Here is a 107,421-nt window from a genome sequence, read left to right as displayed (position 1 = left end):
AACTCTTGATAAGTTAATTCATTATCTTCAAATACAACAGCTTTTGTTTCAGGAGATTTCTTAACTTGTTCTTCAAACTGAAAATGAAGCGTTTCATCTTGCGAAAACATAACTTTAGTCCCATTAAATTCCATCAATATATTATTTCTCTCCAACTCTAATACAATTTCAATTTCTCTCAGAGGTATATTGGGACTAGTAGAAAGTTGATCAATAATATTAATCAAATAATTTAATAGATTAGAAATATAGAAATTATTATATATTTCAACATTGTAAGTAAGTTTTACTGTAAATAGGTCAATAACGGAGCAAATTAAATCATTATTAGGAAAGCCTTCTATTTCTTGTGGTAAATAATCCTCTTCCTTACAAAAAAAGATCAAATACCTGTTACTATTACTAGTGTATTCTCCCCCTGATTGTTTATCGCAATCTACATTTAATAATAAGTCTGAAAAAGTTTGAACTTTATCGCATTTTAAATTTATATCTGTGCTACTATAATTATTTCCATCAGGTGTAGAAACATCAAAAGAGCTAACATTTATCTCATCTTTTCCTAACAGTTTACTTAACAATATAAACCAGACAGTGTGAAATAAAACTTTATATTCAACATCAAATTTTTTTGATAAAGATTTAAATTTATTGACCATATCTTTATCAAAATGAAATGTAAACTCTCCATATTCATTATTTTTTTGATTTGATGCATTAATATAGTTGTTAAAACTTTGATTTTTCTTATAATTCATTTATATTCTCCTCGCAGTTATATAAAAAAATATAGTGTTAATTGTCTTTTTTTCAAGATAATATAAACTCTTTTCTCCCAAAGATTATAGGGAATAATGCTCTATATATATTCAAAATTAAACTAATGACTCACTAAACATTTTAACACTGATTATAACTAATTTGGAAAAAAAAGATGCTTTTCCCTTAAAATGATCATTTTATACTATTTTTCCACTAAAACACATGAGTGATATATATCTAAAATACTAATTAGAGGAAATGAGTAATTAATTTATCATATAAAGCTGTATAGTATACTTACTTATAATTAATAAAAAAACAGCCTACTATTAAAGTCAGCTGTTTTAACTATTATAAAATTACAAGAATTGAATAAATTTCACTTTGATTCACAAGTTGCTGTACTCTCTAGCTTTTTAAATAAGAAATGATACTGTTTAACATTTCTATCGTGAGTGATTGGATCGATTTAAAAATGTCATTACTACCTCCGTCATTTTTTGTGCTTCTTTTGGCGCTCTGTCTGATCCAAACCATTTATTCAGGTCACTGTGGCTCAGCGTATGCACCCGAAAAACAAACCGAGAGCCTTTATCATGGTTCAGTTTTTCAGCAAATCTGTACACCTCAGGATTTTCCCAGCCCGTCACCAAATAGACAGGCGGTAAATTCTTTTGATTCATATAAGTAACAGGTGATGCCTTTGTCCAATTCTCCTCTTGTTTGCCAAAGACTTTTTTGTACGATGGGATGGCTTGTATAAATTGATTAATGTTTAACGGCCCATCTAAAATCACGATGGAATTGATCGTTGTTGGCGACAGCCCCACACGTTTTAAGTAGGTCGAATCTGTGGCAACCAGCGCCGTCAAATGACCGCCCGCTGAGTGACCCATGACATTGATTTTTGATGAATCAATTTGATATTCATCCGCATGATCCTTCACCCATTTAATGGCGTTTGCCGTATCATCTGCCATCTGCTCATAGTTGGCATTAGGGTGAAGCCTGTAATTCATCGAAACAAACACATATCCTTGACCTGTAAAATAATCAGCCTTTGAAGCGACTCTATTCTTATCGCCGCCTGTCCAGCCGCCGCCATGGAGATAGATCATGACTGGATGCTTCTTCTTTTTGTCTTCATCTTTGCCCTTCGGCATATACATATCGAGGGTTTGCTGTTTATTTTGTGTGTCTGCATAATGGATGTTTGTCGTCGGTTTAGGCTGGTTGAAACGGAACACAAAGAATGCGCATACCAATAAGCCAGCGATGACCGCCGCAAATAAGAGCCATTTCAAGATTCGATTCAATGTCATTGCACCTTTCTGTGTTGGGATGGGGAAACATGAGTAGCAGATATGTAGATAAACTAGCACCATTCAATTCGATACTAGATTCATATTGGATGTGCAAAAGCAAAACAATTGATCAAGTCGTCATATTCATTATACTCTTTAAAGTAGTGGAATTCATTGATTTGCTTTAGATGACTGATATCGAAATCAGGGATTTGCTTCTGGATTTTTCCATCTAAAAACCATGTCATTGTTTGTCCTCCAAGACGTTATTGTATAAATGCAATGATTCGTTTTCTTGTTTCTTCATGGTATTGAACGTAGGAATGCAATAAAGGATACGATTCAAGGATATGTTGAAACGATTTGATTTGAGGGAATCGCTCTTCAAATGACTGACGCAGCACGTTTAACTGTTTTTTGGGTATTCGTTTATGATCGATCACATAACTTAAGCTGCCTGCAACAAGTGAAAAAAATAAATAAAAATCATCTGAGGGCATACCAGTTTCTTCTTCAAAAGAGACGATATCATCTGGATAAGCGGAATCTAACAAGTATTGATAGCGCTGCTTCAAATCATTGATTAAGCCTTGTTTATCTTGGCTCGTGTTCATGGATCCACTACACCTTTCTCTCAATGCTTTTAAGTAGGTTAAAATTTAAGAAGATTATAGTTCTTATTATTCAATATTTGTGTAATTTTGAATGAATTCATTTTTAAAATCTTCTGGAAGTTTCTGATTTCGAAATACAACAGAAATCCAACCTAATACAATCTCATCTAAAGTTCTCCACGTTTTCAGCAATTGTTTATTCATATGTTCTAATTGATGAGTCGCTAATACTCCTATCTCATAACCTCTTTCACCATAAATGATCCATTTTGCAGAAGGGGAAACCCATATCACACGTGAAGCAATATTCATCATGCTATCGTTTACACTATGTATCGGGTAATCCGTTAAGATATCAAGGTAATCACTTGGTGTGATATTTAACGGGATTTTCACGCAAGGATAATAACCAAAATCACGATAATGATTATCCATAGTCTTCTGCTCATCTAACACAGCCATTAGTATATATTCATCTCTATGGTTCAAAGCTAAATCTTTTAGTGTCTCCCAGCTACCGTCTGATAACAACCAATGGAATTCTTCGAATAAATAATGAGGGGTTTTTGTTTTCAACACTTGATCAGGGAATGTCTTCGTACTGTTAACGAGCGAATTAACAAACGATAGAACATGTTCAAGTTCTTTTGGATCGGATATAAACAAATTTTTCACTTTATGCTCCTTTCATATCTTCGGATAAGGCTATTATCAGTCATTGATTCTCCATTCCACCGGTTGGAGCATTATGCATAACTAGAAAGCATTTGAGTGAAATAGTCATCGAATGTTTTTTGATCCTTCAATAATATTTGTAGCCAATTTGCTAAAACAGGGTGATCCAGTGGCTTCCATCCTTCTTCTAATAACATATCTTTTGCAGAATCTTTTGTTGATACCATCCCTATGATACAAATTTCCATATCTCTATCTGCCCAAATCGCCCACTGCAAAGAATGAGATAACCAGACAACTATATTCGAATTCGTGATTATATTATCCGCTATGGAACCTTTTGGGTGCATCCATAGTGCATTTACATAATCCTCACCTGAAATGTTCACACTCGCTTTCAGCCAATTGTAATAACCAAACTCCTTCAAATAGTAATCAACTGGATCTGGCTTAAGGACTGCGGTCAAAAATTCTCCATCATGTGTTAAATTGGATAACTCCTTGATTGTAGGTAAAATATTATCACTTAATGCCCAATCAAACTCTTGAAATAAAAAACAATCAAATGTCTTACGGAAGACTTGTTGTGGCAGCTCTTTATTTGTGTCAAACTCATGATCTACTAAATTCTGATAGAATTTGAATTCTTTTTCTGAACGAATAAATAAGTCTTCAAGCCGTTTCAAACAACTACCTCCACTCTTGTCGAACTAGTAGTTTTTTAATTCTTCCTCTATATCTTCTTTTAATGTTTGAATTTCAATTGACACCGAATTATTTCGATTATAGAAAATGGACGGATTGAATCCATCTGCTATCATGCCCGGGAGCCACTCTTCTATAAAGTCTTCTAAATTAATCATTTCTGGCACTGTTTTTTCCCATTGATCGATTGCGCAATAAGCGGCATGATCCTTTGTCGCCCAAAAATGAAACTGCGGTACACCACGTTCATCCTCTGACATAACCCAGCCCTTCTCGTTGCTTAATGACCAAACCTCTTCTAAATCAACAATCTTTTTGATGAAATAGTTATAACGCTTTTTCGCAGATAACTGGATGGTGGTTTCTAATTCTTTCGGATGCATGGACATTGCGTCGCTCCTTATCTATTTATTTACTGTAGAAAATGGCATGATTTTAGAGATTACTTATTGAATACGACGACTCCATACGGATTATAAAACAAATCAGCTTCGGAATAAAAATCGTATTCAATAAGAGCTGGCCCGTCATCACCTAAAATAATGTTCTTTTTCTTATGTTCTTCTTCCCAAAAGCCCATTTAAAATACACTCCTTTATATTTTTGCGTTCTTGATTTCCACAAGTGTTATGCTATTCTCATTTTGTCTTATCACAATAACCGTAAACTTGTATAAACAGGTTTATTTGTATGTTTGAATAGTGCTACTTCATGATCAGTTAACCACTTAAGCTCTCGCATATGATAAGAAATTTCTTCCAAATAGGTATCGGTTTTAGCAATTAGTTTTTTAGATAATATCTTTCTTTTATTGTCTTCAATGACAAGATAGAGAGTAAACTGCTTTAGATCTAACTCGATCAGAGGATATGCTTTCTTTTTTTTATCGGGGCTTAGTTTTGTTTGTTTTCCTTTTATCTCAGCTTTATATTTCTTTTCTTTCATTTTTTGAAATGTCGCTTTGACGAGCTGACTGTCCCAATTTTTTAATTCACACAGATAGAGCATCGCTTTTTCCAAAGTATCAGCTAAGATCTTTTTCTTATTTGTTGCATTTTGAAATTCACTGTAACAGAAGGGTACTTCTAGCTCGTAAGTATTTTTTAAAAATAAGATGTCAGGTTCATTTTTAGAAGTACTAATTAATTTGTAGTCTTTAAAAGATCCACATATAAAAACAATAGCCTCACAATCTTTCGTTTGAATTCTTTTCCCTAATTCCCATAAAAACATTTCAGTTATACAAAGGGATTGGCTAGCTAAGTTCCCACAATCGTCATCTTACATTAATTGGATATATTTCAAATACACTTCTTATAATCCTCCTTTCTAGAATCACTTTCTCCACCACATTCAAACTAAGGAACCTTAATTTCTATTTATAGGAAATTAATCTTTTTAAGGATTTTTCTAATAAATCACGTGGTATATGGTCTTGACTAATAAAGTGAAATATTGCTATACCATTTTCCAATGAGAGAATTGTCCATGCCATTTCTTCAGGTGAAAGAGTACATGTAAGATTCTCTTTTTCTATTAAATTCTCAATGGATTGAGAGATTTGTTTTACCGATTGTAGGATCATATTTGACCACTGACACCTTACTTCCTCATTTCTCATTGAATACAAAAGAAATTCCATATTTAGCAGGCTCCACGTCCGATTTTCTTCAAAATTTTGAATAGACTGTTGATTCATTTTTTCTGGAAAGTGTAAAAGAGAAGGCTGTTCTGCTAATAAAGCATTGATTTTTTTAACATGTAATTGCATTTGTTGTTCCAATAGAGCCAGAAAGATCTCTTCCTTTGAATGGAAATGCGCATAAAAGGCCCCTTTGCTAAATCCCGCATATTCTGCCAATTTATCAATGGAGACCCCATGAAAACCATACTTGGCGAAATTCTCAACTGCAGAATTTATGAGTAATTTCCGTGTTTCATCTTTCCTTTCATTTTGCGTTTTTCTTTGTCTAATCATTCCTTTACCTCCTTATCTTGACAATAATACCATATAGAATTAATATACCAATTAGTATATAAATTCTATATGGTATATATCTTGCTGTACAGCATAAACAATTAATCGCTATGGAAAAGGAGCAAAACAATGCGAAAGATGGGGAAAAAAATTCACAAAACGAAAAGGGACATAATCACTCAAACAGTTAAATCGGGAATTATTACATCAAATTTAATCCCAATGTGTGCTGGCTTAACCTTGGCATTATACACTTATCAAATTGACATCCTTCATAAATCTATTGAGATACTATTTGCATTTGCAGGTTCAATTTTATTAATTGGTGCTGCTGGAGCTTTAAACAATTTGTATGATAGGGACATAGATTCCGTGATGAATAGAACAAAAAACAGACCTACTGTAACAGGAGAAGTCAATCTTAAAAAAGTTCTATGGCTTAGTATCTTAATGTCTATTTTAGGATTGATTTTTTTAGCATTTACAACCTATCTAGCAGCTATTATAGGATTGATTGGTTTACTTTTTTATATTTTCCCTTATACAATGTGGAGTAAAAGAAAAACCGTTTACAACACAGAAATTGGTAGCATTTCTGGGGCAATGCCGCCTCTCATTGGTTGGACGGCTATTTCACCAGACATCTCACACCCAGCTATTCTGGGGTTATTTTTCATTACAATTATTTGGCAGATGCCGCATTTTTACTCAATAGCTATTCGAAAGCAAAATGAATACAAGGCAGCAAACATTCCCATGCTACCTGTTGTAAAAGGAATGAAAAGAACATACTTGCAAACCAATCTTTATATCTTAGCAATAACCTTAAGCAGTTTTCTTTTCCGTTCTTTAAGCATAGGGCTTGTGCTTATGTCTTTTTTTCTAGGTTTTATATGGATTTGTTTAAGTATTTTAGGTTACAAGCGAATGAATTCAGAGAAGTGGGCATCTTTTATGTTTGTCTATTCACTAATTTATATGACAACTCTTTATTCAACGGTCATTATCTATACTCTTACTCGGCAGATTTTTTGATTTATTCAAACCTTAGTTATGTAGATGACCATAAAAAAGTTCATATAAAAAGCACCCTAAACGGATGCTTCAATCAAATGATATTTTTTCAAAATACGATAGGTGATTTCTTTTGCTTCTAGTCCTGTGCCTTCGATATTTGTGGCGAAGATGTAGGTTTTGTTTTCATGTTTGATGAAACCTACGTACCAGCCAATGCCTGAGCCGGAGCCTGTTTTTCCGTATAGGGTGGCATGTTTCTCTTCTTTTTGGATCATCATTCGTTTGACCGTTCTCATGACAGATAGGTCAAATGGGAGACTTTCTTCATATAGCTGTTTGAGGAAATGGACTTGTTCTACTGGAGAAATGCGCAACGAACTGCTTAACCAAAATTGATCGATTCCGCCAGATATGTCTTCATTGCCATAGTGTATGGCTTTCACCCAATGGCTCATGCGTTCTTCCCCGATGTCACGCGCCATGGCTTGATAGTACCAGACGACTGAATCTCTCATGCCAGAGCCCAGTGTATGATCCTTATTCCAGTTATCAATTTCTCTTTTTACTCCGTCCCAATATTTGATGTCATATTCATCTCTCACCGCGCCGGTTTGGAGTCCGATGAGGGCATTTGCCACTTTAAATGTTGATTGTGGGGCAAAGCGCTGATTCGCTCTTTTTTTGTTATATACCCATGGCGATTTTTCTTTTACTTCTTGTATCACAAATGTGCCTTCCCTGTCTTTCAAGAATTCATCATCTACTGACCATGCTGGTGATGTTCCCTCACTTGATGACGGCTGACCGATACAAAGCGCCATCAGCAAAATGAAGAAAACCAGCCATTTCATATGCTTTTTCTTCAAAAAACCGCTCCTTTTCCCATGATTTGTATCGATTGTAGCATGCCTGAGCGATGAGACATAAGGTACGCTTGTCCTCTTTTCTACCAAATAAAAAAAGCCGGTTTCATCCGGCTTTCTGATCATATTAGCTTTCTTTTTTCTCTTCAATGGCCTGCTTCGCGATTTTTGAAATCGTCATATCATCCATTGGCGGGTTATGGAGCCCAGCACGAATATCTCGATAGTAACGCTGCAGCGGACAGCCAAGACTCAAACTTTTTGCACCGACTAAACGCATGGCTTTATCAATCACCTGCAGACTATGATTGACGACTGTATGCTTCACTGCACCGAATTCATTGATTAACAGCTCTCTTTTCTCAGGCTGCTCATACAATGTTGTCGTTGAATAGATGACGTGGCGTGCTTGCTTTAGTAGTAAATCAATTTCGCCAATCAATGTTTGGACATTTGGCAGGTCACTAATCGTTCCGCTAATACTGTTCGGTGAATGAGTGATGGCATACTGAACTGCATAATCTCTTGCCGCTTGCGCAATCCCTAAATAGCAGGAAGGAATATGTGCGATCCAAGGGTTTAATGTAACGCCTCGAGGTCCTTTTTGCACTTCAACAAGCATGTCATCTGAGACCACAACTTGATCTAAGATTAAATCATGGCTTTCTGTTCCTCTCATGCCGACAACATCCCATGTTTCTTCTATAGAAACACCTTCTGTATCACGGTGAATTAAGAAGAATCCCATCGCTTCTTTTTCTTCAATCCATACGCCGACTAAAAAGTATGTGAGAGCTGGTGACATCGTTGTGAAAATTTTACGTCCATTGATCACCCAGCGATCACCTGATTTAATCGCTGTTGTTCCAGGCTTGCCGCCTCTTGTTGGACTGCCTGTCTGCGCCTCACTCACAGCGCGGTTGACAAGGGCGCCCTTCTTCACTTCTTCCGCAAAGAATTGCAGCTGTTTCTCATTCCATAGTTTCTTTTCATAAATTTCACCTACAACTCCTTGGTGCCAGCCGATCGATAAGGCAGTTGCTCCGTCCATGCTCCCAAGCGTTTCTTGAAATAGAACCATATCTGTTACAGATTGACCTCCGCCTCCATATTCAGTGGGAAGAGACAGGGTTGTATATCCCATGTTTACTAATGATTCGATATTCTTTTTAGGAAAATAAGCGCCTTCATCATGTTTTTTTGCGTTTTGTTCGATCGTTTCACGAAGAGATTCCAGCTGATTGAGCCATGTTTTTTGAAAATCGGTATCGACAAATAATGCTTTAGACAAAATGTATCCAACTCCTCTGTTTCTCACAATCTATGATATCTCATTTTTCCAATTGGAATGAATAAAACACACTTTACTTATAGGATTTAATGTGTTAAATTTTATCAATATTAAGTACATCTGTCAAAGGAACGTGATGCTTTTATGATCTCAGCTACTAATCTACATAAATCTTATGGGCAGACCCATGTGTTAAAAGGCATTGATTTTTCCGTACAAGAAGGTGAAGTGGTCGCAATTATTGGACCGAGCGGATCAGGAAAAACAACACTTCTCCGCAGTTTAAACAGCCTCGACATTCCAGACAAAGGAAAGCTGACTGTTGGAGAAGCCACGATTCAATTTGAACGATATCATAAAAAAGATCTTTTAAAACTAAGGCAGCAATCTTCCATGGTATTTCAGCATTATCACTTGTTTCAAAATAAACGGGCACTTGAAAATATTACAGAGGGATTGATTGTGTCTCAAAACATGTCTAAGAAAGAAGCAGAAAAGGTTGGAGAGCAATTTTTAACGCGGATTGGACTGCTTCATAAAAAGGATGCATTTCCGAGTGAACTATCTGGCGGGCAGCAGCAGCGGATTGGAATTGCCCGCGCTCTTGCGATGAATCCTGCGGTGCTTCTGTTTGATGAACCAACGTCCGCACTGGACCCAGAGATGGTTGGAGAAATCCTTGAAATGATCAAGGATATTGCAAGCCAAGGGATGACGATGGTCATTGTGACGCATGAAATTTCCTTTGCAAAGGACGTAGCGGATACGGTGATCTTTATGGCAGATGGGGAAATTGTTGAAAAAGGCTCACCAGAAGATGTTCTGATGAAGCCTCAGCATGAACGAACGAAACAATTTTTATCCAGAATTCATCGCGGAATGTGGCAAGGATCGGAGGAAGACATATGAAGCAAAAGACAGCATTCATGACATCTGGTGTCCTTCTGTTTCTCCTCTCTTTGATTGGCTGCAGCAGTGTAAAAACAACAACAGATGATGGGAAACAAATTGTGAAAGTCGCACTGAGTGCAGAGGTCAATCCACCCTTTTTAGCGACAAATGACCGAAACGAACCGATTGGCTATAACATTGATTATTTAAATGAAGTGGAAAAAAGACTTCCGCACATCCATTTTGATTACATCTTTGGCGAGGAAGAATCCAATCTTATTGGTGTTGGCGCTGGGAAGTTTGAAATGGCGGCTAATTGGTTTTTCAGTAACCCTGAACGCGAAAAGCGGTTTCTTTATCCTAAGGTTCCGTACGGCTATTCGATGACAGGTTTAATTGTGAATGAATCAAACCAGGATATTCAATCGCTTGACGATATGACATCTAAAAAGCTGGCTCCTGTAAGTCCTAGCGGCGGATTGCGTTCCATATTAAATCAATATAATGAAGAACATGATCCAGATATTCCGCTGACAACCATTGAGAGCCCTTCAAATGAACTCAACTTAAAGCGCGTTGAAAGCGGAAGGTCCGATGCGGCCTTTATGAATATTTCGACCTTTGATACCATTCAAAAGCATCTGAACCTGAAGGTCAAAGTGGGCGGGATCGTGTCAAAGGAGCCGATCTATCTTGTCTTACAGCCAAGTCAAAAACAGCTTGCAGCAGATTTGGACCGGGTTACACAAGAGATGATTGATGATGGAACATTGCCTAAGCTTGCGAAAAAGTGGTTTGGGGTTGATTTCTTTCAAGATATTGACTACATCTCAGAGCAAGGCTATCAATATGAAGAAAGGAAGGAAGCGTCATGACGTTTACAGCTGGAGATTGGCTGCGGATCTTTTTACAGGTGCTTGAACGCCTGCCACTCACTTTTCTCATTATTGTAGTGTCATTGTTTTTTGCCATCTTGATAGGGCTTTTATTTGCATGCATTCGTATTAAGCAAATCCCAGTGCTGAAGCAATTGGCTGTTGTCTATTTATCTTTTACACGAAGTACGCCATTAATTGTTCAGTTATTCTTAATTTATTTTGGACTGCCTCAGCTTTTACTTGTGGCAGGAATTCAAATCAACCATTGGGATCGTGTGTTATTTGTGATGATGACGTTCTCTTTACATACGGGTGCTTATTTATCTGAAGTTTTTCGCAGTGCGTATTCATCAGTTGGAAAAGATCAACTGGAAGCCGCCTACATTGTTGGGATGACAGATACACAGGCCTTGATCAGGATCATTATCCCGCAGGCCTTTCTCATTGCCCTACCAAACCTCGGAAATTACACCATTGATCTTGTGAAAGACACGGCGATTGCCTTTACGATCGGGCTCATCGATATTATGGGACAGGTGAAGATCATCTTAGGAAATAACTATGGAATCGGCATGTTTGAAGTGTATGTAATCATTGCGATTGTGTACTGGCTCATTTGTATGAGCATTGAACTAGTCACCATGCTGCTTGAAAAGAAATTTGTAAAAGGCCGCACCAGCCTGTCACGTTAAGGAGGCGATTTAGATGCAAACCATTGATATTCCATTTGCGATTGACCAAGTACCTCATATTCTAAAAGGCGTTCCTTTCACCTTATTAATTGCACTAGTTTCTATGGCTGTGAGTCTTGTGATCGGATATGTTTTTGCTTTTATTCGTCTCTTTCGCATCCCTGTACTCAGGCAGCTGGTCACGCTCTACGTCTCCTTTTTTAGAGGTACGCCTCTAATTGTTCAACTGTTTGCTTTCTTTTATGGGCTTCCTTTTGTTCTAACTAGCATGAGCGGCACATTCGGGCTGACCTTTCACCCGGACATGGTCTCCCCATTAGCTGTTGCCCTCATTACCTTCAGCCTGCATTCAGCCGCCCATTTAACAGAGGTGGTCCGAAGTGCACTTCTGGCAGTAGACAAAGGGCAGCTGGAAGCGGCAAAAATTGTAGGCATGACCACAAGGCAGGCGATGCTTCGCATTATTTTGCCGCAGGCTTTTGTTGTGGCCTTACCGAACCTTGGCAATCAGCTCGTTCAGCTATTAAAAGCGACATCTCTTTCGTTTACAATTGGGGTACTCGAAATCATGGGTATTTCCCGGATCATTGCAAATGACGGCTATCAGTTTTTAGAAACTTATCTCGTCTCTGCTTTGATCTATTGGCTGCTGAGCATTGTCTTTGAATTAGCTTTTGCATTATTAGAGAAACGTGTCAGCGTGTACGGCAGAACTCTCGGACGTTAAAAAGTCGATCAGGCACAAAAACCTGATCGACTTTTTTATTCACCCTTTTTTGGTGTGTTAAACAGTTCTTTTGGTGCAGGTTTGAGCTTTGGTGCTGAGCCGAATACGACAGGTGCAGAAATATATCTAAACTCTCCTTTTCCATCCATGCTGCGGCCATGTGCCCATCTGCCTTCCTTGCTTTCTTCCCCTCTTGAGAAGTTAAACAAATCATAGGAAACCTGCTGTTTTTCTAGTGAACGAGGGAAAGTGGTTGGTACGACGACATCCCCTTCCCGCTCTTCTAATTCCTTAATTGCCGCAAGCCACATATTTTGATGATATGTATCACGAGCAATGAGGAAGGAAAGCATATCTTTGACGCCGCGGTCATCTGTCATCTCGTAAAGCCTTGTGACCTGAAGTCTCCCTTGTGATTCTGCATTTAAATTGGCTCTGAAATCCGCCATTAAATTTCCGCTTGCAATGATATACTTGGCATTCCACGGATACCCTTGACTATCCGCTGCCATCGCCCCTAAACCGGCAACAATTGCATGCTGCGGATTCATTCCACCCATAACAGCCGCAAGTGCTGGATCGCTTTGATACGCCTGTTCCTGTTCTTTTACCGGTGCTTTATCAAGTAGACGTGCAATCATTGTCGCCAGCATTTCGACATGACCAATTTCCTCTGTCCCAACATCAAATAATAAATCCCTATATTTTTGGTCTGCCCGGCAATTAAAGCCTTGAAATAAATATTGCATCATCACACTGATTTCACCATATTGACCGCCTAATACTTCTTGCAGCTTTTTCGCGTAAAGCGGATCAGGCTTTGAGGGCTTTGCTTCATATTGCAATTCTTTGATGTGATAAAACATGATGTCATCTCCCTTATTATTAAACATCTTTTCAATTATCACTATTCAACCGCAGCTCTCTTTATGAAAATGATCTGATCACATAAAAAAAGAGAATGGCTTATGCCATTCCCTTTGTTATCTTACTTATTCAGCACTGACTAAAATTTTCACTTGATCTTTTTCATTGATTAAAGCATGGAAGCCATCCTCGATCACATCGTCCAGCTTGATTTTTTTCGTGACGAGTGTGTCTGCAGAGAAATAGCCTTTTCTCATTAAGTTTAATACAGATGGGAATACGTCTCTGTAGCCGATAATTCCTTTCACTGTACGTTCTTTAATGACAATATCATTCGGCATAATTTCTGCGCCTTTTTCCCAAATACTTACAATGACGGTTTCACCTGAAATTCTAGTTGATTGGATTGCTTGCTTCAATACAACAGGTACACCTGTCACTTCAAAAGAAACATCGACGCCACCGTTTGTACGGCGTGCGATTTCTTGAACAACATCTTCATATTGAGAAGGATCTACAATGATCGCTCCAAGCTCTTTTGCTTTCTCTTGGCGTTCTTTTGATAATTCAACTGCATAAATATCAGTAGCACCAGCTGCTTTTAATGCTTCAATGACAAGTAAACCAATTGGTCCGCAGCCAAACACAGCCGCTGTATCCCCAGCTTGTACTTTACTAGAACGTACCGCATATAAAGCAACTGCAGAAGGCTCAACAAGCGCGCCTTGCTCATATGAGATTTCGTCTGGTAATAAATGAAGTAATTCTTCATCAACTGATACATATTCAGAGAATCCACCGCCGCCTCCGGCAAGTCCTAAAAAGCCCATGTTTTCATCTAAGTTATAAGCACCTTGATGCCCGTGAGTTGCAAAAATAGGTTCAACAACCACTCGATCACCTACTTTGTAATTGCTCACGCCTTCTCCTACTTCAACAACTTCCCCAGAGAACTCATGTCCCAATGTAATTGGTGCTTTTTCTTTTGTAAGTGGATGAGGTTCATTCACAGGAATGAAGATCGGTCCGCCTAAATATTCATGTAAATCACTACCACAAATGCCGCACCATTTTACTTTCAGTTTCACTTTACCTGGAGCAACTGTTGGTTCGTCAATTTCCTCTAGTCGAATGTCCTTTTGATCGTGCCAGCGTAGTGCTTTCATTTGTAAGACTCCTTTTCTCATCAATTTAATTAACTTACTTAAATAATGATAACATAATTTTTTTAATTTTCTAAGTAGGATGCACTATTTTTTTGACAGTCAATGGACGAAAGATGACAAAACATAGCAATAGACAGATAAGAAGCATACATATACACCCAATGATGACGGACATTCTGATTGATAAAACATGAGCGAGCCCGCCGAATATTCCTGTCATGGCTATTGTCAAAATGGCTTCAATGAAAGCATAAAAGCTGGCTATCCTCCCCATCACCTCTACTGGGATATTTGTTTGATAGAACGTCATAAAACCTGTATTTGCAAAAGCTAAAAAGAAGGCTAAAACAAAAAATCCAACAGCGGCTGCAAATAGGGTGCTGGAAAATGCATAAATAAGATAGCCAAACGCCACAAACAAACTGCCGATTCCAAGCATCAGCGAAACTGACAGCCTTTCGACAATGACCGAATTAAGACTTGCCCCTGCGATGATGCCTGCTCCAGCCACACTAACAAGAAGGCCATATTGGGTATCAGTCAGCAGCAGTACTTCTTTTGCAAAGGCTGTTTCAAGTGAGTCAATGGCCGTAGGAAGGACCGATATCGCCGCACTAAATAATAAATATACCGCCATGATCTGGCGTGACGTCAGACTAAATCGCAGAACAAGCTTTGCATCCTCTTTTAACATTGAAAGGGAAAACCCCTTTTGGCCAGCATCTGTTTTGAGCAAATTCGGTAAACACATCGTTAACAGAGCAGATATCAAAAGGCAGAACGCATTTACATAAATTGAAAGAACAGGCGTCCCGATGAGAAAAAGTAGACCTGCTGCTGCGGGTCCAAGTAAAAATCCACCGGATTGTAATAAAGAGCGAATGGCATTAAACCGTTTTCGGTTATCGGCCGGGATGAGTCCTGTCATATACACCATCGACGCTGGATGAAACATCGCTTGTGCCATCTGTATGAAAAACACCATGACATACAGGATGAGCAGATGTCCTGAAAATAAGGCAAAAGGGATGCATGCAATGAGCAAAGCACGGGTAATATCTAAACTGATCATCACATTCCGCTGATTCAGCCTGTCAATCAAACTGCCAGACCAGCTATTGGTCAAAAGAGAAGCTGCCGGTCTTAGCAAATAAACTGCTGTTACAGCAAGTACAGAGCCCGTTTCTTGAAAAATAAGCAGATGGAGGGCAATCATATAAATCCATTCTCCTATGTTTGCGATCCCGATGGCTCCAAGCAAAATACTCATATCCCGCCAATGTTTTTTCATCATTGTCCCCCCTATTTGTCATAAAAAAAATCCCGCCCCCAAGACATTTCTGTCTTGAGGACGGGATTTACTCCGCGTTGCCACCTCAGTTCATTCATCTGTTGCCAGATGAACCTTAGCGGGTGATCATTCACCCTTCTCTGTAACGGGAGAAATTCGCTGCACCACCATCCGAGAGAATCCGGTGCAGAGCTAAGAGGCTTGGTTCCATCATGCTTCCCAGCTCCTTCTCAGCTTCACGGAGTTCTCTGTGTGGGGCAGCTATGATGTACTCTTCTCTATTGGCGCTGTGTCTTTTTTTCATCACGATCTTCAGCTGAATTGTTACATATTGTACTGCCGCTCGATCAAAGCGTCAATGTTTTTTTATGTTAATCCGCATAAATCATTTTTCTAGTCATGCCACCATCAACAACCAAATCTGTACCGGTCACAAATTGATTGTCTTCATCTGTTAAATAAAAACAAGCTTTCACAATATCCTTTGGCGTGCCGACTCGATTGGAAAGATGCTGCTGATGGTCAACTTCTCGAAGACTTTTCTCATCCTTCGTTTCAATCCACCCAGGGGAAATGCTATTCACCGTAATGTGATCCTGACTAAAAGAAACCGCCAAGGCATGAGTAAGCGCGGAAATCCCGCCTTTTGATGCAGCATAAGCTTCCGTATGAGGCTCTGACATGGTCGCACGGGTAGATGAAATGTTCACAATGGAACCGCCTTTTGGATTCTCTTTCATATAACGCGCTGCTTCTCTAGCACATAAGAAAGTCCCTCTTACGTTTGTATGCAGCACATGATCCCACTCATCGACTGTTAACTCATAAGGCGATGCTGTGCACATGACGCCTGCATTATTGATGAGAATATCAATCGTTTTGCAGCGCTCCACTGCAAACGACATTAAGCGCTGAATATCCTTCTCCTGTTTCACATCCGTTTTGATAAAATAAACTTCATAGGACTCTTTTCTCAGCTGCTCCTCCAAACGCTTCCCCTTCTCTTCATCTATATCCGCAAACACCACACGCGCCCCTTCTTTTGCATAGCCGCAGGCGACCGCTTCACCAATTCCATTGGCTGCGCCTGTGATGATGACGGTTTTTCCTTTAAAATTCAGCATATGATTGATTCCTTTCTCCATGAGATGTTGTCGTCTATCATACCATTTTGAGGAGTACGAATGAATAAAAAAACCCTTTATTGCAATTGAGAGCAATAGAGGGATTTTTTCAAAACTAAATGGATGAAGAAAAGTGATTAATAGGATCTGATATTTTTCAAACCAATCACCATAAAAGCAATCGTAAAAGCTGCTAAAACTGTTATGTCTAGTAATAAGATTGATTGGTTGACCGTACCGCTCATGATCTCACCAAAACCAGACATCATCCACGTTTGCGGTATAACCAAAGAGATCTTCTTCAAAATGTCTGGAACGATATCTAAAGGCCAATAAATACCACCCAGCATGCACGATCCTACAATGACAATTGCACTAAATACTTCAGCTTGCTTTTTTGTATGAGATAAGGTGGCGATCATAAAGCCTAAACTCACAACAAGTCCAATAACAAACGATCCGAACACTAAAATAAGAAACAGGTTGCCTAAGTATACATGAAAGAACAAAGATAAGACGGTCAAAAGAACACCTAATTGTATCCATCCAAGGAGGAAATAAGCCATAAAATAGCCCAGAAGCACATATATTTTATGAATTGGACTAGAAAGCAACCTTTGCCATGTATAATCTTTATACTCCAAATGTATAGATGACACAGAGCTTGAAATCGCAAACATCATAAACATAATTGTAAAGCCAAGCGGTATCAAATTTGGCTGCTGGCTTGCTTGACCATCTTGATTTTCTTCAACCAATGAAATGGTGCCAGATCCATTTAACTTGTGCAATGCATTGGTGAGAGAAGCACTTTTCTGCTCTTTCACACCCTGATTGATTTGATAAATGATAGCTGCTGTCTCTTTTAAATAGGGAGACAAGACTGCATATTCCTCAGTTTTCTTATAAACTGTCACATCAAAAATCTCTTTATTTTCTTTTAGATGGGACTTTAATTGGTTTGCCACTTTCACAGACGCAACTACCTTTTCTTTAGATACTAAATCTTTTGCATCGCTTTCAGTCGTCTTTACCCAAAGAAATTTTGTGTTTTTTTCGAGAATATGAAAAATCTCTTGATCCAGTTTACCTTGGCCGGGCTCTAGAATAAAAGCAACTGTCGGTTTCTTTGTATCAGATGCGGTACTTCCAAAGATAAAACTAAATACCATTGGCATAACAAATAAAAAAATGAGAGTCAATGGGGACTTTAATGTTTCTTTTAGCTTTAACGTGATAATGGCTAATATCTTATGCATAACGATGCTTCCTTTCAAAAGACATTCTTAATAAAGCAATGATGAAGAAAGCTAGTCCCATCCCACAGCTAAGTAATAATCCGCTTTGAATTTCACTAAAATCAGCACCTGCCATACTTTTCAAAAACATTTGAAGTGCAAGAGAATTAGGTAAAAAATAGCTGATATCAATCACCCATTTTGGGAATAAGTATAAGGGCACCATACTCCCACCTAAAGCAGCTAACACTTGAGTTCCTAAAATCCCCACACTGTTAAACGTTTTTTCTCTATTGATAAAAGAACCAATTAGCACCCCGAAACCTGCAGCATTTAATATAAAACTACATCCGATCATAACAACAGTAAAAGGCTCTCCCCAGTTCACCTTAAAGACAAAACTAGTAAATAAAATAATGACCGCAAGTTGAATTATACTCATCAAAACAATACCCAATAACTTCCCAACGATGTAACTAGTATTGCTTAATTTTGATACAATCAGCCTTTTATAAACATCTTCCTCTTTTTCCTCTATCATACTTCCAACTAGAAAAACAACAGTCATTAATAAAAAAAGCACACCCATCCCGCCTGCGTAGTATTGGAAGGATGTAATCGGCTGGCTGTTGATATGAATATTTCTCTCGTTCACTAGTTCTTTTTTGAGTTGATCAGACACGATCTCCACTTCTTTACCTTGATTCAACGGCACCAGAATACGATTCATATGATAATTTTGAAAGAATTGCAAAACCACATTTTCCAGAACCATTTCCTGTAAGTTTGAATTAGGTCCTTTCAAAATATTCAATTGCACATGATCGTGATTCAATATGCTTTTTTCAAAATTCGGCTTGATGATTATACCCATTGTAATGTCCCTACTATTTAAATCTTTCTCAAGTTGATTTTTCGAGATGACCTTCACATCAAATATGTCACTGAGTTCACTCTTAGACAATGTTGAAAGAAACATTTTACTTGTAGCGGACTTATCTTGATCTGTTATTCCTACTCGAAATGAATTGATCCTGATTTCACTATCTTTCTTCATGTTATCTCCAAATGCTGCACCTAAAATAGCAATTAATATGATAGGCATAAAAAAAAGTGTAAAAAAGCTTTTCTTATCCCTAAAAAACAATAATAGATCTTTCAGTACAACCCAAATGCTCATATGCTCACCTCCAAACAGCCTAATCCCTCAATTTTTTACTAGTTAAATATAAAAATACATTTTCTAGGTTTGGTTCTACGATTTCTGCTGAAATAATTTGAACATTTAATGCAGTCACACCTTGAATGAGACGACTTAATAGCTGTTGAGGATGTTGATCAAATATTTTAATTTGATTTCCGTGAATCACGATTTCCTTTAACGGATCTTCATCATTTATGTATTGACACACTCGATCTATTTCACTCTGTCCATGTTCACGTTTAATAGTAAAAATAATTTCCCTTTGATTGCCGACAAGCTCACTTAATTCATGTTGATCTCCCATTGCAATGATCGATCCGTGGTCCAAAATAGCCATTCTTTCGCATAAATATTCGACTTCTTCCATGTAATGACTAGTATATATAATTGTCATCCCTTCACTATTTAACATTTTTACTGTTTCTAGTATGTGATTTCTTGATTGTGGATCTATACCTACAGTCGGTTCATCCATGATTAATAGTTTCGGTTGATGCAAAATCGAGCATCCGATATTCACTCTTCTTTTCATTCCTCCAGAGAATACTTTCACTTTGTCATTTGCTCTATCTTCAAGACCAATTAACTTAAGTGTTTCTTGTACTCTGCTTTTTAACTCCTTTCCTTTCAGTCCGTACATTCTCCCCCAAAATATTAAATTTTCTTTTGCTGTCAAATGTAAATATAAAGCGATCTCTTGCGGGACAATACCAATCATTTGCTGGGACTTTTTTGTTTCTTTATTTAAATCTAAACCCCCAATCGTTACAGTACCGCTTGTTGCGCGGATAAGCCCTGTCAAGATGCCAATTAATGTGGTTTTCCCAGCACCATTCGGTCCCAAAAGACCAAATGATTCTCCTTTTTTTAAGTGAAAGGTTACCCCTTTTAATACCTGTTGATCCTCATAATTTTTCTTAATGTCATGTACTTTTAGCACCCTATCTCTCTCCTCTAAACTGTATATCGTTCTCTTACAAAAAATCCAAAAATATTTACCATCCAATCAAATCATAATATATGGTATAAAATTCTACTATATATCAATATTTCCAATATGTTCATTTTAACATGTTATGTAATGAAGAAGAATAGTACGTACTTTTATAAGTTTAAAAAGCAAAAAAACTTACAAGATATTCTTGTAAGTTCTGTAATCAATCTATGCGGATCAAATACTAATTTCAGTCATATTGCAGCAAAAGCGGGGTGTCATCCCTCACAAATATTTGATCCTTATTTTCCCAGAAAGTTCAATCGACATTTTTATCCTTTCCTGAAAAGAGCAATCCAGTCATCTACCTCTATTGATTCTATTTGATCCTCTGTCATTTTCAATCTATAATATTGCTTTATTTTCTCGTTAGCATCTAACAAGTATTCTGTAACAATTTCTTCTTCCTTTAAATTTTTCGTTGTTCGCTTGACCCATTCTTGAAAAGGGTAACGTTTTTTTCGTTCCATTGATTTTACTTCTTTTATTCCTTCTGTTAAAAACAGTTCCCTCCATTGTTCTGTAGATAGACAGGAGACATGACTTGGGTCTCTCAATCGTTCTAGCTCATTGATAAATAGTGCAAGCTCTTCATCATTTGGCGAAACATTATCAATAAAGAAAAACAGACCATTTGACTTTAATACACGAGATGCCTCTTTGGCAAACTGTTCAGGGTGCGGGAAATGGTGTGCTGCAATTCGGCATGTGACCATATCAAATGTGCCATCTAAAAAAGGAAGGCTTTCTGCATCCGCTACTACATAAAAAATTTGTGGATACGCTTTTAAATGAAGTGATGTATGAGAAAGCATTTCTTTCGTTAAATCCGTCGCAAACACTTGTTTCACATATGGAGCCAGTGTTTTTGCGGTATGCCCGCCACCAGTTGCTATATCGAGAACGACCCAGCTTTCTTCTGGAGCTGCCCATTCAACAATGAGATCTAGGTCTGCTCCCTTTGCATGAGTTTGACTCGTCACATACTTTTCTGCATTTCTCCCAAATTGTTCTATAACTCTTCTTTTGGCTTGATCTGTATTCATCTGATTCCTCCCCTTTGAAATAGATTGGATTTTCCACAATAAAGAGCCGTCCCATTTTATTGAGCGGCTCCTTTCATGTTAAAAGTTTATCGAGAAAGCATCCCGTGCGGGTCAATGACAAATTTCTTCGCCACACCCGAATCAAAGTCACTATATCCTTTAGGAGCTTGATCAAGGTCAATGACGGTCGCATTGACGGCTTTGGCGATCTGTGCTCTTCCGCTTAAAATGGATTTCATTAGACTGCGATGATATTGCATAACAGGGGTTTGACCTGTCACAAAGGTATGAGCTTTCGCCCAGCCAAGTCCAATTCGCACTTTCAGAGAACCGACTTTTGCATCGGCATCCACTGCTCCTGGATCTTCTGTGACGTAAAGCCCTGGAATTCCAAGCTTGCCGCCAACTTTGGTAATATCCATAATTGTATTTAAAACGGTCGCTGGTGCTTCTCCCTGATCTCCATGACCCGAAGCTTCAAAGCCAACACAATCGACAGCACAATCGACTTCTGGCTCCCCTAAAATATTCGTAATTTGTTCGCCGATTCGATCATGTTTTCGTAAATTGATCGTCTCGCAGCCGAAGCTTCTTGCCTGCTCCAGTCTTTGCTCATTCAGATCTCCAACAATCACAGCAGATGCGCCAAGAAGCTGAGCCGAATGGGCTGCTGCAAGACCTACTGGGCCAGCACCCGCAATATATACGGTCGAACCAGGCTTTACTCCTGCCGTATAAGCACCATGAAAACCTGTCGGGAAAATATCGGAAAGCATCGTGAGATCAAGGATTTTTTCCATCGCTTGATCTTTGTCTGGAAATTTGAGCAGCTGAAAATCTGCATATGGAACCATGACATACTCGGATTGACCGCCAACCCATCCGCCCATATCTACATATCCATAGGCAGAGCCTGGACGGTCCGGGTTTACATTTAAGCACACATGGGTTTTTTGTTCCTTACACATGACGCAGCGTCCGCATGCAATATTAAACGGAACGGACACGAGATCTCCTTTTTGAATAAATTCCACATCTCGCCCAACTTCAACGACTTCACCTGTAATTTCATGACCAAGGACAAGTCCTTCAGGTGCAGTCGTACGCCCTCTTACCATGTGCTGATCACTTCCGCAAATATTCGTCGTCACTACTTTTAAAATGACGCCATGCTCACATTTGCGCCCCACATTGGCTTTAGGTACACCCGGGCCATCTTTTAAGACCAAATCAGGGTATCCAATATCCTCAACTGCTACTTTTCCTGCTCCTTTATAAACGACACCTTTGTTTCCCGACATGATTTCATTCCTCCTTTTGTTTAAAAATGAAGTCTCTACAATTTTCTCTATTTCTTAAGCAATTTCCTTCTTCAAACCGCACATTATGTGAAAAAGAAGGGGGTACATGTCTACGTGAGAAAGAAAAATGTGTCTTCCAGTGAAATAAAAAAGAAAATATTGAAAAAAAAGCTAAACTTTTGCAGAACGGTGTCGATATAAGAAATAAGCCAGACAGGTATCCTTAATCGACAAACAAATTCCTTATATATACTATCATTCCTTACACACCTGGCTGGCGCCTACCTTACATACAAAAGGCTCTTCTGATGAAGAGCCTTTTTTATTTTTACATTCGATTGCAGGCAAAGAGGCTCCTCTGACGAAGAGCCTCTTTTTGAGTGCTTGTTCATTACCTGGGAAATATTTTCATCATTTTAAAGCTTTGATACAGATGTATGTATCATAGTGATAAACCGAGACTTCTCTAAAGTGATATGCTGAAAACAGACGGCTGATCTCTTGTTCACTGTACGATGAAAAAGATGTTGACCGTTTTTGTTCCTTTATCAGCTCCTGCTTTTGAAAAGATAAAAATACTTCACCATCCACTTGAAGGACGCGGTACACTTCCTTCATAACTTGCTCAATATCCTTCAAGTAATAGATCGTCTGCACCGTAAATAATTTATTGAATGATCTGTCTTCAAAAGGTAATTGCTCAGCCTTGCCAAGCGTAATAACGGCTTTGTCTTGTTCCGCAAGCTTCTTATGTTTTCTTTTTGCATATTTAATCATATGACGAGAGGCATCCACTCCATATACTTTTCCGCGGTCAAGTTTTTCTGCTACCTTTGATAAGGTGATGCCTCTTCCAGTCCCAATTTCTAAAATTCGGTCATTTTCTTGTATATTTAAGAGTTGAAGCGTCCATTCATTGATATTATGATGATTTTTTTCCATATAGCGGGCAACCCATTTTGAGAACAAGCCTTTTGGTTCCCTCATTTGTTTTCCAATCCAGCTTTGAATCAATGTTAACACCTGCTTTTCACCAGTAAATAAAACTATTTACAAATTTTCTTACTTTTCATATCGGCTCTCACCTAACAAAAATTAAGACCTAGTCCTAATTTATTTGTCCTTTATAAGACGCTCCTTTTCAGAAAATGTTTCGCAGAAAGTGAAAATTTTTTGACCTGAATAGGCGTTTTCATTATTTGTGCTCAGATTGATTTCGTTTTCTGCATGAGCTGCATAATTTATAAATGTATCTTGATAAGATAAAGGTGGTGCTAGATTATGGGCTTTGGCGGTTATTCTGGAGGCTACTGCGGTGGCTACGGTGGCGGTTTTGCAGGCGGATTCGCATTGCTTGTTGTACTGTTCATTTTGTTGATCATCATTGGTGCAAGCTGGATTTGCTAATGTAAAAGGAGCAGGAAACCATGACGTTTCCTGCTCCTTTTCTTTAATACCAATAAGTCCGGTACTGATACATATAACGTCTGAGCATTTCCTCTTGCTCTCTTTGCATGCGGTATGGATTGCCGTACCCGTGCTTTAAGGAATGCGGAATAGATGCATATCCGTGCCCCACAGACGGAAATCTCATATATGGTGACATCGACATTTATTGATCACCTCACAATCTCCTTTTACGGTTATCATATGTGCAGGTGATCAATGTGGAGCGTGTCTAAACCTGGTCCTTCTCCCTCGTATAACAATCAAGCATGGCAAGCATCATAAACATGTCAATCTCCTCCTTTTCACTTTTTTCATTTCCCGTTTTAGTTCATATACTTTAGTTGTTTCTGTTTCATTTCTTCATAAAATGTTTCGACTTCTTGTTCGTAAAGAACAGTCTCAATATCCTTGTATTTACGCTTGATCGTCAATGTAATAAAAAATAAATGGATTGTCATATACGCTCACCTCCCTTCAGTTCGCAGCACGCGAAATAGCCCGCAGATCTTCTTTATCAGTTGACCTGCGGGCACACAAAAATACAGCTCAAAAGACATTGTCTTCCAACCTGCAATGGATGATACGTGTGAAATCCTCGTTTACTACTTAAACAGTTATGAAGCGTGCACCGTATAAGGCAAAGGAAGAACACGAACTCTTCCACAGGCTGATGACATGATGAAATTGTTGGTTGAATTGATCACAAGTAGATACGAATAACATATTCTTCAGCCTCCTTTACGTTTTTTTAATTACTTTGTAAGTATATCCAGCAAGCACCATTTTGTAAACCTGTTTTTAGTAATATAGATGATTTTTGTGTTTTTGACTAAATTTCTACAGTTATTCTTGTCCGATTGTCCAATACAATGAAAAAAGCCCCCTCAGGCACATGAGGAGACTTTCGAATTAATCTTCATCTAATTCTTGCAGTTTCTTTTGAAAGAAAATCGCACGTTTAACACAAACAAATGCGGCTAATAAGAAAACACAATCTATTCCCATCATCAGCTTTTTTGGAGATGCTTCGATGTGCTGGTTCGGTAAGATCGTACCAATATATAAAAAGGTGCTGACAGCAAGCAAAATAAAAGCGTACTGCTTGTAATCTGTCACTAAATCACTCCACTTTTTCTTCACTTGTTTCACCTTCCAGTTATCAATGTCTATTCATAGCTTAACATAGTGAGAGAAAACGAGGAGCATGTAAATCTATCCATTCGCCAGCGCGCTAAGTCCTTGCTTGATATCATGTAGTAAATCATCAACATCTTCAATCCCAACGGAAATACGAATTAAACCATCTGTGATGCCAAGCTCCTCCCTGCGGTCTTTTGGAATGGACGCATGGGTCATCCGGGCAGGGACAGAAATTAAGCTTTCAACAGCTCCAAGGCTTTCTGCGATCGTAAACAGCTGTAGCTGGCTCAAAAATACATCAACATGTTCTTCTTTTCCAATATCAAAAGAGATCATTCCGCCGAAGCCAGTTGCTTGTGTTTTCGCAAGTTCATGGCCAGGATGAGTACCGAGACCTGGATAATAAACACGTGTGACAGCTGGATGTTGCTTTAAAAACTCAGCGATTTTCTGTGCATTTTGTTGATGTGCTTCCATTCTTAGCCCAAGTGTTTTCATCCCTCTCATGAGAAGCCATGAATCCTGCGGTCCAAGAATTCCGCCTGTCGAGTTTTGAACAAAGTGCAGTTCTTCTCCAAGCTCTTTCGTCGCTGTGACGACAAGCCCGCCCACAACATCACTATGACCGCCTAAATATTTAGTCGCACTGTGCAGAACAATGTCCGCACCATATTCAATCGGCTTTTGGAAATACGGTGTGAAAAATGTATTATCGACAATCATCAAGATGTTGGCTTCCTTTGTCAATTCGCCGATCGCTTTTAGATCCGTCATTTTGAGTAAAGGATTGGTTGGTGATTCAATGTAAACGGCTTTTGTTTCAGGTAAAATGGCTTTTTTCACCGCTTCAGGATCACTTGTGTCAACAAAGGTTGCAGTAATGCCAATACGGTTTAGCACCTTTGTGATGACGCGGTAGGTTCCGCCATACACGTCATCTGTCAGCACAATATGATCCCCGCTGTTAAACAGCATCATCACAGCCGTAATGGCTGCCATCCCTGAACCAAATGCGTAGCCGTTTGCTCCTCCTTCAAGATCACGAATGACTGTTTCCAGTGCGGTTCTTGTTGGATTTGCTGTTCTGGAGTATTCATACCCCGTATGTTCGCCTGCTTTCGGCTGCTTATACGTGCTCACTTGGTAAATAGGTACAGACACGGCGCCTGTTCTTTCATCACCCGTTGTTCCGCTGTGAATCATCATTGTTTTTGGTTTCATTCTATTTTCCTCCCTCATAAATTCCTTTACTTAAATATCGCTCACTGCTGTCAGGAAAAATGGTCACAATGACTGACCCAGGTGCTGCTTTCTTTGCTTCCTCTAAAGCGGCAAATAAAGCGGCACCAGAAGAGCTGCCGATGAGAACACCTTCTTTTTCAGCTGCTTCTTTCACCATTCGAAACGCATCATCATCACTGACAGTGTAAATCTCATCGAATAAAGCCTGCTCCATATAATCTGGGATAAATTCAAGACCAATTCCTTCTGTTCTATGCGGGCCCGGATCCCCACCATTTAAAATTGACCCTTCAGGCTCCACAACCACTGTTTTTATCGCCTGATGCTGCTCTTTTAAATAGGCGGCACAACCTTGAAAAGTCCCACCAGATCCTGCTCCTGCGACGAACACATCGATATTCCCTTTTAAGTCGGACCATAATTCCGGACCGAGCGTTCTGTAGTAAGTCAATGGATTTACTTGGTTTTTAAATTGTAAAACACAATAGGCATTGTCAAGGCTTGCCTCTAGTTCAAGGGCTCGATCAATCGCACCCTTCATGCCTTCATTTCTTGGCGTATGAATAATCTCTGCACCGAGCGCCTTCATCACCTGTTGTTTTTCTTGACTAAAATGTTCTGGTACACAAAAAATGGTCTGCAATTGATGCTTTCTTGCACTTAGGGCAAGCCCAATTCCTGTGTTCCCAGCAGTTGCTTCAATAATCGTTCCGCCTGGACGCAGTTTGCCAGATGCTAATGCTTCTCTGATGAGCATATCACCTAAACGATCTTTAATACTTCCACCTGGATTCATCATCTCAAGCTTTGCATACACCTCAACGCCTTCTGGGACGCCAATCCCTGACAGCTTTAAAAGCGGTGTGCGGCCAATTAATTCGGTAATATCCTTTATGACAGCCATATAATTCCCTTCCTTTGCATGGAAAAGAAGGGGGAAACCCCTTCTTTTATTGTGTTTGCTTTATCATACGCAAGACAAGGTCGGTTGAGTGAATCGCTGCTTGCTCAAGGAATTGATCAAAGGAGATATTGGATTCTTTCCCTGCAATATCTGATAGCGCACGAACGACAACAAATGGCGTACCAAAGAGCTGACAGACCTGTGCAACAGCTGCAGCTTCCATTTCCACCGCATATAGCTCTGGAAACTTCTCTCTTACAAACGCTACACGATCCGGATCATTCATAAATGAATCTCCTGTTGCAATCGTTCCTTTTGCCACTTGAATATGATCGATCTCTAAAGCAGATTCCTCTGCAAGCTTCACAAGCTTTTCATCCGCAATGAAAGCAGCTGGAAGTCCCGGCACTTGTCCATATTCGTAATCAAAGATGGTCACATCTACATCATGATGTCTCACATCAGTAGAGATGACAATATCACCTACATTTAATGAGTGATGGAAACCGCCAGCAGATCCTGTATTGATCACATAATCTGGCTGAAAGCGGTCAAGCAGTAATGTTGTGCTGACCGCTGCATTTACTTTTCCAATCCCTGATTTTAATAAAATCACTTCTTTATCTTCATAAACACCTGTTGTAAATTCACACCCAGCGATGTTTTCTTGTGTAGCATTCTTTAGTTGATCTCTTAAAATCGTCACTTCTTCTTCCATTGCACCTATAACTGCGATTTTCAAAACAAAAACATCCTTTCATTCCCTTTTCTTCGCTTCTACGATCCAAACAAAATCATTCATTTGATGAAAGGATGTGCTAAAACCTTCTTCTTCAAAGATTTGCTTTAACACATCAATGGATGGATAATATTCCGTTTCTAAATCCTCTGCAAGCTGATCGAACCCTGCAGCTCTCGCTTTGTCGATTTCAGCTTGATGTGCTGCTTGATTTTGAAACATTGTATCAGCAAAGACTATTTTACCATCTGAGTGAAGGATGTTGCTATAGGTGTGAATGGCTTGTTTTTTTTCTTCATCCGTTAAATGGTGGAATGCATATGAGCTGACGATCGTATCCGGCTCAAAAGGCGGCGCTGGAAATGATAAAAAATCCCCATCATGAAGTATATTTGGTAGTCCTTTTTGAAGAGCTGCTTTCTTCATGGCATCTGATGGTTCAACACCAAACACGTTTTTATCAGCTGCAAGCAGGAGCGCTGTTAGATTCCCCGTACCGCTTCCAAACTCAAGAACATATTGGCCTGAACGGCGGGTAATTTCTTTTAAAATATCCGGATACCGGCGAAACACTTCTTTATACTGCTCGTCATGACCACTCACCGTGTCGTCATAAGAGTCAGCCCAATGATCAAATAAAGAAAGAAATTCACGTCCCATTTTCTTTCCCTCCACTTTATCTTTTTATTCCTATGCGTATAGTATGTTTTATTCCGTCGAACAGTTCCTATCCTACCACAACTTCTGTTTCTTTCCTACTAAAAAATACTGGGAGAGGTAGAAAAATATTTGCCCTTCTGAGGGAGAGAGATTAAGATGAATGAAGAGTATAGAGAGGTGAATCAAATGGATTTTCAGCTGGATTTTTTAAAGGATAAAATTGAATTTTTTGAAGCAACATCTTTAAAAGAACTTGAACAAAAGATCCAAAAACAAATTGAACATAATCAGGCGATTCTGCTGACCGTTCATTCTGTCAGTCATCAAACGACCGTGATCGATGAGCGGATTTTGTATACAGCAGTTGTTCATTTTAAAGCGAATGTTTAAACAAAAAAGATAGCATATCTGCTATCTTTTTTTCATGTTTATCTTAATTTTTCAACCTTCACAGGTTTCCAGCCTTTTTCATCTACCCACGTAATTTCCACGCGGTAGCGTTCACCTGTTGATTTATCACGGATGGTTCCTTTTGCATCTTGAGGACCTCCGTTATTTCCTAACCAAAGAACGGTCATTTGATCTTCTGAAATTCCTGTCGCATAGGACATGGCTTTGATCATTTCTTTCCAGTCTGTTGAGCTCGAATCATAGGTTGCTGTATGTGAACCGGATTGCTCTGTTCCTACAGGCTCCCAGTCATCGTTTTCGTATGTTTTGTCGACGTCACTTGTTTTGCCGCCGTCTGTTTCTTTGGCGTCTTTTAACGCATCTTTATTAGGTTTTTCTTCATCATCTGTCTTCTTCGTATCGTCGTCTTGATCAGACGAATCATCTTTTTTTGCATCTGAATCATCGGATGTGTCTTTCTTTGGATCTTTCACATCTTCTTCTGAGTTTTGTTTATTTTCACTTGTTGCAGGTGCCGTTTTAGATGGCTCTTTCGCTACATCTGGATCTTTCGGCTTATTAAAAATTAACAAACTCGATGCGACAACCAAAATAAGCACCACAACAATACCAATTAATATGTTAAGCACCATATTTGCCTTTCTGCGCTTATCACGATGTTCAAATCGAGAATTTCTACTCAAAATCTCTGCACTCCTTTGCCTCTGTTCCCTAAGTCGTTTCTATTCTAACATGTCATGAAGGGATGTTCTATGTCTGTTTCTTTTCAATTTCATTGACCTTTTTTACAATATCATAAAACGCATCATTTGTCTTAGCCCGGCCACTTGTCTCGTCAAGGTGAACAACGACAAGGGCGTATTTTGGTTTTTCTACCGGAAAGTATCCAGCAAACCACTTATGATAAAGCGGATTCCCCTTTTTGTCTTGACCGCCGGTTTGGGCAGTACCTGATTTCCCCGCTACTTTGTATGGCAAATCTTGAAACCTTCTTCCGGTTCCCTTGTCAGAGGTCACCACCTGTCTTAAGAATTTTTGCAGCTTTTGAGCTGTATAGCGGTCTATGCTGCCCCCTTCAGGCCGTTTGTTTTGAAAGGACAGCATCGTTGTTCCGTTTTGATACAGCACTTTTTCTGCGATTTTCACTTCTTTTCGTTCTCCTCCTCTTGCAATCGCAGCCATCATATTCGCGATTTGCAGAGGAGTCGTTTTGACATTTTTTTGTCCTATTGCGGTTTGTGCAATGGCTTTTTTGACATGCTTGTCTCTTTTATCTCCCCACACACTGCCTGTTTCTTCACGATCAAACTGTTTGAAGTGCTTCTTATGATAGACATCCCCTTCCCAGCCAGTTCGATCTAAGAGTCCAAGCTTTGCAGCCGTCTTTTCGATGATTTGATCATCTGTTTGAATGAGCCTTTCAGCAAGTGTCGCAAAGGTATAATTGCAGCTCTCTGAGAAACTGTCCGTCAGATTTAGCACTTCCTGTTTTCCTTCCGGCTCTCCATATAAATTCTTTCGACAGTCATACATGGTTTGTGGCTGGTCAAGGTTTTTTTCGATTGCTGCGGCAAGCACAGCCGTTTTAAAGACAGAGCCTGGTGCAATAGCTGTCAGCATGTAATTTCTTGCCTCGTGCCGGTTTTTGCTTGTGACATTTGGGGTACTCGCCATCGCCAGCACACTGCTTTTTTCAATGTCAAGCAGAACGGCACCGCCTTTTTCAACGCCTTGTTCTTTGAGCACCTTTTCCATTTCAGCCTGCATGTCTTCATCTATTGTTGTCTGTACCTGAAGTGGATAAAAGGAATGAGCTTCTGCTGTATATTTGACGTCCATACCGAACAAGGGGTTTCCCCTTCCGTCCACATGATATAACAATTTTGTGTCTTGCTCGGGTAATAGAAATTCGTCAAAGGTGCTTTCCAGCCCAAATGTGCCGATTTCAGTACGAATGGAAAGCTCTTTTTTGTCAGGATACCGCTTTCTCAATAGTTCTGGATTCTCGCTTGTGAAACCTAATGTGTGGAGGGCAAGTCTTTTTTTGTCCTTCTCTTTCATATATACGCCGTACACACCTGAATATTTCATATCATTGATGTCTTTCAGCTTTTTTTTCGAAATGTCATCTTTTAAAATGAGCGGTTTTTTCGTTTCTGTTAACTGTTTTTTGAGTTCATTCTCTTCCATCTCAAGAATTGAGGCAGTTTGCTGCAAGCGCGGAAGATCATATTGCAGGAAAGGAAATAAGATAACCGCGGGCTGTTCTTTTGTAAGAAGTGCTTGGCCGTTTCGATCTAAAAACTCACCGCGTCCGTCTGAAATGACGACTTCTTCTGTTCGCTGTTTGACACTTTCTTGTATTAAATTGATATCAAGCTTTGAAAACGATTCTGTGAAGAACAGCTGAATTTCTGCCAGTCTCATCAGAAGACCGAGAAATAGCATAAAAATAATCGCACCTGTCCATTGAATTCTTCTTTTTTTGCGCATAAAAACACCTCGTCCCTATTGTGGACGAGGTGTTTACGTGATAAACGTGATTATGAAATTTTTACAATTTTGACGAACATTTCTCCGCCAGGTGTTTGAACGGTTACTTTGTCGTCTACTTGTTTACCTAAAAGGCTTTTTGCAATCGGTGAATCGTTTGAAATCTTGCCTTCAAACGGATCAGCTTCTGCACTTCCCACAATGGTGTAAGACTCTTCTTCGCCGTCTGGTAATTCAACGAATGTCACCGTTTTACCAAGTGAAACAACATTTGAATTTCCTTCATCTTCGATAATTTTGGCATTACGAATCATATTATCAAGCGTTGTAATACGGCCTTCTACAAACGCCTGCTCTTCTTTAGCAGAATCATATTCCGAGTTTTCAGAGAGGTCTCCAAAGCTTCTAGCGATTTTAATACGCTCTACAACCTCTTTACGTTTAACCGTTTTCAAATGTTCAAGTTCTTCTTCTAATTTACGCTTTCCTTCTTCTGTCATTGGAAATACTTTCTCTTGTGCCATGAATCATTCACTCCTTCTATTAATCCTCATCATACAAACTTTCTGCACGTGAGTGACGACTGAAATATACAAGAATGAGGACATGTTCAGGCCCTCATTCCTTCTGTCCCATATTCGTAAAAGTCCATCTTACATGGCGTCCCTTTTAGATGCAACTATTATGCCTTTTATTAGACAGGACCACTCCGCAGCGGTCTAAAATCGCACAAACTGTGGAAAGGCACAGGAAGCTCCTGTACCTCGTTCGGCCATTTCGATCATATGTAGAAGAATAGCTTACCCATTCTCCATCTTCCAATACATAATATGGTCAGTGTACGATATGTCTATGCTATATTATTACAAAATTGCGTTTTGATCAAGAATTGTTTGAAAATTTGTGATGATTTGTTTGTCGTTTTTTTAATATACTTTTTCAACTTCATTCTTTCGCTATATGGTAGTGATTTCTTCAACTCTTCTTTTCTTCATTGTTTTCTTATCATATCAAACCCTCAAGATTTTTTCCGATAATGCTGCTTTCATAAATGTTCACATATTATTAACAAATATTAACAAGGAAATATTTGGTTTATGTTGAATTCTATCAATGCAAGACCAAATATATGCTAGGGAGTGTTTTAAATGAACATGAAGAAAACAATTGTTTCTGTTCTATCCATCTCTACCTTATCTTTTTCACTAATGGGCATGGCTTCAGCCAAAGAAACAGCGGATTTCACAGTCAATCACAGTTCTTCTGGATTTCAAACTTTAGATGTGATTTCGATTCAAGATTACAGTTTACCTTTAAGAGTTGGTGAGCGGTACTCGGTCTATGATTCTGCAGCTACACGTTATTGGACAGATAACCAGAGTGTAGCTTCTGTTAGCTCTAGTGGACTAGTGACCGCTCATTCAACTGGTAAAGCCACTATCACTCTTTATAAAGGATCGTCTATCTTAGGACAAGTTTTCGTGACTGTTTATTAATATGATGCTGAAAAGACCTTTACACTGTAAAGGTCTTTTTCTTCTCTACCTATTACTCTGCACGGTTTTGAAGAATGGTTTGAATTTTTGTGACCATTAAGTCTATTGCCACATGGTTTTGGCCGCCTTCTGGGATGATGATATCGGCGTATCGTTTTGTTGGTTCAATGAATTGATTATGCATCGGTCTGACAACAGATACATATTGTTCGATCACAGAGTCGATCGACCGGCCTCTTTCCTTCGTATCGCGTAAAATGCGGCGGATGATGCGAAGGTCTGCATCTGTATCGACATACAGTTTAATATCCATTAAGTCTCTCAAACGTTCATCTTCGAGCGCAAAGATACCTTCAACGATAATGACATCCTTCGGCTCAACATGAACAGTCTCTTCTGAACGTGTGTTCAGTTTAAAATCATATATTGGTTTTTCAATGGATTCGTACCTTAGGAGCTGTTCCAAATGCTCAAACATCAGGTCATTGTCGAATGCAAGCGGATGATCATAGTTCGTGAGCAGGCGCTCTTCAAATGGCATATGACTTTGATTTTTGTAATATAAATCTTGCTGAAGCATGAGGATGGAATGTCCTTTAAATTTTTCATAAATCGAATTGGTGACGCTCGTTTTACCTGAACCCGAGCCGCCAGCAATACCAATGACAACTGGTTTACTCCTCATGTGGCTGTTATTTCCCCTTTCTCATCATGTTGCTAGGGTATACTTTTTGATCAAGCTTGAATTTGACGATTTGCAGCGGATGACGAGCGGCATCTAGTTCATTTCCTTTTTCATCCCAAATCGTCTCAATTTTGCATGTGAAATTCTCAATTTCTGGTCCGAAGAATTCGACTTCGTCGCCTTGCTTAAAGAAGTTACGCTGCTGCAATGTCACGATTTGTTCTTTTTCATCATAATGAAGAACAAGACCTGCGAAATCAAAGGTCGTTTTCTTTCCATGAATGCCAAACATTTGTTCATCTGTTCCTGGTACGCCTTCGAAAAAGGCTGGCGCTGTGTCACGGTTTGCGCATTTATCTAATTCATCTAACCATTCCTGCTGAATGACAAAATTGTCTGGATCAGCACAATACGCATCGATGACTTTACGATACACACTTACAACAGTGGCAACATAATGAATGGATTTCATCCGTCCTTCGATTTTTAAGCTGTCAATTCCCATTTCGATCATTTGAGGAATGGATTCAACAAGCTTCAAATCTTTTGGACTCATCGCAAATGGTGCATCTTCTTCACCAAATAAGGGCGCTTCCTCAGAACCTTCTAGTTTATAAAGATCATAATCCCAGCGGCAGGACTGGCAGCAGCCTCCACGGTTAGAATCTCTTGCCGTCATATGGTTACTGAGCACGCAGCGGCCAGAGTATGCGATACACATCGCACCGTGAATGAATGTTTCGATTTCAATATCGACTTTTTCTTTCATTTCTCTAATTTCTAGCGCACTTGTTTCACGTGCAAGCACCACACGCTCAAGCCCTTCTTCCTTCCAAAATTGAACAGCTTTCCAATTTGAAAGAGATTGCTGTGTGCTTAAGTGGACTTCAAGCTTCGGTGCAACACGTTTACATGTTTCAATGATCAGTGGATCAGCTACGATAATGCCTGCTACTCCAGCGCCTTCAATCCCTTGAAGGTATTCCTCCAGCCCGTCCATGTTTTCATTGTGGGCGAAGATATTCGTTGTCACATAAATGCGTGCGCCATATTTGTTTGCAAATGCGACGCCTTCTGCCATTTCTTCAATTGAAAAGTTATCTGCATTTGAGCGAAGCCCAAATTCTTTCCCACCAATAAAAACAGCGTCAGCTCCATAATGTACAGCAATTTTCAGCTTTTCCAAGTTTCCTGCGGGTGCAAGCAGTTCTGGTTTTTTTGTAATGACACGTTTCCCATCAATCATTTCAGAAATACCATCTTTCAATAATGCCATTTCCTCTGCCTCCTCTTATATTAATAAACCGTTTCTTTAAAGAAGAATCCTGTATCAATCGAACGATTCACTGGCTGAATCTCTTCAATTCGCTTCACCCAGTCCTCTTTCTGATCTTCATACGCGTCTTTGTCAGTCGTTAGTAAATCAATTGCTTTTCTATAAAGTGATGTCACCTCTGTCATATAAGAAAGTGACTTTAAAATTCCGTCAATTTTAAATGAGTCAATGCCTGCGTCAACAAACTCTTCTAATTCGTCAATCATACACACATCATTTGGACTCATAATATGTGTCCCGTTGGCATCCTCGAAAATAGGGTATTTGTTTTGACGCTCTTGGTCATGCAGGAATAGCCCTTCCTCCATATGTCTGCCTACGACATCCATTTGTTTGCCCTGGTATTCAAAGTAGTTGCCGATGAGCGTACGTTTTGATTGAAACATACATGTCATGCCATGGACCTGGATTTCAATCTCCACCTCAGCATTTTCTTTGATGTCGATCACACTGTCCATATTCAGCTCTTTTGCAAGAACAGCACGCGATGCGCCTTTTCTGCCCCAGTAGTTACAAGTGTAATAGTTGGTCCCAGTCGTCTCTGTACTCCAGTGAAGATTCAGATTCACTCCTGTTTCCTTTGCAGCCATGATCACGGCTGGGTCTCCAAAGACGACACCGTCCACGTTTAATGAATCGAGAAAAGTTAAATAATCTCCAAGCAGCTGGACGCGATCATTATGAAAAATTGCATTCATCGCCACATACACTTTTTTCTGATGGGCATGTGCAAGCTCAACCGTTTGTTTCACATCTTCTCTTGAAAACTCACCCGCAAGACGAATACCGTATGTTTGTTCGCCTATTAAGAATGCATCAGCTCCTGCCTCAATTAATGGCATGACGTCTGACACGCTGCTTGGCGTTACAAGCAATTCTGGTTTCTTCATGATTGGTCACCTCTTTTTGTACTAATGGCGATCCCGTCTCCAACTGGAATAATGCACGTTTGGAAATCAGGGTTTGACATGAGCCATTGATTGTATCGATCAATTTTTCCAATTAATTGTTTTTTTCGTTTATCTTCAATTTCTTCTTCATAATTCGTTGCCACTAAGCCTTTGAATAATACATTGTCTGTAATAATCATTCCGTCATGAGCAAGCATCGGTTCAAACAATTCAAAAAAACGCTTGTACTGCCCTTTTGCAGCATCAATAAAAATCACATCATAGGGCGCCATCGTTTGGACCGTTTTAGCCGATTCCATCGCATCACCAAAAAACACGTGTATTCTTTCTTTTAACTTTAATTCCTCAATGTTCCGTGTCGCTTCTTCATAGCGCTTTGCATTTCGCTCAATCGTATAAATCTCAGCATCTGGCAGAGCTGTTGCCATTCGAATGGCGGAATAGCCAATCGCTGTCCCAACCTCAAGAATTTTCTTCGGCTTTTTCATCGAAAGAAGCTGCAGTAAAAGCTCGATGCTCACCTTTTCCATAATTGGCACATGATGCTCTTTTGCATATATCTCTAATTGAGCGATTGCATCAGGACTTGGGTGAATTAAATGTTCAATATAATCATTTATTCGATCATCTTCGATAGTCATTATCTGTCTAGCTCCTTCATGACCTGAAAAAGAAGAGTCCTGCATATTGCAGCTCTCTTTCTCGTCAATCTTTCGTTCATCTAAGTAAAAACAACCCGATATATTTTACCACAAAGAAGTGGTAATTGCGAACCTATAAAATGGATATTCCAACGAAAAAAAACTGCAGGCAATCTCGTATTGTCTACAGTCTTTTTCGATTCACTTGTACGTTAATTGCTGCCTGTGATGTATTTCGCTTTTGCTTTATTATGCTCATTTAACGTTTTCGTAAATACGACTTCTCCATTTTTCTTCGCAAGGAAGTAAACGTAATCCGTTTTCTCTGGATGCAGTGCTGCTTTCCAAGAGGATTCACCAGCATTTGCAATAGGTCCAGGCGGCAGCCCTTTGTTGTTATACGTGTTATAAGGAGATTTCACTTTTAGGTCTTTGTAATAAACGCGGGATTTATGCTCACCAAGTGCATAAAGAACGGTTGGGTCAGTTTGAAGCGGCATGTCCTTTTTCAACCGGTTATAGAATACACTTGAGATTTTTGCCCGATCTGTCTTTTCTGTTGCTTCCATTTCAATGAGTGATGCCATCGTTAACACATCATGTATGGACATGTTTCTCTTTTTCATGTCTTTTTCATACGTTTTCACGTATTGATCTGTTTGTTTAATCATCGTTTCAATGATCGTCTCGAGTGATTCATCCTCACGATAAAATGGATACGTAGCAGGGAATAAGTAACCCTCTAACGGATGTTTCACCTGTTTCCCATTCACCTGTGATGTCACGGTTTTCGGATATTTTTTCATTAGTGTTTGAATAAAAGCAGGATCATCCAGCTTTGCTTCAACTTCCTTCGCTGAAAAATTCGTCTGATTTGCAATAATCGCTGCAATATCAGACAGCTGTCTTCCCTCTGGAATCACAAGCTGAAAGGCGTAATCTGTTCCGCCAGATGTCAGCTTTTTGATCAGCGTGTCTGCGTCCATTGTTTGTTTCAAATGAAAATAACCCGCTTTAAAGCCGGACGCATTTTTGTATTTCGCATAATAAGTGAAAATCGTGTCATTCGAAATGAGCCCATTTTCTTTTAAAATGCCCGCAATTTCGCGCACAGATGTCCCATTTGGAATATGAATATTAATCGTTTGTTTACTTTTTTGATCGACCGGTCCGAGTGCTGATTTAACATATAAAAAGCCTGATAATGCTGCAATGATGATGACAGCAAGGACAGATAACAGGACGATCCCCATTTTTCTTTTGAAGAATGGTCGTTTCTTTTGTTCTGAAAACATGCATGGCCCTCCTCACATCTAGCTTTTATAGTACATGATTCGACGGAGTTCGGCAATTCCTTGCTCATGCATGTCATGACAAAACTTGCCACAAAACGGCTAAACCAACACCGCCACCGCTTCCAATAGCAGCCATGACATAGCTTCCCTTCGGTAAAGTGTGCGCTTCATAAAATAATCTCACCATCATAGCAGCTCCTGACGCGCTGTATGGATGCCCAAGGCATAGTGCACCGCCTCTTCTATTGATCCGGTCATATGGTATCCCCAGCGTGCGGGCAATAAGTGCTGCTTTCAGCGCAAATGCTTCATTGATTTCAAATAGCGCCACTTCCTCTGCCTTGATGTTCTCTTGATGTAAAAGTTTCTTGATCGCATCAATTGGTGAAGCAGCTGGAAAATGAGGATGTATCGCTGTCACAGCACTTCCGGCATACCGTAACATTGCCTTACATCCACTTGCTTCCGCTAACGATCTTTCCATCACAGCGACAGCAGCTGCTCCGTCTGCTTCCTTACAGCTATTGGCGGTGGTCACAGTTCCTTTCCCCGGCAAAAATACAGGTTTTGCCCGCTTGATCAGCTTTGTCATCGGTCTTATTTTAGCAGCTGCTTGATCTATACTCAGCCCGTCAACCGAAACGATTTCTTCTGCATATGTACCATGTTTGAATGCCGCTAAACTTCTTTCCCAGCTTAAAAGGGCATAGTCATCTTGTTCTTTTCTTGTAACAGAAAATGCCGACGCGGTCAGCTCTGCTGCTTCTCCCATATGTGGATCTCCTATCCACTCCGGTGAAAAGCGGGCTCTTTCTTTCATTGGTGATCTGGAAATGCTCTCAGTCCCGCCAGCGATATACATCGAGCCCTCCCCCGATTGAACCATGATGCAAGCTGTTCGGATCGCTTCAAGACCAGAGGCACATTGCCTGTCAATCGTCATACCGGGAACGTGTAAAGGAAGCCCTGCTTCTAATGAGGACAGACGGGCCATATTTCCACCGCCTCCGACGACATTGCCTAATATGACGTCATCTGGTGTCATGTTCTGAGACAAATGCCGAATAAGGGGAGCGGCTAATTGCTCTGGGCGATAATCTTTCAGCATCCCATTTTTGTCACCGAAGGGTGTTCGTTTTGCTTGTACGATCATCGCTTGCATGACAATTGCTCCTCCGCCCACCTTTTCATGCTCACGCGGGCAATTTTTCCGCCGGATGTTTCAATCATTTGATCAATCATAAGCCATTTTTTTGGTACCTTGTAGGCCGCAAGCTTTTCTTTAACAGCTTGTCGAACCACCTTTATTTGCTGCACTTGCTCCAGTATGGCAACAGGGATTTCACCCCAATATGGGTCAGGAACGCCCACCACAATCGACCGCTTCACCTCTGGCTGTTCATTTAGCACACGCTCAATTTCCTCTGGGAAAATATTCAGACCTCCATAGACGATCATGCCATTCTCACGACCGCTCATATACAGATAACCGTCTTCATCCAGCCATCCCATATCGTAAACTGTCAGCCACTCCTGCGGCGGTTTCTCCTCATGTAAGTAACCTGAAAAAGTCATTGGGCTCTTTACATAAATCCTTCCTGTTTCATTTGGCTGACAGACAGATTGATCGGGCCGCCTTACTTCTACTTGAATGGAGGAGAAAGGCCGTCCAACAGAAGAAGGTTTTTGCAGAAAGTCATTTGAAGACAAATAAGAGACAAAACTTAACTCTGATGTGCCATAAAAATCAAAAAAAGTGATATGTGGATAGTTGGAGACGAGCTGTTCTTTTGACGAGATGCTCCAATCTGCTCCCGATGACATGACAAGAAGCGGATTGTCTTCTTTAAAAGCATCGATTTGCAGTAACGTTTCTGTCATTGTTGGGACAGTATACATCACGGTGATATCACCTGTCTCTAAGGCTTGCTTCGCTTTTCCCGGCACAAATTTTTCTAAAAGTGTCACTGTGCCGCCAAAGTATAATGTACTGATGGCACCATATAAAAAGTGAGAGGATAAGAGTGTACCTAATATAAGAGCATGATCTTGATGAGTGATTCCAAATGAAGCAGCTGTCATTCGAAAGCTCTCGATCCATGATTGCTGACGTCTAATAAAGGCTTTCGGTGAGCCTGTTGAACCTGACGTAAATCCCATATAAAAGACAGGGTCCTTCTCGGTATCGCAGGTGTTATATGGTCTGTCTGTGAGAAAGCTCATTCTTTCCTTCCATTCAGATAAAGAAAGAATCGGCATGTCCACGCTTCCCTGTTCAAATCTTTTCATCAATCGATCCTCTATAATGGCGAGATCCGCCTCACTTAACAAGAGCTTTTCGACACATTCTTCATGACTCCATCTCGGATCAAGCGGAACGGCTGTCCACCCTGCACAAGCAGCGCCCGCAAATATTTGCAAAAAAGAAACACCATTTGATAATAAAAAAGCGATTCTTTTTTGCTGATGAGCCGTTCCTTGTAACCACTGTGCCGCTCTCTGCACACGTTCATACCAATCTTCATATGTAATGCTTTCTTGCTCATCTATGATGGCAATCTGATCTCGTTTCATTTCTGCATGTACTGCATAGCTTTCCGTTATTCTGATCAAACTGCTCGCCTCCCTTTAGGCAAATCCCTTTTTCGATAGGACATGGCCTGAATGATTTTGACCGTAAAGACAGCACACATTCCCGCTTTGATGAAATCACCTGGAAGATAAATCAGACTAAGAAAAGCGGCCTGTGACACCTTAATATGCATCATCATGGCTTGAAAAGGAATACCGCACATATACAAAATCACAATACTGCAAACCGCATAGATCACAAAAAGACGCAGTGCGGTTACTTTTTTCAGCCGGTTCACCCATAAGCTGATCATGAAGGCAGCAACAGGATAAGCAAGAAGAAAACCACCGCTTGGACCAAAAAAGACCCCTATCCCGCCTCTCCCACCTGACAAAAGAGGTGCGCCTGCTGCCACAACCAAAAGAAAAAGACATAAACTGATCAGTGCTTGTTTTGGCTTTAACAGCCCCCCAGCAAGCAAAAGACCTGCGGTTTGCAATGTAATCGGTACAGGTGTAAATGTCAGTAAAATCGGCGGGATCAAGCCTAACATCCCGATAACCGCTGTCATTAACGCTATTTGCATCATATCTTGAATTCTCAATCTTCATGCCCCTCACTCAATTTATTGTTAAAAATAGAGTAAAAGGTACAGTTCATTATGTCAACATGAAATAATTTTAAGTTAACATAATGATCGTAAAAAAAGACCTGTGAAGAAAGATCAAGAAGATCTGTTCACAGGCCTTTTATTCGTTCTATTCTTCGTCTTCTTGATCTAAGAACGTGTTTAACGTTTCTTCAATCATGTCCCACTCTTCATCCGTTTCAATCGGCTCTAGCTCGCCATCTTCCCCGTCTTCGTTCGGTGTGAAGCTTGATGCATGAATTTCAATTTCCTCATTGTCTTGCTCAGAAATTGGGTAGTAAAGAACATAAGATTTGTTAAAATGGTCGCTTTCAAAAGTAAATAGTACTTCGCAAAGCTGTTCATTTCCATTATCATCAACGATTGTAATTTGCTTTTCTCCGTGTTCCATTTGATTCACCTCATTTTAATTTAAGCTGTCTAAATATCCTTGCAGGATCATGACAGCCGCCATTTTATCAATGACTTTTTTACGCTTTTGTCTGCTCACATCTGCAGAGATGAGCATTTTTTCCGCTGCCATTGTTGACAGACGCTCGTCCCAAAGCACAACAGGAACATTGTACGTGTTTTCTAGCACTTTCGCAAATGATTGGCTGGCTTCGCCTCTAGGACCGACCGTGCCGTTCATATTTTTTGGAAAGCCAAGTACAATTTTATCCGCTCCATATTCTGCAACAATCTCAGACAGGCGGCTGAGACCAAAGTCTCCGCCTGCTTCATCAATTTTAATTGTTTCAATCCCTTGCGCTGTCCATCCCATTTCATCACTGATCGCAACACCAAGGGTTTTCGTGCCTAAATCTAAGCCTAAAATTCTCATGTTTTACGCCTCTTTATGTGTCTCTAAGTACGATTTAACCAATTCCTCAATTAATTCGTCTCGTTCTAGTTTACGAATTAGGTTGCGTGCATCCTGATGTCTTGGAATATAAGCAGGGTCGCCTGACAGCAAGTATCCGACAATTTGATTGATCGGGTTGTATCCTTTTTCTTGGAGTGCGTCATGAACTGTAATGAGCACTTCATTCACATTGGTTTCAGCTGAATCATCAGAGAAGTTAAACTTCATTGTCTTATCAAATGAACTCACTGCTTCTTGCACCTCTCTTCCAACATTCTACTAGCAAGCTTTTTTCTAACCGCTCATCTAATACCATTATTCTACACTACATCGCCTGATTATAAAACGGATTTGACAGATTCTTCGACAGATGCCAGTGCTTCTTCAAGTTTTTCTGGTTGTTTTCCGCCTGCTTGTGCCATATCTGGACGTCCGCCTCCGCCTCCGCCGCAGATTTCAGCTGCCTGCTTCACAAGCTTCCCTGCATGCAGACCTTTTTCGATCACGTCTTTTGTCACTCCTGCTGAAATGTTTACTTTTCCGTTTTGAACGGCTCCCAGGACGATGACAGCTGATCCTAATTTAGCTTTCAAGTCATCAACCATTGTTCTTAAATGGTTCATGTCTTTAGCATTTACTTTTTCAGTTAATACTTTCACTCCGGCAATTTCAGTCACTTTCTCTAAAATAGAGCCTGCTTCTGCTTGGCTTAATTTCGCAAGAAGAGATTCGTTTTCTCTTTGAACCTCTTTTAAATCCGCCTGTAATGAAGCGATTCGTTTTGGTACGTCCTTCGTATTTGACTTCAGCTCACTTGCTGCCTGCTCTAAAATCGCCAGCTGGTCATTTAATTCTTCATAGGCACCTTGACCAGTCACAGCTTCAATACGGCGTGTTCCAGCACCAATACCCGACTCAGACGCAATTTTAAACAAACCGATTTCCGCAGTGTTTTGCACGTGACAGCCGCCGCATAGCTCGATGCTGTAATCGCCGACTTGGACTACGCGGACAATATCGCCATACTTTTCGCCAAACAGCGCCATTGCGCCCATTTCTTTTGCTTCAGCAATTGGCTTCAGGTCAATCGCAACCGAAATGCCTTCCCAAATCTTTTCGTTCACGATTTTTTCAATTTGAGACAATTCTTCTTTCGTCACTTGTCCAAAGTGAGAGAAATCAAAACGAAGTCTGTTTTCATTCACCAATGACCCTGCTTGGTTCACGTGACTGCCTAATACATCTTTTAGCGCCTGATGCAGAAGGTGTGTCGCTGTATGGTTTTTCACAATGCCTTTTCGAAGAGCTGATTCCACTTCTGCAGTGACTTCGAGACCTTTTTGAGCCGTACCGCTTACGACGACTCCTTCATGGACATGCTGACCGTTTGGCGCTTTTTTCACATCTTTGATCTCAATGATGGCTTCTGCACTTTTTAGTGTCCCTTTATCCGCTACTTGTCCGCCGCTTTCCGCATAGAATGGAGTTTCATCTAACAAGATTTGCACCGTGTCTCCTTCATGTGCTTCCGAGACAATTTCACCATTTTGAAGCAATTCAATGATACGGGCATCTGCTGTTAGATTTTCATAGCCAACGAAGGTGCTTTCTACTTTAATATCGCCTAGAGCGCCGCCTTGAACCTGCATACTGCCGACATCTTGTCTCGCATTTCTTGCTCGTTCACGCTGCTTCTCCATTTCCGCTTGGAAGCCTTCTCGATCAACTGTCATGTTCTCATCTTCTGCGTATTCTTCTGTTAGCTCGACAGGGAATCCATACGTATCATACAGCTTAAATACATCTTCACCTGAAATTTGTGAGCTGCCTTTGTCTCTTTCTTTTTTGATCACTTCTGACAAAATGGCTAACCCTTCGTTCAGTGTTTCGTGGAAACGTTCTTCTTCGTTTTTGATGACTTTCGCAATAAATTCTTCTTTTGCTTGTACATCTGGGTAGAAATCCTTCATGATTTCAGCAACAACTGGCACTAAATCATACATAAACGGACGGTGGATATGGATTGTTTTTGCATAACGCACAGCGCGGCGCAGCAAACGTCTTAATACATACCCGCGGCCTTCATTGGAAGGAAGCGCTCCGTCACTTACAGCAAAGGCAACTGTCCGGATATGGTCAGCAATCACTTTGAATGCTGTATCCTTTTCCTTTGTTTCGCCATAGCTTTCTCCAGAGATCGTTTCGACTGCGCGAATAATTGGCATGAATAGGTCTGTATCGAAGTTCGTCGGCACATTTTGAATGACAGATACCATTCGTTCAAGACCCATCCCTGTATCAATGTTTTTCTTCGGCAGTGGTGTGTATGACCCATCTGGATTATGGTTGAATTCAGAGAACACAAGGTTCCATACTTCTAAATAACGCTCGTTTTCCCCGCCTGGATATAATTCTGGATCGTTCATGTCGTGACCGTATGATTCACCGCGGTCATAGAAAATTTCTGTATTTGGTCCGCTTGGGCCCTCGCCTATATCCCAGAAGTTGCCTTCCAGACGGATAATACGTTCTTCAGGCACACCAATTTTATCTCTCCAAAGGATATACGCTTCTTCGTCCTCTGGGTGGACTGTCACAGATAACAAATTCGGATCAAAGCCGATCCACTCTTCACTTGTGAGGAATTCCCACGCCCATTCAATGGCCTCTTCTTTAAAATAGTCACCAATAGAGAAGTTGCCAAGCATTTCAAAGAACGTGTGATGGCGTGCTGTCTTCCCTACATTTTCAATATCATTTGTACGAATCGATTTTTGCGCGTTGCAAATACGCGGATTTTCAGGTACGACGCGGCCATCAAAGTATTTTTTTAATGTTGCCACACCACTGTTGATCCATAAAAGTGTCGGATCGTCATGCGGTACAAGAGACGCACTCGGTTCTACAGCATGTCCTTTTTCTTTAAAGAAGTCTAAAAACATTTGACGTACTTGAGCTGAAGTTAAAGTTTTCATTCAAAAATCCTCCCTTATCATTCATCAATCTCCACACAAACGAAAAAACATCCCGCCCTATGCAAGCACAAAACGACTTACACAGGGACGAGATGTTCTCGCGGTACCACCCTGATTATAGACAAATTCGTCTATCACCTTCACATCCGATAACGCCGGAAGAGAGCGGCAGTGTTTATCTGCACTCGGGACTAGCTTCCGTTAAAGGTCTGATAAGGCTTTTCTCAGCAAATAAAGCCTCTCTCTGCAACAGCTTTTTAACGTACTCGGGTCCGTCATTGAATTTCAATATGTATGAATCGAAATTATTATAGACAACTCGGCTCGTCTTGTCAATGAACGCTTCGTCTCATCAGGATATATTGCACAATGATCACCCTGATAATTGCAGCTGCTGGTACGGCTAAAATCATCCCAATTAAGCCAAACAGCTCTCCTCCTGCAAGCAAGACAAGCATAATGACGACAGGATGCATATGAAGACTTCGCCCTACAATGATTGGGCTGAGGACATTGCTCTCTAAAAATTGCAGCACCGCTACTGTGATCAGCACAATGATGACCGATTTCACCGAGATGGTAAACGCAATAAAGATGGCAGGAACTGCGCCAATAATCGGTCCAAAATAAGGAATCACGTTCGTTGCCCCTATCAGCATCCCAAGAACAAGCGGATACGGGATATGAAAAAGCCAGAGCACAATGGCTGCTGCACCCCCGATTAAAGAACAGACAAGCAGCTGCCCTCGAATATAATCACCAAGCGATTCATCCACTGCTTTGACAAAAGCTTTTCCCCTCTTTCTAAATGATGGCGGCGTTAAATACCATGCCGCCCGCTTCATCGTGTTCATATCCTTCACCATATAAAAAACAAGAAAAGGAATGAGTGCTGCGACTAATGCGTAATCAAATAAAACCTTACAGCTAAGAATCATCCGCTCAGCACTATTGGCTGCATATGTCTCCGATTGAACAATGAAGCGGTCCAAGCGGTCGTGAAGTCCGTCAGGCCAGTGGCTCGTATGACGATGAATATGTGATAAAGCGCCATTATAAGTTTCGGCCAGGACCGGAATTTGTTCTGACAGCTCATTTAACTGTGCGATCATCACAGGCGCTCCTTTATAAACCGCAAACCCAATCCCGCCAAAAAACAGGACATAGATGAGTAAGAGACTGACTGTTCTCGGCAGCCCTCGTGCATGCAGTCTTTCAACAATCGGATAAAGCAGATAAGAAATAAAAATGGCAATGAGAAGCGGAATGAGAACCGCCTTCAGCAATAAAAAAACAGGCATCCATAACTCGTCGAGCTGCAGTAAAATGAGCAAGGATGCAAGGACAAGCAGGATCCCTGCAGCATATATCAGAAATTGGATCGGACGTTTCTTCACCTTTTTCACCTCTTTTCTTATTGTTTAACCATCTTCTGCAATTATCCACGTAAATAAAATTTGTCCTAACTTTGTTAAAAATGAATACACATGAAACATACAGCTCCATCCAAAGTCACTATTTGCTGTAAAATCTCGTCAGAAAATATTCCATCATTTACTTCTTTTTACACAAGTTGTGCTAGAATCCACTTTAGCTTTAGCCAATGAAACACAAGAGGAGGTTCTTCATGATCACATTCGAAGAAGTCAACAAGCATTATGGCCAGTTCCATGTACTTAAGGACATTAACCTACATATTCAAAAAGGGGAGGTTGTTGTGATCATCGGTCCTTCAGGATCTGGTAAAAGCACGATGCTCAGGTGTATCAATCGTCTTGAAAGCATTGATGCGGGAAAAGTTCTCGTCAACCAAGTGTCTGTTCAGCATCCGAAGACCAACATCAATCTTGTCAGGCAAAATATCGGAATGGTCTTTCAGCATTTTCACCTCTATCCGCATAAGACGGTGCTTGAAAACATTATGCTTGCGCCGATGAAGGTCAAAAAAGTGAGCAAAGAAGAAGCAAAGGAAACAGCTGAATTTTATTTAAATAAAGTCGGCATTCCTGAAAAAGCAGACACCTACCCTTCACGACTCTCAGGCGGACAGCAGCAGCGCGTTGCCATTGCAAGAGGGCTTGCGATGAAACCAGAGGTGATGCTTTTTGACGAACCGACATCTGCACTTGATCCAGAGATGATCGGCGAGGTATTAGATGTGATGAAGCAGCTGGCCCGTGAAGGCATGACCATGGTTGTTGTCACGCATGAGATGGGCTTTGCCCGTGAAGTGGCCGACCGCATTGTCTTTATTGATGAGGGCAGAATTCTTGAAGAATCAACACCGGCTGCATTTTATGAAAAACCGCAAGAGAAACGTGCTCAATTATTTTTAAGCCGTATTTTAAATCACTAGGGGGAATGGTTTAATGAAAAAAATGAAACGCTTTGGCCTGCTGCTCTTTATGACTTGCTGCATCGCCGCTTTGACTGCTTGTGGATCTACAGAAAAAGGTTCAACTGATGCAAAACAAGGAAGCTCATTAGAAACCATTAAGAAAGACAAAAAAATCATTTTCGGTGTAAAAAATGACACACGTCTATTCGGTCTAAAAAATCCGAGCAGCGGTGATATTGAAGGATTTGATATTGATATTGCAAAAGCCATCACAAAGGAAATACTCGGCGATGAAGGAAGAGCAGAATTTAAGGAAGTGACATCTAAAACAAGAATTCCCTTGCTTCAAAAAGGAGATATCCATGCGATTGTAGCCACCATGACAATTACAGAAGAGCGTAAAAAAGAAGTCAATTTCTCAGATGTTTACTTTGAAGCAGGACAATCACTGCTTGTAAAAAAAGGAAGCGACATTCAATCCATTGATGATCTTAAAAAAGGAACGAAGGTGCTGGCCGTGAAAGGATCTACTTCTTCTCAAAATATCCGTGAGAAAGCACCTGAAGTATCCGTATTAGAATTTGAGAACTATCAAGAGGCTTTTACAGCATTAAAATCAAATCAAGGGCAAGTGCTGACAACTGATAATGCAATCTTATTTGGTATGGCAGATGAGGATTCAAATTATGAAGTGGTCGGCGGCACCTTTACAGATGAGCCTTATGGCATTGCTGTGAAAAAAGGGGATCAAGAATTAACTGATGCGATCAATAAAGCCTTAAAAACGTTAAAAGACAATGGTGAATATGACAAAATTCTTAAAAAATGGATCAAAGAATAACATTTGATTGGTTAACATCAATGCCTCAGGTGAGCCGCTCAATGGCTCCCCTGTTGATCAGGAAGGAAGTGAACTGATTGCTGCGGTTTTCCATTCTCACTGAAAATTTTCATCTTTATTTAGAAGGCTTTAAATATACCATTGGTGCAAGTGTCATTGCTCTGATTGGAAGCTTTTTGATCGGTACACTCATTGCCATTATGAGAATTGCGCCATTTAGGCCGCTCAACTGGTTCGGAACGGCTTATGTGGAATTTATTCGGAATATTCCGTTATTATTGATCACCTTTGTTTTCTTCTTTGGTTTACCCGTGCTAGGTATTGTAGCAGATGGCTTTACTGCTGGGACGATTGCTCTTGCCATTTATACGTCTGCCTTTATTGCTGAAGCCATTCGTGCAGGGATACAAGCTGTACCGCTTGGACAAATGGAAGCAGCCCGCGCTTCAGGTCTGTCATATGGCGGGACGATGCGGTATATCATTTTGCCGCAGGCGATTAAAATCGTCATTCCCCCTCTTGGCAATCAATTTATTAACCTTGTCAAAAACTCCTCGATTTTGGGTGTCATTGCAGGGTTTGATCTCATGTATCAAGGTGACCTTATTGCATCTAGAACATTTGTGACGTTTGATGTCTACATCTTTGTTGCGATGTTCTATCTGCTATTAACCATTCCGCTTAGTCTAGGCGTTGGTTATTTAGAAAGAAGATTAGCAAGAAGCCACTAGAGAGGAGGAAATATCTTGGATTTTATAGGTGCCTACCAGCCTGATCATCTCGCCTTTTTACTTGAAGGATTTGCTGTCACCTTAAAAGTGGCTTTTATCTCCATCATTTTGAGCTTTATCATTGGATTAGTCGTCGGCACATTGCGGTTCGCTCAAATCCCGGTTTTATCAAAAGTGCTTGCGGTTGTTGTAGAAACCATTCGGAACCTGCCGCTTTTACTGATCATCTTTTTCACGTATTTTGCATTGCCTGAAATCGGCATCAAGCTAAGCATCACAGCCTCTGCCATTGCAGCTTTAACCGTGTTTGAATCCGCGATGCTGTCAGAAATTATTCGGAGCGGCCTTAAATCAATTGATAAGGGCCAGATCGAAGCAGCCAGGTCTTCTGGTTTAACCTATATTCAAACATTGAAAATGATTATTATGCCGCAGGCCCTGCGCAGAATGGTGCCGCCAATTGTCAGTCAATTCATATCTCTTTTAAAAGATACGTCGCTTGCCGTCGTCATTGCGCTTCCAGAATTATTACATCACGCACAAATATTAAACGGTCAAAGCCAATCCTATTTACTGCCGATTTTCCTATTGGCGGCTATGATGTATTTTGTCGTCAATTTCAGCTTATCCATTCTTGCAAGACGATTAGAATACAGGCAGGCGTAACAGCTCAGCTTATTGACAACCCTGTACCCCGGTTTGAAAAAAACAAAGGGCTAAAATGAAGATCATTTTAGCCCTTTTGTGTTTACATCATTCTCATAACACGTTTTTTTAGCTTTTTCATATCCCGCTTTGATGGCATATCATATCGGCTTGCAAAGTGATATGCAAGTGCACCTGCACCAAGCGTTAATAGTGAAGAAGTCATTTTGCCCATTCGAAATTCCCCCTTAACACTTATAGTTGAATTGAACGTTCATCGTCACTAAACAGATCATCTAAGCTGCTTAGTGTCCCGTCTTCCTCCACTTGGTGTGTCGATATTTTGCCTTTTGACAGCGTCAATTCAATAAAACAGCCCCAGCAATAATATTGATTGACCCCAATTTTTCCGATGTCTTTACATTTGCAATTTGGGCAAATGAGCATAATCAGCACCTCTTTACGTTCGGTTTAGAACCAGTGCTTCCTTTTGAACGTTCATCAAGGTTCCGGCAGCCTGCAGCTGTTTCCGAATCCCTGATAGCTCTGTAAAGAAGCCGTCCGAGAGTTCATATGCTACGATTGTGCCCGAATTTGTACAAAAGTATACATCTTCCAAAATGCCTAAATTTTCACCATCAGGCGACTGCATCATTTTCTTTTTTAATTTCGAAAATAACAAGAATGGAGCAGAGGAATCCATGCCTACTCCCTCCTGGCAGCTCACATATAAACCTTTGTCTGTCAGCTGATCAAATCCAGAGAATGGAATGAGTGCACAGTCTTTCTTTTTCCCCTCTAACACATATCCTCCGCAGCTGCCTCCGGCTAAAAAGCAAATATCTTTTATGGAACCAAGCGATTGGGACAGCTCATCTGAATAGATCGTCATTCCTTCAAGTTCTCGGCATGTTCTCAAAATGTGCTCAACCACCTTTTGCGGAACAGTCTTATCGTGTGCGTTTGCTTCATGACTCATACGAAGAAATGGCTTCCATGAACGGAATGGAAGAAGTTCTTTCCGCGCTAAAAGGCTTCCGTATGGAAGCCTCAGATTGTTGACAAAGGGCTAAAATGATCTTGATTTTAGCCCTTTGTCTTCTTTTCAGCGTGATAGAAAACCTTTGCAGTCTAAGAAAGACGAGCATCGGAGCGGAGCGAATTTGACATTCGTGAGCACCGGAGCGCAGGATTGACAACGAATGCGAGGGTTTGTCTACACGCTAAGGCTTCCATATGGAAGCCTTCTACTCGTGCATAAAATCAAACGGAGTGATTCCCTCCATGCCAATATTTGCGTCATGTACGCTAAACGGAAGCTCTTTTTGGAGCGCTTCAAGTTCTGCATCCATGATTTGTTCGGTTTGCACAAGCCGCATCGTTAAGGACGTTTGTCTGAGGGAATCCTCATTGTTTTTCACGCCCCACTCAAGCGCTGATTCCTCGCCGCACAGTATTAAAAACTTTTTACTTCGTGTAATCGCTGTGTACAGCAGATTCCGCCGAAGCATTCGGTAATAGCTCCTCACAACTGGCAGCACAACAATCGGAAATTCACTGCCTTGTGATTTGTGGATGGAGCAGCAATAGGCATGTGTAAATTGATGAAAATCCTTTTTCGTAAAGGTGATTTCATTTCCATCAAAGGAGATCACGGCCATGTCTTCTTTTTCTGTATTTTCTTTTGCATAAAAAATCGAGACAATTTCGCCGATATCGCCGTTAAAGATATTGTTCTCTGGCTGATTCACAAGCTGAAGCACTTTATCACCTGTTCGGTACACCACATCACCAAACGGGATTTCTCTGCCTTTTGGTTTTTTAGGATTCAAAATGTGCTGCAGCATTTTGTTGAGCTCATTGATGCCTGCTTTTCCTTTATACATTGGTGCGAGTACTTGAATGTCCTTTGCCGAAAACCCTTTTTGAGCAGCATTGCTGACGACTTTCTCAATGACTTCTTTCATTTGATCAGCTGAACATTGAATGAAGGACCGATCCTTTGAGCGTGCAGTAATATCCTTTGGCAGCACACCATTTTTCATATCATGGGCAAGTTCAACAATGGTTGAGCCGTCTGCCTGCCGGTAAATATCTGTCAGAGTAACAGCCGGCACAGCTTTTGAGGCAAGCAAATCCCGTAAAACTTGGCCTGGTCCGACAGATGGCAGCTGATGTTCATCCCCTACCATAATGACTTGGATATGATCAGGAATGGCTTTAAACAAATGATTCGCCAGCCAAATATCAAGCATACTTGATTCATCAATGATGACAAGCTTTCCTTCAATCGGCTGTTCTTCATCATGCGAGAAGCCCTCCGATCCGTTCCAGCCTAGCAGCCGGTGAATGGTGACAGCTGGAAGCCCTGTTGATTCTGTCATCCGTTTAGCCGCCCGTCCAGTTGGTGCCGCAAGTACAAATGGGAAGGATTCATCCTTTTTATAATCACTCGGATCAAGAGATACACCGTGAAGATCACTGTAAAGCTCGACAATTCCTTTAATGACCGTCGTCTTCCCTGTACCAGGTCCACCTGTTAAAAGCAGCATTGGGGACATGAGTGCCTTTTGAATTGCTTCCTTTTGTGTCGGTGCATACTGGACGCCTAACCGCTCCTCCAGCTCACCAAGTGCAAGCAGGAATTCTGATTCAGGAAATTGATCCGCGTATTCTGTTTGGGAGACGATTTTTTGAATGCGTTTGGCAACACTTTGCTCCGCATAAAATAAGGATGGATGATAGCAGCGGTCATCTTCAATGATCATTTCTTTTCCTTCGCCAAGTGCAATGATCTGATTGGCAACATCCATTTCAGTCACTTTGTAATCATTGCCTGTTTGGTTGAGCAGCTTGCGGGTTTCGACGATCAAATCTTTCGTTTGTATGTACGTATGACCGTCCTGAAGACTGGCTGTCTCCACTGTATATAGCAAGGCTGCGCGAATCCGCTCTGGATCATTACCTGAGATGCCTGTTCTAGCGCCGAGCTCATCCGCCTTAATAAATCCGATCCCCTCAACATCCTTAACAAGCTGATAGGGATTTTCCTCAATCTTTTGCAGCGTTTCACTCTCGTACACTTGGTAAATCTTCATGCTGAGCTGCGGACCAAAGCCATATTGATTCAGGCTGATCATGATTTGTTCCAGTCCTTGATGCTCCTGAAGCGCTGCGGCCAGCTTATCCGCCTTCTTTTTTGATAAACGCGGTACATCGTATAAAACAGCTGGGTCACGCATAATTTTATGAAGCGTTTGATTGCCAAGCTGTCCCACGATTTCTTCCGCCGTCTTTTTTCCTATCCCCTCAAATAAATCACTTGAGAGATAATGTATGATTCCTTGCTTCGTTGTCGGTACTTCCTTTTGAAAATGAGTGGCCTGAAACTGTTCACCAAATTTCGGATGGCTTGTGACTTTGCCATAAAAGGTGTAGGTTTCCTCCTCATGAAGTGCGGGGAAGTAGCCTGTGACAGATGCTGTTTTTTCCTCTAAGTTTTCCGATGTTTCAATGACTTTCACCTTTAACACCGAGTATAAATTACTTTCATTATGGAAAATAACGGCTTGAATGGTCCCCTTTAAAAACGGTTCGTCCTCAAGCTTCATTTGATCTGGATGTTCCTGCACAGGTCTTCCCTCCTTCCATCTATTCTGCCTCTTGAATCAGCTTTTGCGCATGTAGTGCCAGCATATGGTCAGGCTGCACGTCAATGGCTTTACCCAGCATCTCAAGCGCTTCGTCTTTTTTCTCTAAGTACGCATACGCAACCCCTAAATTATAAAAGGCGTCTGCATGCTGCGGATCACGCGTGATGACTTCAGTAAAAGTTGTCACCGCTTCTTCCAGCATGTGTTCATTGGCTAAGCACATGCCAAATTGGAATCTAGCTTCATTATCTTCTTCGTTTAATTCAACAGCACGCTGAAGATACGGCATCGCAAGCTTTGGCTGCTCTAATTTGATGAGCGTCTGCCCAAGCATATAAAACAAATCACTATTTTCCATGCCCGCTTTTAGTGCTTGTTCAAAGTAGTCTTTCGCTTTCATAAAGTCTTCTTTTAATGTATACACATTTCCTGCCCCGTAATAGGCTGCAGCTGCGGTGTGATCAAGTTCAATAGCTTTTTGAAAAAAGTTTAAAGCACGTTCAAATTCATTGATACTTGAAAGTAAGTTCGCAAAGTTAATATATGGAACCGGATCCTTCGGGCTTTCTTCGATCGCTTTTGTAAAAGCTTCAGCTGCTTTTTCGATATTCCCTTGATTCAAGGCTTCTATGCCGATTTCGTTATGATTCATTCGCTCTCTCATCCTTTCATTAAAAAACCTCAACAGCGACGTTGAGGTTTTGAAAACATGCTACACATACGACAGCTTTTGACCATCTTTGAAGACATCGTCAATTGTACCGCCGCCAAGACATTCGTCACCATCATAAAAAACAACCGCTTGTCCCGGGGTAACAGCACGAACAGGTTCATCAAAGATAACCATCGCTTCTTGCTCACCTGTCATTTTGACCTTCACATGGTGATCTTCTTGACGGTATCTGAATTTTGCTGTGCACGTTAATTCACCGTTTTCCCCGACAATATGAGGACGAGTCCAGCTGATATTAACGGCTGAAATGCTTTCAGAGTATAAAAGTGGATTGTGGAAGCCTTGTTCAACAAACAAGATGTTTTTCTCCAAGTCTTTCCCAACGACAAACCAAGGATCACCACTGCCGCCAATGCCAAGTCCTTGGCGCTGACCGATCGTGTAATACATCAGTCCATCGTGCTCCCCTTTTACTTCTCCGTCCATTGTCTGCATCACACCAGGCTGTGCAGGCAAATATTGACTGAGGAACGTTTTAAAGTTTCTCTCTCCAATAAAGCAGATACCTGTTGAGTCTTTTTTCGTTGCTGTTGCGAGCTCTGCTTCTTTTGCCAATTCACGAACCCTTTTTTTCTCTAAATCACCGATTGGGAACATGACTTTATCAAGTTGTTCCTGAGTCAGCTGATTTAAGAAATACGTTTGGTCTTTGTTTGCATCAAGACCTCGCAGCATTTTGACTTCATCACCAGTTCTATCAACACGAGCATAGTGTCCTGTTGCCAAATAATCCGCACCAAGTGACAATGCATGCTCAAGGAATGCCTTGAACTTAATTTCTTTGTTACACATGACATCTGGGTTTGGCGTTCTGCCCGCTTTATATTCATCAAGGAAATATTGAAACACTTTGTCCCAATATTGCTTCTCGAAATTTACTGCATAATATGGGATTCCAATTTGGTTACACACGCGGATGACATCCTCATAATCTTCCGTTGCTGTGCAAACACCATTTTCATCAGTGTCATCCCAGTTTTTCATAAATATGCCGATGACATCATAGCCTTGCTCCTTTAGCATAAGAGCGGCAACTGATGAATCGACTCCTCCGGACATACCGACCACAACTCTTGTATCTTCTGGTCTTTTTGTCATCTTCATCAACTCCAATTTCAATGAAACAACATACGCGTTTCGTTCTTCAGGTGCTTCGCTGTTTCATTTTTCACACACGAACAAAAGGAAGCATTTATTTGGCTAGGCGTTTGACAACAGCTGCTATCTTACGTGCCGCCTGCTTCACATGATCCTCTTCATTCCCAAGACCGAAGCTTATTCTGACTGAGGATGTCAGCTCTTTTGCTTCTTCGCCATACATGGCGCTTAACACGTGCGAAGGAAGGACAGATCCAGCCGTACATGCCGATCCGCTTGAAACAGCAATTCCTTCCATATCTAAATTCACAAGCAGCGATTCAATGGAGACGCCCGGGAAATGAACATTTAAAATGTGCGGCAATGTCTCTTTCGGATGTCCATTGATAGAGAAATTAAGAGATTCCTCTTCGAATACTTGCAGCATAGTTTCTTTGAGCTTACCATAATGCATCGATTTTTCTCTTCTATTTTGCTTCGTTAATTGAACAGCTTCTGCAAGTCCAACAATTCCTGCCACATTTTCAGTGCCAGCACGGCGCTTTCTTTCTTGTTCCCCTCCGAATATTTGCGGAGAAAGTTTCACGCCTTCGTTTACATATAAAAAGCCTGTTCCCATCGGACCGTTCAGCTTATGGCCAGAAGCAGATAAAAGATCAATATGGAGATCTGCTGCATCAATAGGCACTGTGCCAAACGCCTGCACTGCGTCTGTATGAAAATGAGCAGGGTGATCATGTAGAAGTTCGCCAATGGCTTTGATTGGCTGAATCACACCTGTTTCATTATTGCCGTACATGACGGTCACAAGAATCGTATCATCTCTCAATGCTTGTTTTAATTGATCAAGATGAATCAATCCCGTTTCGTCCACATCTAAATATGTCACTTCAAATCCTAGCTTCTCTAGGCGTTCACATGTATGCAGCACCGCATGATGCTCTGTTTTCACTGTGATGATATGTTTTCCTTCATGCTGTCTTGCCATGGCAACACCTGTGATTGCCAGGTTGTCCGCCTCAGTTCCTCCGCTTGTGAGGATGATCTCCTGTGGTTTACAGTGTAATTCTCCTGCAATGACTTCTCTTGCTTCATCGAGCCACTTTCTTGCCTCGCGCCCATATGAATGAATACTAGAGGGATTGCCAAATATCTCTGTAAAGTACGGCATCATCTTGTCCACAATACGCTGATCCATCGGCGTTGTGGCTGCATGATCTAAATAGATTCGTTCCATTTCCGGTACACCTCTGATCTAAATATAGAACATATACGAGTCTTGATCCCCGTCATCTGTGTAGCTTGCCAAGTCTTCAAGAGTTGTATTGTCTAGTACGTCTTTTACTGCATCACGAATACGAATCCATAGTTCACGCTTTGCTGGTTCTTCGTTTTCGATGACTTCAACAGGACTAATTGGTCCTTCTAATACACGAATAATATCACCTGCTGTGATCTCGTTTGGTTCATGTGCAAGAACATAGCCGCCATACGCACCGCGAATACTTTTTACAAGACGGGCATTGCGGAGTGGTGATACAAGCTGCTCTAAATAATGCTCAGACAAATCATTGTTTTGAGCGATTGATTTTAATGATGTAGGGCCTTCGCCATGTTTTTTGGCTAATTCGATCATGATCGTTAGACCATATCTGCCTTTAGTTGATATTTTCAAGTTAAACACCTCTGCGTTTTCTATTCTATGTCATCAATTATTTTTCTGATTTCATATACGCTGATATATAGACCAAAAGCAATTATATCATACTTTCAGCCAACTTTCATTTACGGGTACTGAGCATAATTGAAGGACGCATCCCTTTTCTATTTGAAGAAATTTCGGTACTCTATACAAACAAGACATTGCTTTAGGAGAGATAATTATGAAACCTTTAGCGTACCGGATGCGCCCAAGTCATATTGAAGACATTATTGGGCAGGAGCATCTTGTTGGAGAAGGTCAAATTATTAGACGAATGGTCGAGGCAAAGCATTTATCCTCGATGATTTTATACGGACCGCCGGGCATTGGCAAAACATCGATTGCAACAGCGATCGCTGGTAGTACTAGCATTGCTTTTCGTACATTAAATGCGGTCATTCATAACAAAAAGGATATGGAAGCTGTCGCCGCTGAAGCGAAAATGAGCGGACAGGTGATCCTTATTTTAGACGAAGTCCACCGGCTTGATAAAGGAAAGCAGGATTTTCTCCTTCCTTATTTAGAAAATGGCATGATCATTTTAATTGGCGCAACGACGGCTAATCCCTATCATGCGATCAATCCCGCCATCCGAAGCCGGACACAAATATTCGAGCTAAAGCCGCTTGAAACAGAGCAAATCAAAGCTGCGTTAACAAGAGCCTTACAGGATGAGCATCGCGGGCTTGGCGGTTATGAGGTGACCGTGGACGATGAAGCGATGAATCATTTTGCCAATGGATGCGGAGGAGACGTGCGTTCTGCTTTAAATGCACTAGAACTCGCTGTCTTATCGACAAAACCTGATGAGACTGGGCATATTAAAATTACTCTTGCCGCAGCAGAAGAATGCTTACAAAAAAAGAGCTTCTCACATGACAAGAATGGTGATGCTCATTATGATGTCCTCTCGGCTTTTCAAAAATCCATTAGGGGATCTGATACAGATGCGGCGCTGCATTACCTTGCCAGACTGATCGAAGCAGGAGACCTTGAAAGCATTTCAAGAAGATTACTCGTGATGGCTTACGAGGACATTGGCTTAGCCAGTCCGCAGGCAGGCCCCCGCGTGTTAAGCGCAGTACAAACAGCAGAAAGAGTCGGTTTCCCAGAAGCACGAATTCCGCTGGCGAACGCAGTGATTGAACTGTGTCTTTCTCCTAAGTCCAATTCGGCATATAAGGCAATTGATGCGGCACTTGGTGATATTCGTACAGGGAAAATTGGTGAGGTTCCAGTTCATTTAAAGGATGCACACTACAAAGGCGCCACAGCACTCGGAAGAGGTGTCGATTACTTATACCCACATGATTATGAGAACGGCTGGGTGAAGCAGCAATATTTACCTGATCCGCTGAAAAACAAGCAATACTATGTACCGAAGCAAACCGGAAAATTTGAAGGAGCATTGAAACAGGTCTATGAAAATTTAAAACGCCAAAAATAAAAAAAGCCCCCTGCATAATTAGCAGGCGGGCTGTTTATTTATCCTTCACACGTGTAATCGGAATATCCTTTAAAAGCTTCATAATGACATGACCACCCATGATCAGTCCGGCAACAGACGGAACGAACGCATTGGATGATGGCGGCATTTGCGCCTTGCGAATCTTCGCTTCATCATTTCCAACTTCTTTTCTGACATCTTCGCGAATGACAATCGGACTTTCGTCAGAGAAAATGACTTCAATTCCTTTACGAATCCCTTCCTTACGCAGACGTGTTCTCACGACTTTTGCAATAGGATCGGTATGTGTTTTTGAAATATCATCGATTTTGAAGCGTGTCGGATCTGTTTTATTCGCAGCTCCCATACTTGAAATGATGTTCACACCGCGGTTCAGACACTCTTTCATTAAATGAATTTTATAGTGAATGGTATCTGAGGCATCAATGACATAATCAAGCGGATACTCAAAAAATTGCTCGTATGTTTCCTCTGTATAAAACATCTTAAGCGCAACAACTTCACATTCTGGATTAATATCAGCGATTCTCGCCTGCATTAAGTCAACCTTTGGCTGGCCAACTGTTGATAGCAATGCTGGAAGCTGACGGTTTACATTTGTAATATCAATATCATCTTTATCAACAAGAACAATACGGCCAACGCCGGAACGAGCGAGCGCCTCTACTGCGAATGAACCAACGCCGCCCACACCAAGCACTGCAACTGTACTGTTTTTTAGTATATTTAAGCCTTCCTTGCCAATGGCAAGCTCGTTTCTTGAAAACTGATGTAACAAGTGCCTCACTCCACCTTTATTTAAAATGAATCGAAAGAATCATATCATATTCAGACTTCTCCGTCATCCTTCTCTAAAAGAAAAAAACACAAAAAAGTCCCGATGACGCCGCCAGCATTTCCTTCGTTTTGAACCCCGCACCATGCAGGTGGGTGCTTTCTTCCTGACTTTATAAGTCCTCTAATGAGGCATTTATGCAGAAAGGAAAGGCAAGCTCCCGTATAAAAAAATGTTCGGTCAAAACTAGGTAACCACCGTACGTATCAGGACTTTATTTATTGATTGATGAAAGCATATCATAGGCATATTTCTTTTTCAAGCGTTTACATACCTATAAACATGCGCCTATTTTACTGTTTTACTTTTGTTTTAATCGCTAAACTCAGCTCATCAAGCTGCGCCTCGCTCACATGGCCAGGGGCATCTGTGAGAACGCAGCTCGCACTTGCCGTTTTCGGGAATGCAATCGTATCCCTTAAGTTAGAGCGGCCTGCAAGCAGCATCACTAAACGATCAAGCCCAAGCGCGATTCCGCCATGCGGAGGAACACCATGCTCAAACGCATCCAGAAGGAAGCCGAATTGTTCGTAGGCCTCTTCTTTTGAAAAACCAAGTAAGCCAAACATTTTTTCTTGAATGTCCTTTTCAAAAATACGAATAGAACCTCCGCCAAGCTCGTAGCCATTCAGCACAAGATCGTAAGCCTGTGCCTTCATGTCTTCTGGGCTTGTTTCAATTAATTCAAGATCATCGCGAACTGGCATTGTGAATGGATGATGGGCAGCATAGAAGCGGCCTTCTTCTTCATCCTTTTCAAGCAGCGGCCAATCGACAACCCATAAGAAATTGAATACAGACTCATCGATCAGTTCAAGCTCTTTACCAAGTTTTAAACGAAGTGCACCAAGTGCATCATGAACAACAGACGTCTTATCTGCGACAAAGAGTAACAGGTCGCCTTCTTCAACTTGCAGCTGTTCTTTTAATTCAGCTTGCTTTGCATCATCAAAGAATTTAGCGATCGGACCTTTTAATTCAGTCCCTTCTGCTTTTAGCCAAGCTAGACCTTTTGCACCGTAGTTCGCTGCAAATGCACCAAGTGCATCAATGTCTTTTCTTGAATAGTTCGATGCAGCCCCTTTGACATTGATGGCTTTCACAGCTCCACCATTTTTCACAGCGCCACTAAACACTTTGAAATCGGAGTCTTTTACCGTATCTGAAATGTTAACCAGCTTCATCTCAAAACGTGTATCCGGTTTATCAGATCCATAGGAATTCATCGCTTCATCGTATGTCATACGAGGTAATGGCAATGTAAGGTCTACACCTTTGACATCTTTCATTACCTTCGCCATCATCTCTTCAGCAAGCGTCATGATGTCCTCTTGACTCATAAAGGACATTTCAATATCGACTTGTGTGAATTCCGGCTGACGGTCAGCACGCAAGTCTTCATCTCTAAAACAGCGGGCAATTTGATAATAACGGTCCATCCCAGAAACCATCAGCAATTGTTTAAATAATTGCGGAGACTGAGGCAGTGCATAAAATTCTCCCTCGTGTACACGGCTTGGAACAAGATAGTCACGCGCACCTTCTGGGGTACTTTTCGTTAAAATTGGTGTTTCAATGTCTAGAAAGCCGTTGTCGTCTAAGAAATGGCGGAATGCTTTTGTGACTTCATGTCGCATTTTCATTGTTTCAAACATTGCAGGGCGGCGAAGATCCAGGTAACGATATTTTAAACGAACATCTTCTGATACCTCGTCTGCTTGATCTGAAATCACAAATGGAGGAGTCTTCGCTTCATTTAAAACGGTGACCGTTTCGACTTGAATTTCAATTTTGCCCGTTTTTAAATTTGGGTTGATCGTTGCTTCTTCTCTTGCGACAACCGTTCCTTTAATATCAAGGACATATTCGTTACGAATTGATTCTGCTGTCTCAAGCGCCTCTTTTGATAAGTCTGGATTGAAGACAACTTGTACAATCCCTGAACGGTCACGCAAATCAATAAAGATTAAACCGCCTAGGTCACGCCTTTTTTGAACCCATCCTTTTAATACAACTGACTGACCGATTTGGTCTTCTGTTACTTCTCCACAATAAAAAGTTCTACCAAACACGAACATTCCACTCCTTCTTTACGCTTTCTGGTGGGCCTTCAACATTTGAATCAGCTCATCAAGCTTCACTTCAATTTGTTCACCCGTAGTTGTATCTTTCACATTCACAATTTGCTGTGCAAGTTCATCTTCTCCAAGAACTGCAATAAATTTGGCTTTTAAACGATCAGCTGCTTTAAATTGTCCTTTTAGTTTCTTCCCTGTATAGTCCATTTCACTTGAGATACCTTCTTTTCTCAGACGGTTTAATAATGAAACAGAATAATCCTTCGCTTCATCTCCGAGAGCAGCAATGTATAAATCAATACCATCTTGCAGAGGAAGCTCAATTCCTTCAGCATCGATCGCTGATAGGAAACGCTCAATACTCATCGCAAATCCGATCCCTGGTGATTCAGGACCGCCAATTCCTTCAACGAGTCCGTCATAACGGCCGCCGCCGGCTAATGTTGTAATCGCACCAAAGCCTTCTGCATTACTCATGATCTCAAATGCTGTGTGATTGTAGTAATCAAGACCGCGCACTAAATTTGGATCGACGACATACTCAATGCCTATATCTGATAAGTATTGTTTGACCTTTTCAAAATACGTCCGTGATTCTTCATTTAAGTAATCTTGAATGGATGGAGCTGTTGTCATCAGTTCATGATCACGATCCTTTTTACAATCAAGAATGCGCAGCGGATTTTGATGTAAACGAGTTTGACAGTCGTGACAGAATTCCTCAATTCTTGGCTCAAAGTGCTTGACCAGTGCTGTGCGGTAGTCTGCACGGCTCTCTTTGTCACCAAGGCTGTTAATGACGAGTTTTAAGTTAGAAAGACCTGCTTTCTCATACACACTCATCGCAAGTGAAATGACCTCTGCATCAATGGCAGGATCCTTGGAACCAATCGCTTCGATTCCAAATTGATAAAATTGACGATATCTTCCTGTTTGCGGACGTTCATAGCGGAACATTGGTCCGATGTAATACAGCTTAGTTGGCTGAGCCGGCTGTGCAAACAATTTATTTTCAACATAAGAACGGACGGTTGAAGCTGTTCCCTCTGGACGTAGTGTGATGCTGCGTCCTTTTTTATCTTCAAATGTGTACATCTCTTTTTGAACGATATCAGTTGATTCGCCTACTCCCCGTGCAAACAGCTCTGTATGCTCAAAAATCGGTGTGCGGATTTCTTTGTATTGAAAGGCTGCACATGTATCTCTCGCAATTTGTTCAACATACTGCCAGCGTTCTGACTCTCCAGGTAAAATATCCTGTGTGCCTCTTGGAATATTAAAACTCATTTTTCGTCCTCCTACGACCATCATTCATTTTTTATGTGGACATATAAAAAACCCCCGCCTCTACTATGTGTATAGTAGGGACGAGAGTTATACCCGTGGTGCCACCCTAGTTGGAACATGATCAAGCATGTTCCCGCTCAAATCCTTAACGCAGATTCACGTTCTCCGCCTATTGACTCATTTTTCGAGCGTTCAGCAGGAAACCTACAGAGTGTTCTTTCGTGATAAATGCCATGCGGATTCGCTTTCAGCCTAAGGCGATTCCTCTCTGCTCACGCAATTTACCCTACTATTCTCTATCATCAGTTCCACATTTTAAATTTTCAAGTGTGTTGATTTATATTATAATAAGGTCGGTGCTGCCACTCTGTCAACCCTTGCCGTGCCTCTTTTTCTTTTCCAGCTCTTCTTTTGACGTACATCCGTATTCAGATGCGGTTTCTTCAAGGAAGCCCGGCTGATCCATTTCGTCATGCTGCCAGCGGTCGATATCACGATGTCCATTATATTGCACTCGTCCTAATTTTCTGCTTAATCTCATGTTTGTACATCCTTTTATCACATTTTTATTTAGTATAAACAGATTGATTCATTTTTATTAGGGAAACTGCAAGGAATTCATCCACTACATAACGAATTAACATTCATCGGTTTTACAAGGGAGGGGAAAACACCGTTTTGAATCTGAAAAAACACAATCAAATGATGATGCTGCTTACTTGTTTTGTTCTCATCGCGAGTTCTTTGCCTATGACACATGCTACAGCACAAACAGATCAAGCTGTGGTCGCAACAGATGAAATCAATGTGAGAACGGGCCCTGGTTTAAGCTATGGAATCGCAGCTGTAGTAAAACGCGGCGAAAGTTATCCTATTCTCACTGAACAAGGGGAATGGGTGCAGATCCAATTATCAAACGGACAAAAAGGCTGGGTCGTCTCATGGCTGATCACCACATCATCCGGCGCTCAAAAAACAGAGAAACCAAAGGCGCAAGGTCAAAGCACGGCAGGAGACAGTACCATTACATCGACAGCTTCCGACCTTCGCATCCGGACAGGCCCTGGGACTTCCTATCAAGTGATTGGTACTTTCCCGCAAGGCGCTTCCGCTAAAAAGCTCGAGACAAGCGGCGAATGGACGAAAATTTCTTATAAACAAGCAGAAGGCTGGGTTCACTCTGATTATGTTTCAGGGGGGCAGAAAACTTCTCAATCAAGCTCCGGTGGGTCTTCTCGCTCTAACCAGACAGGCACAGTTGGCGTATCGAGCTTGAATGTGAGGCAATCCGCGGCACCAAATGCACAAGTCATCGCTTCACTTGCCCGCAACACACAGATCACCATTTTGCGAGAGCAGAACGGCTGGTATGAAATTGAGGGGAAAGGCGTAAAAGGCTGGGTTGCAAGCTATTACATTGTCACAGGCAAAGGAGCAGGCTCTGCACCTGAAAAGAGTTCATCCTCTTCGGCTTCTGAGCAAAAAGCGTACATTGTCTATGACGGCACCAACATTCGAAAAAGCGCTTCTACCTCTGCTGGGATTGCAGAAAGAGCAACAAAAGGAGCTGCCTATCACATTGTTCAGACGCAAGGTGACTGGTACGAGGTGACACTATCGAACGGCGGAACTGGCTATGTAGCGAGCTGGGTCGTTCAAACGAAGAAAAATAGCAGCGAAGCGCCAAGACCTCAGCAGGATTCATCGTCTGGGACTGGTTCTTTAAAAGGAAAAACGATTGTTCTTGACCCTGGTCATGGCGGAAAAGACAGCGGCACAATTGGCGCAGACGGTGCTTTTGAAAAGAACATCACCATCAAAACCGCCAATTTACTAGCAGGCAAATTAAGAGCTTCTGGTGCAAATGTGTATTTAACTAGAAGTGACGATACCTTTATCAGCCTTCAATCGAGGGTGGCGACATCTCATTACCGAAATGCAGATGCATTTATTAGTCTTCATTATGATAGTTTTATGGACCAAAGTGTTAGAGGAAGTACAGCGTATTATTATCACGCAGCAAAAGATCAGCAATTAGCGTCAAGCGTTCATTCCGAAGTCGCAAAACGCTCTCAAATCCCTGATAAGGGTGTCAAATTCGGAGATTACTTTGTTTTAAGAGAAAACAAACGCCCTTCCCTTTTATATGAACTCGGGTATTTAAGCAATCCTCAGGAGGAAGCGATCATTTATAGCGCCTCTTACCAGGAACGAGTCACAGAAGGAATGACTGAAGGATTAAAACAATATTTCCGTTAAAAAAAAGAGGCCTCTGCGCCTCTTTTTTTATTTGACCACAAAAGAAAAAGACTCTAAACAAACTCCCGCATGAGTTCATCTACAGTCTAAAGAGAATCTATTCTTTACTGTCCATCAAGATCGTGACTGGTCCTGAATTGGTCAATGACACGTCCATCATCGCACCAAAACGGCCAGTTTCAACATGGATACCTTTTTCTCTAAGGGTTTTATTGAAACATTCGTAAAGCGAATTGGCTGCATCCGGCTTGGCGGCTTTCATAAAATTCGGCCGTCTGCCCTTTCTCGTATCACCATAAAGGGTAAATTGCGACACAGACAGAACGCTTCCTTTTATGTCCAATAATGAACGATTCATTTTCCCATTTTCATCTTCAAAAATGCGTAAATGTGCAAGCTTTTCAGCTAAGTAAAACACATCTTCTTCTGTATCTTCGTGTGTGACACCAACAAGCACCATATATCCTTCGCTTATGGCACCTGTGATCTCTTCTTCTACCTTCACAGATGCATTTGTCACACGCTGCACAACAAGCCTCATAGACGATATACTTCCTTTCTAATTCATGAATCGGCGAACAGAGTAAATGTCTTTGATTTGTTTAATGCGTTCGACTACTTTGTGCAAATGATTAATATTTTGGATAAAGATCGCCATATGGATCGTCGCCACTTTGTTACGATCAGACTTCCCAGAAACAGAGGAGATGTTCGTTTTGGTTTCGTTAACTGCTTGTAGCACCTCATTGAGTAAGCCACGTCGATCATATCCTAATATTTCAATTTCCACATTGTATTCTTTACGATTTTGAGCAGGCTGCTCATGCTCCCACTCGACCGGAATTAACCGCTCCTGTGCTTCTCCTGTCTTCACGTTCGGACAGTCCTCACGGTGAACAGATACGCCACGGCCCTTCGTAATAAAACCGACAATGCTATCACCAGGAACAGGGTTACAGCACTTAGATAAGCGGACAAGCAGGTTATCAATCCCTTTGACCCTTACGCCAGCTTCCCGTTTTTTCCCGTGATACGTCTTTGGTTCCACCGTCACTTCTTGAACGGTTTTCTCTTGCTCTTCTTGATCTCTTTGTTTTCTTTCTTTTTCCGTTAAACGATTGGCGACTTGTAGTGCAGTAATGCCGTTATATCCAACAGCTGCATACATGTCCTCTTCGTTTGAAAAATTAAATTTGTCAGCCACTTTTTGCAGGTTTTCAGCGGTCAGAATGTCTTTGACATCAAACTCAAGGTTTTTGATTTCTTTTTCTACGAGCTCTCGGCCTTTTTCGACATTTTCTTCACGGCGCTGTTTTTTGAAAAACTGTCTGATCTTGTGCTTCGCTTGGGAGGTTTGGGCAAGCTTGACCCAATCCTGACTTGGCCCATAGCTGTGCTTTGATGTCAGAATTTCAATAATGTCACCTGTTTTTAGTTTGTGATCGAGTGTGACCATTTTGCCATTGACCTTGGCACCGATCGTTTTATTCCCAATTTCCGAGTGAATCCGGTAAGAGAAATCAATCGGAACTGAGCCCGACGGCAGTTCAATGACGTCTCCTTTTGGTGTAAACACAAACACCATATCAGAGAAGAGATCGATTTTTAACGATTCCATAAATTCTTCTGCATCTGTGGATTCGTTTTGGAATTCAAGAATTTCTCTAAACCAAGAAAGCTTCTTCTGGAAGACCGCTTCTTCCGTTGATTCTGCTGACTCTTTGCCTTCCTTATATGCCCAGTGTGCCGCAATCCCGTATTCAGCAATTTCATGCATTTCCACTGTACGGATCTGAACTTCAAGCGGATCACCTTTTGGCCCAATCACCGTTGTATGAAGAGATTGGTACATGTTCGGCTTTGGCATCGCAATATAATCCTTAAATCTGCCTGGCATCGGTTTCCAGCATGTATGGATAATACCGAGCACCGCATAACAGTCTTTAATGCTGTCGACCAAAATACGAACGGCAAGCAGATCATAAATTTCATTAAACTGCTTATTTTGCAAGACCATTTTGCGATAAATGCTATAAATATGTTTTGGTCTTCCGGAAAATTCAGCCTTGATGTTCACCTCAGACACGCGGTCTTTCACTTCATTTACAACCTCGTCCAAGTATTCCTCACGTTCCGCTCGTTTACGCTTCATCAGATTCACAATTCGGTAATATTGCTGCGGATTTAAATAGCGGAGTGCTGTATCTTCAAGCTCCCACTTAATCTTTGAAATCCCTAATCTGTGCGCAAGCGGTGCAAAGATTTCAAGTGTTTCATTTGAAATTCTCCGCTGCTTTTCCTGCGGAAGATGTTTGAGCGTTCTCATGTTATGAAGACGGTCTGCCAGCTTAATCAAGATCACGCGGATATCCTGCGCCATTGCAACAAACATTTTTCGATGGTTTTCGGCCTGCTGTTCTTCTTGTGATTTATATTTAATCTTCCCGAGCTTTGTGACACCATCAACAAGCATTGCTACTTCTTCGTTAAAATGCTCTTTTAAATCCTGTAATGTCACATCTGTATCCTCAACTACATCGTGCAGGAAACCGCCTGCAATGGTTGATGGATCCATTTCAAGGTCAACAAGAATGCCCGCCACTTGAATTGGATGGATAATATAGGGCTCACCAGATTTCCGGTATTGCTCCTTGTGTGCATTTTCAGCATATTCATATGCTCGCTCTATAAATTGAATATGTTCAGCGGACAGGTATTCTCTTGCCTTGTCAATGACCTGCTGCGCCGTTAAAACTTGTTCGTTCGCCATGGAATCACCTTTTTAAATGAAAACTGTATTGTAGTTTATTATCAAGAAAAATTCGATAGATGTAAAGAGAAGAAGTCCGCTAAAAGATTTTTGATAGGAAAAAAGCACCCTTCTTACTGAGTGCTTTTTACGAAAAACTCCATTAGTATTGCATTAACGTCATGATGTCGTAGCCGTCAAGCTTCTTTCTGCCATCCAGATACGTCAGCTCAATCAAAAATGCAATCCCTGCCACAACGCCGCCTAATTCCTCTACAAGCTTGATGGACGCTTCAATTGTTCCACCAGTTGCCAGTAAGTCATCAGTAATCAGGACACGCTGACCAGGACGAATCGCATCTTTATGAATCGTTAATACATCTTTACCATATTCCAAGCCGTAATCGACTTTAATGACTTCACGAGGAAGCTTTCCTTCTTTACGAACCGGTGCAAAACCTACACCAAGTGCGTATGCTACAGGGCAGCCAATAATGAATCCACGCGCTTCAGGTCCAACAATGAGATCAATGTCTCTTTCCTTCGCGTATTCAACGATCTGATCCGTTGCATAACGGTACACTTCGCCTTTATCCATTAACGTTGTAATATCTTTAAATTGTACACCTTCCTTTGGGTAGTCAGGTACAACTGTCACATATTGTTTTAAATCCATCTTTTCCTTTTCCTCCTCGTACGTCAAAGCACAGGTGAGACTTCGCTCATCATGCTATTCAGCCATTCCTTCAGCTCTTTAGCTGAGGAATATGTTAGTGTTTGATCGAGTTCCATCAATCGTTGTTTTGCTGTATAGGACGCTGATGCCGTTAAATCTTTTTTAGGGGCATCAAGTACTATTGACAGCACACCATTCTCTATTTTAACAAAACCGAGTTCAAAAAACACCTTTGTCATAAAAATGATTGTATCTTTTGTCCAGCCTCTATGTTTGGCAAGCTCCATTCCTTGTTCTTTGATAGGAAAACTTCCCCGTTTAAACAAGAACCCATAAAACCATTTGAATTGATCACGGCTTGGGAAAGAGGACATAAAATGATCTTCTTCTCTTTGAAAAACCGTATAAATTCTGGCAGGCTTCTGATTTTCTAAAAGCTGCTTCAGCAATTGCTCATCTGCGGGAACATCCGCAAAGACCACATACTTTCCGTGTACATCAAACGTTGATACATTTTCTGCATGAACATGATGAATGGGGATATCGACGTTCTGTTTTGTTGCTTCCTCAAAACAGACAACCAAAGATTTTTCTGAATCAAGCGTCGAAACTTTCTTCTCCCAATCCTTTTTCCCCCGCAGATCAAACAGCTGCCATTCATCAACTCGTGCATCTTTTAGCATTAGCTGGGGCTTTTTCCGGTTATTCCATTCATTGACGGACATTTCTCCAATCACGGAAATGCGGCTTCCTGGAACAATTTCTTCTTTTAATTTCCCTTGGTGAAAGCCGACACAGTCAAGCAGCTTGTCTTCGTCTTTCAGTGACATTTTAATATGGTTGTGATTTGCCCCAATTGTTCGGATATCTTCAAGCTTCGCATCTTCAATCATAATGAACGGTTTTGGGTTTGACATACCAAATGGTGACAGCATCCCTGCTTCTTCAATTGCTTGAACCGTCAATTCGTCTACCTTGCACACGGCATCGACCCGCTGAATGGGAATAAAATCTTCTTCCGTCAATGTTTCATTGGCATATTGATTTAATCTTTCCCTTAGTAAAGCCACATCATCCGCTCGAAGTGTCATCCCTGCTGCCATCGGATGCCCGCCGAAATGCGGCAGGATGTCGCGGCATTTGCTTAGATGGAAGAATAGATCGAAGCCAGGAATGCTCCGGGCTGATCCTTTTGCCATTTGCGTTTCTTCATCTATTCCAAGCACAATCGCTGGACGAGAAAAAGTATCCGTCAATTTAGAGGCAACAATTCCAACAACGCCCGGATTCCAGCCAGCTTTCGCTACAACGATCGCAGACTGGTCATCGCCTGCCTCTTCCACCATTTGAATGGCTTCTTCTGTGATCGTACTGACAATCTTTTGTCGTTCTTTATTCAGTTCCTGTACAAAACGAGCGAGCTCTTCTGCTTCATCCTTATCCTCAGTCATAAGAAGGTGAACAGCTGGATCTGCCTGTTCAATTCGTCCTACAGCATTCAGCCTTGGCGCAATTTGAAAGCCGACCGTTTCCTCGTTCGCTTCTTCTAAAGTGGCTCCCGCTTCTTTCAATAACGCTTTCAGCCCCGGTCTATTCGACTGACGAAGCTGCATAAGCCCTTTTTTGGCGAGCCATCTATTCTCATCATGAAGCGGTACAAGATCCGCGATTGTCCCGATTGCTGCAAGATCTAACAGCTGAACTGGCAGCTCCCCAAGAAGTGCATGCGCCACTTTAAACGCTACACCTACACCAGCAAGTTCTTTAAAGGGATACTCACAGCCTGGCTGCTTAGGATGGACAATGGCAAGTGCCTCAGGCAGCTCCTCACTTGGTTCATGGTGATCTGTAATGATCAGGTCTAGCCCTATTTCTTTTGCAATACGTGCTTCATTTACAGCAGCAATGCCTGTATCAACCGTGATGACAAGCGATGCTCCTTGCTCCTTGATATATCGAAAAGCCTGTTCATTAGGCCCATAGCCTTCTTTAAACCGATCTGGAATATAAAAGTCTACTATTGCAGACCGCTCTTTTAATGTATGTAAAAGTACAGACGTACTTGTCACACCATCTGCATCATAGTCTCCGAAGATCACAATCGATTCCTGCTCTTCGATCGCTTTGTTGATGCGCTCTACTGCTTCTTTCATTCCTTTTAATAAGAATGGATCATGAAATTCGGCTTTTTGATCAAATAAAAAAGACCTCGCCTCTTCTACTTCTTCAAGTCCTCTTTTTACGAGAAGCGATGCAGTCAGCGCTGAAATATTCAGATTTTCAGAGAGTGATTTCACTTTTTCTTCGCTTGGATGTTCATATTCCCAGCGCATTTTGGATAATAACATAAATTCACCCCTCAACCACACTATTATACTAGAGTGGCCTGAGGGGTTTCAATTTTTATTTTATGAAATTGTGCTGGAAGATTATTTTTCCTTCCGGTCAAATGATGCTGGCTGTTCTTTTAAAGGCGTAACATGCGATTTTTTCTGAAGATCTTTGTCTGCCTTTTTCGTCGAAGCAGCAGGTGCAGCGGCTGCACGCTCAGCTTTTAATGCCTTTAGTTCACGTTTCAGTTTCACAATTTGGAAGATCCCTGCAAATGCCACAATCAGTCCGCCCATTAAAACAGAACCGATAATGACGAGGATCAGCGGCCATTCAGCCGTTCCAAATAAGTAGTCTACCTCGACAGGCCGTACATTAATCACGGCAAATACTGAGACAATTAATACGAAAATAAATGCGAGTATGATGGTCCATTGTTGTTTGTTCATCTACAAATCCCCCAAGCTTTTTCTTTTATTCTTCCCTTTTCACTGCCTTTTTTAAACACAGAAAGAAAGCAGCGGAAGAAAACCTATCAGCATGGGCTTGATCAGCTGCTGAGTTTTTCTTTAATCAGGTTCTTTAATTCTTTTCTTTCTCCAGAAATAACAAGGGTATCCCCTTCTTCGATGATGGTATCTGGTCCTGGATTTAAAATCTTCTCGTGTGATTTTCTCATAATGGCGATGACTGTTACTTGATAGTTTTGGCGGACATTGAGTTCACCGATGCTTCTCTGAACAGCTGGTGCATTCTTTTCAATTTTAAACCATTCAATCACTAGATCATCAATGGCTACCTCTACGGTTTCAAGCGCTTTCGGCTTATAGACCATGCCGCCTAAAATAGCCGCAATTTGTCTTGCTTCTTCATCGTTTAGCAGGATACCAGAAATCGTTTCTTCGTGGTCGTCCTCCTGAAAATGATACATTTCTCTTCTGCCGTCATTATGTGTAATGATGGCAAGCTTCTCATTATTTCTTGTGATCATTTCGGCTTTATGACCGATACCTGGCAGTTCAGTTTCCCGAACCTTCATCACAGCCCCTCCAATGAATAAAGCAAAATGCCTTAAACAGACACCCGCTTTCTATACTGATCTAAACGTAAGTCATTATAGCAAAAGACCATTTTAAGATCAATGAAACCCAAAATGTTTTTTCAATAGAAAAAGACTGCCGATAAGGCAGTCTCAGATTGTTGAAAAAGGGCTAAAATGATATTTATTTTAGCCCTTTTTCTTCTTTTCAGCGTGATAGAAAACCTTTGCAGTCTAGGAAGGACGAGTACCGGAGCGGAGCGAATTTGACATTCGTGAGCACCGGCACGCAGGACTGACAAAGAATGCGAGGGTTTGTCTACACGCTGAGACTGCCGAAAAGGCGGTCTTTCTAGATTAAATATCTTGATCTGTATCTATCTTAGCTGGTTTTTTCAGCTCACGGCCTTTCCACATCAGCCAAATTTGTGCCGCGATATAAAGGGATGAATACACCCCTGTTAATAAGCCGACAAGTAAGGCGATGGAGAAGTTTGTAATCGACGCTGATCCGAAGATAAGCAGTGCGACAACAACGACAAGTACAGTCAGCACCGTATTGACAGATCGCGTAAAGGTTTGCTGTAAGCTTAAGTTCACAATGTACGATAGATCTTCAATGGTTTTCGGTTTACGTTTCTTCATTTGCTCACGAACCCTGTCGAAGGTAACGATCGTATCGTTGATCGAGTACCCGATGACCGTGAGGATCGCAGCAATGAAGGTGACATCCACCTCTAGGCGCGTAATACTAAAGAAGGCCACGATAAAGAACGCATCATATAGCAGTGAAATAATTGCCGCAATCGCCATCTTATACTCAAATCGGACAGATACATATAAAATGATCCCGATGGAGGCAATGATGACGGCATATAGCGCATTACGTGCAAGTTCTTTTCCTACAGTCGGAGACACTGTACTTACGTTTGGCTCCGTTCCGTATTTATCTTTGAAGTAATCTTTCACTTCAGCAATCTTTTCTTTGTTCGGCACACCGACAAATCTCGCTGCTGCCTGATTCTCTTTTTGACCCGATAACACGACACTGTCTGTCTCAAGGTCAAGCTTTTTAAAGTCTTGCTCGACTTGTTCAGTTGACAGCTTGTGATCACTTTGAATATCAATTCTAGTTCCACTTGTAAAGTCAATTCCCGCATTCAGCTTGAAGATGGAAAGAACGATGATTCCCGCAATGGTGATAGTAGCTGAGAAAATCATAAATCCTTTACGTTTGCTGACGAAATCCCACTTATCAAATGGTGTTTTTGGCTCGGTGGTTTCTGTTGTCTCATGGATGTTCATAATGTCTTTTTGACGAACACCAAACCAGCCTTTTCTCCGGTCAAGAGAGCGGCTTTCAACAAGAAGACCGAGAAGGAATCTTGATAGGAAAACAGCTGTGATAAAGCTTGTTAAAATCGAGAGGATGAGCATTGTTGCAAATCCTTTTACAGAGCTTGTCCCGAAGAAGAACAGCACTCCGCCGGCAATAATACTTGTTAAGTTAGCATCAAAGATCGTCGCAAATGATCTGCGGTTCCCTGATCTGAAAGCAGAACGGACTGATTTGCCGAGCTTCAGCTCTTCCTTGATCCGCTCATAAGTAATAATGTTGGCATCGACAGCCATCCCTACCCCTAAAATGAGTGCGGCAATTCCAGGCAGTGTCATAACCGCGCCCATCCAGTCAAACACTTGCAGCGTAATGTAGATATAAGCTGAAAGTGTGATGACAGCTATAAGACCAGGTAATCGGTAATAAAACAGCATGAATAAGAAGATAAATGCGATTCCTACTATTCCTGCGAACACTGTTTCGTTCAGTGCTTGTTCACCAAACTGTGCACTCACAGATGTGGAATATTTTTCTGTTAATTTCACTGGCAATGCCCCGGCATTTAAAATACTCGCAAGGTCTTTTGCCTCTTGGACAGTAAACTTTCCTTCTATTTGTACGTCACTGCTGTTAATCTCTTGATTCACATTTGGTGCAGATACATACTTGTGGTTTGATTTTGAGACTTCTTTTTTGAAGGAATCTCCTTTGTGGTAATCAAGCCAAATGACAAGCTGATTATTTGGTGCCATCGCTGCTACTTTTCTTGTGACGTCACCAAATTTTTTCGCATCCTTTAGTTTAACCGTCACAATTGGCTCATTCGTTTGACTGAATGTTTGTTTTGCACTGTTTTCGACTAGGTCAGCCCCGTTTAGGAGTTCTTTATCATTCGTATCTCTGAAGGATAGCTGTGCTTCAGTGGAAAGAATCTCCCTTGCTCTGTTTTGATCTTTTACACCCGCAAGCTGCACGCGGATACGGTTGTTGCCTTCAATCGAAATGTTCGGCTCACTTACACCAAGCACGTTTGCTCTTCGGTTAAGAGCCTCCACTGTACTAACGAGAACACTATTTGTGATCTTGTCCTCTTTTTTCACTGGATGTACATCATACAGGACTTCAAATCCACCCTGTAAATCCAGCCCTAGCGTCATATCTTTCGCAACAGGCTTTGTTAGTAAGCCCACGCCAGTTCCGATTAACAGAACCACTAAGAAAAACGCAAGAATGCGCCCTTTTTTCATTATGTATTTCCTCCTTAAACACCTGAATCCATTAAGATGGCTTATTTTAACAGTTCATCAAGCATATTCTTGCCATCTTCACTGTCCAAAAAAGCAGACGTTTTAAACGACTGAACGGTTGCATAGTTCATAAATTCGCCTATTTTCACAGATAAGATATCTGCAACCATTTCATGAATCGGATACTCTTGTTTTTTCTTCCACTTCTTATTCTCTAAGTATGACCATAATTCCTCTAAATCTACATCTTTATAGCCCAAAACGATGAATTCTTCAAGCTTACTGAACAGAAAAGGCTTTAAATGGTCTTTGTAAATAGCAGCTGGATGTTGTGTCATTGCGTAGCTCCCCCTTTTCAGTTTTTTATCGAGAGACTTGTCATGCTTGGACGATATACACGCATATCTTATTGTATATGATTCTATGTCGTTTGAGAAGGCAGGTGATCTGTGATTTGACGAAGCAAACGTTTTTAAAGGGGACCATTATTTTAATTTTAGCAGGTTTTATCACGAGAATATTGGGTTTTGTCAATCGAATTGTCATTGCGAGGTTCATTGGCGAAGAAGGGGTCGGGCTTTATATGATGGCTGCACCTACCTTTTTTCTCGCCGTGACGCTCACGCAATTCGGACTGCCTGTCGCCATTAGTAAGCTTGTCGCAGAAGCAGAAGCCCGGGGTGACAAACAGAAAACAAAACGTATTCTGGTCATGTCTCTTGCGATAACAGGAACACTCAGCCTGATTTTCACGCCGCTCTTCTTATGGTTTGCGCCCATCATGGCAGAAAATATGCTGACAGACCCTAGAACGGTCTATCCACTGCTTGCCATTACACCCGTCGTACCAGTCATCGCCATTTCCAGTGTGTTAAGAGGCTATTTCCAAGGCAGACAGCAAATGAGTCCGCTCGCGATGTCTCAAGTTCTGGAACAGGTCGCAAGAATTTCATTAGTCGCGGTATGTACAACGGCTTTCCTTCCTTACGGGATTGAATTTGCGGCAGCAGGTGCGATGGTGTCATCTGTGATTGGAGAGATGATTTCACTTGCTTACTTACTGATCGCCTTTCGCTATAAAAAGACCATTCGTATTCGAAAACGATTTTTTAAGGCGATTCATGACGGGAAGGACACATTTAAGCAGCTGATGAGCATTGCCCTGCCAACAACAGGCAGCCGTTTTATCGGGAATATTTCGTGGTTTTTAGAGCCGATTGTTGTCGCGCAAAGTCTTGCCATTGCTGGATATGCGGCTGTTGAGGCGACAAGGCAGTACGGGGAGTTGACCGGGCTTGCTCTGACCCTTTTGACACTGCCTAGTTTTATTACGTATTCACTCTCCACTGCATTAGTTCCGGCGATCAGTGAAGGCATGGAGCAGAATAAACGCAAAACGGTTGAATACCGGCTGAAGCAGGCGATGCGCCTTTGTTTACTCAGCGGAGGCATTTCATGTATTATTCTTTTCGTTTACGCAGAAGATTTAACGCTCTTTATGTATGGTTCATCGCATGCGGCTATTTATGTGAAATTCATGGCGCCGTTTTTCCTTCTATATTATTTTCAGGGGCCCCTTCAAGCCGTACTTCAAGCACTCAATTTAGCTGGTGCGGCGATGACCAACAGCCTGATAGGTGCAATTGTAAAAACAGGGATGATTTTTGTTCTTGCTTCACAGCCTGGCTTTGGCATTATGGGCGCAGCACTTGCGATCTTAATCGGCATCATCCTTGTCACACTGCTCCATGCGGCAACTGTTGGAAAGGTGCTGCCTATTCATTTACCATTAAAGGAATATGGACTTTGCGTCCTTGTGATTATCGGTACGGGGGCTGTCAGCCTTTGGCTGAAATCTCAAGTAAACGGACTCTTTTCTGCTCCTATTGAACTTGTAACACTCATCTTTGTTACGTGCATGCTGTATGTCATTCTATTAATCTGCCTAGGACTAGTGAAACGAGAAGAGCTGCGCCGCATCCCGTTCATTGGGAAGCTGTTTTAGCTCATCTCTTTTTGATCACTTCATCTTTCAAATCAATATAAAATGTTTTTTGATTAAAGCTGCAGTAAGAGATTTGCTCGATATCATGATAACCTCTTTTAGCAAGCTCATCTTTCAGCCACTGTTCATTTTGATTGATTTGCTTAAGGTGATCATGCTGCACTACACCGTCCGCAACAAGTGGAAGCTCAAGCGCTGCATGTTTGAGCTTGTTTTCTTTTTCGACGACGGCGAGCTTTCCAGACGGCTCTAAAATAGCGTAAGAGACATCCTGAATACTGTCGATGTTATTTTCTCTTAATTGAATGAGCAGGTCATCAAAATTGTATCGCTGTTTTCTCATCGCACCCTCGTCTATTTTGCCATTGATGATGAGCAAGACCGGTTTACCGTCAAGAAAGCGCCGGACGCCTTGGAATTTCAATGAGAGATAGGCAAGTGTGATTTGAATGAAGGTTAACAGCAGGATTGGCCATACCGTATGTAACATGTGATCCTCTACTTCTTCTATGGCGAGAACCGCAATTTCTGCAATCATCATAAAAATGACTAGATCTAAAATGCTCAGCTCGCCAATTTCCCTTTTGCCCATTAAGCGAAAGATAAACCAAATAAGAAAATATAAAATGATGGTTCTCATGGAAATGATCAAGATGTCCTGCATGTGATGTAAACCCTCCTTCTCCAACATAGCTTGTGTCAAAACACTTTATTTATGTAGAAAAGAAACGTCTGAAACATGTCTATTTTTTCTCCACTGTGAATACATTTTAGTAAAAGACAAGCTTCGGTCAATTGGAGAGGAGACAAATCACATGCAAGAAACAAAACATATTGGAAAAGGCATTTTATCCGGATTAATTGCCATTTTTGTCGTGATGGTTGTCACAAGTTTACTTGTGTCGCTCATGCTTACATTCACAAGTATGCAGGAATCATCATTTAAATGGATGATTATGATTTTGTCCTTTGTTGCCCTGTTATTAGGAGGCATCATTTCTGGCGGGAAAGCAAAGGAGCGCGGCTGGCTCATTGGTGCGATCACATCTATCATTTTTTCTCTCACTGTATTTTTATTTCAATATTTGGGGTTTGGAAAAACGTTCTCACCAGAGCAGTTCATCTATCATGGGGCATTTTTAGGCATTTGTATGCTGGGGGGAATGATTGGCGTCAATCTTCGAGGCAAATAAAAAAAGAGCGGATCATATCGCTCTTTTTTTATTGCTATGTATCGGAGGATTAGCCTTTGTCAGCTAATTCTCTAATAGCACGGCGATCGAAAGTTAAACGGTTGTTTTCGCTTGTTTTGATGACCACTTTTGATTCATCAATTGAGTCGATTTCACCGTGTAAACCACCGATTGTGACGATTTTATCGCCTTTTGATAAAGATTGCTGCATCTGACGCACAGCTTTCTGTTGCTTTTGCTGTGGACGGATTAACAAGAAGTAAAGCACAGCAAACATGACAACAATCATAATGATTGAACCCATACCACCATCCATTCTATTTCACCCCTTTCTAAAGCATTGTAAAGCCTTTCGTTTATGCGTTAAAAGTTTTTCGCATTCGGTTTGTTAAAGCCATAACGCTCAAAAAACTCTTCTTTAAAATCACCTAAACGATCCTCACGGATAGCTTCTCTCACTTGCTCCATTAATTTTAACAGAAAATGAAGATTATGATAAGTTGTTAATCGAATTCCGAACGTTTCATTTGTTCGGATGAGATGTCTAATATAGGCGCGTGTATAGTTTTTACATGTATAGCAGTCACAGTTCTCATCGATTGGTCTAAAGTCACGCTCATATTTTGCATTTTTCACAACAAGACGGCCTTCACTTGTCATTAAGGTACCGTTTCTTGCAATTCGCGTAGGCAGTACGCAGTCAAACATATCTACACCGCGAATGGCGCCGTCAATTAAGGAATCTGGCGAGCCGACACCCATTAAGTACCTCGGCTTGTCTGCTGGTAAGAATGGTGTTGTAAACTCAAGTACACGATTCATCACATCTTTTGGTTCCCCTACAGATAAGCCTCCGATGGCGTAGCCTGGGAAATCAAGTGAAACAAGGTCTTTTGCACTTTGTTTTCGAAGCTCTTCGTATTCTCCGCCTTGGACAATCCCAAACAGCCCTTGATCCTCTGGACGCTGGTGCGCTGTTAGACAGCGCTCTGCCCATCTGCTTGTCCGCTCAACAGAACGTTTCATGTAATCGTACTCTGCAGGATATGGCGGGCATTCATCAAATGCCATCATAATATCAGAGCCAAGCGCATTTTGGATCTCCATGGCTTTTTCAGGAGATAGGAACAGCTTGTCTCCGTTTAAATGATTACGGAAGTGAACGCCTTCTTCTTCAATTTTTCTAAATTCACTCAATGAGAAAACTTGGAATCCGCCTGAATCAGTTAGAATGGCTCGATCCCAGTTCATAAATTTGTGCAGACCGCCTGCTTCTTTTACGATATCGTGACCTGGACGGAGCCATAAGTGGTACGTATTGCTTAAGATGATGCCTGCATCCATTGCCTTTAATTCTTCAGGCGCCATTGTTTTGACTGTAGCCAGTGTACCTACTGGCATAAATACAGGTGTTTCAAAAGAGCCGTGCGGTGTATGAACGCGGCCAAGACGTGCACCTGTTTGTTTGCATGATTTAATGAACTCATAACGTATCGGTAATTGCGACAAAAATGAGCCCTCCTGTCTTTGTTGTATGATGTTATTGAATCAGCATGGCATCGCCAAAGCTGAAGAATCGGTATTCCTCTTTCACAGCCTCATTGTACGCTTTTAGTACGTGCTCTCGTCCAGCTAATGCGCTGACAAGCATAATTAACGAGGATTTTGGCAGATGGAAATTTGTGATCATGCCATCAATTGCCTTGAATGTGTAGCCAGGGTAAATAAAGATCGACGTCCAGCCGCTTGAGGCTTTGAACTCACCATCGTGTGCGCTTGCAATGGTTTCAAGCGTTCTTGTTGACGTTGTGCCGACTGAAATAATCCGTCCGCCTTCTTTGCGAACGCGATTGAGCTCATCAGCTGTTTCTTCATTCATTTCATAAAACTCTGCATGCATTTCGTGTTCTTCAATACGTTCTGCACTTACCGGACGAAACGTGCCAAGCCCCACGTGCAGCGTAATAAAAGCAATGTGAACACCTTTCGCTTTCAGCGCATCCAGCAGCTCGGTTGTAAAATGGAGACCGGCCGTTGGGGCAGCAGCGGAGCCAACCTCTTTTGAATAAACGGTTTGATAGCGTTCACGGTCGTCAAGCTGCTCTTTAATATATGGAGGCAGCGGCATTTCACCAAGGGATTCAAGCACTTCATAAAAAATGCCTGTATATTGAAACTCGACTTTTCTTCCGCCATGTTCCATTTCCTCTGTACATACCGCTTTGAGCCGTCCATCACCAAAAGTGATAACCGTCCCTTTTTTCACCCGTTTCGCTGGTTTTACAAGTGTTTCCCAGTTGTCTCCTTCTTCTTGTTTCAAGAGAAGCAGCTCAACTTTGGCACCTGTATCCTCTTTCATCCCAAACAATCGTGCAGGCAAAACGCGAGTATTGTTTAGAACGAGACAATCACCTTTTTGAAAATAATCGATGATTTGTGAGAATGTATCATGTGTAATCGCACCCGTTTGTTTGTTTAAGACCATCAGTCTTGATGCATCTCTTTTTTCAAGCGGCACTTGTGCAATCAATCTTTCTGGTAAATCAAAATCAAATAGTTCTAGCTTCATTTCCTTCACCTATTCTGTAGTTAACTAGTTAACGTTATTTCATCCGTCCAAAGATATTCAGTAATATGGTTAGTACGATGCTAATGACAATGCATGTAATGACAGGAAAAAAGAACGTTACATTTCCTTTTTTCACAAAAATATCACCTGGAAGCTTACCAACCAATTGAAACACTAATCCTGCGGCAAAAAGGACACCACCTAAAATCATTAATATTTTAGGGAATTCAGTCACGAATCGGAACCTCCATTTGAAAATGTTCATACGCTTCTCTTGTGACGACCCGCCCTCTTGGTGTTCTTTGCAGGAAACCAATTTGCAGCAAGTACGGTTCGTACACATCTTCAATCGTATGTGATTCTTCTCCAATTGTCGCTGAGATCGTATCAAGCCCAACAGGACCGCCTCTAAATTTTTCAATCATACTTAAAAGGAGTTTATGGTCTATATGATCAAGGCCAAGCCTGTCGACTTGAAGACGCTCAAGGGCATCTTCCGCAATGTCCTGCGTAATAGCATGATTCCCAAGCACCTGCGCAAAATCTCTTACTCTTCTGAGCAAACGATTGGCAACCCTCGGTGTTCCCCGGGAACGTCTCGCAATCTCTTCGGCAGAGCGAATATCGATCCCAATCTCAAACAGCTCGGCTGTTCTTGCCACAATGTGAGCTAAATCTCTTTGCTCATAGTATTCCAATCTTGCATGTACCCCAAACCTATCACGAAGCGGCGCTGTTAACAGCCCGACACGGGTCGTTGCACCTACAAGCGTAAATGGCGGTAAATCAAGCCGTACAGAGCGTGCTGTATCTCCTTTTCCAATGACAATATCTAAACAAAAATCCTCCATTGCTGGGTACAGCACTTCCTCAATTGAGCGCTGCAAGCGGTGAATTTCATCAATAAACAATACATCACCTGGCTCAAGAGATGTTAAGATGGCCGCCAAATCACCAGGACGCTCAATGGCTGGTCCTGATGTTGTACGCAGCTGAACATTCATTTCATTGGCAATGATCGACGCAAGCGTTGTTTTCCCAAGTCCAGGAGGTCCATATAATAGGACGTGATCAAGCGTTTCCTGCCTCATGCGGGCAGCTTCAATAAATACGCTGAGATTATCCTTTACTTTTTGCTGACCGATATATTGGCTAAGTGTCTGTGGCCGCAGACTTTGCTCAATGGCTGATTCATGGTTGTCTGCTTCAGTTGAGACGAGCCGTTCATCCATGAGACATCACCCTATTTCAACATTTTTTGTAAAGCTTTTTTCACATATTGATCGGTTGTGAGATTCTTTTCTTCTTTTAATAATGGAAGAACCTTTTTAATTTCACGATCACCGTATCCAAGGACACTCAAGGCTTCAAGCGCTTCATCTAATGCAGTTTGCTGCGTTTCAACCTGAATGTGGTCCTCGTGATTAAATAAGTTGCCAATCATTTCTGGTACCACATCTGCAAGTTTTCCTTTTAGATCCAGAATGATTTGACGTGCTGTTTTTTTGCCCACACCAGGGAATTTAATCAGGAACGCTTCATCTTCACGTTCTATCGCTGAAATGACAGCGCCAGGATCACCGGAAGCAAGAATGGCGAGTGCGCCCTTTGGCCCTATTCCTGTGACATTTAACAGTTTTGTGAACAGCGCTTTTTCTTCTCGTGTTTGAAAACCGTATAACGAAAATGCGTCTTCCTTTATGTAATGATACGTATAAATCGTTTCTTGTTTATTTACTCGATAGATAAACGGGTTTGGGGTATAGACTTGATATCCCACTCCGCCGTTTTCAATGACAACATATTGCGGGCACACATAATCAATGGTCCCTTTTACAAACTCTATCACCGTTTTCACCTCTTTGACTGTTCTTCATTGTAACATAAATCGAAGAGAAAACCGCAATAAAAGTTAACATACGTTCGCTCAGTACATTTTTATCATGAAACCATGAAAAACAGCTTGCGGTCTTCACACCAGCAAGCTGTTACACGCTTTAAAACGATATTTCATTTCGGTAAGGCTTCATGACTTCAAGCACATGCTCAAATTCATCCTTTGTTCGAAAAGGAATGCCTTGCTCAAGCTGCTTTTCCACATGACTTTCTAAACGGGACGTATCAATTTGAAAAAAGAGATGAATAGGCTCCGCCCAGCCGTCAGGCCTTCCATGAAACGTAGAAATCACACCGTCCTCTGATAATCCGATATATCCATTTGCTTTACTTAATGGAGAGATATCATCAATTTGCTTTCTAAAAAGGGCAAAATCCTCTTTTTGTTCTACCAGCGTCCAGCCTTTATACTGCGCCCAGAATGTGTCTTTGTCTTCTAATGATGCCCGGTGTCTTTCAATACTCACATCGCCGTCTAAATAGACTTTTTCAAGCTGGACGGTGATCGAGTTTGACTGCTTTTGCAAGTGTTCTTTCCCTTCCATATCCGCAGCGAAAAAAAGCACACTTGTCATGATAAGTCCTGTAACGAAACATTTCATCTTCACTTTCACTATTTACACCTCTTTAGAACATGAGATCGATGCATGACATATGTAGTTTGACCCATTTTTCTAAACATTAACCACATCGATGATTCAAATGTATGGTAAGAGTCTTTCATTGTATCCTTCATTCGTAAATGTTATGTTTTATACAATCCATTGCTTTATCGGGTGACACGTTTTTTCATCATTCGTTTTTCAGCCGCATAAACTGAAACCAAAGAAGGTGAAGTCAATGTCAGATGTCAAAAGATTAGCCGAATCGATTCAGTATCATGAAGAGAAACGTTTTCATAAGCTTGCCTATAAACCAGCAGAGCTTGAACTGTGCGGCAAAGGAAGAAGTGCCTATGTCTTTTTATATAAAAAAGACGGCAAGAAAATGGCACTAAAAGTCTTTTTCCCTTCTTATCAGCATATTGCCCGCAAAGAGGCTGCCATTTACGAAAAACTTTCTGGTTCGTCTTACTACCCTGAGATTTATGAGTCTGGGGATCAGTATATTTTAATGGAATATATTAAAGGCTACACATTCTATGAATGCCTTACAAAAGGAATTCCTATTAAAAAACAAATGATCAATCAAGTCGATGATGCGCTGGAGGAAGCGCGCGAGAAAGGATTGAATCCTTCTGATATCCATCTGCGCAATCTGATCTTAACAAAAGAAGGACGGATCAGAGTCATTGACGTTGCCAGATTCACACAAACGAAAGCATGTCATCAATGGGATGATTTAAAAGCCGCTTATGCTTATTACCAAAAACCTTTTTTCCCTAAAAAAGCACCGCGTCTGTGGCTTGAAGTGATTGCTTATTTGTATAAAAAGAACTGGCTGTCCCGCGGGCAGCTTAATAATCGAAATGATTTTTCTGCATAACGAAAGCCGCTCTATCTGAGCGGCTTTTTGCTGTTATTCTGTTTCTACATGGATACTATTGACGTTTAATAGATTAATGATTTCATTATTCAGCTTAAACCAATGATTGGCTTCTTCAATTTTTTTATACACATCATAGGTAGCTGGACGTTTGAGCTCGAAATCAAGCACTTCCCCATTGTTCATATGAAATGTTACCTTAAATACTTTCATCATAAGATCACCTTCCACTCTTCTTGTTCGCTGGTCAAATAGATCAGCTCTTTTCATTCATTCTCTATTCAACTCGTTTCCCCTCCTTCTTTCCATTCAAACCCAAGAAGTTTAAATTTTGTTTAAATTCACACAACATATCTATCTCTCATATCTGCAAAGAAGTATATTAGTGAAAAAGGAGGCTGCCCTTGATGAAGCAGAAAGAGAAACGAACATCTCCAGAAAGAAAAACAGTCTTTTTTCATTTAACAGATGCTCTCATTCCGAGTGTGGACATGATGGCATATGCAACAAAGCCATTTTTTCACCTTTTAAGAAAAGCCTTTTCAGCGGTTTGATAAGACCCCGCACAGCATCGTGCGAGGTTCTTTTTTTATGGATGATAAATTTGACTTCCTTGACTGACAAACTCCTTCGCCTTCTTTTCCATCTCTCTTTTCACTTCTTCAGATTGATTGCGGATATCATGAGAAATTTTCATACTGCAAAACTTCGGTCCGCACATCGAGCAAAAGTGAGCGGTTTTAGCGCCTTCGGCAGGCAATGTTTCATCATGGAACGCCAAGGCTCTTTCTGGATCAAGTGACAGGTTGAATTGGTCCCGCCACCTAAATTCAAACCTCGCTTTCGATAAAGCATCATCGCGCTTTTGAGCCGCAGGATGTCCTTTTGCTAGATCAGCAGCATGTGCAGCAATTTTATAGGCGATCACGCCTTCTCTCACATCTTCTTTGTTCGGCAGACCTAAATGCTCTTTTGGCGTTACATAGCACAGCATTGCTGTTCCGTACCAGCCGATCATGGCCGCACCGATCGCGGATGTAATGTGATCATACCCAGGTGCGATATCTGTTGTAAGAGGCCCTAACGTATAAAATGGTGCTTCCTTGCAAATGTCCATTTGCTTGTCCACATTCTCTTTGATTTTATCCATTGGGACATGTCCGGGCCCTTCAATCATTACCTGCACATCATGTTTCCAAGCAATCTCTGTTAACTCACCTAACGTTTCCAGCTCTGCAAACTGCGCCTCATCATTGGCATCAGCAATCGAGCCTGGTCTAAGTCCATCTCCAAGTGAAAAGGCGATATCATATTTTTTCATAATTTCACAAATGTCTTCGAAGTGAGTGTAGAGGAAATTCTCTTGATGATGAGCAAGACACCATCTTGCCATAATTGCACCGCCTCTTGAAACAATTCCAGTCACCCGATCGACAGTGAGCGGAATATATCTTAACAGTACGCCAGCATGAATCGTGAAATAGTCTACACCTTGCTCCGCTTGTTCAATTAATGTGTCCCTGTACACATCCCACGTCAAATCTTCTGCGACTCCATTCACTTTTTCAAGGGCCTGATAGATGGGAACGGTTCCTACTGGGACTGGGCAATTCCGGATGATCCATTCTCTCGTTGTATGAATATCCTTTCCAGTAGACAGATCCATCATTGTATCTGCCCCCCATCTGATCGCCCATGTCATTTTTTCAACCTCTTCATCAATGGATGACGTGACAGCTGAATTGCCAATATTCGCATTGATTTTGACATGAAAATTTCTTCCGATAATCATTGGTTCACTTTCTGGATGGTTAATATTTGAAGGAATGACGGCTCTTCCGCTCGCTACTTCCTCTCTAACGAACTCAGGGCTTAGCTCTTCTCTTATTGCGATAAACTCCATTTCAGGCGTAATGATGCCTTTTTTGGCATAATGCATTTGCGTCACGCGCGCTCCTTGTTTCGCGCGGAGTGGCATATGATGAAAATCAGTCTGGATAGAATGAATAGATTCATTCCCCTTTGAACGGTATCCATTATCCTCCGGTCTTACATGACGCCCTTCATAGTTTTCTGTATCTCCTCTTTCTTCAATCCATGTTGCCCTAAGACGCTTTAACCCCTTTGTGACGTCAATATGAACGTTCTCATCGGTGTACGGTCCACTCGTATCGTATACACGGACTGCTTCATTTTTTATGTTGCCCGCCTCTGTCACAGTATGTGAGAGCGTGATCTCTCTTTTTGGCACTAAGATATCGGGTCTTGATCCTTTCTCATACACCTTATGGCTGCCGTCAAAGCTGGATAACAATGATTGATTGGATGGGACACTTTTCTTTTCTTTCATTTGCTGTTCTCTCCTTTTCTTCTTGTCACCGGACAGGATGGAATCAGCACCAGCAAAAAACCAGGCTCTATTTAAAGAACCTGGTTTCGTCGTCAGAAATAAACATGCATATTATTGATATGATACATGCATCATCTTCAACTTCCCCACGCTGGTACGAGCCAGATCAGGTCCAAAGGGTTAAGAAGCTAAACTTCTCTCTCAGCCCATTTTGCGGGCACCCCTAGTCACTTTTATTGATTTCCACATCAGTGTAGCATAGAGAAATCATGAAGAAAAGAAGATTCAGGAAAATAGTTCCTTTCCCCTACAAGCATTATGGATCATGTTGATATACAGTCTTCTATACATCATCTATCTCACTCATTTCAATTAAATCTGAAATAATCATTGATCCTTTTCTCCTATTATGTATAATTAATCTAAACGGAGAATTTTTATACAATATATTCAAAGGAAGTTCTAGTCGATTGCAAACATTTCTCACATTTATCGTCGTAGGATTCTCAATTGCTCTGCCTGTTGGAGCAATCACGGTTGAAATGACAAAACAGGGACTGAAAAACGGATTTTTTCATGGTTTAACTGTCGGAGCAGGCGGTATGACCATAGACTTATTACTCATCTTGGCTTTATATGCTGGATTTGCTCAGTTTTTATCTTTGCCGTTTGTTCAAATCCCGCTCTGGCTGATTGGAGCTGTATTTTTAATGATTCTTGCATATGATTCCATTAAAAATGCGGATCAAGATATTCATTTAGCAGGAGAAAAGGTCAATAAATCATTCGCGAAAACATATCGAAACGGCTTGCTCGTGGCGGTATCTCCTGGAAATCTTGTGTTCTGGGTTTCTGTTTTTGGTGCTGTACTTGCGGATGCTTATACAAAAACAGATTCATCTGAATTTATGCTGGCTGCCGGCGGTATTTTGGCAGGGATTCTCCTTCATGACATTGGTCTACTCACACTTGTATCCTTAACAAGAAAAGTGATGAATCGGACGATGATCAAGTGGACATCCATTATTGCTGGTATTTTATTATTAGGGTTTGGCTGTTATTTCTTTTACGAATTTTATATAGGCATCAAGGTTTATTTTTAAGAAAAGGCTAAAGTTCGTGATGAACTTTAGCCTTTTTGTGTCAAACTATCGGGTCATGCCTGTTTGTCCTGTTTCAAATTGCGTTCTTCTCATATCTCTAAAGCGTGTGAATGCACCTTCATCTTTCATGACTTGGACTGCTCTTCCATCTGCATAACGAGTCGCTGCTTCTTCTACTTGTGATACGCCTTCTGACGTCAGGCGGCCATCTGATTTAATGGCAATATACACATTCTCATCCGTCACCATGACTTGAGAGTCTGCCACGTGATTCATTTTATTGACGCGGTTGGCAATTTTTCTTGAACGCTGGATGTTCTCTTGTTTATCGTAGCCTGAGAACGACATTTGGTTATGATAGTTCATATCTCCATGACTGTAGCGTCCATCTCCACCTGCAAGAGGCATTCGATCATCGGCTTGAGGACGGGTGCGATAATCAACATTCGTTGTATTCCCACCGTTCATCCCTTCCATGAGTTCAGAAACTGGTCCTTGATGATCTTGGTTATTGTCATCTGCACGGTTATTCGAATGATATCCGACCGGCTGACCTGATTGATTATGCCTTGTATCTACACCTGCATTGTCATTTGTACCACATGCTGTTAACCCAATAGGAAGAAGCACTAATGCGATTGTTTTTTGCCATTTTTGTTTCAAACGAAAAACCCCCTGTACAAATTCAATCTCATGAGCGCGAAACAGGCTCTGTTTTAGCATGTACAGTTAGGAAGAAAATCAAGCTGTCAGTTATAAACAAAAAAAGGAACGATTGAGATCGTTCCTTCTGGTATGGTGACAAAAGGCTAAAATGTTCTTGATTTTAACCTTTTGTCTTCTTTTCAGCGTGATAGAAAACCTATGCATTCTAGGAAGGACGAGCACAGGAGCGGAGCGAATTTGACATTCGTGAGCACCGGAGCGCAGACCTGACAACGAATGCGAGGGTTTGTCTACACGCTGAAAGGAACGATTGAGATCGTTCCTTCTGTCATTAATCCTCTTCTTCCTCCTCCGGCCTTGCAAATACGGATTGACCTGGATATGGCTGCATATATGGCTGAGCTGGATAAGCTCCCATTTGGCCATAAGGAACAGGATTCGGATAATGTCCTGGCCAAGGCTGATGATGCTTCATGCCATCATCACATCCGCAGTCTTCCTTGCCGTATGCGGCATTTGAGACGTTTGGATAAAAGCCTTGATTTACGTTAGCATTTGCATTGGCGTTTGAATGCATATGGTGAGGCCAGTGATGTCCGTCGTTTGCATGGTGCTCATGATTTTCCCCGTAGTAAGCAGGCGCTTGATACGCAGGATAATATGGATGAGCCGGGTATGGATATGGCATCATATGATGGTGATAATATGGCTGGATAGGATAACATAGGCCTGATCCCGGTAAAATTGGCGATGCCGGCACCATTTGCTGCGGATATGGATACATCGCTGGCATGTAATGACCATGACCATAGCCAAAATAAGGATCATATGGTTCATGATGATGATGCTGGTGATGATGCTCGTTATTTTCAGCCGCTCCTCCTACCGCTGCCCCTCCCACATTTGGCATTTGCGGGAAGTTAGGAAGGTTTGGGTAATTGCCATGCTCCATGTCTTTTCCCTCCTCTTTTTGATGCGGAATATGAATAAACGGGTCATATCCCTTTGCCACTTCATCTTTTAAATGACCTTTATTTTCATGATGAAAATGGTCCTTGTGATCTTTATGTTCCTTATTTTCATGATGGAAATGACCCTTGTTATCTTTATGGTCTTTATTCTCATGATGAAAATGATCTTTGTGATCTTTTTTCTCGTGAACGTGATCTTTTTTCTCATAATGATCTTTTTTGGGAGGAGGCGTAAATGGCTGGTAGAGATTGGTCTGATAATAGTTCACATCGACTTGTGGAAAAACTGGCTGCTCGATCTTTGGCACTGGCGGTACATAAGGTACCGGTTCATTTGGCTTTTCCTTCGGTTTTGTATCTTGCACTTGCACGACATCTTTTGGCTTTTCTTTCACATACGGATGTTCTTTCGTTTTTGGCATTTCTTTTGATTTGTGATGATCTGTTTTCACAGGAACACCACTAGATGGAATTTTAATTTTCATACCCGGCATGATCAAATCAGGATTACTGAGCTGAGAATTTAGTTTTTTCAATTCTTGAAAGTCGACTCCGTATTTCTTTGAAATTTTCCAAAGGGAGTCTCCTTTTTGCACAATATGAATTTTCAACGTTTTCCCCTCCTATGCAAAACGTGAACGTAACGGTTATGTCAGAAGTACAATATGTTTCAACATAAATTTATGCCTATTTACAAGCCGATATGATAAAAACTTGTTTTCTGATAGGAGGGGCTGAATCATTATTTAATGGCGAGCATTTTCTCGAGTGCAAGCAAAGCGTCTTTCGTGATGTCTTCATTGACCTGTATCAACCCGACCGGCTGACCCTTTTCAATGCTTTCAAGTGACCATAGCAAATGAGGCAGATCAATCCGGTTCATCGTCAAGCATGGACACATATCTGGGTTAAGGGATTCAATTTGTTTATCTGGGTGCTGCGCTATGATCCGTTTGACTAAATTCATCTCTGTTCCAATCGCCCACTTGCTGCCTGCAGGCGCCTGTTTGATCGTATCAATAATAAATTTCGTTGAACCTGCTAAGTCAGAAGCCCTTACAACCTCATGCGTGCATTCAGGATGGACAAGAATTTGAATGTCACGGTCTTTTTTTCTCATTTCTTCTATATTCCGAACGGTAAACTTCTCATGTACGGAGCAATGGCCTTTCCATAAAATCATCTTGATTCGGGAAAGCGGCTGATCGGTAATGAGCTTTTCTTCTATCTGATCCCAGACAGCCATTTCTTCTAGCGGAATCCCTAAATCAAAAGCCGTATTACGCCCTAGGTGCTGATCAGGGAGAAACAGGATCCGCTCTTTTTGCGTCAGCGCCCACTCGAGTACTTTTTTAGCGTTTGACGAAGTAACAGTCGCCCCGCCATGCTTGCCGACAAATGCTTTAATATCTGCTGTTGAATTGACATACGTAAGCGGAAGTATTGTATCTCCAAACAGATCAGTGAGCTGCTCCCATGCTCTGTCTGTTTGTTTCATGTTTGCCATATCTGCCATGGAACAGCCTGCCCTCATATCTGGCAATACGACGCTTTGATTCTTGTTTGACAGCATATCTGCCGTTTCTGCCATAAAGTGAACACCGCAGAACACAATGTATTCAGCCTCGTGATTGTCGGCCGCTATTTGTGCCAGCTGCAATGAATCTCCTGTTGCATCTGCAAATTCGATGACCTCATCCTTTTGATAATGATGGCCCGGTATAAAAAGCTTTGAGCCAAAAGCCCGCTTGATTTCTAACACTCGTTGCTTCATCTCATCTTCAGAGCGGTGTTTATATTCATCTGGCATCATGGCCGCATGTTGATTGGCTAATACATTAAGCATGGACATGAGTTGTTCCCCCTTTATGACTGAATTCCATATTCATACTAAAATCAAATGCTGGAGCTGAATGCGTGAGAAAACCAAGTGAAATCAAGTCGACTCCTGTCCCCCTGTAGCTTGGCAATGTCTCTAGCGTAATGCCCCCTGAAGCCTCTGTCAGAATAAACTCTGGCGTCATTTGTTTAAAACGTTTAACCTCGTCCGGAGAGCAGTTATCAAACATGATGACATCCGCTTTTGCATCAATGGCTTCCATTAGCTGCGTTTCTGATTCAATTTCCACTTCAATTTTCACCATATGACCGGCATATGCTCTTGCTTTCTCTACTGCTTCACGAATAGAGCCGCATGCGGCAATATGATTATCTTTAATCATCACCCCATCTGATAAGCCAAAGCGATGATTCTTTCCACCGCCTGTCTTCACTGCGTATTTCTCTAACATACGCAAGCCGGGTGTCGTTTTTCTCGTATCACAAATCGTAATAGACGGGTCACCTAATCGCTGCACCGCCTCATGTGTTAAAGTGGCGATACCTGTCATTCGCTGCAATAGATTTAAAATGACCCGTTCTCCTTTTAATAAGTCGTTGACTGAGCCCTTTATTTTCGCCAGTACAGCGCCTGAATGAATCCAATCACCTTCTTGAAAAAACAGCTCAGTTTGAATCTGTTCATTCAACAGGCGGTACCCTATATCAATCAGTTGTGATCCTGCCAATACACCAGATTGTTTCGCAATGATAAGAGCTGTTCCTTTCTTGTCTCCAAAGATGGCATCAGCTGATACATCTCCAAAGCCAATATCCTCTGTGAAAAAATGAGTGAGCATTTGTTTTAACTGTAAACGTTCCATTTGGCACCGATCCTTTCATTTTTCATGATATGAATATGACCTTTTTCATGAACAATCTGCCTGCCCTGCCACAACGCATCACTTCGCTCTGGATAATCCATTCGATAATGGCCGCCTCTGCTTTCTGTACGGAGTAATGCAGATTTAGCAAGGCAAACCGCTAATGCCCATTGATTGCTTAATTCGATCTGTTCATTTGTGATATCCTTCACATTAATTTGCTGAAAAGTGACATGCTGTAACGTATGAAGCAAAGTCTGCAAGCCCTTTTCATCTCTCACAATGGCTGCAAATGTAGTCATCCATTGTCTCAGCTGATCCTTTGAAATCATTGGAACCGTCCATATTTCTTGAATAGAAAAAGGTGGACTTGTTTCTTTCTGTTTAGGCAGCTGTTCAATTCTTTGTGCTGCTTTGCTGCCTAATACGAGACCTTCCAGAAGAGAATTACTCGCCAATCGATTCGCACCGTGTAAGCCAGTGCAGGCTGCTTCTCCAATGGCAAATAGCGCTGGAACAGTCGTTTCTCCATATTCATTGACGCTGATACCGCCCATTAAAAAGTGCATACCTGGGGAAATTGGCAGCCTGCCGCTCGCCATATCGACACCTGCACGCTGACACATCGCATCTATTGCTGGAAAACGAGCTGAAAAATGCGGAATAGCATGGATGTTAAGATACAATTGATGGCCTAATTGCTGCTCATGAAAAATAGCTCTAGCGACCACATCTCTAGGTGCTAAATCAGCTTGTGGGTGAATCCCTTTCATGATCCGCCTGCCTGTTTCATCTTCTAAATAAGCTCCCTCTCCCCGTACTGCCTCTGAAATGAGACCAACTGCTTTTCCATCGATTGTCAAAAGAGTTGGATGGAATTGAACAAATTCGAGATCCACTAATTGCGCACCTGCTCGATAGGCCATCATCAGTCCTTCTCCTGTGACAGAAGGATCATTTGTGTTTGTCTCATATAGGGAGCCGCAGCCACCTGTTGATAAAACAACGGCATCTGCGGTCATTGTTTGTACGTGTCCTGTCTCGTCTTTCCATACAACACCCTTGCATGTCCCTTCATGAACCAATAGTTCAATGACATGATGATACTCGTATAAATGAATATGTGAGCCGAGCTGACTTTTCAGATACTGTACAAGGGTTTTCCCTGTTTGATCTCCTCCTGCATGCAAGATGCGATGAGTGGTGTGTGCCCCCTCTTTGCCTAATTGCGGCTCTCCCGCTTCATCTTGATCAAATGGACAGCCATCTGCTACGAGCTGCTGCACAAGATGTTTTCCAAGTCTCACGATTTCTTGTACGGTTCTTTCATCATTGTGGTCACAGCCAGCATCTAGTGTATCTTGCACATGCTGCTCAGCTGAATCATGTGCTGAAAAGGCAGCAGCAATTCCACCTTGTGCCAGCATGGAATTACTAGATGAAAATTGTTTTTTTGTCATCATGATGACCTGACAGTTTTTCGAGATATTTCTTGCAAAGGAAAGCGCTGCAATGCCTGATCCCACCACAATGACTTTTTTGATTGATGACACCATTGCCCCTCCTGTCATTTACACCTGTCTTGACACATATCATTACACAACACTAAAATAAATACAAGAAAAAATTTTTACACGGGAGATGGATAGGTTGGTTTATTTAGATTACGCAGCTTCTACACCTGTTTCAGAAGAAGCACTGCATGTTTTTGAGCAGCTGAGTAAAAATTTCTACGGAAATGCAAGCAGTCTTCATGATGCTGGGGGAAAGGCAAATGACATATTGACTTACAGCAGACGATCACTCGCTGCCATGATCGAGGGTGAACCAGATGGGATCTACTTTACAAGCGGTGGAACTGAATCCAATCTCCTTGCGATTCAATCGATCATCCATGGACTGCCAGCACATAAACAGCATGTCATCACAACTTCAGTCGAGCACCCTTCTGTTCATCATGCAGTTAGCAGCTTAGAGCGGCTTGGCGTAAAAGTCACGATTATTGAACCGAATCAGAATGGAATCATAACAGAGGACATTCTCAAAAAAGCAATATTGCCTGAAACAGGGCTCGTATCTATTCAGCATGCTAATTCAGAAACAGGGATTATCCAGCCGCTTGCTGAATTAGCACCTCTTTTAAAAGAAAGGAACATTCTTTTTCATACAGATGCTGTGCAAACATTTGGAAAGGTACGTGTGTCCATCAAAGAACTTGGAGTCGATGCCGTGTCCATCTCAAGTCATAAAGTGTATGCTCCTAAAGGCGCTGGTGCCGTTTATATGGGCTCTCATGTTCCTTGGAAACCTTTATATACAGGAGCAGTTCAGGAAAATGGCTTACGTCCAGGGACAGTGAATGTACCGTGTATCGGTGCTTTTGCTGCTGCAAGTGAACAAGCAATGCTTAGGCTGGATGAACAGCAAAAATTAGATGAACAGCTGCGTGATTATTTTCTTCAACAGTTAAAAATCAGACAGCTGCCAGTTCGTACACTTCAGGACAATGACAATCGCCGCACGCTGCCTCATATTATTGGTTGTTTTTTTGAAGGGTTTGAAGGACAATATGTAATGTTAGCATGTAACCGGCATGGGATTTGTCTATCAACTGGAAGCGCATGTGCTTCTGGTTATCACCATCCTTCCCCTGCTGTGAAGGCATTGCGTGTATCAGATCGTGATGCCCTTCAATTTATTCGACTATCATTTGGATGGCAGTCATCAAAAGATGACATCGATCAGCTTTTGCATACATTTGAGCATTTGCAAAATGGAGAAGAAGGGAGCTTAGGACGTGGAGCAAGAGAGGAAACTCATTGGCGAAGAAAGAAGAACCGCCATTTTAGAGTGGCTGAAAGAAACAGACACACCGCTTACTGGAAGCTTTTTAGCTAAAAAAGCGGCTGTCTCTCGACAAGTCATTGTACAAGATATTTCATTATTAAAAGCAAAAAATGAACCCATTATTGCCACAAGCCAAGGCTATGTGTATATGGCAGCGCAGCATGCGCCAGAAAGAGAAATTGAACAAATCATCGCCTGCAAGCATGATCCTGCTCGCACAGAAGAGGAACTGACCTTGATTGTAGACTTTGGAGTGACGGTGAAAGATGTGATCATTGAGCACCCTGTTTATGGTGAACTAACGGCCTCCATTCGCGTCAGCACACGGAAACAAGTCGCTGATTTTGTCCATCATATTTCTAACACCGGCGCGTCCTACTTGTCAGAACTAACAGACGGCGTGCATTTGCATACTCTCACTTCTTACAGCCAAAAGCAGCTTGACCAAGCCATTCAAGCGCTGGATGATGCTGGGTTTTTAATAAAAGACTAAAAAAATAGTGTCCTGGATGGGACACTATTTTTCATTCGTTAATTCATATGTTTGATAGCTGCCGAGCAGCTTGACCTCACAGCCAATCGCTTCTAATTCTTGAATCGCACCAGGGACTAGGACATCATCCATTTCTTTTTCGATGTCAATAATAAATAAATAATGTCCAAGACCTGTTTTTGTCGGACGGGATTCAATTTTTGACAAGTTGAGATTCCGCCAAGAAAAAGCAGACAGCACGCGGTGCAATGCACCTGATTGGTCATCCTTAGGCAGACTGACCACAATGGTCGTTTTTGGCTTTGATGAGAAACCAGAATTCATTGGGAACGATGCGTTAGGATCTTTATGTAAAATCACAAAGCGTGTATGGTTGTGCGGATAATCATGAATGTCTTTTTTCGCAATCGTCAAACCATACGTTTTTGCGGCAATTTCATTGGCAATAGCCCCGACAGCTTCATCTGGATGCTCACTGATGTATTTTGCTGCATAGCCTGTTGATTCCACTGGCCGGTGAGGAATATGAGGGTACTGTTTTTTCAGAAATTGATGACACTGGGCAATCGCATGAGGATGTGATTGAATGACATCTAACGTCTCCCAGCTCTCCGCTCTTGACGGGTGGACAAGCAAATGCTGCCGTATCGGAGCTGTCATCTCTCCCACAATGGACAACGCTTCTTCATGAATTAAATAATCAATCGTTAAGTTCACAGATCCTTCGAGTGCATTTTCAAGTGGAACGACCGCCAAATCGACTTCGCCCTTTGACACAGCATCCATACATTGCGGAATCGTTGCATAGGCACGCTGCACTGCATCTTTTGGAAAACAAGAGCATACGGCCAAATGAGTAAATGTTGCCTCTGGTCCAAAATAACCTACAGTTAATTGCTTCATCTGCTATGATCTCTCCTTTTACGCCCCAGAACCTAGAATTTCAACTTTTTCGACAAATTCAAGCTTTCTTAAATGATTCATGACGGTGTTAATATCATCTGCCATACCTGCCGTACTAATCGATAGGGTGACATTCGCTCTTCCTTGCAGCGGAATCGTTTGGTGAATGGATAACACATTACAGCCAGAGTCAGCCACAATTTGAAGCAGCCTTGACAGAGCCCCAGACCGGTCTTCAAGGTGGAAAAACAATGTGATGATCTGCTCTTTTACCATTGTATAAAATGGAAAAACAGCATCTCGGTATTTATAAAAAGCACTGCGGCTTAAATCCGCTTTTTGAACAGCATCGGCAACTGAATCCGCTTTTTTGCGATCGAGAAGCTTTTTGACTTCAAGCGTTTTTCGCATCGCATCTGGAAGTACATCCTCTCTTACTAAATAGAACGTTTCTTCTTTCACCTGTTTTCTCCCCTTTTAAAAACGGGAGAGCCCATGGTCTGGACCCTCCTGTTGATCAATCAATAAATTCGAATTCAAATTCAAGCAGACGAATGATGTCGCCATCTTTTGCACCGCGCTCACGCAAGGCATCATCGACACCCATACCGCGCAGCTGTCTAGAGAATCGTTTAACGGATTCATCTCTTGAGAAGTCTGTCATCTTAAAGAGACGCTCAAGTGCTTTACCCGTTAAGACAAATGTGCCATCAGGATCTCTAGAGATCTCAAATGGTGCATCGCCCTCATCAAATCTGTACATCACGCGGTTATCCGACAGCTCCTCTTCATTATAGAGCGGGAATTCCGGTGTTGTTTCAAGCTGATTGGCGATTTCAAATAAGAGCTCACGAAGCCCTTCTCTTGTGATCGCACTAATCGGGAACACTTTATAGTCATCCGTTAATTTTTCTTTAAATGCCGCTAGATTGTCAGCTGCATCTGGCATGTCCATTTTGTTCGCAACAATGATTTGCGGACGCTCAGTCAATCTCATATTGTACTGCTCAAGCTCTTCATTAATCGTCACGTAGTCTTCGTATGGGTCACGCCCTTCAAGTCCAGACATATCAATGACATGGACAATGACACGTGTACGCTCAATATGACGTAAAAATTGATGACCTAAGCCAACGCCTTCGTGCGCTCCTTCGATCAGTCCTGGCAGATCCGCCATAACAAAGCTTCGGTTATCGTCTGTTTCAACAACCCCGAGGTTCGGTACAAGCGTTGTAAAATGATAATCCGCAATTTTTGGTTTCGCAGAAGAAACAATCGAGAGCAGCGTTGACTTCCCGACACTTGGGAAACCAACAAGTCCGACATCTGCAAGTACTTTTAATTCTAAGATGACGTCACGTTCTTTACCTGGCTCACCGTTTTCAGACAGCTGTGGTGCAGGGTTTGCTGGTGTTGCGAAGCGTGAATTTCCACGTCCGCCACGTCCGCCTTTGGCAATCACAGCCCGCTGCCCATGCTCTGTCAAGTCAGCTAGTACTTGTTCCGTCTCTGCATCTGTCACAACCGTACCCGGCGGAACTTTGACAATCATTTCTTCCGCATTTCGGCCATGCTGGTTTTTACTCATTCCATGCTCGCCGCGGTCAGCCTTGAAATGGCGCTTATAACGAAAGTCCATTAACGTTCTAAGTCCTTCGTCTACTTCAAATACAACATCTGCACCATTTCCGCCGTCGCCGCCCGCTGGGCCGCCCTTTGGTACATATTTTTCACGACGGAACGCCACCATACCGTTTCCGCCGTCACCGCCTTTAACATACACTTTAACCTGATCTACAAACATAACTTCCTCCGTTTCTCTGCATCACATATCTCGTTCTTGCCTCAAACAAAGCTCAATCATGGACTCATGAGGCGTCACATGAAATTGCGTTATACTCATACATGGATAGTTTGCGTCATGAAACGCATTTAACGCATCCAAACTTGTTAATTTTCCTTTGAAATCAAAATATAAGATCACATCATTTTCTTCATGATCTGTTTGGAACGTGACCGTTAAATGATTTTCAGTTTTTTGGCAAACTGATTGATCGAATATCGAAAACAACTCCTGTGATACCGATAGCAGCTGTGATTCATATGCTGATAAGTCTCGGGTTTCACCAAGCACTTCATATTCTAAGGTGATAAAATGCGACTCCCAATTAAATGTTAGAAAGTAATAGGCCAATTGGGGAATTTTTAAATTTGAGAGTTTGGATTCATGCTGTGCTTCAATGACCATTTCTTCTATAATTTCAAACACGCGGTCATATTTTTCTAATGTCAAGTTGCCTTTGATCAGCTGTAATTTATTCATCCAGTCGTGTCTTGAACGACTGAGCAGATAGATCAATTCATTTGTTAATGCAACGTGAGTTAATTTTTCATTTTCTTTACTTGGTATCTCTTCCATTATCGCACTCCCAATCGTTTGGTCTCTCTTTTAGGAGTCTTATCATCAATATGTCTCCCTGAATTATAACAGAGAAGACAGCATAGAAAAACACTAGTTATGTGAGGAAAGGTTGTTTTTTCTGATCGTATAGGAGAAAATGAGGCAAAGTCAGCAAACGTTCTTTGATATTTATGGAGTGCATCTTCTTTTATCATCTTCGGTACTGCTTGTAAAAGTGAAAAAAACTCCAGTCAATGACCGGAGTTTTTAGCAATTATTGTGCCGCAGGATATACGCTCACTTTTTTACGGTCACGACCGAAACGTTCGAATTTAACCGTTCCGTCGATTTTAGCGAAAAGAGTGTCGTCGCCTCCGCGTCCAACGTTTTCACCTGGATAGATTTTCGTTCCACGTTGACGATAAAGGATAGAACCACCAGTTACGAATTGACCATCAGCACGTTTAGCGCCTAAACGTTTAGACTCAGAGTCACGTCCGTTCTTTGTAGAACCTACCCCTTTTTTAGATGCGAAAAATTGAAGATCTAATCTAAGCATGAAGTTCACCTCCTATTTTTTTGTTGATATTCTCACATAATCGTGATAATCTCGTTCAATTGTCTCTAAGGAAACGACCATGCCTTCTAAAAGCAGCTGGGCTTTTTCAAAGGATACTGGATCTGTATCAGCCGGCAGTTCAAAAGAGAAGTAGCCGCCTTCTTCACCAATATCAAGCAGTGGGTCCAATCCTGTCAGTGCAATAATTGAATTGACTGAGCCGAAAACAACAGCAGATACACCTGCACAAACGAGATCCTGACCTTTTTCAGCAAACTCGGCATGTCCAGTCATCTGAAAAGACGTAATGCTTTCATCTGCTGATGACCGAGTAATGGTTGCTTTGATCATATCACTCACACGCCTTAAGCGTTGATTTTTTCGATAACAACTTTAGTGTAAGGTTGACGATGACCTTGTTTCTTGTGGTTGTTTTTCTTCGGTTTGTACTTGAACACAGTAATTTTCTTACCGCGACCTTGTTTTTCAACTTTAGCCGTTACTGTTGCTCCAGCAACTGAAGGGTTACCCACTTTGACAGTGTCTCCGCCGACAAACAATACGTTTTCGAAAGTTACTGTTTCACCTGCTTCAGCAGCTAGTTTTTCAACATAAACAGTTTGACCTTCTTCAACTTTTACTTGTTTACCACCAGTTTCAATAATTGCGTACATCTCTGCACCTCCTAATAAACTCAGACTCGCCGAATACAGGGGGCCATAGGCTCTTTACACCTGCTCCGCGCGGTTGTAGCACGGGTGCTACATATCCATAACATTAAAAAATATATCAAACTAGACGCAGAATGTCAATGTATTTTCACCATTAGTACGGTAAAAGAAGCTCTTCCATTGAGGAGGTCGTTCTGCGATCTGAAAAATACGCATGGAGCAGTTCATTTTCATCAAGCTGACTCATCTTCACGCCATCTCTTTCAATAATAATCGGATGCTTGCAGCCCCTTTGAAATCGTGCCATCACTTCGTAAACTTTTTCCTCTGCACTTGCTCTCAGCGGAATCAGTTTTTCTACCTTTTGCTCTTTTTTACCGTAATACCGTTCTAGTAAAAAACGAACCCTGACGTAATGCCGCTGCCTGTGCTCCATCACGAGTGAATAAGCTAAAAAAGTGAGCAGCACCCAGCCATTGAATTGCAGCGGTGCAAACAAAAGTAATCCTGCTGTCAATAGACCGAAAAAGACAAGTGAGCCTTTTATGGCTAGAGCATGTGCACGTTGGAAAGGGTAAAAAATAGATAAGAGCAAAAAGAATAATTTTCCGCCATCAAGCGGCCAAATGGGCAAAAGATTGACAAGAAAAATCGCCATATTATAAAAGGTAAACATCGTAAAGACGTCATGCGAAATAAGAGAAGCCTCCATGAACAGCCACGCCATGAGCTGGAGCGGTACATGCTGAAGCGGCCCGCACAAAATGACCGCCAGCTCCTCTTTTAGTGGACGGTTTCCATGTTCCTCTACTTCCACCGTTCCGCCAAATGGCAGTAAAAAAATCCGCCGAATGCGCCAATGATAATAGCAGGCAGCCGCTGCATGTCCAAGTTCATGGACACAGACGATCACAAGCAGGCAAAGCAGCGGCTTAATTTGACCTGACAGAATCGCAAACGCCATCACAATCCACAGCAGCGGATGGATGTGAATTTTCGTCAGCATGAGCAGCCATCTATTCAAAGGTCATCACCTGAATAGGATCGATAAATTGTTCATTTTGTTTAATGGCAAAGTAATACGTGCCCTTCCCTTGATCATCAAGCGAAATCTGGCCAATTTTTTCACCTTTATCAACAAAATCGTATAAGGCCACATCGGCTTTCTTTAATTGACCGTACCAGCTATAGCTGTTATCTGCATGCTGCACCACCACGGTAAGCCCTGTATCGCTTTTCTTTTTCACCTCGACCACATAGCCTTCCTTCATACTATCAATGGCTTCAGCGGATGTTTCAACTTTGACCCCTGCTCCATTTTGCGTAAAGGATTCCTGCACTTTACCAGAGGCAGGCACAGCTAGTTCTTGATTCGCTTGTACGTCCTTTTGGCCCTCTTTTTTCTCTGTTAAAAATGCCAGCGGATGTCCGACTGTTTTTTCAATCCAGCGGTTGGCAGCAGCAAATTGAAAATCTTGCTCAAAGGTCTGAGTAATCACCGGCTTCAGCTGCTGAAACGGACCTGCCTGACCTTTAAACGAAATGGCAGCAATCAACACAAGGGACGCTGATAATAAGCATTTAAGTACAAAAGTATTCGGGTTAAATAAGGGATGACGATATTTCTTTGGCTGATGAGACGCCGGTTCATAGGAGGTCGAGCCAGAATGCTTTTCTTCCTCTGTCAGCATAACCCATGGCGGAATATCCTCTTTTTTCTTGAAAGCCGTCTTCTTAGGAGGAGCAGCAGGCTGCATCGTTTTGCGGCGCTGCGCGATTTTCTTTCGGTACTCGTCCACTCTTTTCATGAGATCACCCTTTACATACAAACAGTTTGTACATTTTATGTGACAACCTCATCTGATATGCAAAAAAAAGACCGATTCTAAATCGAATCGGTCTCAGCGTGTAGACAAACCCTCGCATTCGTTGTCAGGTCTGCGCTCCAGTGCTCGTCCTTACTAGACTGTAAAGGTTTTCTATCACGATTATGCTCTTACACCAAAAAATGCTTTCAGCTTTGCAAACATTCCCTTGTTTTCTTCTTCAAAGGATTGAAGCGGAACAGATTCGCCTAGTACGCGACGGGCAATATTGCGATAGGCAATCGATACTTTGTTTTTAGCATCCATAACAATCGGTTCACCATTGTTTGAAGCCTTAATCACATCATCATCATCTGCTACGATGCCAAGTAGATCAATCGACAAGTGATGTACCACTTCATCTACATCCATTGAATCGCCATTTTTCGCCATGTGTGTACGAATACGGTTGACAATCAAACGAGGCGGTTCGATATCTTCTTGTTCTAACAAACCGATGATTCGGTCCGCATCTCTCACAGCTGAGATTTCAGGTGTCGTCACGACAATGGCCTTGTCTGCACCGGATACAGCATTTTTAAAGCCTTGCTCAATTCCAGCAGGGCAGTCAATGACAACATAATCAAAGTCTTGTTTCAATGATTGAATTAATTCCTTGATCTGTTCCGGCTCCACAGCCGTTTTATCACTTGTTTGAGCAGCAGGTAAAAGATACAAAAGATCCTCGAAACGCTTATCCTTTACAAGCGCTTGGTGAATTTTGCATCTTCCTTCTACTACATCAACTAGATCATAAATAATGCGGTTTTCAAGCCCCATCACGACATCCAGATTCCGAAGGCCGATGTCCGTATCAACTAGACACACTTTTTTCCCTTGAATTGCTAGTGCTGTGCCTAAGTTTGCAGATGTTGTTGTTTTGCCAACGCCGCCTTTTCCTGAGGTAATCACAATAGCCTCGCCCAATTTCACATTCCTCCCTCAAGCCTTGTCAGATTAGGTCTTATATGAGCCAATTGCTGCAGGCGTTCAATGATCATATTGCCATCTATATCTAAATAAGCACATTCCATTTCATTTCCATCTTCTTTTTGGTCTGGTGCACGGTTAAAAACTTGTGCGATGCGAAGCTGTGTTGGAATCATATGTGATGCCGCAATAACAGCCTGCTTGTTGCCATTACATCCAGCATGCGCCACACCTTTTAATGCGCCAAGCACAAAAATATTTCCTCCTGCGCGAATCGTTCCGCCAGGATTGACATCTCCTATTAATAAAAGATCTCCTTCGACATATAGCACCTGTCCAGAGCGTACAATTTTTGCTACAGAAGTAATTTCAGCCTCTGCTTTTAATCGTCTCGCCTCTTCAGTTGACATGACATCACTTTCGATGGAGTGGATCACGAGATGTTCATTTTCAGACACCGCTTCAGTCAAACGCGTCTCCTGATCCTCCGTTAAATAACGAAAACCAAGCTTAATATGCACATTGACCTTATGTCCTTCTCTTCCATCTGTATATTGCTCAAGTAAAAGAACCTCTCGCAAGCCAGAAAGAAGATCATCAAACGAACAGTCATCATTTAACTGTAATGTTAATCCGTTTTTTGTACCTTTTATCGTCACATATTGCTGTTTTTGAGTTTTCAAGATGCTCACCTCAACAACATACTCATTTCGCCTTAATTGGACAAACTCCTGCTTTTATTCGTCGATCAGTCCTTGTTTCACATTGATGAAAAAGAGCCTAAGCGGCACAACAAGTATGAGAGACGCAGCAGTATTTAAAAGAATCGTAGGAATAAAGCGTTCGATGACATACGTATTAAACGGCATAATCCCTGGTTGAATTGTCGCTTGAACGCCGTATACATAAAACTCCATGACGGAAACAGCAATAATCGACAGAAAGACGACGACTAACATATTCGTTTGCAGAACTTTAAAGGCTTTTGCTAGCAAATAGCAAAGCGCCCCAAAGCCAAACATATGAACACCAAGTATGCCTGTATATGAAATATCATATAAAAGTCCAAAGATAAATCCGTAAATCACACCATATTTTTGATTCACAAAAGCAGTCATAAATACAAGTGCAAGTAAAATGAAATGAGGAGCTAAAATTTGATTCTCTGAAACAAATGGGAGCTTCACTAAATCGACAAAAATGCTGTCAAATACGAAGATAAACAACATGACGAAAGCAAGAAGGACACGTTTCACGAGCCTTCCTCCTTCGTCAATTCAGATGCATCTGCTGTACTTGTGCTGCGATTCACCACAATCACACGGTCTAAATTGTTGAGTTCAGCCGCTGGTTCTACGTAAATGATCTTTGTCAGGCCGTAATGGTCTGGCTCGATTTCACTCACCTTACCAATCGTCAAGCCTTGCGGGAATACGCCCCCTGCTCCAGATGTTTCAACAAGATCTCCTTTTTTGACATCCCCATCTGCATCGGATTTTAGAATATTCATAGTCAGCATTTTTTTCTTGCTGTCATAACCGTTAATGATTCCATTGAGTTCTTCTTTGCCCTTTTTCGCAAAAATTTTCGTTGAAATTCTATTATTTTGGTCAGTAGAGCTTAGCAACCTTACAGTTGAAGTAAAATTGTTGAGCTTATCACTTTCAATCTTCCCAATTAATGCGCCACTCTCATTTGTGACCGCCATATCTTTGTCAACGCCTTGTTTTTTCCCTTTATCAATCATCACAAAGCTATCCCAAAGAGATGGGTTTCTTGCGATAACAGTTGATAGAATTGGCGTGTAATCACGAACAGAGTTCACATAGCCAAGCTGTTTGCGAAGCTTTTTGTTCTCATCTTCTAGTTCTTGAAGTTTCGCCTCATATTGGGTTTGTCCATCAAGTTTTTTTCGAAGACGCTCGTTTTCATTATATGTGTTCTTTAAATCTTGTACGTTCCCATAAATACCGGCAATAAATTGTGATGGTTTATGAAAGACACCTTGAAAAAAGCCTGTCGTATCCCCCACTAATTTTTCCGGCCATGAAGCACCTCTGCCGCTTTTCACTGAAAAACCAATCATGGCCACCAGTACGATGACACAGACAAGGAGCAACATTAATCTTTTATTCATAAAAAACTGCGGCATGTCTTACACCTCTTTAATTACGCCCGATTATCGATTATCTTTTGATTTTCCTTTGAACAAATGAATATGTTCTAGTGCTTTCCCTGTTCCGATCGCCACACAGTCAAGCGGATCTTCAGCAATAATGACTGGCATTTTCGTTTCATCGCTAATGACTTTGTCAAGATTACGTAGTAATGCACCGCCTCCTGTTAAAACAATTCCGCGGTCCATAATATCTGCTGCCAGCTCAGGCGGGGTTTTTTCAAGAGTCATTTTTACTGCATCGACAATTGTTTCCACCGTATCGCGAAGCGCTTTTGCAATCTCTTCTGCCGTAATAGAGATTGTTTTTGGCAGACCAGTTAAAAGGTCACGTCCGCGAATGTCCATCTCATCATGTACATCAGGCTGCGCAGAACCGATTTCCATTTTAATCGCTTCTGACGTACGATCACCGATCATCAGGTTATACGTTTTACGGATGTAGCTGCTGATCGCATCATCCATTTCATCACCTGCAACACGGATTGATTGTGATGTCACAATGCCGCCAAGAGAAATAATCGCTACTTCTGTTGTACCGCCGCCAATATCCACAACCATACTTCCTGTTGGCTCCCATACAGGCAGGTTAGCACCGATTGCCGCAGCAAATGGTTCTTCAATCGGGTATGCGTCACGTGCACCAGCTTGTCTTGTTGCATCAATAACTGCACGCTCTTCTACAGCTGTAATGCCAGATGGCACACATACCATGACGTAAGGTTTACGAGCAAAAAGCCCTTTGCCTTTTAATGCTTGATTAATGTAATATTTCATCATTGTTGCTGTCGTCTCGTAATCTGCAATGACTCCGTCTTTCATTGGGCGTAGTGCCACTACATTACCAGGTGTACGGCCAATCATATTTCTAGCATCATTTCCAACCGCCACTATAGACTTCGTATCAGTTTCCAAAGCTACGACCGAAGGTTCTCTCACAACAATGCCTTTTCCTTTAATAAAAACAAGCGTATTCGCTGTTCCAAGATCTATTCCAAGGTCTTTTGTACCAATTCCAAACATATGTATGTATCTTCCTTTCTTAAACCAAAATTCCCTTAGGGAAAAACTCATAAACTCTATTATATCGTAAAACATTGAAAAAAAAAGTGTTACAAATACCCTTTTTCCTTCAAACTCACAAATTTTTGATCACCTATGACAAGATGATCAAGCAGCTGTATTCCAATCAGCTTTCCACATTCAAATAGTCTCTGTGTGACTTCAATATCTTCCCTGCTGGGCGTCGGATCTCCAGATGGATGGTTGTGCACACAAATAAATGAAGCAGCGGACCGTTTAAAGGCCTCTTTGAAAATTTCACGCGGGTGAACGATGGATGAGTTCAGACTTCCAATAAACACGGTATGTTTATGAAGAACTTGATTTTTTGTGTTGAGATAAAGACAAACGAAATTTTCCTGTTGTAAAAACCTCATATCTTCCATCACAAAGTTTGCCCCATCCTCTGGTGTGCGGATCACATAGCGGTTGTCCGTCGTTTGATGGTGTAATCTAGTGCCGAGTTCTAAAGCAGCTAAAAGAGAGACCGCCTTCGCCTTTCCAACTCCTCGAATCTTCGACATTTCTTCAATTGAGGCTTCTCTTATAGTGCGAAGACCGCCAAATGTTTGCAGAAGTCTTGCGGAAATTTGAAGAACTGATTCCTTTTTTGTGCCTGTCCTTAAAAGAATCGCAACAAGTTCATGGTTTGACAGACTGCCGGGACCATATTTGATCAATCGTTCTCTCGGCTTTTCATCTTGAGGAAAATGCTTTAGCAACATAGGGAAATCGTTCATGATGCCCACTCCTTTTAGATTCCTTCCTGTCATCAAAAAGGGGTGATTCCAAATGTTTCGAGCACTCTAACTGTTTTGGCAATAGGGAGACCTACAACGGAAAAATAATCACCGTCTATTTTTTGAACAAACAGTGCGCCTTTCCCTTGAATACCATAGCTTCCCGCTTTATCAAGCGGTTCTCCCGTTTCGATATAGCGGTCTATTTCATTTTGCGTAAGTGTCCAAAACGTCACTTCTGTCTGTTCATAAAATGTTTCTTTTCTATTCTCTGACTGAATCGTGACACCCGTCAAGACTTGATGTGTCTTTCCTGACAATAATTGAAGCATTGAGGCCGCTTCTTCCTTGTCTTTTGGTTTCCCAAGACATTTGCCGTCAATTGCAACAATCGTATCTGCACCAATAATCACAGCTTCGGGATATAATCTTTGAATATCACTTGCTTTTTGTTCTGCCAACCATTGGACGTTCTCTGCAGGAGAAAAGTTTCGATTTATTTCTTCTTTTAATTGACTTGCTTGAATGTCATAAGAAAACCCTGCTAGATCAAGCAATTCTTTTCTTCTAGGGGATTGAGATGCGAGAATCAATCGGTTCATGTTTGTTCATCCTTTCAGGGTTTAGCCTAAGAAGTAAGATACCCATTCATCCTATCAAATGTACATCTTACCGACAATTTACGAAAATTCATTTTTCATGTTCCTTCATCATTATGTTGGATGAAAAAGAAAAAAACTAGTCATTTTTTGACTAGTTTGGTTTCTTAAAATATGATTTTACGTATTTAATTGATCAAGCAGTGCCTGCTGAGATTTCCACCCGTTTTCAGCAGTAGGTTCATTTAACAGCTGCACCGCTTTCAGCAAACTGCTTTTAGCTGGTGCGTCCGTTGTTTTGGCACTTTCAAGCTCAGAGATCAGCTGCGTAACGTCCTTTTGATCCACATCATCTCCTGCAATGACCTTAGAGGATAATACAGATGCCTTTTCTATTAAACTAGTCAGCTCATCCGGTACTTGAAATGAGAGCTCCTTGCCTCCCCATGCCTCAAAGTGCTGATCAATCAACTTCTTCCCAACAGCACTTGTCATGCCCTGTTCTGTCGCAAGCCCAGCAATGACATAATAGCCATCATCCATTGAGATCTTTTTCCCCGCATACCCTGCTTCTTTTAAACTGCCAACTAATTCATCTGCTCCTTTTTCAGAGGAAAACTTTCCAGCCTGTACGACATAGGTTGAAAAATGGCCAGAGGCGCTTTTTTCATCTTTATTCTCTTTTGATTCATCAGCAGTATCTGCTGGCGGCGCATCCCCGCCCGCTTTCATTGATGATTGATTTCCGGACGCTGAAACGCTGATATCTCCCCCTGATGGATTCTGAGTACCATCTTGACTTAAGCTAAGTGCAAACACACCAAGGCCTGTCCCTAGAACCACTGCAAACACAATCGTTGTCATCACTCTCTTAAACGGGCCGCGGTTTTTACCGAACTTCTGATCAAAGGAGCCTTTTTTCTTTTGATAAGGTGTGACGACCTTTGGATCAGAATGATAAATATGATCAGCTGCGTCATCCCACTGGAAGTCTTCTTCTTTCGGTTTAGCCGGTTCTTCCTCAGATGCGGCTGTCTCCTGTTCTGACTGCCTTTTTTCCTCCCAATTCGAAAACGTCACTTGATCATCCTCTTGCTGTTTTGGCGGCTGGTGGTC

Annotated in this window: 117 protein-coding genes, 1 other RNA gene, 1 pseudogene, 1 riboswitch and 3 other annotated features (1 of these 123 cut by a window edge); of the genes and pseudogenes, 21 read left to right on the top strand and 98 right to left on the bottom strand. The window is 41.5% G+C overall.

What is annotated here, in order from left to right:
- The 10 genes from AC3WTB_RS16995 to AC3WTB_RS16950 all read right to left on the bottom strand — a co-directional run.
- On the bottom strand, positions 1-758 hold a 758-nt coding region (locus AC3WTB_RS16995), incomplete at its 3' end, for a condensation domain-containing protein (protein WP_492333996.1).
- Positions 759-1,208: 450 nt separating this feature from the next.
- Positions 1,209-2,084 (bottom strand): alpha/beta hydrolase, encoded by an 876-nt coding sequence (locus AC3WTB_RS16990; protein ID WP_064497903.1) that lies wholly within the window; start codon positions 2,082-2,084, stop codon positions 1,209-1,211.
- 80 nt (positions 2,085-2,164) lie between these two features.
- A complete protein-coding gene (locus tag AC3WTB_RS16985) occupies positions 2,165-2,314 on the bottom strand; it encodes a hypothetical protein (protein ID WP_186304639.1) in 150 nt (49 codons plus the stop codon).
- Between the two features lie 18 nt (positions 2,315-2,332).
- Complete coding sequence (locus AC3WTB_RS16980; RefSeq protein ID WP_492333995.1) at positions 2,333-2,680, bottom strand: YxiJ family protein; 348 nt, start codon at positions 2,678-2,680, stop codon at positions 2,333-2,335.
- 66 nt (positions 2,681-2,746) lie between these two features.
- Positions 2,747-3,355, bottom strand: coding sequence for a hypothetical protein (locus AC3WTB_RS16975; RefSeq protein ID WP_492333994.1), 609 nt, complete (start codon positions 3,353-3,355; stop codon positions 2,747-2,749).
- Between the two features lie 71 nt (positions 3,356-3,426).
- A complete protein-coding gene (locus tag AC3WTB_RS16970; RefSeq protein WP_492333993.1) occupies positions 3,427-4,041 on the bottom strand; it encodes a hypothetical protein in 615 nt (204 codons plus the stop codon).
- A gap of 24 nt (positions 4,042-4,065) precedes the next feature.
- The gene (locus AC3WTB_RS16965; RefSeq protein ID WP_341084094.1) at positions 4,066-4,449 is read right to left on the bottom strand and encodes a DUF2750 domain-containing protein; all 384 of its coding nucleotides are present in this window, start codon (positions 4,447-4,449) and stop codon (positions 4,066-4,068) included.
- Positions 4,450-4,502: 53 nt separating this feature from the next.
- Positions 4,503-4,640: a hypothetical protein gene (locus AC3WTB_RS16960; protein WP_338591841.1), complete on the bottom strand. Its 138-nt coding sequence runs from the start codon at positions 4,638-4,640 to the stop codon at positions 4,503-4,505.
- Positions 4,641-4,711: 71 nt separating this feature from the next.
- Positions 4,712-5,293: a hypothetical protein gene (locus tag AC3WTB_RS16955; RefSeq protein WP_492333992.1), complete on the bottom strand. Its 582-nt coding sequence runs from the start codon at positions 5,291-5,293 to the stop codon at positions 4,712-4,714.
- Between the two features lie 142 nt (positions 5,294-5,435).
- Positions 5,436-6,038, bottom strand: coding sequence for a TetR/AcrR family transcriptional regulator (locus tag AC3WTB_RS16950; RefSeq protein ID WP_338591847.1), 603 nt, complete (start codon positions 6,036-6,038; stop codon positions 5,436-5,438).
- A gap of 129 nt (positions 6,039-6,167) precedes the next feature.
- Here AC3WTB_RS16950 and cyoE point away from each other — a divergent pair, with 129 nt between their 5' ends.
- Positions 6,168-7,073 (top strand): heme o synthase, encoded by a 906-nt coding sequence (cyoE, locus tag AC3WTB_RS16945; RefSeq protein WP_492333991.1) that lies wholly within the window; start codon positions 6,168-6,170, stop codon positions 7,071-7,073.
- A gap of 56 nt (positions 7,074-7,129) precedes the next feature.
- Here the strand turns inward: cyoE and blaBPU are convergent, their stop codons facing one another.
- A complete protein-coding gene (gene blaBPU / locus AC3WTB_RS16940) occupies positions 7,130-7,921 on the bottom strand; it encodes a BPU family class D beta-lactamase (protein WP_106025831.1) in 792 nt (263 codons plus the stop codon).
- A 124-nt stretch (positions 7,922-8,045) separates the two neighbouring features.
- On the bottom strand, positions 8,046-9,209 hold the full coding sequence (locus AC3WTB_RS16935; RefSeq protein ID WP_492333990.1) for an acyl-CoA dehydrogenase family protein: 1,164 nt from the start codon (positions 9,207-9,209) through the stop codon (positions 8,046-8,048).
- Between the two features lie 144 nt (positions 9,210-9,353).
- On the opposite strand from AC3WTB_RS16935, the gene AC3WTB_RS16930 reads away from it, so the two are divergent.
- The 4 genes from AC3WTB_RS16930 to AC3WTB_RS16915 are packed head-to-tail and all read left to right on the top strand — an operon-like array spanning position 9,354 to position 12,397.
- Positions 9,354-10,118, top strand: coding sequence for an amino acid ABC transporter ATP-binding protein (locus AC3WTB_RS16930; protein ID WP_059374701.1), 765 nt, complete (start codon positions 9,354-9,356; stop codon positions 10,116-10,118).
- Positions 10,115-10,975, top strand: a complete 861-nt coding sequence (locus AC3WTB_RS16925) for an amino acid ABC transporter substrate-binding protein (RefSeq protein ID WP_039180202.1) — start codon at positions 10,115-10,117, stop codon at positions 10,973-10,975. Before AC3WTB_RS16930 ends, AC3WTB_RS16925 begins: the two co-directional genes overlap by 4 nt.
- The gene (locus AC3WTB_RS16920) at positions 10,972-11,670 is read left to right on the top strand and encodes an amino acid ABC transporter permease (protein ID WP_039180205.1); all 699 of its coding nucleotides are present in this window, start codon (positions 10,972-10,974) and stop codon (positions 11,668-11,670) included. The genes AC3WTB_RS16925 and AC3WTB_RS16920 overlap by 4 nt, the downstream gene beginning before the upstream one ends.
- Before the next feature lie 13 nt (positions 11,671-11,683).
- Positions 11,684-12,397: an amino acid ABC transporter permease gene (locus tag AC3WTB_RS16915; protein WP_099663476.1), complete on the top strand. Its 714-nt coding sequence runs from the start codon at positions 11,684-11,686 to the stop codon at positions 12,395-12,397.
- 35 nt (positions 12,398-12,432) lie between these two features.
- Here the strand turns inward: AC3WTB_RS16915 and AC3WTB_RS16910 are convergent, their stop codons facing one another.
- The 10 genes from AC3WTB_RS16910 to AC3WTB_RS16865 form a co-directional block, all read right to left on the bottom strand.
- The gene (locus AC3WTB_RS16910) at positions 12,433-13,263 is read right to left on the bottom strand and encodes a manganese catalase (RefSeq protein ID WP_099663477.1); all 831 of its coding nucleotides are present in this window, start codon (positions 13,261-13,263) and stop codon (positions 12,433-12,435) included.
- A 126-nt stretch (positions 13,264-13,389) separates the two neighbouring features.
- The gene (locus AC3WTB_RS16905; RefSeq protein ID WP_017358082.1) at positions 13,390-14,430 is read right to left on the bottom strand and encodes a 2,3-butanediol dehydrogenase; all 1,041 of its coding nucleotides are present in this window, start codon (positions 14,428-14,430) and stop codon (positions 13,390-13,392) included.
- A 70-nt stretch (positions 14,431-14,500) separates the two neighbouring features.
- A complete protein-coding gene (locus tag AC3WTB_RS16900) occupies positions 14,501-15,721 on the bottom strand; it encodes an MFS transporter (protein ID WP_144464168.1) in 1,221 nt (406 codons plus the stop codon).
- 371 nt (positions 15,722-16,092) lie between these two features.
- Positions 16,093-16,842, bottom strand: coding sequence for an SDR family oxidoreductase (locus AC3WTB_RS16895; RefSeq protein WP_492334000.1), 750 nt, complete (start codon positions 16,840-16,842; stop codon positions 16,093-16,095).
- Positions 16,843-16,982: 140 nt separating this feature from the next.
- Positions 16,983-18,104, bottom strand: a complete 1,122-nt coding sequence (locus tag AC3WTB_RS16890) for an ABC transporter permease (protein ID WP_369879800.1) — start codon at positions 18,102-18,104, stop codon at positions 16,983-16,985.
- A complete protein-coding gene (locus AC3WTB_RS16885; protein ID WP_492333989.1) occupies positions 18,097-19,263 on the bottom strand; it encodes an ABC transporter permease in 1,167 nt (388 codons plus the stop codon). Before AC3WTB_RS16885 ends, AC3WTB_RS16890 begins: the two co-directional genes overlap by 8 nt.
- Positions 19,264-19,282: 19 nt before the next feature.
- Positions 19,283-20,227 (bottom strand): ABC transporter ATP-binding protein, encoded by a 945-nt coding sequence (locus AC3WTB_RS16880; protein ID WP_492333988.1) that lies wholly within the window; start codon positions 20,225-20,227, stop codon positions 19,283-19,285.
- Between the two features lie 326 nt (positions 20,228-20,553).
- Positions 20,554-21,327 (bottom strand): class I SAM-dependent methyltransferase, encoded by a 774-nt coding sequence (locus AC3WTB_RS16875; RefSeq protein WP_058839018.1) that lies wholly within the window; start codon positions 21,325-21,327, stop codon positions 20,554-20,556.
- 86 nt (positions 21,328-21,413) lie between these two features.
- Positions 21,414-22,628: a formaldehyde dehydrogenase, glutathione-independent gene (gene fdhA / locus AC3WTB_RS16870; protein ID WP_024423097.1), complete on the bottom strand. Its 1,215-nt coding sequence runs from the start codon at positions 22,626-22,628 to the stop codon at positions 21,414-21,416.
- Positions 22,629-23,039: 411 nt separating this feature from the next.
- Entirely contained in the window at positions 23,040-23,642 is a 603-nt protein-coding gene (locus AC3WTB_RS16865; protein ID WP_047201970.1) for a class I SAM-dependent methyltransferase, read from the bottom strand.
- Positions 23,643-23,909: 267 nt separating this feature from the next.
- On the opposite strand from AC3WTB_RS16865, the gene AC3WTB_RS16860 reads away from it, so the two are divergent.
- Complete coding sequence (locus AC3WTB_RS16860) at positions 23,910-24,035, top strand: YjcZ family sporulation protein (protein WP_008342643.1); 126 nt, start codon at positions 23,910-23,912, stop codon at positions 24,033-24,035.
- 43 nt (positions 24,036-24,078) lie between these two features.
- Here AC3WTB_RS16860 and AC3WTB_RS16855 read toward each other — a convergent pair whose 3' ends face one another.
- From AC3WTB_RS16855 to AC3WTB_RS16825, 7 genes are all read right to left on the bottom strand, one after another.
- Entirely contained in the window at positions 24,079-24,240 is a 162-nt protein-coding gene (locus AC3WTB_RS16855) for a hypothetical protein (RefSeq protein ID WP_155267112.1), read from the bottom strand.
- Positions 24,241-24,400: 160 nt separating this feature from the next.
- A complete protein-coding gene (locus AC3WTB_RS16850) occupies positions 24,401-24,535 on the bottom strand; it encodes a YrzI family small protein (RefSeq protein ID WP_064497892.1) in 135 nt (44 codons plus the stop codon).
- Between the two features lie 451 nt (positions 24,536-24,986).
- Positions 24,987-25,217, bottom strand: a complete 231-nt coding sequence (locus AC3WTB_RS16845; RefSeq protein WP_492333987.1) for a YrhC family protein — start codon at positions 25,215-25,217, stop codon at positions 24,987-24,989.
- Between the two features lie 72 nt (positions 25,218-25,289).
- Positions 25,290-26,438: a bifunctional cystathionine gamma-lyase/homocysteine desulfhydrase gene (locus AC3WTB_RS16840; protein ID WP_492333986.1), complete on the bottom strand. Its 1,149-nt coding sequence runs from the start codon at positions 26,436-26,438 to the stop codon at positions 25,290-25,292.
- Between the two features lies 1 nt (position 26,439).
- Positions 26,440-27,363: a PLP-dependent cysteine synthase family protein gene (locus AC3WTB_RS16835; protein ID WP_492333985.1), complete on the bottom strand. Its 924-nt coding sequence runs from the start codon at positions 27,361-27,363 to the stop codon at positions 26,440-26,442.
- Positions 27,364-27,409: 46 nt separating this feature from the next.
- Complete coding sequence (gene mtnN, locus AC3WTB_RS16830; protein ID WP_024423101.1) at positions 27,410-28,105, bottom strand: 5'-methylthioadenosine/S-adenosylhomocysteine nucleosidase; 696 nt, start codon at positions 28,103-28,105, stop codon at positions 27,410-27,412.
- 15 nt (positions 28,106-28,120) lie between these two features.
- Entirely contained in the window at positions 28,121-28,762 is a 642-nt protein-coding gene (locus tag AC3WTB_RS16825) for a class I SAM-dependent DNA methyltransferase (protein WP_492333984.1), read from the bottom strand.
- Between the two features lie 186 nt (positions 28,763-28,948).
- Between AC3WTB_RS16825 and AC3WTB_RS16820 the strand changes: the two genes are divergently transcribed.
- A complete protein-coding gene (locus AC3WTB_RS16820) occupies positions 28,949-29,152 on the top strand; it encodes a YrzA family protein (protein WP_024423103.1) in 204 nt (67 codons plus the stop codon).
- Between the two features lie 38 nt (positions 29,153-29,190).
- Here AC3WTB_RS16820 and AC3WTB_RS16815 read toward each other — a convergent pair whose 3' ends face one another.
- The 3 genes from AC3WTB_RS16815 to greA all read right to left on the bottom strand — a co-directional run bounded on the left by AC3WTB_RS16815 (position 29,191) and on the right by greA (position 32,190).
- Complete coding sequence (locus AC3WTB_RS16815) at positions 29,191-29,856, bottom strand: YrrS family protein (protein ID WP_099663481.1); 666 nt, start codon at positions 29,854-29,856, stop codon at positions 29,191-29,193.
- 67 nt (positions 29,857-29,923) lie between these two features.
- Positions 29,924-31,666 carry a peptidoglycan D,D-transpeptidase FtsI family protein gene (locus tag AC3WTB_RS16810; RefSeq protein WP_144491373.1) on the bottom strand — a complete coding sequence of 581 codons (1,743 nt, stop codon included), beginning with the start codon at positions 31,664-31,666 and terminating at the stop codon, positions 29,924-29,926.
- Positions 31,667-31,716: 50 nt separating this feature from the next.
- Complete coding sequence (gene greA / locus AC3WTB_RS16805; protein ID WP_039180237.1) at positions 31,717-32,190, bottom strand: transcription elongation factor GreA; 474 nt, start codon at positions 32,188-32,190, stop codon at positions 31,717-31,719.
- A gap of 624 nt (positions 32,191-32,814) precedes the next feature.
- Here greA and AC3WTB_RS16800 point away from each other — a divergent pair.
- Positions 32,815-33,162 carry an Ig-like domain-containing protein gene (locus AC3WTB_RS16800; RefSeq protein ID WP_059374687.1) on the top strand — a complete coding sequence of 116 codons (348 nt, stop codon included), beginning with the start codon at positions 32,815-32,817 and terminating at the stop codon, positions 33,160-33,162.
- Positions 33,163-33,214: 52 nt separating this feature from the next.
- On the opposite strand, the gene udk is transcribed toward AC3WTB_RS16800, so the two are convergent.
- From udk to AC3WTB_RS16735, 13 genes are all read right to left on the bottom strand, one after another.
- Positions 33,215-33,847 carry a uridine kinase gene (gene udk, locus AC3WTB_RS16795; RefSeq protein WP_024423106.1) on the bottom strand — a complete coding sequence of 211 codons (633 nt, stop codon included), beginning with the start codon at positions 33,845-33,847 and terminating at the stop codon, positions 33,215-33,217.
- Positions 33,848-33,854: 7 nt separating this feature from the next.
- Positions 33,855-35,123, bottom strand: coding sequence for a peptidase U32 family protein (locus AC3WTB_RS16790; RefSeq protein ID WP_024423107.1), 1,269 nt, complete (start codon positions 35,121-35,123; stop codon positions 33,855-33,857).
- Between the two features lie 20 nt (positions 35,124-35,143).
- Complete coding sequence (locus AC3WTB_RS16785) at positions 35,144-36,073, bottom strand: peptidase U32 family protein (RefSeq protein ID WP_064497887.1); 930 nt, start codon at positions 36,071-36,073, stop codon at positions 35,144-35,146.
- Entirely contained in the window at positions 36,070-36,735 is a 666-nt protein-coding gene (locus AC3WTB_RS16780; protein ID WP_039180249.1) for an O-methyltransferase, read from the bottom strand. The genes AC3WTB_RS16785 and AC3WTB_RS16780 overlap by 4 nt, the downstream gene beginning before the upstream one ends.
- Before the next feature lie 212 nt (positions 36,736-36,947).
- A complete protein-coding gene (gene mltG, locus AC3WTB_RS16775; protein WP_039180252.1) occupies positions 36,948-38,030 on the bottom strand; it encodes an endolytic transglycosylase MltG in 1,083 nt (360 codons plus the stop codon).
- A 73-nt stretch (positions 38,031-38,103) separates the two neighbouring features.
- Positions 38,104-39,192 carry an acetyl-CoA C-acyltransferase gene (locus AC3WTB_RS16770; protein WP_492333983.1) on the bottom strand — a complete coding sequence of 363 codons (1,089 nt, stop codon included), beginning with the start codon at positions 39,190-39,192 and terminating at the stop codon, positions 38,104-38,106.
- Positions 39,180-40,640, bottom strand: coding sequence for an acyl-CoA synthetase (locus AC3WTB_RS16765; RefSeq protein ID WP_411210538.1), 1,461 nt, complete (start codon positions 40,638-40,640; stop codon positions 39,180-39,182). The genes AC3WTB_RS16770 and AC3WTB_RS16765 overlap by 13 nt, the downstream gene beginning before the upstream one ends.
- Positions 40,640-41,206, bottom strand: coding sequence for a biotin transporter BioY (locus AC3WTB_RS16760; protein WP_268465671.1), 567 nt, complete (start codon positions 41,204-41,206; stop codon positions 40,640-40,642). Before AC3WTB_RS16760 ends, AC3WTB_RS16765 begins: the two co-directional genes overlap by 1 nt.
- A gap of 154 nt (positions 41,207-41,360) precedes the next feature.
- Positions 41,361-41,642, bottom strand: coding sequence for a DUF1292 domain-containing protein (locus AC3WTB_RS16755; RefSeq protein WP_024423112.1), 282 nt, complete (start codon positions 41,640-41,642; stop codon positions 41,361-41,363).
- Between the two features lie 15 nt (positions 41,643-41,657).
- Positions 41,658-42,074, bottom strand: a complete 417-nt coding sequence (gene ruvX / locus AC3WTB_RS16750) for a Holliday junction resolvase RuvX (RefSeq protein ID WP_034279935.1) — start codon at positions 42,072-42,074, stop codon at positions 41,658-41,660.
- Positions 42,075-42,077: 3 nt separating this feature from the next.
- Positions 42,078-42,344, bottom strand: a complete 267-nt coding sequence (locus AC3WTB_RS16745; RefSeq protein WP_008358522.1) for an IreB family regulatory phosphoprotein — start codon at positions 42,342-42,344, stop codon at positions 42,078-42,080.
- An 89-nt stretch (positions 42,345-42,433) separates the two neighbouring features.
- On the bottom strand, positions 42,434-45,070 hold the full coding sequence (gene alaS, locus AC3WTB_RS16740) for an alanine--tRNA ligase (RefSeq protein ID WP_492333982.1): 2,637 nt from the start codon (positions 45,068-45,070) through the stop codon (positions 42,434-42,436).
- Positions 45,071-45,150: 80 nt separating this feature from the next.
- Positions 45,151-45,358 (bottom strand) — a binding site (T-box leader).
- 44 nt (positions 45,359-45,402) lie between these two features.
- Positions 45,403-46,467, bottom strand: coding sequence for an AI-2E family transporter (locus AC3WTB_RS16735; RefSeq protein ID WP_058839007.1), 1,065 nt, complete (start codon positions 46,465-46,467; stop codon positions 45,403-45,405).
- A 230-nt stretch (positions 46,468-46,697) separates the two neighbouring features.
- On the opposite strand from AC3WTB_RS16735, the gene AC3WTB_RS16730 reads away from it, so the two are divergent.
- From AC3WTB_RS16730 to AC3WTB_RS16715, 4 genes are all read left to right on the top strand, one after another.
- Positions 46,698-47,426, top strand: coding sequence for an amino acid ABC transporter ATP-binding protein (locus tag AC3WTB_RS16730; RefSeq protein ID WP_024423116.1), 729 nt, complete (start codon positions 46,698-46,700; stop codon positions 47,424-47,426).
- 13 nt (positions 47,427-47,439) lie between these two features.
- Positions 47,440-48,249 carry a transporter substrate-binding domain-containing protein gene (locus tag AC3WTB_RS16725; RefSeq protein ID WP_492333981.1) on the top strand — a complete coding sequence of 270 codons (810 nt, stop codon included), beginning with the start codon at positions 47,440-47,442 and terminating at the stop codon, positions 48,247-48,249.
- A 77-nt stretch (positions 48,250-48,326) separates the two neighbouring features.
- The gene (locus AC3WTB_RS16720; protein WP_039180271.1) at positions 48,327-48,980 is read left to right on the top strand and encodes an amino acid ABC transporter permease; all 654 of its coding nucleotides are present in this window, start codon (positions 48,327-48,329) and stop codon (positions 48,978-48,980) included.
- Between the two features lie 15 nt (positions 48,981-48,995).
- Entirely contained in the window at positions 48,996-49,646 is a 651-nt protein-coding gene (locus AC3WTB_RS16715) for an amino acid ABC transporter permease (protein ID WP_024427867.1), read from the top strand.
- A gap of 82 nt (positions 49,647-49,728) precedes the next feature.
- On the opposite strand, the gene AC3WTB_RS16710 is transcribed toward AC3WTB_RS16715, so the two are convergent.
- The 8 genes from AC3WTB_RS16710 to cymR form a co-directional block, all read right to left on the bottom strand.
- Positions 49,729-49,860 (bottom strand): YrzQ family protein, encoded by a 132-nt coding sequence (locus tag AC3WTB_RS16710; RefSeq protein WP_064497881.1) that lies wholly within the window; start codon positions 49,858-49,860, stop codon positions 49,729-49,731.
- A 20-nt stretch (positions 49,861-49,880) separates the two neighbouring features.
- Positions 49,881-50,072: a YrzR-like zinc ribbon domain gene (locus AC3WTB_RS16705; protein WP_003216308.1), complete on the bottom strand. Its 192-nt coding sequence runs from the start codon at positions 50,070-50,072 to the stop codon at positions 49,881-49,883.
- Between the two features lie 13 nt (positions 50,073-50,085).
- On the bottom strand, positions 50,086-50,604 hold the full coding sequence (locus AC3WTB_RS16700) for a PRC-barrel domain-containing protein (protein ID WP_052196552.1): 519 nt from the start codon (positions 50,602-50,604) through the stop codon (positions 50,086-50,088).
- Positions 50,605-50,872: 268 nt separating this feature from the next.
- Positions 50,873-53,257 carry an SF1B family DNA helicase RecD2 gene (gene recD2, locus AC3WTB_RS16695; RefSeq protein WP_024423121.1) on the bottom strand — a complete coding sequence of 795 codons (2,385 nt, stop codon included), beginning with the start codon at positions 53,255-53,257 and terminating at the stop codon, positions 50,873-50,875.
- A 19-nt stretch (positions 53,258-53,276) separates the two neighbouring features.
- Positions 53,277-53,930, bottom strand: a complete 654-nt coding sequence (locus AC3WTB_RS16690) for a tetratricopeptide repeat protein (RefSeq protein ID WP_025092425.1) — start codon at positions 53,928-53,930, stop codon at positions 53,277-53,279.
- A 60-nt stretch (positions 53,931-53,990) separates the two neighbouring features.
- Positions 53,991-55,109: a tRNA 2-thiouridine(34) synthase MnmA gene (mnmA, locus tag AC3WTB_RS16685; protein WP_039180282.1), complete on the bottom strand. Its 1,119-nt coding sequence runs from the start codon at positions 55,107-55,109 to the stop codon at positions 53,991-53,993.
- A gap of 94 nt (positions 55,110-55,203) precedes the next feature.
- The gene (locus AC3WTB_RS16680) at positions 55,204-56,346 is read right to left on the bottom strand and encodes a cysteine desulfurase family protein (RefSeq protein WP_492333980.1); all 1,143 of its coding nucleotides are present in this window, start codon (positions 56,344-56,346) and stop codon (positions 55,204-55,206) included.
- An 18-nt stretch (positions 56,347-56,364) separates the two neighbouring features.
- Entirely contained in the window at positions 56,365-56,784 is a 420-nt protein-coding gene (gene cymR / locus AC3WTB_RS16675) for a cysteine metabolism transcriptional regulator CymR (RefSeq protein ID WP_024423125.1), read from the bottom strand.
- Positions 56,785-56,992: 208 nt separating this feature from the next.
- Here cymR and AC3WTB_RS16670 point away from each other — a divergent pair, with 208 nt between their 5' ends.
- Positions 56,993-58,258 (top strand): replication-associated recombination protein A, encoded by a 1,266-nt coding sequence (locus AC3WTB_RS16670; protein WP_059374664.1) that lies wholly within the window; start codon positions 56,993-56,995, stop codon positions 58,256-58,258.
- A gap of 34 nt (positions 58,259-58,292) precedes the next feature.
- Here the strand turns inward: AC3WTB_RS16670 and AC3WTB_RS16665 are convergent, their stop codons facing one another.
- The 5 genes from AC3WTB_RS16665 to AC3WTB_RS16645 all read right to left on the bottom strand — a co-directional run bounded on the left by AC3WTB_RS16665 (position 58,293) and on the right by AC3WTB_RS16645 (position 63,020).
- The gene (locus tag AC3WTB_RS16665; protein WP_039180291.1) at positions 58,293-59,057 is read right to left on the bottom strand and encodes a tRNA threonylcarbamoyladenosine dehydratase; all 765 of its coding nucleotides are present in this window, start codon (positions 59,055-59,057) and stop codon (positions 58,293-58,295) included.
- Between the two features lie 92 nt (positions 59,058-59,149).
- Positions 59,150-59,330, bottom strand: a non-coding RNA gene (ssrS, locus tag AC3WTB_RS16660) — 6S RNA.
- 77 nt (positions 59,331-59,407) lie between these two features.
- Entirely contained in the window at positions 59,408-61,186 is a 1,779-nt protein-coding gene (gene aspS, locus AC3WTB_RS16655; protein WP_099663571.1) for an aspartate--tRNA ligase, read from the bottom strand.
- Between the two features lie 18 nt (positions 61,187-61,204).
- Positions 61,205-62,479 carry a histidine--tRNA ligase gene (hisS, locus tag AC3WTB_RS16650; RefSeq protein WP_024423129.1) on the bottom strand — a complete coding sequence of 425 codons (1,275 nt, stop codon included), beginning with the start codon at positions 62,477-62,479 and terminating at the stop codon, positions 61,205-61,207.
- 73 nt (positions 62,480-62,552) lie between these two features.
- Positions 62,553-62,791, bottom strand: a binding site (T-box leader).
- Between the two features lie 58 nt (positions 62,792-62,849).
- Positions 62,850-63,020: a YrzK family protein gene (locus tag AC3WTB_RS16645; protein ID WP_003216250.1), complete on the bottom strand. Its 171-nt coding sequence runs from the start codon at positions 63,018-63,020 to the stop codon at positions 62,850-62,852.
- 161 nt (positions 63,021-63,181) lie between these two features.
- Between AC3WTB_RS16645 and AC3WTB_RS16640 the strand changes: the two genes are divergently transcribed.
- Positions 63,182-64,738, top strand: coding sequence for an N-acetylmuramoyl-L-alanine amidase family protein (locus tag AC3WTB_RS16640; protein ID WP_457548422.1), 1,557 nt, complete (start codon positions 63,182-63,184; stop codon positions 64,736-64,738).
- 97 nt (positions 64,739-64,835) lie between these two features.
- Here the strand turns inward: AC3WTB_RS16640 and dtd are convergent, their stop codons facing one another.
- The 8 genes from dtd to AC3WTB_RS16600 form a co-directional block, all read right to left on the bottom strand.
- Complete coding sequence (dtd, locus tag AC3WTB_RS16635) at positions 64,836-65,279, bottom strand: D-aminoacyl-tRNA deacylase (protein WP_064497877.1); 444 nt, start codon at positions 65,277-65,279, stop codon at positions 64,836-64,838.
- A gap of 18 nt (positions 65,280-65,297) precedes the next feature.
- Positions 65,298-67,508 carry a RelA/SpoT family protein gene (locus AC3WTB_RS16630; RefSeq protein WP_024427858.1) on the bottom strand — a complete coding sequence of 737 codons (2,211 nt, stop codon included), beginning with the start codon at positions 67,506-67,508 and terminating at the stop codon, positions 65,298-65,300.
- A 142-nt stretch (positions 67,509-67,650) separates the two neighbouring features.
- On the bottom strand, positions 67,651-68,163 hold the full coding sequence (locus AC3WTB_RS16625; protein WP_024423133.1) for an adenine phosphoribosyltransferase: 513 nt from the start codon (positions 68,161-68,163) through the stop codon (positions 67,651-67,653).
- A 23-nt stretch (positions 68,164-68,186) separates the two neighbouring features.
- Positions 68,187-70,511, bottom strand: coding sequence for a single-stranded-DNA-specific exonuclease RecJ (recJ, locus tag AC3WTB_RS16620; RefSeq protein ID WP_341040668.1), 2,325 nt, complete (start codon positions 70,509-70,511; stop codon positions 68,187-68,189).
- A gap of 81 nt (positions 70,512-70,592) precedes the next feature.
- Entirely contained in the window at positions 70,593-70,943 is a 351-nt protein-coding gene (locus tag AC3WTB_RS16615; protein WP_039180309.1) for a LapA family protein, read from the bottom strand.
- Between the two features lie 101 nt (positions 70,944-71,044).
- On the bottom strand, positions 71,045-71,533 hold the full coding sequence (locus AC3WTB_RS16610) for a cation:proton antiporter regulatory subunit (protein WP_058838998.1): 489 nt from the start codon (positions 71,531-71,533) through the stop codon (positions 71,045-71,047).
- Between the two features lie 357 nt (positions 71,534-71,890).
- Complete coding sequence (gene secDF, locus AC3WTB_RS16605; protein ID WP_487268758.1) at positions 71,891-74,119, bottom strand: protein translocase subunit SecDF; 2,229 nt, start codon at positions 74,117-74,119, stop codon at positions 71,891-71,893.
- 41 nt (positions 74,120-74,160) lie between these two features.
- Positions 74,161-74,457, bottom strand: coding sequence for a post-transcriptional regulator (locus AC3WTB_RS16600; protein WP_003216788.1), 297 nt, complete (start codon positions 74,455-74,457; stop codon positions 74,161-74,163).
- A 116-nt stretch (positions 74,458-74,573) separates the two neighbouring features.
- Between AC3WTB_RS16600 and spoVB the strand changes: the two genes are divergently transcribed.
- Positions 74,574-76,124 (top strand): stage V sporulation protein B, encoded by a 1,551-nt coding sequence (gene spoVB / locus AC3WTB_RS16595; RefSeq protein ID WP_047203350.1) that lies wholly within the window; start codon positions 74,574-74,576, stop codon positions 76,122-76,124.
- Position 76,125: 1 nt separating this feature from the next.
- Here the strand turns inward: spoVB and AC3WTB_RS16590 are convergent, their stop codons facing one another.
- On the bottom strand, positions 76,126-76,788 hold the full coding sequence (locus tag AC3WTB_RS16590; RefSeq protein WP_039180318.1) for a DUF421 domain-containing protein: 663 nt from the start codon (positions 76,786-76,788) through the stop codon (positions 76,126-76,128).
- Between the two features lie 151 nt (positions 76,789-76,939).
- Here AC3WTB_RS16590 and AC3WTB_RS16585 point away from each other — a divergent pair, with 151 nt between their 5' ends.
- Positions 76,940-77,317 (top strand): TIGR04086 family membrane protein, encoded by a 378-nt coding sequence (locus AC3WTB_RS16585; protein ID WP_039180321.1) that lies wholly within the window; start codon positions 76,940-76,942, stop codon positions 77,315-77,317.
- A gap of 49 nt (positions 77,318-77,366) precedes the next feature.
- Here AC3WTB_RS16585 and yajC read toward each other — a convergent pair whose 3' ends face one another.
- The 7 genes from yajC to AC3WTB_RS16550 form a co-directional block, all read right to left on the bottom strand.
- Complete coding sequence (gene yajC, locus AC3WTB_RS16580; protein WP_008360993.1) at positions 77,367-77,633, bottom strand: preprotein translocase subunit YajC; 267 nt, start codon at positions 77,631-77,633, stop codon at positions 77,367-77,369.
- 47 nt (positions 77,634-77,680) lie between these two features.
- Complete coding sequence (gene tgt / locus AC3WTB_RS16575) at positions 77,681-78,826, bottom strand: tRNA guanosine(34) transglycosylase Tgt (protein WP_034321314.1); 1,146 nt, start codon at positions 78,824-78,826, stop codon at positions 77,681-77,683.
- Between the two features lie 31 nt (positions 78,827-78,857).
- Positions 78,858-79,886: a tRNA preQ1(34) S-adenosylmethionine ribosyltransferase-isomerase QueA gene (gene queA / locus AC3WTB_RS16570; protein ID WP_064497874.1), complete on the bottom strand. Its 1,029-nt coding sequence runs from the start codon at positions 79,884-79,886 to the stop codon at positions 78,858-78,860.
- Positions 79,887-79,920: 34 nt separating this feature from the next.
- Positions 79,921-80,121: a DUF2905 domain-containing protein gene (locus AC3WTB_RS16565; RefSeq protein ID WP_012010741.1), complete on the bottom strand. Its 201-nt coding sequence runs from the start codon at positions 80,119-80,121 to the stop codon at positions 79,921-79,923.
- A complete protein-coding gene (gene ruvB, locus AC3WTB_RS16560) occupies positions 80,114-81,118 on the bottom strand; it encodes a Holliday junction branch migration DNA helicase RuvB (protein ID WP_024423143.1) in 1,005 nt (334 codons plus the stop codon). The genes AC3WTB_RS16565 and ruvB overlap by 8 nt, the downstream gene beginning before the upstream one ends.
- 11 nt (positions 81,119-81,129) lie before the next feature.
- Positions 81,130-81,735: a Holliday junction branch migration protein RuvA gene (ruvA, locus tag AC3WTB_RS16555; RefSeq protein WP_024423144.1), complete on the bottom strand. Its 606-nt coding sequence runs from the start codon at positions 81,733-81,735 to the stop codon at positions 81,130-81,132.
- Positions 81,736-81,883: 148 nt separating this feature from the next.
- Positions 81,884-82,384 (bottom strand): intercompartmental signaling factor BofC, encoded by a 501-nt coding sequence (locus AC3WTB_RS16550; protein WP_073979823.1) that lies wholly within the window; start codon positions 82,382-82,384, stop codon positions 81,884-81,886.
- 238 nt (positions 82,385-82,622) lie between these two features.
- On the opposite strand from AC3WTB_RS16550, the gene AC3WTB_RS16545 reads away from it, so the two are divergent.
- Positions 82,623-83,267 carry a serine/threonine protein kinase gene (locus AC3WTB_RS16545; protein WP_059375678.1) on the top strand — a complete coding sequence of 215 codons (645 nt, stop codon included), beginning with the start codon at positions 82,623-82,625 and terminating at the stop codon, positions 83,265-83,267.
- A 33-nt stretch (positions 83,268-83,300) separates the two neighbouring features.
- On the opposite strand, the gene AC3WTB_RS16540 is transcribed toward AC3WTB_RS16545, so the two are convergent.
- Positions 83,301-83,483 (bottom strand): hypothetical protein, encoded by a 183-nt coding sequence (locus tag AC3WTB_RS16540; RefSeq protein ID WP_008342761.1) that lies wholly within the window; start codon positions 83,481-83,483, stop codon positions 83,301-83,303.
- 191 nt (positions 83,484-83,674) lie between these two features.
- On the opposite strand from AC3WTB_RS16540, the gene AC3WTB_RS16535 reads away from it, so the two are divergent.
- Positions 83,675-83,821: a hypothetical protein gene (locus AC3WTB_RS16535; RefSeq protein WP_410559234.1), complete on the top strand. Its 147-nt coding sequence runs from the start codon at positions 83,675-83,677 to the stop codon at positions 83,819-83,821.
- A gap of 35 nt (positions 83,822-83,856) precedes the next feature.
- Here the strand turns inward: AC3WTB_RS16535 and thiC are convergent, their stop codons facing one another.
- Positions 83,857-85,617 (bottom strand): phosphomethylpyrimidine synthase ThiC, encoded by a 1,761-nt coding sequence (gene thiC / locus AC3WTB_RS16530; protein ID WP_492333979.1) that lies wholly within the window; start codon positions 85,615-85,617, stop codon positions 83,857-83,859.
- Between the two features lie 126 nt (positions 85,618-85,743).
- A riboswitch (TPP riboswitch) is annotated at positions 85,744-85,852 on the bottom strand.
- A gap of 235 nt (positions 85,853-86,087) precedes the next feature.
- On the opposite strand from thiC, the gene AC3WTB_RS16525 reads away from it, so the two are divergent.
- Positions 86,088-86,720, top strand: a complete 633-nt coding sequence (locus AC3WTB_RS16525; RefSeq protein WP_024423148.1) for a LysE family transporter — start codon at positions 86,088-86,090, stop codon at positions 86,718-86,720.
- Between the two features lie 45 nt (positions 86,721-86,765).
- On the opposite strand, the gene AC3WTB_RS16520 is transcribed toward AC3WTB_RS16525, so the two are convergent.
- The 5 genes from AC3WTB_RS16520 to nadB form a co-directional block, all read right to left on the bottom strand.
- A complete protein-coding gene (locus AC3WTB_RS16520; RefSeq protein ID WP_268474168.1) occupies positions 86,766-87,383 on the bottom strand; it encodes a YhcN/YlaJ family sporulation lipoprotein in 618 nt (205 codons plus the stop codon).
- A 334-nt stretch (positions 87,384-87,717) separates the two neighbouring features.
- Entirely contained in the window at positions 87,718-88,968 is a 1,251-nt protein-coding gene (safA, locus tag AC3WTB_RS16515; protein ID WP_492333978.1) for a SafA/ExsA family spore coat assembly protein, read from the bottom strand.
- Positions 88,969-89,099: 131 nt separating this feature from the next.
- On the bottom strand, positions 89,100-90,209 hold the full coding sequence (gene nadA / locus AC3WTB_RS16510) for a quinolinate synthase NadA (protein ID WP_064497870.1): 1,110 nt from the start codon (positions 90,207-90,209) through the stop codon (positions 89,100-89,102).
- On the bottom strand, positions 90,196-91,059 hold the full coding sequence (gene nadC, locus AC3WTB_RS16505; RefSeq protein WP_492333977.1) for a carboxylating nicotinate-nucleotide diphosphorylase: 864 nt from the start codon (positions 91,057-91,059) through the stop codon (positions 90,196-90,198). Before nadC ends, nadA begins: the two co-directional genes overlap by 14 nt.
- A complete protein-coding gene (gene nadB / locus AC3WTB_RS16500; protein ID WP_492333976.1) occupies positions 91,041-92,615 on the bottom strand; it encodes an L-aspartate oxidase in 1,575 nt (524 codons plus the stop codon). The genes nadC and nadB overlap by 19 nt, the downstream gene beginning before the upstream one ends.
- 94 nt (positions 92,616-92,709) lie before the next feature.
- On the opposite strand from nadB, the pseudogene AC3WTB_RS16495 reads away from it, so the two are divergent.
- Both AC3WTB_RS16495 and AC3WTB_RS16490 read left to right on the top strand, forming a co-directional pair.
- A pseudogene (locus tag AC3WTB_RS16495) lies at positions 92,710-93,849 on the top strand (IscS subfamily cysteine desulfurase); the annotation flags it as partial.
- A 7-nt stretch (positions 93,850-93,856) separates the two neighbouring features.
- On the top strand, positions 93,857-94,399 hold the full coding sequence (locus tag AC3WTB_RS16490; protein WP_041086449.1) for a transcription repressor NadR: 543 nt from the start codon (positions 93,857-93,859) through the stop codon (positions 94,397-94,399).
- Between the two features lie 24 nt (positions 94,400-94,423).
- On the opposite strand, the gene pheA is transcribed toward AC3WTB_RS16490, so the two are convergent.
- The 17 genes from pheA to AC3WTB_RS16405 form a co-directional block, all read right to left on the bottom strand.
- Positions 94,424-95,302, bottom strand: coding sequence for a prephenate dehydratase (gene pheA, locus AC3WTB_RS16485; protein ID WP_024423155.1), 879 nt, complete (start codon positions 95,300-95,302; stop codon positions 94,424-94,426).
- Positions 95,303-95,320: 18 nt separating this feature from the next.
- Entirely contained in the window at positions 95,321-95,764 is a 444-nt protein-coding gene (locus AC3WTB_RS16480) for an ACT domain-containing protein (protein ID WP_059375694.1), read from the bottom strand.
- 55 nt (positions 95,765-95,819) lie between these two features.
- The gene (gene obgE / locus AC3WTB_RS16475) at positions 95,820-97,106 is read right to left on the bottom strand and encodes a GTPase ObgE (protein WP_039180364.1); all 1,287 of its coding nucleotides are present in this window, start codon (positions 97,104-97,106) and stop codon (positions 95,820-95,822) included.
- A gap of 21 nt (positions 97,107-97,127) precedes the next feature.
- Positions 97,128-97,721, bottom strand: a complete 594-nt coding sequence (locus AC3WTB_RS16470; protein ID WP_073979799.1) for a sporulation initiation phosphotransferase B — start codon at positions 97,719-97,721, stop codon at positions 97,128-97,130.
- A gap of 256 nt (positions 97,722-97,977) precedes the next feature.
- Positions 97,978-98,262, bottom strand: a complete 285-nt coding sequence (rpmA, locus tag AC3WTB_RS16465) for a 50S ribosomal protein L27 (protein WP_003216586.1) — start codon at positions 98,260-98,262, stop codon at positions 97,978-97,980.
- Positions 98,263-98,274: 12 nt separating this feature from the next.
- Positions 98,275-98,613 carry a ribosomal-processing cysteine protease Prp gene (locus tag AC3WTB_RS16460; RefSeq protein WP_034279847.1) on the bottom strand — a complete coding sequence of 113 codons (339 nt, stop codon included), beginning with the start codon at positions 98,611-98,613 and terminating at the stop codon, positions 98,275-98,277.
- Positions 98,614-98,627: 14 nt separating this feature from the next.
- Positions 98,628-98,936 carry a 50S ribosomal protein L21 gene (rplU, locus tag AC3WTB_RS16455; RefSeq protein WP_003216781.1) on the bottom strand — a complete coding sequence of 103 codons (309 nt, stop codon included), beginning with the start codon at positions 98,934-98,936 and terminating at the stop codon, positions 98,628-98,630.
- 12 nt (positions 98,937-98,948) lie between these two features.
- Positions 98,949-99,021 (bottom strand) — a sequence feature (ribosomal protein L21 leader region).
- Between the two features lie 66 nt (positions 99,022-99,087).
- The gene (locus tag AC3WTB_RS16450) at positions 99,088-99,957 is read right to left on the bottom strand and encodes a M50 family metallopeptidase (RefSeq protein WP_047203338.1); all 870 of its coding nucleotides are present in this window, start codon (positions 99,955-99,957) and stop codon (positions 99,088-99,090) included.
- The gene (locus AC3WTB_RS16445) at positions 99,950-100,741 is read right to left on the bottom strand and encodes a M23 family metallopeptidase (RefSeq protein ID WP_039180373.1); all 792 of its coding nucleotides are present in this window, start codon (positions 100,739-100,741) and stop codon (positions 99,950-99,952) included. The genes AC3WTB_RS16450 and AC3WTB_RS16445 overlap by 8 nt, the downstream gene beginning before the upstream one ends.
- 180 nt (positions 100,742-100,921) lie before the next feature.
- Complete coding sequence (minD, locus tag AC3WTB_RS16440; protein ID WP_017358134.1) at positions 100,922-101,725, bottom strand: septum site-determining protein MinD; 804 nt, start codon at positions 101,723-101,725, stop codon at positions 100,922-100,924.
- A gap of 2 nt (positions 101,726-101,727) precedes the next feature.
- On the bottom strand, positions 101,728-102,411 hold the full coding sequence (minC, locus tag AC3WTB_RS16435; protein ID WP_039180377.1) for a septum site-determining protein MinC: 684 nt from the start codon (positions 102,409-102,411) through the stop codon (positions 101,728-101,730).
- Positions 102,412-102,465: 54 nt separating this feature from the next.
- Positions 102,466-102,984 carry a rod shape-determining protein MreD gene (gene mreD / locus AC3WTB_RS16430; RefSeq protein ID WP_039180381.1) on the bottom strand — a complete coding sequence of 173 codons (519 nt, stop codon included), beginning with the start codon at positions 102,982-102,984 and terminating at the stop codon, positions 102,466-102,468.
- Positions 102,981-103,880, bottom strand: a complete 900-nt coding sequence (gene mreC, locus AC3WTB_RS16425; RefSeq protein ID WP_492333975.1) for a rod shape-determining protein MreC — start codon at positions 103,878-103,880, stop codon at positions 102,981-102,983. The genes mreD and mreC overlap by 4 nt, the downstream gene beginning before the upstream one ends.
- 27 nt (positions 103,881-103,907) lie before the next feature.
- Positions 103,908-104,927, bottom strand: a complete 1,020-nt coding sequence (locus AC3WTB_RS16420; RefSeq protein WP_007501538.1) for a rod shape-determining protein — start codon at positions 104,925-104,927, stop codon at positions 103,908-103,910.
- Positions 104,928-105,016: 89 nt separating this feature from the next.
- Positions 105,017-105,691 carry a RadC family protein gene (gene radC, locus AC3WTB_RS16415; protein ID WP_029706175.1) on the bottom strand — a complete coding sequence of 225 codons (675 nt, stop codon included), beginning with the start codon at positions 105,689-105,691 and terminating at the stop codon, positions 105,017-105,019.
- Positions 105,692-105,738: 47 nt separating this feature from the next.
- The gene (locus AC3WTB_RS16410; RefSeq protein WP_047203336.1) at positions 105,739-106,308 is read right to left on the bottom strand and encodes a Maf family protein; all 570 of its coding nucleotides are present in this window, start codon (positions 106,306-106,308) and stop codon (positions 105,739-105,741) included.
- A gap of 177 nt (positions 106,309-106,485) precedes the next feature.
- Positions 106,486-107,421, bottom strand: partial view of an SPOR domain-containing protein gene (locus AC3WTB_RS16405; RefSeq protein ID WP_039183241.1) — the 3' portion only. Its footprint extends 81 nt past the window's final position; the window shows 936 of its 1,017 coding nt (coding positions 82-1,017); the start codon falls outside the window, past its right edge — the gene reads right to left on this strand; the stop codon is at positions 106,486-106,488.

This window comes from Bacillus sp. EB106-04-04-XG123 (assembly GCF_058791855.1).
Note: the sequence above shows the minus strand (reverse complement) of the source record. Positions and strands in the feature narration are given on the sequence as shown.

What these genes read in the sequence shown, in the direction of transcription:
- recJ (WP_341040668.1), bottom strand. Translation starts at nt 70,511, where the DNA reads ATGTTATTATCCAAAATGCGCTGGGAATATGAACATCCAAGCGAAGAA.
- mltG (WP_039180252.1), bottom strand. Translation starts at nt 38,030, where the DNA reads ATGTTTTCAGAACAAAAGAAACGACCATTCTTCAAAAGAAAAATGGGG.
- AC3WTB_RS16885 (WP_492333989.1), bottom strand. Translation starts at nt 19,263, where the DNA reads ATGAGCATTTGGGTTGTACTGAAAGATCTATTATTGTTTTTTAGGGAT.
- AC3WTB_RS16615 (WP_039180309.1), bottom strand. Translation starts at nt 70,943, where the DNA reads ATGAACAAACAACAATGGACCATCATACTCGCATTTATTTTCGTATTA.
- AC3WTB_RS16730 (WP_024423116.1), top strand. Translation starts at nt 46,698, where the DNA reads ATGATCACATTCGAAGAAGTCAACAAGCATTATGGCCAGTTCCATGTA.
- AC3WTB_RS16535 (WP_410559234.1), top strand. Translation starts at nt 83,675, where the DNA reads ATGAAGCAGAAAGAGAAACGAACATCTCCAGAAAGAAAAACAGTCTTT.
- AC3WTB_RS16785 (WP_064497887.1), bottom strand. Translation starts at nt 36,073, where the DNA reads ATGAAGAAACCAGAATTGCTTGTAACGCCAAGCAGCGTGTCAGACGTC.
- AC3WTB_RS16545 (WP_059375678.1), top strand. Translation starts at nt 82,623, where the DNA reads ATGTCAGATGTCAAAAGATTAGCCGAATCGATTCAGTATCATGAAGAG.
- AC3WTB_RS16905 (WP_017358082.1), bottom strand. Translation starts at nt 14,430, where the DNA reads ATGAAAGCACTACGCTGGCACGATCAAAAGGACATTCGACTAGAGGAA.
- AC3WTB_RS16445 (WP_039180373.1), bottom strand. Translation starts at nt 100,741, where the DNA reads ATGAAAAGAGTGGACGAGTACCGAAAGAAAATCGCGCAGCGCCGCAAA.
- AC3WTB_RS16890 (WP_369879800.1), bottom strand. Translation starts at nt 18,104, where the DNA reads ATGCATAAGATATTAGCCATTATCACGTTAAAGCTAAAAGAAACATTA.
- AC3WTB_RS16600 (WP_003216788.1), bottom strand. Translation starts at nt 74,457, where the DNA reads ATGACACAACATCCAGCTGCTATTTACAAAGACCATTTAAAGCCTTTT.
- AC3WTB_RS16585 (WP_039180321.1), top strand. Translation starts at nt 76,940, where the DNA reads ATGCAAGAAACAAAACATATTGGAAAAGGCATTTTATCCGGATTAATT.
- AC3WTB_RS16930 (WP_059374701.1), top strand. Translation starts at nt 9,354, where the DNA reads ATGATCTCAGCTACTAATCTACATAAATCTTATGGGCAGACCCATGTG.
- AC3WTB_RS16460 (WP_034279847.1), bottom strand. Translation starts at nt 98,613, where the DNA reads ATGATCAAAGCAACCATTACTCGGTCATCAGCAGATGAAAGCATTACG.
- AC3WTB_RS16960 (WP_338591841.1), bottom strand. Translation starts at nt 4,640, where the DNA reads ATGGGCTTTTGGGAAGAAGAACATAAGAAAAAGAACATTATTTTAGGT.
- AC3WTB_RS16725 (WP_492333981.1), top strand. Translation starts at nt 47,440, where the DNA reads ATGAAAAAAATGAAACGCTTTGGCCTGCTGCTCTTTATGACTTGCTGC.
- dtd (WP_064497877.1), bottom strand. Translation starts at nt 65,279, where the DNA reads ATGAGGCTTGTTGTGCAGCGTGTGACAAATGCATCTGTGAAGGTAGAA.
- AC3WTB_RS16700 (WP_052196552.1), bottom strand. Translation starts at nt 50,604, where the DNA reads ATGAGTCATGAAGCAAACGCACACGATAAGACTGTTCCGCAAAAGGTG.
- AC3WTB_RS16790 (WP_024423107.1), bottom strand. Translation starts at nt 35,123, where the DNA reads ATGGCATTATTGAAAGATGGTATTTCTGAAATGATTGATGGGAAACGT.
- AC3WTB_RS16850 (WP_064497892.1), bottom strand. Translation starts at nt 24,535, where the DNA reads ATGACAATCCATTTATTTTTTATTACATTGACGATCAAGCGTAAATAC.
- AC3WTB_RS16810 (WP_144491373.1), bottom strand. Translation starts at nt 31,666, where the DNA reads ATGCGCAAAAAAAGAAGAATTCAATGGACAGGTGCGATTATTTTTATG.
- AC3WTB_RS16910 (WP_099663477.1), bottom strand. Translation starts at nt 13,263, where the DNA reads ATGTTTTATCACATCAAAGAATTGCAATATGAAGCAAAGCCCTCAAAG.
- queA (WP_064497874.1), bottom strand. Translation starts at nt 79,886, where the DNA reads ATGAAGCTAGAACTATTTGATTTTGATTTACCAGAAAGATTGATTGCA.
- AC3WTB_RS16670 (WP_059374664.1), top strand. Translation starts at nt 56,993, where the DNA reads ATGAAACCTTTAGCGTACCGGATGCGCCCAAGTCATATTGAAGACATT.
- AC3WTB_RS16610 (WP_058838998.1), bottom strand. Translation starts at nt 71,533, where the DNA reads ATGAAGGTTCGGGAAACTGAACTGCCAGGTATCGGTCATAAAGCCGAA.
- AC3WTB_RS16950 (WP_338591847.1), bottom strand. Translation starts at nt 6,038, where the DNA reads ATGATTAGACAAAGAAAAACGCAAAATGAAAGGAAAGATGAAACACGG.
- AC3WTB_RS16630 (WP_024427858.1), bottom strand. Translation starts at nt 67,508, where the DNA reads ATGGCGAACGAACAAGTTTTAACGGCGCAGCAGGTCATTGACAAGGCA.
- AC3WTB_RS16900 (WP_144464168.1), bottom strand. Translation starts at nt 15,721, where the DNA reads ATGAAAAAACATTGGCGGGATATGAGTATTTTGCTTGGAGCCATCGGG.
- AC3WTB_RS16915 (WP_099663476.1), top strand. Translation starts at nt 11,684, where the DNA reads ATGCAAACCATTGATATTCCATTTGCGATTGACCAAGTACCTCATATT.
- ruvB (WP_024423143.1), bottom strand. Translation starts at nt 81,118, where the DNA reads ATGGATGAACGGCTCGTCTCAACTGAAGCAGACAACCATGAATCAGCC.
- AC3WTB_RS16410 (WP_047203336.1), bottom strand. Translation starts at nt 106,308, where the DNA reads ATGAACCGATTGATTCTCGCATCTCAATCCCCTAGAAGAAAAGAATTG.
- mnmA (WP_039180282.1), bottom strand. Translation starts at nt 55,109, where the DNA reads ATGACAAAAAGACCAGAAGATACAAGAGTTGTGGTCGGTATGTCCGGA.
- AC3WTB_RS16540 (WP_008342761.1), bottom strand. Translation starts at nt 83,483, where the DNA reads ATGATGAAAGTATTTAAGGTAACATTTCATATGAACAATGGGGAAGTG.
- alaS (WP_492333982.1), bottom strand. Translation starts at nt 45,070, where the DNA reads ATGAAAACTTTAACTTCAGCTCAAGTACGTCAAATGTTTTTAGACTTC.
- AC3WTB_RS16640 (WP_457548422.1), top strand. Translation starts at nt 63,182, where the DNA reads ATGATGATGCTGCTTACTTGTTTTGTTCTCATCGCGAGTTCTTTGCCT.
- AC3WTB_RS16855 (WP_155267112.1), bottom strand. Translation starts at nt 24,240, where the DNA reads ATGTCGATGTCACCATATATGAGATTTCCGTCTGTGGGGCACGGATAT.
- AC3WTB_RS16690 (WP_025092425.1), bottom strand. Translation starts at nt 53,930, where the DNA reads ATGAATCATAACGAAATCGGCATAGAAGCCTTGAATCAAGGGAATATC.
- AC3WTB_RS16820 (WP_024423103.1), top strand. Translation starts at nt 28,949, where the DNA reads ATGGATTTTCAGCTGGATTTTTTAAAGGATAAAATTGAATTTTTTGAA.
- AC3WTB_RS16860 (WP_008342643.1), top strand. Translation starts at nt 23,910, where the DNA reads ATGGGCTTTGGCGGTTATTCTGGAGGCTACTGCGGTGGCTACGGTGGC.
- AC3WTB_RS16680 (WP_492333980.1), bottom strand. Translation starts at nt 56,346, where the DNA reads ATGGAACGAATCTATTTAGATCATGCAGCCACAACGCCGATGGATCAG.
- nadA (WP_064497870.1), bottom strand. Translation starts at nt 90,209, where the DNA reads ATGTCCATGCTTAATGTATTAGCCAATCAACATGCGGCCATGATGCCA.
- AC3WTB_RS16770 (WP_492333983.1), bottom strand. Translation starts at nt 39,192, where the DNA reads ATGCAAGCGATGATCGTACAAGCAAAACGAACACCCTTCGGTGACAAA.
- AC3WTB_RS16645 (WP_003216250.1), bottom strand. Translation starts at nt 63,020, where the DNA reads ATGAGATTAAGCAGAAAATTAGGACGAGTGCAATATAATGGACATCGT.
- AC3WTB_RS16965 (WP_341084094.1), bottom strand. Translation starts at nt 4,449, where the DNA reads ATGTCCATGCATCCGAAAGAATTAGAAACCACCATCCAGTTATCTGCG.
- AC3WTB_RS16590 (WP_039180318.1), bottom strand. Translation starts at nt 76,788, where the DNA reads ATGCAGGACATCTTGATCATTTCCATGAGAACCATCATTTTATATTTT.
- udk (WP_024423106.1), bottom strand. Translation starts at nt 33,847, where the DNA reads ATGAGGAGTAAACCAGTTGTCATTGGTATTGCTGGCGGCTCGGGTTCA.
- cyoE (WP_492333991.1), top strand. Translation starts at nt 6,168, where the DNA reads ATGCGAAAGATGGGGAAAAAAATTCACAAAACGAAAAGGGACATAATC.
- AC3WTB_RS16840 (WP_492333986.1), bottom strand. Translation starts at nt 26,438, where the DNA reads ATGAAACCAAAAACAATGATGATTCACAGCGGAACAACGGGTGATGAA.
- AC3WTB_RS16710 (WP_064497881.1), bottom strand. Translation starts at nt 49,860, where the DNA reads ATGGGCAAAATGACTTCTTCACTATTAACGCTTGGTGCAGGTGCACTT.
- nadB (WP_492333976.1), bottom strand. Translation starts at nt 92,615, where the DNA reads ATGGTGTCATCAATCAAAAAAGTCATTGTGGTGGGATCAGGCATTGCA.
- thiC (WP_492333979.1), bottom strand. Translation starts at nt 85,617, where the DNA reads ATGAAAGAAAAGAAAAGTGTCCCATCCAATCAATCATTGTTATCCAGC.
- AC3WTB_RS16955 (WP_492333992.1), bottom strand. Translation starts at nt 5,293, where the DNA reads ATGTTTTTATGGGAATTAGGGAAAAGAATTCAAACGAAAGATTGTGAG.
- pheA (WP_024423155.1), bottom strand. Translation starts at nt 95,302, where the DNA reads ATGAAGCAATTAACTGTAGGTTATTTTGGACCAGAGGCAACATTTACT.
- rplU (WP_003216781.1), bottom strand. Translation starts at nt 98,936, where the DNA reads ATGTACGCAATTATTGAAACTGGTGGTAAACAAGTAAAAGTTGAAGAA.
- AC3WTB_RS16825 (WP_492333984.1), bottom strand. Translation starts at nt 28,762, where the DNA reads ATGGGACGTGAATTTCTTTCTTTATTTGATCATTGGGCTGACTCTTAT.
- fdhA (WP_024423097.1), bottom strand. Translation starts at nt 22,628, where the DNA reads ATGTCGGGAAACAAAGGTGTCGTTTATAAAGGAGCAGGAAAAGTAGCA.
- AC3WTB_RS16780 (WP_039180249.1), bottom strand. Translation starts at nt 36,735, where the DNA reads ATGACTATCGAAGATGATCGAATAAATGATTATATTGAACATTTAATT.
- greA (WP_039180237.1), bottom strand. Translation starts at nt 32,190, where the DNA reads ATGGCACAAGAGAAAGTATTTCCAATGACAGAAGAAGGAAAGCGTAAA.
- AC3WTB_RS16625 (WP_024423133.1), bottom strand. Translation starts at nt 68,163, where the DNA reads ATGGATTTAAAACAATATGTGACAGTTGTACCTGACTACCCAAAGGAA.
- AC3WTB_RS16755 (WP_024423112.1), bottom strand. Translation starts at nt 41,642, where the DNA reads ATGGAACACGGAGAAAAGCAAATTACAATCGTTGATGATAATGGAAAT.
- nadC (WP_492333977.1), bottom strand. Translation starts at nt 91,059, where the DNA reads ATGGAACGTTTACAGTTAAAACAAATGCTCACTCATTTTTTCACAGAG.
- AC3WTB_RS16920 (WP_039180205.1), top strand. Translation starts at nt 10,972, where the DNA reads ATGACGTTTACAGCTGGAGATTGGCTGCGGATCTTTTTACAGGTGCTT.
- AC3WTB_RS16470 (WP_073979799.1), bottom strand. Translation starts at nt 97,721, where the DNA reads ATGGAAGAGATACCAAGTAAAGAAAATGAAAAATTAACTCACGTTGCA.
- yajC (WP_008360993.1), bottom strand. Translation starts at nt 77,633, where the DNA reads ATGGATGGTGGTATGGGTTCAATCATTATGATTGTTGTCATGTTTGCT.
- mreC (WP_492333975.1), bottom strand. Translation starts at nt 103,880, where the DNA reads ATGCCGCAGTTTTTTATGAATAAAAGATTAATGTTGCTCCTTGTCTGT.
- radC (WP_029706175.1), bottom strand. Translation starts at nt 105,691, where the DNA reads ATGTTGCTAAAGCATTTTCCTCAAGATGAAAAGCCGAGAGAACGATTG.
- AC3WTB_RS16550 (WP_073979823.1), bottom strand. Translation starts at nt 82,384, where the DNA reads ATGAAATGTTTCGTTACAGGACTTATCATGACAAGTGTGCTTTTTTTC.
- secDF (WP_487268758.1), bottom strand. Translation starts at nt 74,119, where the DNA reads ATGAAAAAAGGGCGCATTCTTGCGTTTTTCTTAGTGGTTCTGTTAATC.
- AC3WTB_RS16800 (WP_059374687.1), top strand. Translation starts at nt 32,815, where the DNA reads ATGAACATGAAGAAAACAATTGTTTCTGTTCTATCCATCTCTACCTTA.
- AC3WTB_RS16875 (WP_058839018.1), bottom strand. Translation starts at nt 21,327, where the DNA reads ATGAATACAGATCAAGCCAAAAGAAGAGTTATAGAACAATTTGGGAGA.
- AC3WTB_RS16705 (WP_003216308.1), bottom strand. Translation starts at nt 50,072, where the DNA reads ATGCTCATTTGCCCAAATTGCAAATGTAAAGACATCGGAAAAATTGGG.
- rpmA (WP_003216586.1), bottom strand. Translation starts at nt 98,262, where the DNA reads ATGCTTAGATTAGATCTTCAATTTTTCGCATCTAAAAAAGGGGTAGGT.
- AC3WTB_RS16420 (WP_007501538.1), bottom strand. Translation starts at nt 104,927, where the DNA reads ATGTTTGGAATTGGTACAAAAGACCTTGGAATAGATCTTGGAACAGCG.
- AC3WTB_RS16980 (WP_492333995.1), bottom strand. Translation starts at nt 2,680, where the DNA reads ATGAACACGAGCCAAGATAAACAAGGCTTAATCAATGATTTGAAGCAG.
- AC3WTB_RS16835 (WP_492333985.1), bottom strand. Translation starts at nt 27,363, where the DNA reads ATGGCTGTCATAAAGGATATTACCGAATTAATTGGCCGCACACCGCTT.
- AC3WTB_RS16990 (WP_064497903.1), bottom strand. Translation starts at nt 2,084, where the DNA reads ATGACATTGAATCGAATCTTGAAATGGCTCTTATTTGCGGCGGTCATC.
- ruvX (WP_034279935.1), bottom strand. Translation starts at nt 42,074, where the DNA reads ATGAGAATTTTAGGCTTAGATTTAGGCACGAAAACCCTTGGTGTTGCG.
- AC3WTB_RS16985 (WP_186304639.1), bottom strand. Translation starts at nt 2,314, where the DNA reads ATGACATGGTTTTTAGATGGAAAAATCCAGAAGCAAATCCCTGATTTC.
- AC3WTB_RS16925 (WP_039180202.1), top strand. Translation starts at nt 10,115, where the DNA reads ATGAAGCAAAAGACAGCATTCATGACATCTGGTGTCCTTCTGTTTCTC.
- obgE (WP_039180364.1), bottom strand. Translation starts at nt 97,106, where the DNA reads ATGTTTGTAGATCAGGTTAAAGTGTATGTTAAAGGCGGTGACGGCGGA.
- hisS (WP_024423129.1), bottom strand. Translation starts at nt 62,479, where the DNA reads ATGAGTTTTAATATTCCAAGAGGCACACAGGATATTTTACCTGGAGAG.